113 protein-coding genes, 4 tRNA genes, 3 rRNA genes and 1 riboswitch (2 of these 121 cut by a window edge) are annotated in these 115,343 nt (G+C 51.6%); of the genes, 41 read left to right on the plus strand and 79 right to left on the minus strand.

Going from position 1 to position 115,343, the window contains the following annotated elements:
* The 51 genes from ACI48J_RS26010 to ACI48J_RS26260 form a co-directional block, all read right to left on the minus strand.
* A protein-coding gene (locus ACI48J_RS26010; RefSeq protein WP_405080897.1) for a phospho-sugar mutase crosses the window boundary here: on the minus strand, positions 1-876 show its 5' portion. Its footprint begins 819 nt before the window's first position; only the first 876 of its 1,695 coding nucleotides appear in the window; its start codon is at positions 874-876; its stop codon lies beyond the left edge, outside the window.
* Between the two features lie 46 nt (positions 877-922).
* Positions 923-1,351 (minus strand): 3-hydroxyacyl-ACP dehydratase FabZ, encoded by a 429-nt coding sequence (gene fabZ / locus ACI48J_RS26015; RefSeq protein WP_009677001.1) that lies wholly within the window; start codon positions 1,349-1,351, stop codon positions 923-925.
* Between the two features lie 200 nt (positions 1,352-1,551).
* Positions 1,552-2,106, minus strand: a complete 555-nt coding sequence (locus ACI48J_RS26020; protein ID WP_326050637.1) for a CDP-alcohol phosphatidyltransferase family protein — start codon at positions 2,104-2,106, stop codon at positions 1,552-1,554.
* A gap of 116 nt (positions 2,107-2,222) precedes the next feature.
* Positions 2,223-2,480, minus strand: a complete 258-nt coding sequence (locus ACI48J_RS26025; protein WP_405083288.1) for a DNA-directed RNA polymerase subunit beta — start codon at positions 2,478-2,480, stop codon at positions 2,223-2,225.
* Between the two features lie 29 nt (positions 2,481-2,509).
* A complete protein-coding gene (locus tag ACI48J_RS26030; RefSeq protein ID WP_405080898.1) occupies positions 2,510-3,379 on the minus strand; it encodes a flagellar hook-basal body protein in 870 nt (289 codons plus the stop codon).
* 76 nt (positions 3,380-3,455) lie between these two features.
* Positions 3,456-4,274, minus strand: coding sequence for a flagellar hook-basal body protein (locus ACI48J_RS26035; protein WP_009677055.1), 819 nt, complete (start codon positions 4,272-4,274; stop codon positions 3,456-3,458).
* A gap of 9 nt (positions 4,275-4,283) precedes the next feature.
* On the minus strand, positions 4,284-5,285 hold the full coding sequence (locus tag ACI48J_RS26040) for a rod shape-determining protein (protein WP_326050633.1): 1,002 nt from the start codon (positions 5,283-5,285) through the stop codon (positions 4,284-4,286).
* 167 nt (positions 5,286-5,452) lie between these two features.
* A complete protein-coding gene (gene spoIIID / locus ACI48J_RS26045) occupies positions 5,453-5,743 on the minus strand; it encodes a sporulation transcriptional regulator SpoIIID (protein ID WP_009676986.1) in 291 nt (96 codons plus the stop codon).
* A 198-nt stretch (positions 5,744-5,941) separates the two neighbouring features.
* A complete protein-coding gene (locus ACI48J_RS26050) occupies positions 5,942-6,688 on the minus strand; it encodes a M23 family metallopeptidase (protein ID WP_326050627.1) in 747 nt (248 codons plus the stop codon).
* Positions 6,689-6,765: 77 nt separating this feature from the next.
* On the minus strand, positions 6,766-7,806 hold the full coding sequence (gene spoIID / locus ACI48J_RS26055; protein ID WP_405080900.1) for a stage II sporulation protein D: 1,041 nt from the start codon (positions 7,804-7,806) through the stop codon (positions 6,766-6,768).
* 250 nt (positions 7,807-8,056) lie between these two features.
* Complete coding sequence (murA, locus tag ACI48J_RS26060; RefSeq protein ID WP_326050624.1) at positions 8,057-9,379, minus strand: UDP-N-acetylglucosamine 1-carboxyvinyltransferase; 1,323 nt, start codon at positions 9,377-9,379, stop codon at positions 8,057-8,059.
* Between the two features lie 165 nt (positions 9,380-9,544).
* Positions 9,545-9,796, minus strand: a complete 252-nt coding sequence (locus ACI48J_RS26065) for a DUF1146 family protein (protein WP_042233847.1) — start codon at positions 9,794-9,796, stop codon at positions 9,545-9,547.
* A 4-nt stretch (positions 9,797-9,800) separates the two neighbouring features.
* A complete protein-coding gene (locus ACI48J_RS26070; RefSeq protein ID WP_405080902.1) occupies positions 9,801-12,353 on the minus strand; it encodes a S8 family serine peptidase in 2,553 nt (850 codons plus the stop codon).
* Positions 12,354-12,488: 135 nt separating this feature from the next.
* Positions 12,489-14,003 carry an NADH-quinone oxidoreductase subunit N gene (locus tag ACI48J_RS26075; protein ID WP_405080903.1) on the minus strand — a complete coding sequence of 505 codons (1,515 nt, stop codon included), beginning with the start codon at positions 14,001-14,003 and terminating at the stop codon, positions 12,489-12,491.
* 3 nt (positions 14,004-14,006) lie between these two features.
* Positions 14,007-15,635, minus strand: a complete 1,629-nt coding sequence (locus ACI48J_RS26080; protein WP_405080904.1) for a NuoM family protein — start codon at positions 15,633-15,635, stop codon at positions 14,007-14,009.
* Positions 15,625-17,499 (minus strand): NADH-quinone oxidoreductase subunit L, encoded by a 1,875-nt coding sequence (gene nuoL, locus ACI48J_RS26085; RefSeq protein WP_405080905.1) that lies wholly within the window; start codon positions 17,497-17,499, stop codon positions 15,625-15,627. The genes ACI48J_RS26080 and nuoL overlap by 11 nt, the downstream gene beginning before the upstream one ends.
* Positions 17,500-17,581: 82 nt before the next feature.
* Positions 17,582-17,893, minus strand: a complete 312-nt coding sequence (gene nuoK, locus ACI48J_RS26090) for an NADH-quinone oxidoreductase subunit NuoK (RefSeq protein WP_009676991.1) — start codon at positions 17,891-17,893, stop codon at positions 17,582-17,584.
* Between the two features lies 1 nt (position 17,894).
* Positions 17,895-18,425 carry an NADH-quinone oxidoreductase subunit J gene (locus ACI48J_RS26095; RefSeq protein WP_405080906.1) on the minus strand — a complete coding sequence of 177 codons (531 nt, stop codon included), beginning with the start codon at positions 18,423-18,425 and terminating at the stop codon, positions 17,895-17,897.
* Positions 18,418-18,870: an NADH-quinone oxidoreductase subunit NuoI gene (nuoI, locus tag ACI48J_RS26100; protein ID WP_042233867.1), complete on the minus strand. Its 453-nt coding sequence runs from the start codon at positions 18,868-18,870 to the stop codon at positions 18,418-18,420. Before nuoI ends, ACI48J_RS26095 begins: the two co-directional genes overlap by 8 nt.
* Positions 18,871-18,916: 46 nt before the next feature.
* The gene (nuoH, locus tag ACI48J_RS26105) at positions 18,917-19,924 is read right to left on the minus strand and encodes an NADH-quinone oxidoreductase subunit NuoH (protein ID WP_326050612.1); all 1,008 of its coding nucleotides are present in this window, start codon (positions 19,922-19,924) and stop codon (positions 18,917-18,919) included.
* Positions 19,924-21,021: an NADH-quinone oxidoreductase subunit D gene (locus tag ACI48J_RS26110; protein WP_405080907.1), complete on the minus strand. Its 1,098-nt coding sequence runs from the start codon at positions 21,019-21,021 to the stop codon at positions 19,924-19,926. The genes nuoH and ACI48J_RS26110 overlap by 1 nt, the downstream gene beginning before the upstream one ends.
* 4 nt (positions 21,022-21,025) lie before the next feature.
* Positions 21,026-21,997, minus strand: a complete 972-nt coding sequence (locus ACI48J_RS26115; RefSeq protein WP_405080909.1) for an NADH-quinone oxidoreductase subunit C — start codon at positions 21,995-21,997, stop codon at positions 21,026-21,028.
* Positions 21,994-22,512 (minus strand): NADH-quinone oxidoreductase subunit B family protein, encoded by a 519-nt coding sequence (locus ACI48J_RS26120; RefSeq protein WP_009676983.1) that lies wholly within the window; start codon positions 22,510-22,512, stop codon positions 21,994-21,996. Before ACI48J_RS26120 ends, ACI48J_RS26115 begins: the two co-directional genes overlap by 4 nt.
* Entirely contained in the window at positions 22,497-22,862 is a 366-nt protein-coding gene (locus ACI48J_RS26125) for an NADH-quinone oxidoreductase subunit A (protein WP_009677054.1), read from the minus strand. Before ACI48J_RS26125 ends, ACI48J_RS26120 begins: the two co-directional genes overlap by 16 nt.
* A gap of 190 nt (positions 22,863-23,052) precedes the next feature.
* Positions 23,053-23,457 (minus strand): F0F1 ATP synthase subunit epsilon, encoded by a 405-nt coding sequence (locus ACI48J_RS26130; RefSeq protein ID WP_326055306.1) that lies wholly within the window; start codon positions 23,455-23,457, stop codon positions 23,053-23,055.
* A gap of 147 nt (positions 23,458-23,604) precedes the next feature.
* On the minus strand, positions 23,605-25,014 hold the full coding sequence (gene atpD, locus ACI48J_RS26135; RefSeq protein ID WP_326055307.1) for a F0F1 ATP synthase subunit beta: 1,410 nt from the start codon (positions 25,012-25,014) through the stop codon (positions 23,605-23,607).
* Between the two features lie 44 nt (positions 25,015-25,058).
* The gene (atpG, locus tag ACI48J_RS26140) at positions 25,059-25,922 is read right to left on the minus strand and encodes an ATP synthase F1 subunit gamma (protein WP_405080912.1); all 864 of its coding nucleotides are present in this window, start codon (positions 25,920-25,922) and stop codon (positions 25,059-25,061) included.
* Positions 25,923-25,970: 48 nt separating this feature from the next.
* Positions 25,971-27,485, minus strand: a complete 1,515-nt coding sequence (gene atpA, locus ACI48J_RS26145; RefSeq protein ID WP_326055310.1) for a F0F1 ATP synthase subunit alpha — start codon at positions 27,483-27,485, stop codon at positions 25,971-25,973.
* Positions 27,486-27,501: 16 nt separating this feature from the next.
* On the minus strand, positions 27,502-28,050 hold the full coding sequence (locus ACI48J_RS26150; RefSeq protein WP_009677091.1) for a F0F1 ATP synthase subunit delta: 549 nt from the start codon (positions 28,048-28,050) through the stop codon (positions 27,502-27,504).
* Complete coding sequence (atpF, locus tag ACI48J_RS26155) at positions 28,047-28,532, minus strand: F0F1 ATP synthase subunit B (RefSeq protein ID WP_042233891.1); 486 nt, start codon at positions 28,530-28,532, stop codon at positions 28,047-28,049. The genes ACI48J_RS26150 and atpF overlap by 4 nt, the downstream gene beginning before the upstream one ends.
* A 110-nt stretch (positions 28,533-28,642) precedes the next feature.
* Complete coding sequence (atpE, locus tag ACI48J_RS26160) at positions 28,643-28,855, minus strand: F0F1 ATP synthase subunit C (protein ID WP_068777401.1); 213 nt, start codon at positions 28,853-28,855, stop codon at positions 28,643-28,645.
* Between the two features lie 106 nt (positions 28,856-28,961).
* A complete protein-coding gene (gene atpB, locus ACI48J_RS26165) occupies positions 28,962-29,741 on the minus strand; it encodes a F0F1 ATP synthase subunit A (RefSeq protein WP_405080913.1) in 780 nt (259 codons plus the stop codon).
* Between the two features lie 26 nt (positions 29,742-29,767).
* Complete coding sequence (locus ACI48J_RS26170) at positions 29,768-30,136, minus strand: ATP synthase subunit I (RefSeq protein WP_103996922.1); 369 nt, start codon at positions 30,134-30,136, stop codon at positions 29,768-29,770.
* Entirely contained in the window at positions 30,129-30,362 is a 234-nt protein-coding gene (locus ACI48J_RS26175; protein WP_009677071.1) for an AtpZ/AtpI family protein, read from the minus strand. The genes ACI48J_RS26170 and ACI48J_RS26175 overlap by 8 nt, the downstream gene beginning before the upstream one ends.
* A gap of 197 nt (positions 30,363-30,559) precedes the next feature.
* The gene (gene wecB / locus ACI48J_RS26180) at positions 30,560-31,696 is read right to left on the minus strand and encodes a non-hydrolyzing UDP-N-acetylglucosamine 2-epimerase (protein WP_326055317.1); all 1,137 of its coding nucleotides are present in this window, start codon (positions 31,694-31,696) and stop codon (positions 30,560-30,562) included.
* Between the two features lie 25 nt (positions 31,697-31,721).
* Positions 31,722-32,351 carry a uracil phosphoribosyltransferase gene (gene upp / locus ACI48J_RS26185; protein WP_009676968.1) on the minus strand — a complete coding sequence of 210 codons (630 nt, stop codon included), beginning with the start codon at positions 32,349-32,351 and terminating at the stop codon, positions 31,722-31,724.
* A gap of 240 nt (positions 32,352-32,591) precedes the next feature.
* Complete coding sequence (glyA, locus tag ACI48J_RS26190; RefSeq protein WP_405080914.1) at positions 32,592-33,842, minus strand: serine hydroxymethyltransferase; 1,251 nt, start codon at positions 33,840-33,842, stop codon at positions 32,592-32,594.
* Between the two features lie 103 nt (positions 33,843-33,945).
* Positions 33,946-34,605, minus strand: coding sequence for a TIGR01440 family protein (locus ACI48J_RS26195; RefSeq protein ID WP_326055321.1), 660 nt, complete (start codon positions 34,603-34,605; stop codon positions 33,946-33,948).
* 29 nt (positions 34,606-34,634) lie between these two features.
* Positions 34,635-35,093: a ribose 5-phosphate isomerase B gene (gene rpiB / locus ACI48J_RS26200; protein WP_009677057.1), complete on the minus strand. Its 459-nt coding sequence runs from the start codon at positions 35,091-35,093 to the stop codon at positions 34,635-34,637.
* 168 nt (positions 35,094-35,261) lie between these two features.
* A riboswitch (ZMP/ZTP riboswitch) is annotated at positions 35,262-35,342 on the minus strand.
* Positions 35,343-35,444: 102 nt separating this feature from the next.
* Positions 35,445-36,026, minus strand: coding sequence for a low molecular weight protein arginine phosphatase (locus tag ACI48J_RS26205; RefSeq protein ID WP_405080916.1), 582 nt, complete (start codon positions 36,024-36,026; stop codon positions 35,445-35,447).
* A gap of 85 nt (positions 36,027-36,111) precedes the next feature.
* A complete protein-coding gene (locus tag ACI48J_RS26210) occupies positions 36,112-36,684 on the minus strand; it encodes a manganese efflux pump (RefSeq protein ID WP_326055324.1) in 573 nt (190 codons plus the stop codon).
* A gap of 214 nt (positions 36,685-36,898) precedes the next feature.
* The gene (locus ACI48J_RS26215) at positions 36,899-37,984 is read right to left on the minus strand and encodes an L-threonylcarbamoyladenylate synthase (protein WP_405080917.1); all 1,086 of its coding nucleotides are present in this window, start codon (positions 37,982-37,984) and stop codon (positions 36,899-36,901) included.
* A 29-nt stretch (positions 37,985-38,013) separates the two neighbouring features.
* Positions 38,014-38,724 carry a stage II sporulation protein R gene (spoIIR, locus tag ACI48J_RS26220; protein ID WP_405080918.1) on the minus strand — a complete coding sequence of 237 codons (711 nt, stop codon included), beginning with the start codon at positions 38,722-38,724 and terminating at the stop codon, positions 38,014-38,016.
* A gap of 673 nt (positions 38,725-39,397) precedes the next feature.
* Complete coding sequence (prmC, locus tag ACI48J_RS26225) at positions 39,398-40,300, minus strand: peptide chain release factor N(5)-glutamine methyltransferase (protein WP_405080920.1); 903 nt, start codon at positions 40,298-40,300, stop codon at positions 39,398-39,400.
* A 7-nt stretch (positions 40,301-40,307) separates the two neighbouring features.
* Positions 40,308-41,378 (minus strand): peptide chain release factor 1, encoded by a 1,071-nt coding sequence (gene prfA / locus ACI48J_RS26230; protein WP_326050716.1) that lies wholly within the window; start codon positions 41,376-41,378, stop codon positions 40,308-40,310.
* 214 nt (positions 41,379-41,592) lie between these two features.
* Positions 41,593-42,693: a redox-regulated ATPase YchF gene (gene ychF / locus ACI48J_RS26235; protein WP_009677072.1), complete on the minus strand. Its 1,101-nt coding sequence runs from the start codon at positions 42,691-42,693 to the stop codon at positions 41,593-41,595.
* A 148-nt stretch (positions 42,694-42,841) separates the two neighbouring features.
* Positions 42,842-43,378: a hypothetical protein gene (locus tag ACI48J_RS26240; RefSeq protein WP_405080922.1), complete on the minus strand. Its 537-nt coding sequence runs from the start codon at positions 43,376-43,378 to the stop codon at positions 42,842-42,844.
* A 60-nt stretch (positions 43,379-43,438) separates the two neighbouring features.
* Complete coding sequence (locus tag ACI48J_RS26245) at positions 43,439-43,978, minus strand: hypothetical protein (RefSeq protein ID WP_405080923.1); 540 nt, start codon at positions 43,976-43,978, stop codon at positions 43,439-43,441.
* A 237-nt stretch (positions 43,979-44,215) separates the two neighbouring features.
* Complete coding sequence (locus ACI48J_RS26250) at positions 44,216-44,707, minus strand: hypothetical protein (protein ID WP_405080924.1); 492 nt, start codon at positions 44,705-44,707, stop codon at positions 44,216-44,218.
* 206 nt (positions 44,708-44,913) lie between these two features.
* Complete coding sequence (locus tag ACI48J_RS26255) at positions 44,914-45,369, minus strand: hypothetical protein (protein ID WP_326050729.1); 456 nt, start codon at positions 45,367-45,369, stop codon at positions 44,914-44,916.
* A gap of 185 nt (positions 45,370-45,554) precedes the next feature.
* Positions 45,555-46,982: an amino acid permease gene (locus ACI48J_RS26260; RefSeq protein ID WP_405080926.1), complete on the minus strand. Its 1,428-nt coding sequence runs from the start codon at positions 46,980-46,982 to the stop codon at positions 45,555-45,557.
* A 351-nt stretch (positions 46,983-47,333) separates the two neighbouring features.
* Here ACI48J_RS26260 and ACI48J_RS26265 point away from each other — a divergent pair, with 351 nt between their 5' ends.
* From ACI48J_RS26265 to ACI48J_RS26310, 10 genes are all read left to right on the plus strand, one after another.
* A complete protein-coding gene (locus ACI48J_RS26265) occupies positions 47,334-48,560 on the plus strand; it encodes a PucR family transcriptional regulator (protein WP_405080928.1) in 1,227 nt (408 codons plus the stop codon).
* 137 nt (positions 48,561-48,697) lie between these two features.
* The gene (gene ald / locus ACI48J_RS26270; RefSeq protein ID WP_326050733.1) at positions 48,698-49,831 is read left to right on the plus strand and encodes an alanine dehydrogenase; all 1,134 of its coding nucleotides are present in this window, start codon (positions 48,698-48,700) and stop codon (positions 49,829-49,831) included.
* 155 nt (positions 49,832-49,986) lie between these two features.
* On the plus strand, positions 49,987-51,189 hold the full coding sequence (alr, locus tag ACI48J_RS26275; protein ID WP_405080929.1) for an alanine racemase: 1,203 nt from the start codon (positions 49,987-49,989) through the stop codon (positions 51,187-51,189).
* Between the two features lie 597 nt (positions 51,190-51,786).
* A complete protein-coding gene (tadA, locus tag ACI48J_RS26280; RefSeq protein WP_326050737.1) occupies positions 51,787-52,320 on the plus strand; it encodes a tRNA adenosine(34) deaminase TadA in 534 nt (177 codons plus the stop codon).
* Between the two features lie 81 nt (positions 52,321-52,401).
* Positions 52,402-52,475, plus strand: a tRNA-Arg gene (locus ACI48J_RS26285).
* 725 nt (positions 52,476-53,200) lie between these two features.
* Positions 53,201-54,085 carry a deoxyribose-phosphate aldolase gene (locus ACI48J_RS26290; RefSeq protein WP_326050739.1) on the plus strand — a complete coding sequence of 295 codons (885 nt, stop codon included), beginning with the start codon at positions 53,201-53,203 and terminating at the stop codon, positions 54,083-54,085.
* Complete coding sequence (locus tag ACI48J_RS26295) at positions 54,082-54,843, plus strand: amidohydrolase family protein (protein ID WP_405080931.1); 762 nt, start codon at positions 54,082-54,084, stop codon at positions 54,841-54,843. The genes ACI48J_RS26290 and ACI48J_RS26295 overlap by 4 nt, the downstream gene beginning before the upstream one ends.
* 27 nt (positions 54,844-54,870) lie before the next feature.
* A complete protein-coding gene (locus ACI48J_RS26300) occupies positions 54,871-56,220 on the plus strand; it encodes a phenylacetate--CoA ligase family protein (protein ID WP_405080932.1) in 1,350 nt (449 codons plus the stop codon).
* A gap of 18 nt (positions 56,221-56,238) precedes the next feature.
* A complete protein-coding gene (locus ACI48J_RS26305) occupies positions 56,239-57,528 on the plus strand; it encodes a 3-dehydroquinate synthase II family protein (protein ID WP_326050742.1) in 1,290 nt (429 codons plus the stop codon).
* A gap of 67 nt (positions 57,529-57,595) precedes the next feature.
* The gene (locus ACI48J_RS26310; protein ID WP_405080933.1) at positions 57,596-58,825 is read left to right on the plus strand and encodes a phenylacetate--CoA ligase family protein; all 1,230 of its coding nucleotides are present in this window, start codon (positions 57,596-57,598) and stop codon (positions 58,823-58,825) included.
* A gap of 104 nt (positions 58,826-58,929) precedes the next feature.
* Here the strand turns inward: ACI48J_RS26310 and ACI48J_RS26315 are convergent, their stop codons facing one another.
* The 4 genes from ACI48J_RS26315 to ACI48J_RS26330 form a co-directional block, all read right to left on the minus strand.
* Positions 58,930-60,966, minus strand: a complete 2,037-nt coding sequence (locus tag ACI48J_RS26315; protein WP_405080935.1) for an EAL domain-containing protein — start codon at positions 60,964-60,966, stop codon at positions 58,930-58,932.
* A gap of 315 nt (positions 60,967-61,281) precedes the next feature.
* The gene (locus tag ACI48J_RS26320) at positions 61,282-63,270 is read right to left on the minus strand and encodes an FAD-dependent oxidoreductase (RefSeq protein ID WP_405080938.1); all 1,989 of its coding nucleotides are present in this window, start codon (positions 63,268-63,270) and stop codon (positions 61,282-61,284) included.
* A gap of 235 nt (positions 63,271-63,505) precedes the next feature.
* Positions 63,506-65,053, minus strand: coding sequence for a CAP domain-containing protein (locus ACI48J_RS26325; protein WP_405080940.1), 1,548 nt, complete (start codon positions 65,051-65,053; stop codon positions 63,506-63,508).
* 217 nt (positions 65,054-65,270) lie between these two features.
* Positions 65,271-65,347: transfer RNA gene (locus ACI48J_RS26330), tRNA-Pro, on the minus strand.
* Between the two features lie 186 nt (positions 65,348-65,533).
* Between ACI48J_RS26330 and ACI48J_RS26335 the strand changes: the two genes are divergently transcribed.
* The 9 genes from ACI48J_RS26335 (at position 65,534) to ACI48J_RS26375 (ending at position 74,016) form a co-directional block, all read left to right on the plus strand.
* The gene (locus ACI48J_RS26335; protein ID WP_405080942.1) at positions 65,534-66,403 is read left to right on the plus strand and encodes an ABC transporter ATP-binding protein; all 870 of its coding nucleotides are present in this window, start codon (positions 65,534-65,536) and stop codon (positions 66,401-66,403) included.
* A complete protein-coding gene (locus tag ACI48J_RS26340) occupies positions 66,396-68,606 on the plus strand; it encodes a hypothetical protein (protein ID WP_405080943.1) in 2,211 nt (736 codons plus the stop codon). The genes ACI48J_RS26335 and ACI48J_RS26340 overlap by 8 nt, the downstream gene beginning before the upstream one ends.
* Positions 68,603-69,319 carry a hypothetical protein gene (locus tag ACI48J_RS26345; RefSeq protein WP_405080945.1) on the plus strand — a complete coding sequence of 239 codons (717 nt, stop codon included), beginning with the start codon at positions 68,603-68,605 and terminating at the stop codon, positions 69,317-69,319. Before ACI48J_RS26340 ends, ACI48J_RS26345 begins: the two co-directional genes overlap by 4 nt.
* Positions 69,320-69,362: 43 nt before the next feature.
* Positions 69,363-69,980, plus strand: a complete 618-nt coding sequence (locus ACI48J_RS26350) for an RNA polymerase sigma factor (protein ID WP_042233958.1) — start codon at positions 69,363-69,365, stop codon at positions 69,978-69,980.
* Complete coding sequence (locus tag ACI48J_RS26355) at positions 69,973-70,809, plus strand: hypothetical protein (RefSeq protein ID WP_405080947.1); 837 nt, start codon at positions 69,973-69,975, stop codon at positions 70,807-70,809. Before ACI48J_RS26350 ends, ACI48J_RS26355 begins: the two co-directional genes overlap by 8 nt.
* Positions 70,806-71,648, plus strand: coding sequence for an ATP-binding cassette domain-containing protein (locus ACI48J_RS26360; protein WP_405080948.1), 843 nt, complete (start codon positions 70,806-70,808; stop codon positions 71,646-71,648). The genes ACI48J_RS26355 and ACI48J_RS26360 overlap by 4 nt, the downstream gene beginning before the upstream one ends.
* 169 nt (positions 71,649-71,817) lie before the next feature.
* Positions 71,818-72,342 carry an RNA polymerase sigma factor gene (locus tag ACI48J_RS26365; RefSeq protein ID WP_009676999.1) on the plus strand — a complete coding sequence of 175 codons (525 nt, stop codon included), beginning with the start codon at positions 71,818-71,820 and terminating at the stop codon, positions 72,340-72,342.
* Positions 72,339-72,887: a hypothetical protein gene (locus tag ACI48J_RS26370; RefSeq protein WP_326050757.1), complete on the plus strand. Its 549-nt coding sequence runs from the start codon at positions 72,339-72,341 to the stop codon at positions 72,885-72,887. Before ACI48J_RS26365 ends, ACI48J_RS26370 begins: the two co-directional genes overlap by 4 nt.
* Positions 72,877-74,016: a hypothetical protein gene (locus ACI48J_RS26375; protein ID WP_405080949.1), complete on the plus strand. Its 1,140-nt coding sequence runs from the start codon at positions 72,877-72,879 to the stop codon at positions 74,014-74,016. The genes ACI48J_RS26370 and ACI48J_RS26375 overlap by 11 nt, the downstream gene beginning before the upstream one ends.
* 93 nt (positions 74,017-74,109) lie before the next feature.
* Here the strand turns inward: ACI48J_RS26375 and ACI48J_RS26380 are convergent, their stop codons facing one another.
* The 21 genes from ACI48J_RS26380 to dnaA form a co-directional block, all read right to left on the minus strand.
* Complete coding sequence (locus ACI48J_RS26380; protein WP_387544060.1) at positions 74,110-74,691, minus strand: thioredoxin family protein; 582 nt, start codon at positions 74,689-74,691, stop codon at positions 74,110-74,112.
* A 382-nt stretch (positions 74,692-75,073) separates the two neighbouring features.
* A complete protein-coding gene (locus tag ACI48J_RS26385; RefSeq protein ID WP_405080951.1) occupies positions 75,074-75,223 on the minus strand; it encodes a small acid-soluble spore protein P in 150 nt (49 codons plus the stop codon).
* A gap of 41 nt (positions 75,224-75,264) precedes the next feature.
* A complete protein-coding gene (locus ACI48J_RS26390; RefSeq protein ID WP_405080952.1) occupies positions 75,265-75,411 on the minus strand; it encodes a hypothetical protein in 147 nt (48 codons plus the stop codon).
* Positions 75,412-75,443: 32 nt separating this feature from the next.
* The gene (locus tag ACI48J_RS26395) at positions 75,444-75,794 is read right to left on the minus strand and encodes a hypothetical protein (protein WP_405080954.1); all 351 of its coding nucleotides are present in this window, start codon (positions 75,792-75,794) and stop codon (positions 75,444-75,446) included.
* Positions 75,795-76,036: 242 nt separating this feature from the next.
* Positions 76,037-76,126, minus strand: a tRNA-Ser gene (locus ACI48J_RS26400).
* 82 nt (positions 76,127-76,208) lie between these two features.
* Positions 76,209-77,492, minus strand: coding sequence for a serine--tRNA ligase (gene serS, locus ACI48J_RS26405; protein ID WP_405080955.1), 1,284 nt, complete (start codon positions 77,490-77,492; stop codon positions 76,209-76,211).
* Positions 77,493-77,581: 89 nt separating this feature from the next.
* Entirely contained in the window at positions 77,582-78,154 is a 573-nt protein-coding gene (gene pdxT / locus ACI48J_RS26410) for a pyridoxal 5'-phosphate synthase glutaminase subunit PdxT (RefSeq protein WP_405080956.1), read from the minus strand.
* Between the two features lie 29 nt (positions 78,155-78,183).
* Positions 78,184-79,065 carry a pyridoxal 5'-phosphate synthase lyase subunit PdxS gene (gene pdxS / locus ACI48J_RS26415; RefSeq protein ID WP_217561949.1) on the minus strand — a complete coding sequence of 294 codons (882 nt, stop codon included), beginning with the start codon at positions 79,063-79,065 and terminating at the stop codon, positions 78,184-78,186.
* A 115-nt stretch (positions 79,066-79,180) separates the two neighbouring features.
* Entirely contained in the window at positions 79,181-80,473 is a 1,293-nt protein-coding gene (locus ACI48J_RS26420; RefSeq protein WP_405080958.1) for a D-alanyl-D-alanine carboxypeptidase family protein, read from the minus strand.
* Between the two features lie 117 nt (positions 80,474-80,590).
* Positions 80,591-82,048 (minus strand): IMP dehydrogenase, encoded by a 1,458-nt coding sequence (gene guaB / locus ACI48J_RS26425; protein WP_326050770.1) that lies wholly within the window; start codon positions 82,046-82,048, stop codon positions 80,591-80,593.
* A 165-nt stretch (positions 82,049-82,213) separates the two neighbouring features.
* Positions 82,214-82,330: ribosomal RNA gene (gene rrf / locus ACI48J_RS26430) — 5S ribosomal RNA — on the minus strand.
* A 140-nt stretch (positions 82,331-82,470) separates the two neighbouring features.
* Positions 82,471-85,392: ribosomal RNA gene (locus tag ACI48J_RS26435) — 23S ribosomal RNA — on the minus strand.
* Between the two features lie 249 nt (positions 85,393-85,641).
* Positions 85,642-87,195: ribosomal RNA gene (locus tag ACI48J_RS26440) — 16S ribosomal RNA — on the minus strand.
* Together the 16S, 23S and 5S rRNA genes form the textbook arrangement of a ribosomal RNA operon.
* 368 nt (positions 87,196-87,563) lie before the next feature.
* Positions 87,564-88,637, minus strand: a complete 1,074-nt coding sequence (locus tag ACI48J_RS26445) for an HD-GYP domain-containing protein (protein WP_405080959.1) — start codon at positions 88,635-88,637, stop codon at positions 87,564-87,566.
* Between the two features lie 89 nt (positions 88,638-88,726).
* A complete protein-coding gene (gene gyrA, locus ACI48J_RS26450) occupies positions 88,727-91,252 on the minus strand; it encodes a DNA gyrase subunit A (RefSeq protein WP_405080960.1) in 2,526 nt (841 codons plus the stop codon).
* Positions 91,253-91,316: 64 nt separating this feature from the next.
* On the minus strand, positions 91,317-93,233 hold the full coding sequence (gyrB, locus tag ACI48J_RS26455) for a DNA topoisomerase (ATP-hydrolyzing) subunit B (RefSeq protein ID WP_405080961.1): 1,917 nt from the start codon (positions 93,231-93,233) through the stop codon (positions 91,317-91,319).
* A 34-nt stretch (positions 93,234-93,267) separates the two neighbouring features.
* A complete protein-coding gene (gene remB, locus ACI48J_RS26460) occupies positions 93,268-93,516 on the minus strand; it encodes an extracellular matrix regulator RemB (RefSeq protein ID WP_326050428.1) in 249 nt (82 codons plus the stop codon).
* A gap of 6 nt (positions 93,517-93,522) precedes the next feature.
* Positions 93,523-94,641: a DNA replication/repair protein RecF gene (gene recF / locus ACI48J_RS26465; RefSeq protein WP_405080962.1), complete on the minus strand. Its 1,119-nt coding sequence runs from the start codon at positions 94,639-94,641 to the stop codon at positions 93,523-93,525.
* A 27-nt stretch (positions 94,642-94,668) separates the two neighbouring features.
* A complete protein-coding gene (gene yaaA, locus ACI48J_RS26470; RefSeq protein WP_009673395.1) occupies positions 94,669-94,884 on the minus strand; it encodes a S4 domain-containing protein YaaA in 216 nt (71 codons plus the stop codon).
* A 39-nt stretch (positions 94,885-94,923) separates the two neighbouring features.
* Complete coding sequence (dnaN, locus tag ACI48J_RS26475; protein ID WP_326050433.1) at positions 94,924-96,066, minus strand: DNA polymerase III subunit beta; 1,143 nt, start codon at positions 96,064-96,066, stop codon at positions 94,924-94,926.
* A gap of 168 nt (positions 96,067-96,234) precedes the next feature.
* Positions 96,235-97,599, minus strand: a complete 1,365-nt coding sequence (gene dnaA, locus ACI48J_RS26480; RefSeq protein ID WP_103995343.1) for a chromosomal replication initiator protein DnaA — start codon at positions 97,597-97,599, stop codon at positions 96,235-96,237.
* Between the two features lie 477 nt (positions 97,600-98,076).
* Between dnaA and rpmH the strand changes: the two genes are divergently transcribed.
* From rpmH to ACI48J_RS26540, 12 genes are all read left to right on the plus strand, one after another.
* Positions 98,077-98,211 carry a 50S ribosomal protein L34 gene (gene rpmH, locus ACI48J_RS26485; protein ID WP_009673467.1) on the plus strand — a complete coding sequence of 45 codons (135 nt, stop codon included), beginning with the start codon at positions 98,077-98,079 and terminating at the stop codon, positions 98,209-98,211.
* Positions 98,212-98,349: 138 nt separating this feature from the next.
* On the plus strand, positions 98,350-98,697 hold the full coding sequence (gene rnpA, locus ACI48J_RS26490) for a ribonuclease P protein component (protein ID WP_009673476.1): 348 nt from the start codon (positions 98,350-98,352) through the stop codon (positions 98,695-98,697).
* Between the two features lie 104 nt (positions 98,698-98,801).
* A complete protein-coding gene (locus ACI48J_RS26495; RefSeq protein ID WP_326050435.1) occupies positions 98,802-99,557 on the plus strand; it encodes a YidC/Oxa1 family membrane protein insertase in 756 nt (251 codons plus the stop codon).
* The gene (gene jag / locus ACI48J_RS26500; protein WP_217562992.1) at positions 99,554-100,171 is read left to right on the plus strand and encodes an RNA-binding cell elongation regulator Jag/EloR; all 618 of its coding nucleotides are present in this window, start codon (positions 99,554-99,556) and stop codon (positions 100,169-100,171) included. The genes ACI48J_RS26495 and jag overlap by 4 nt, the downstream gene beginning before the upstream one ends.
* Before the next feature lie 88 nt (positions 100,172-100,259).
* Positions 100,260-101,636, plus strand: coding sequence for a tRNA uridine-5-carboxymethylaminomethyl(34) synthesis GTPase MnmE (gene mnmE / locus ACI48J_RS26505; protein ID WP_405080964.1), 1,377 nt, complete (start codon positions 100,260-100,262; stop codon positions 101,634-101,636).
* A gap of 22 nt (positions 101,637-101,658) precedes the next feature.
* A complete protein-coding gene (gene mnmG, locus ACI48J_RS26510) occupies positions 101,659-103,548 on the plus strand; it encodes a tRNA uridine-5-carboxymethylaminomethyl(34) synthesis enzyme MnmG (RefSeq protein WP_405080965.1) in 1,890 nt (629 codons plus the stop codon).
* An 8-nt stretch (positions 103,549-103,556) separates the two neighbouring features.
* Positions 103,557-104,285, plus strand: a complete 729-nt coding sequence (rsmG, locus tag ACI48J_RS26515; protein WP_405080966.1) for a 16S rRNA (guanine(527)-N(7))-methyltransferase RsmG — start codon at positions 103,557-103,559, stop codon at positions 104,283-104,285.
* A 259-nt stretch (positions 104,286-104,544) separates the two neighbouring features.
* Positions 104,545-105,372 (plus strand): nucleoid occlusion protein, encoded by an 828-nt coding sequence (gene noc, locus ACI48J_RS26520; RefSeq protein WP_009673389.1) that lies wholly within the window; start codon positions 104,545-104,547, stop codon positions 105,370-105,372.
* 433 nt (positions 105,373-105,805) lie between these two features.
* Complete coding sequence (locus ACI48J_RS26525) at positions 105,806-106,579, plus strand: ParA family protein (protein WP_036739716.1); 774 nt, start codon at positions 105,806-105,808, stop codon at positions 106,577-106,579.
* Complete coding sequence (locus ACI48J_RS26530) at positions 106,560-107,420, plus strand: ParB/RepB/Spo0J family partition protein (RefSeq protein ID WP_009673433.1); 861 nt, start codon at positions 106,560-106,562, stop codon at positions 107,418-107,420. Before ACI48J_RS26525 ends, ACI48J_RS26530 begins: the two co-directional genes overlap by 20 nt.
* A gap of 101 nt (positions 107,421-107,521) precedes the next feature.
* A complete protein-coding gene (locus ACI48J_RS26535; RefSeq protein WP_405080967.1) occupies positions 107,522-108,685 on the plus strand; it encodes an aminotransferase class V-fold PLP-dependent enzyme in 1,164 nt (387 codons plus the stop codon).
* A gap of 65 nt (positions 108,686-108,750) precedes the next feature.
* Positions 108,751-109,245 carry a DUF4446 family protein gene (locus tag ACI48J_RS26540; RefSeq protein WP_405080968.1) on the plus strand — a complete coding sequence of 165 codons (495 nt, stop codon included), beginning with the start codon at positions 108,751-108,753 and terminating at the stop codon, positions 109,243-109,245.
* Here the strand turns inward: ACI48J_RS26540 and yyaC are convergent.
* A complete protein-coding gene (gene yyaC, locus ACI48J_RS26545) occupies positions 109,220-109,834 on the minus strand; it encodes a spore protease YyaC (protein WP_326050452.1) in 615 nt (204 codons plus the stop codon). The two genes, ACI48J_RS26540 and yyaC, sit on opposite strands and share 26 nt — an antisense overlap.
* Positions 109,835-109,988: 154 nt before the next feature.
* On the opposite strand from yyaC, the gene ACI48J_RS26550 reads away from it, so the two are divergent.
* The 4 genes from ACI48J_RS26550 to ACI48J_RS26565 all read left to right on the plus strand — a co-directional run bounded on the left by ACI48J_RS26550 (position 109,989) and on the right by ACI48J_RS26565 (position 111,587).
* On the plus strand, positions 109,989-110,240 hold the full coding sequence (locus ACI48J_RS26550; RefSeq protein ID WP_218230717.1) for a DUF3343 domain-containing protein: 252 nt from the start codon (positions 109,989-109,991) through the stop codon (positions 110,238-110,240).
* A gap of 13 nt (positions 110,241-110,253) precedes the next feature.
* Positions 110,254-111,177: a mechanosensitive ion channel family protein gene (locus ACI48J_RS26555; RefSeq protein ID WP_326050455.1), complete on the plus strand. Its 924-nt coding sequence runs from the start codon at positions 110,254-110,256 to the stop codon at positions 111,175-111,177.
* 4 nt (positions 111,178-111,181) lie between these two features.
* Complete coding sequence (locus ACI48J_RS26560; protein WP_009673430.1) at positions 111,182-111,418, plus strand: DUF951 domain-containing protein; 237 nt, start codon at positions 111,182-111,184, stop codon at positions 111,416-111,418.
* 78 nt (positions 111,419-111,496) lie between these two features.
* Positions 111,497-111,587, plus strand: a tRNA-Ser gene (locus ACI48J_RS26565).
* A 134-nt stretch (positions 111,588-111,721) separates the two neighbouring features.
* Here ACI48J_RS26565 and ACI48J_RS26570 read toward each other — a convergent pair.
* Positions 111,722-112,003: a hypothetical protein gene (locus tag ACI48J_RS26570; RefSeq protein ID WP_103995357.1), complete on the minus strand. Its 282-nt coding sequence runs from the start codon at positions 112,001-112,003 to the stop codon at positions 111,722-111,724.
* A 17-nt stretch (positions 112,004-112,020) separates the two neighbouring features.
* Positions 112,021-112,203, minus strand: coding sequence for a YjzC family protein (locus ACI48J_RS26575; protein WP_009673434.1), 183 nt, complete (start codon positions 112,201-112,203; stop codon positions 112,021-112,023).
* Between the two features lie 244 nt (positions 112,204-112,447).
* Here ACI48J_RS26575 and rpsF point away from each other — a divergent pair, with 244 nt between their 5' ends.
* The 6 genes from rpsF to ACI48J_RS26605 all read left to right on the plus strand — a co-directional run.
* Positions 112,448-112,735 carry a 30S ribosomal protein S6 gene (rpsF, locus tag ACI48J_RS26580; protein ID WP_009673440.1) on the plus strand — a complete coding sequence of 96 codons (288 nt, stop codon included), beginning with the start codon at positions 112,448-112,450 and terminating at the stop codon, positions 112,733-112,735.
* A gap of 38 nt (positions 112,736-112,773) precedes the next feature.
* Entirely contained in the window at positions 112,774-113,256 is a 483-nt protein-coding gene (gene ssb, locus ACI48J_RS26585; protein WP_009673468.1) for a single-stranded DNA-binding protein, read from the plus strand.
* 19 nt (positions 113,257-113,275) lie between these two features.
* Positions 113,276-113,584, plus strand: coding sequence for a 30S ribosomal protein S18 (gene rpsR, locus ACI48J_RS26590; RefSeq protein ID WP_082211313.1), 309 nt, complete (start codon positions 113,276-113,278; stop codon positions 113,582-113,584).
* A gap of 329 nt (positions 113,585-113,913) precedes the next feature.
* The gene (locus ACI48J_RS26595) at positions 113,914-114,267 is read left to right on the plus strand and encodes a cupin domain-containing protein (RefSeq protein WP_405080969.1); all 354 of its coding nucleotides are present in this window, start codon (positions 113,914-113,916) and stop codon (positions 114,265-114,267) included.
* Between the two features lie 111 nt (positions 114,268-114,378).
* Positions 114,379-114,690 carry a MazG-like family protein gene (locus tag ACI48J_RS26600; protein ID WP_405080970.1) on the plus strand — a complete coding sequence of 104 codons (312 nt, stop codon included), beginning with the start codon at positions 114,379-114,381 and terminating at the stop codon, positions 114,688-114,690.
* Positions 114,687-115,343, plus strand: the 5' portion of a protein-coding gene (locus ACI48J_RS26605) for a DUF2232 domain-containing protein (RefSeq protein ID WP_405080971.1). 276 nt of this gene lie beyond the right edge of the window; the window shows 657 of its 933 coding nt (coding positions 1-657); the start codon lies at positions 114,687-114,689; the stop codon falls past the right edge of the window. The genes ACI48J_RS26600 and ACI48J_RS26605 overlap by 4 nt, the downstream gene beginning before the upstream one ends.

Raw genomic sequence — 115,343 nt, forward strand, 5'->3', positions numbered from 1 at the left:
GGCGTCTCTCAGAGCCAGCGTGAAAGCTTCCCGCTCTTCCGGGTTAGGCGATTTGACCGTAGTAAAATTGCTGTCCGGCTGCTCCTGTTCCTTCACGACGCGCACCTGCTCGAAACCGATGCGCTTCAGGGCTTCGCGGACCGGTTTGTTGCCCGTCCCGTGCAGCGGGGTATATACGATGCGGAAATCCCCGCTCGTTTGCTTAATAACATCGGGATGCTGACTCACGGATGTAACGGCCGCATAGTACTTCTCGTCCATCTCACCGCCCAGCCATTCCAGCAGTTCCTTCTCCTCGGCTTCGGTGCGGGAGATTTTGCGGACGCTGTCAAACCCTTCGATTTTCTGGATGTTCGCAAGCACCTGTTCGGCATCGTGCGGCACAAGTTGGCCACCGTCGGCCCCATATACCTTATACCCGTTATATTCCGGAGGGTTGTGGCTGGCCGTTACAACGATTCCGGCGGAAGCTTTCAGATCGCGAACGGCAAAAGAAAGCTCGGGTGTCGGTCGCAGTGACTCGAACACATAGGCCTTGACTCCGTTGCCCGCAAGGACAAGCGCGGCCTCCAAAGCAAACTCCGGCGACTGATGGCGCGAATCATACGCAATCACAACGGAAGGATGAGCTCCCCCGTTTTTCAAAGCGAATTCCGCAAGTGCCTGCGTAGCTTTTCCTACCGTATATAGGTTCATCCGGTTCGTACCCGCGCCGATTACGCCGCGAAGACCTCCGGTTCCGAATTCAAGATCCTTGTAGAAACGATCTTCGATCTCTTTGTCCTGTCCTGCAATGGATTGAAGCTCTTTTTTCGTTTCTTCGTCGATAGACGGGTCCTGCAACCATTTTTCATAAAGATTCTGTACACGAGTCATCGTTCATCGTCCCCTTATTAAAATGATAGGATCTTTTTTTATCCGGCTAGGCGTTTGCCAGCGCAAACATGATTTCACCTTCGGCTACCAGCTCTTCTCCGACTTTAGCGGTTGCCTGGCCTTTACCTATGGTACCCTTCAAGCGGGTGATTTTCACTTCCAGCGTCAGCGTGTCACCAGGAGTTACCTGTCTGCGGAATCTGAACCCATCCACACCGGCCAGCAGACCGATTTTCCCGCGGTTGGCTTCCACATTCAAAATCGCAAACGCTCCGACCTGTGCGAGTGCCTCCAAGATAAGAACGCCCGGCATAACCGGATAGCCCGGAAAATGTCCCTGGAAAAAAGGTTCGTTCGCCGTTACGTTTTTGAGGCCCACGGCACGGACGCCGTCCTCTACCTCCAAAATACGGTCTACCAGCAAAAAGGGGTAGCGGTGCGGGATAATCTCCTGAATCTGCTTGTTGTCCAACATTGCAATCTTGCTCCTTCCGACGCTTTCCGTTTGTATATTTTGGTTTGAAACAACCCACACTAACCCTATCCCTTCACCGCTGCAGAAGTGAAGGTTGATATAAGGGAGCGTATTTTGCGGCCACCGAAATGGTCGTGGAATATGCTCTTTTTTGCTTCCCTATCCTTTATAAACAATTTTTCAAGGTTCGAACAAGGTCTTTACGACCCTTTTTTTACCGGACTTGCCTCTTCCGTACTTAATCGCCTGGTTTTACGGTTGACCGTATTGAACTGGGCCACGTAAATAATAGAGGTGACGAAAGAAAACAAGATGACGGCCGCCAGATATTCCGTTGCATAAGGAACGTGAAAGAGGATAAGCAGGACAGCCAGGTAATACAGGACCGTCGTCAGCTTGCCCATGGCGTTGGCCGGTAGCGTTTGTTTGCCGCGGAAATGAAAAAAAGCCGACCCTGCGATCATGCCGATATCCCGGATGAAAAAAGCCACTGCGGCCAGCCAGGGAATCATCCCGGAACTGAGCAGGGAGATGATGACCGCGATCATCATCAATTTATCCGCAAGCGGATCGAGCATAATGCCCATCTGGGTAACCAGATTCCGTTTGCGGGCGATATATCCGTCTGCGATATCAGTTATGCCCGCTAGGACGACAACGAGAAAAGCCAGTTTCGTATAGCCTGCATAGAAAATGTACAGATAGACGGGAATTAGAAAAAAACGGCTTATGGTAAGCAGATTCGGTAAATTCAATCGTCTCTCCCTTTCTACGGCTAAAGCTGGAACAGGCGCGATTCCTCTCATTTTCATTGGTTTCCATTATACCGTTTCTCCGGGCAAAAAGAAAACTCCCTTGCGGGAGCCCACGCTCAGTCTGCAAACACCAAATCGAAGAGATGTTTCCAGGTGCTGATTCTGAATATGTCTAAAGTCGGCTGACCGCCGATTCCTGAATACCCGATCCAAAGCCCGACAATCAAGGCTCCCAAAAAAATGAGCGGAAGGCGCAGTTTCTTCAAGACGCGAAGCGCCCCGGCGGATTTTGAAATCCCTCCCGGTTTGCCCGTGTCCGGTTCTTTAGCCCGCGTAGATGATGCTGTTTCCGTCTCCTTGCTCTCTTCTTCCATGGACACGAGAATCGCCCCTCCTTCACGCATTAGCCGCGCAAGTTGTTAGCGAGCCCCATCATCGTATCCGCCGAGGAAATTGCTCTTGAATTCAATTGGAAAGCACGCTGGATCATGACAAGCTCGGACATTTCCTGCTGCAGATCCACGTTGGACTGCTCCAGGAATCCTTGCTTGACAGTCACGCCGTCCGTATTGGCCGCGAAAACGTTGTTCTGTGCCACGTTCGCCGGAAGGCGGAAGTAGTTGCCGTCGGCTTCGCCGAGCAGCTGCGGATTAATGACTTTGACAAGCTTAATCTGGCCGACTTGTCTGCCCGCACTCGCCGGGTTGGCTTCGTTGTAAACCACTACCCGCCCCTGCTCGTCCACGCGGACGCGGCTGTTCTGCAGGGTCGGATCGGCCGGATCGATCGCGATCTCAATCGGCTGATTGCTGGCCGTGTCCTTTACGAAGTAACCGTCTTTGGTGGCTAGCCCCATGGCTTTGGTCACATTGCCCGTAGCCGGGTCCACTTTGTTGTACGCGCTGAGTTTAAGAGCCCCGTCACGGGTCCAAGCCGGTGTGTTGGAACCGGGAATGGTCACCTCGAACAGACCGTCCCCTTCGATAGCCAGATCGTACGGCTCATCCGTCGGTTTCAGGCTTCCCTGCGTCATAATATTCTGCAGGCCGACCAGCTTGGCGCCCCAGCCTTGAGGAATCCCGAGAGAAGTCATCCGTCCGGTTTTCATAAAACCTTGCGGCTGATTCATGGTGTTCGTCAGTACATTCTCGAAGCTGGCTTCCTTCTTCTTGTATCCGACGGTATTGACGTTCGCCATGTTGTTCGCCAGTACATCCAACTTCTGCTGCAGGCCTTGCATCGTGACCGATGCGTTAATAATCGAGTTGTTCATTGTGATCTCCTCCAAGCTTTCCGGAGAAAGCCGCTTCGAAAGCATTCCCCGAGAGGGATTTTATCGTGCCCACTGCTTATACCCGGCCCACGTCATTTACTAGCTTGTCCATACTGCGGTCATAGAATTGGACCATCTTCTGGTTGGCTTCATAGGCACGGGCTGCCGTCGTCATATCGACCATCGCTTGAGTCGGATCCACGTTGGAGCGTTCCACGAAACCCTTGCGGACCTCAACTTGATCTCCTGCCGCCAGCGCCACAACTTGTCCTTCATCATTCGCGCCGACCGTGAAAAGCCCGTTGCCCTCCGGAAGAAGCACATTCGGATTCTGGACTTTCATCACGAGCGGAATCGGCGGATTGGCCGGATCGTAACGGACTGTCTGGCCGTTAGCCGCCACAAGACGATAACCGTCCGCATTGGCAACGAAGCCTTCCGCATCCACCGTGAACTTGCCGTTGCGCGTATAGTGGCGTTCGCCCGCAACTTGCGGATTCTCGACCACAAACAACGCTTCCGGCTGGTAAACGACCGTGCCGTCCGGGCCTACAGCCTTGCCGCCGTTGTCGAACTTCAAGCCGTTTACCTGAATATCGGAAACAAGCGCATAATCAAGCGGATTTCCCGTTTGCTGAAGCGGACCCTGCGCCATGAGTCTGGCGGTTTCCTCGGCAAATACGCCCGTATTCATTCTGCCCACATTCACCACGGTTCCGTCCCCGGCTTCTCCCCCGCGAATACGCGAGATAAGAACTTCCGGAAAGGAACGTGCCGATGTGGTTTCCTGTTTGAAGCCCGGTGTATTGAGATTGGCGATGTTGTTCGTTACGGTATCGTGTTTCCGCTGCTGCATGGTCAAGCCGGATGCCGCCGTGTATAATCCCCTAAGCATGAGTCACCTCTATACGAATTTTCGTTTGGTCACCTTGTCCAGGTTGTCGAGCATAATGCCCGTACCCTTGACGACGCAGTGCATCGGGTCTTCCGCAATCAGAACGGGAACCTTGAGCTCGTCCGCCAGAAGCTGATCCAGACCGTGAAGCATGGCACCGCCACCTGTCAAAATAACCCCTCTATCTATTATATCGGCAGAAAGTTCCGGAGGTGTACGTTCCAATACACTTTTTGCGGCAGTTACGATAGAAGAAATCGGATCCCACAGTGCTTCCTGCACTTCACTGGAACGAATCGTGATCGTCAAAGGAAGACCGGATACCATGTCCCGGCCGCGGATATCCATTTCATTCCGGGTACTGTCGGCTTGTACCGTACCGATTTTGACCTTGATGTCCTCGGAGGTGCGTTCGCCGATCAGCAATTTGTATTTGTTCTTGATGTACTTGGTAATCGCCGTATCAAATTTATCGCCGGCGATCTTAATGGAGGAAGAGGTGACGACATCACCCATGGATAAAACGGCCACGTCCGTCGTCCCTCCACCGATATCAACGACCATATTGCCGCTCGGCTGGTAAATATCCATTCCGGCGCCGATTGCAGCGGCTTTCGGTTCTTCTTCCATAAACACTTCGCGTGCGCCGCTGCGTTCAGCCGCTTCCCGAATTGCTTTTTGTTCCACAGAGGTAATGTTGGTAGGCGCACAGATGAGGATGCGAGGATGTGAGTACCAGCTTTTGCCCCCAACTTTGGAAATAAAATGTTTCAACATCGCTTCAGTAATTTCAAAATCGGCGATTACACCTTCGCGGAGCGGGCGAATAGCCACGATGTTACCGGGCGTACGCCCTACCATTCTCCTGGCTTCTTCACCGACCGCTAGAACGCGTTTTGTATCGCTTTCGATCGCCACAACCGAGGGCTCATCGAGCACTACGCCGCGTCCTTTCACATGAATCAAGACGTTCGCAGTGCCCAAATCGATTCCGATATCCTTACTTAACATGAAAAATAATCCTCCCTAAACTAACCGTCCATCCCCATAAACTGAAGCGGTGCTTCGAATAGTATACATATTTTTCATTATAAGCTAATTTCGCAGAAAAAAACAGAAATTCCTCTTTTTTCGGGACAATTTCGACAATTTTCCGGAAGGAAGGGCGGGCTTGGGAGTCAGGATTTAACCGTAACAAGCGGTTCAGCGGATTTGACAGGTTTAGTCTTGCGGTATTTGATTTTGGTCGCTTCCCCTCCCCTAAGATGGCGGATCGATTTGTGGTATTCGAGGATCGTTTTGACCTGATTGGCCAGCTCCGGGTTGATTTCCGGCAGTCTCTCCGTCAAATCCTTGTGCACCGTGCTTTTGGAAACGCCAAACTCCTTCGCTATGGTGCGAACCGTATTTCTCGTCTCAACGATGCAAGTTCCGATCTTAATGGTTCGCTCTTTGATGTAATCGTGCACTCCCCTCGCCTCCCTACTCGGATAGTTTGGTACATTATATGAGGGGTAGGGCCTAATATTCTTTGTTTCCGCCGCTGACAAGCTATTTCCGTCCAATTATTTTGACGGACAAGGCGAAAGCTCGTCCCCCGGACGTTGTCCATATGCAGGCAAAAAAAGACGGATAGGGTTTTCCCCATCCGCCGATATGGTAAAGATTTATTGCGGTTTGAATTCCGGAAGCAGCTGCTCCGGCAGCTCGGCCGTCCCGTCTTCCGCCTTGCGCACTTCAAAGTGAAGGTGGACGCCTTGGTCCTTCTCCAGCTCGTTGCGGCCGGCCTGTGCGATTACATCACCTTGTTTAACGGCGGCGCCTTTGGCTACTTTCACTTCCCCAAGGCTTTGATAAACCGTTACAAGCCCGTTGTCGTGCGTAATCTCGACCAGATTGCCTACGACCGGATTTTTGTCCACCGCGGTTACTTTACCGCTGAGGGCCGCGCTTACATCAAACGCCTGCTTGTCTGCACGGACAAGATCTACACCCACGTGAGGGGTGATCGTGTCTCCGTATTCGATCATCGCCGCTTGCTTAGCTTCATTGCTGCCTTTGCTGTCGTAGGACGGAAGCGAAATCGTTACTTGGCTGCGGTCTTTTACCGGCCATTGAATGCTTTCGGCTTTGGCACCTACGGGAACGGCATTGTCTTTGTTAGCCGTCTCACCAGCAGGTTTATCGGATTGAACGGAATCGGCCGGCGTATTCGTTGCGACCGGTTTCTTAACCGCATCCTGATATACCCACATTAAGGTTAAGATAATTGCCGCTGCCGCTACATAAGTTGCCGGGAAAACCCACTTTTTGGCCAAAAATCTCTTCCATGCGGAGTTAGGGACATTTCCTGCTCCCGTTACAGTTTGGGGAGCTTCTTCCTTGTTCTGAAACTCTTGTTTACCATCTCTCATATGGTTATCACCTCAATAACCATTGTTGACACGTTTGAGAGTTTTATACATTTGCCCTAAAGAAATTCTAGCAGGTCTTATTTTTGAATTTTCTTGTTCAGTAGAGTGGAAGCGGAAGTCAGCTTTGCGCCGGGATAGTAATAAGAGGCGATTTCCGCGGCTTTCTTCCCTTCTTGGGCCATTCCGTTCGCTCCCCACTGGCTCATTCCGACTCCATGTCCGTACCCTTTTACCGTAAACGTCCAATCCGTTCCGCTCAAAGCCGCTTCAAAATCGGTAGAGTTGAGACCCAGTTTCTCTCTTATTTCTTTTCCCGTAAATGCTTTGCCCGCTATCATGGCGGTCTTAACCCGTTTGGACTCCGTCCGTTCCAGCACTTTTATGCTGCCCGAATTCAAGGACGATGAAGCCGGAAGCCCCATTTTTTGAAGAATGTCTTTATAAGAAAGGGTTATGGTTTGTTTGAATTTGGGTGAAAGCTTCTCATCCCACGGGCTGCTCACCGATTTCAAATAAGGAACATCGGATCCCCATACATTGCGGACATCCTCTGTATACCCGTTGGAGGTGGAGAAAAATGTAGCCTGAATCGGCTTCCCCTCGTAGGTAAGAATGAGATCGGCCGTAGCCTTTACGGCGGCGTCGATCTTCTTGCTGTTCGACTCGTACGCCTTGCCTGTCCACTGTTTCTGAAGCTGGTCATCGGTCAGGTAGGCCTGATGCTGAATCGTGTCCGTGACCCATGCTTCCTTGACGGGGACGTTGCTGAAATCTCCCGTTAAAATCCGGCGTACGATATAAGTACGCGCCGCAATCGCCTGAACTTTAAGAGCCTCTTCCGAAAACTCCGCAGGCATCTCCGCCGCCACAACTCCTTTCACATACTGCTCCAGACTCACCGTCTGAATCTGCTTCTGCTTGGAAAGGTAGACCGGAACCATAACCATGCCGGCGGATGAAGAGACTGCTTCGGTGTCATGAGGATCCGCAAAAGTGCCGGTTTGCTGTTTGACGACCACGGCGGGAAGCAAAACGGTGACCAGCAGCAAACCCGAAACCGCCATGCCCGTCCAAAGCAGTGCCGGCATTTTGAGCTTTGAACGTCTCTTAAACTTCATAGATGGCCTCCGTAAATGTTCCGTTCCGTCTTTAGGATCAAGAAGGATAGCAGGGAGCGGCCCTTAAGGAATCGCTGCTCCAAATCCGCTGTCAGCAGATGCTTCAACCGTCCTCTCTCTGCGGAACGGGATTACTCTCATCTTATGAAGGTATTTACTAGATTAGAACGAAAAAACCGGCCCTCCGATAGGAGAGCCGGCTTTCCTTATATCTGATTGGATCCGTTAGCGGATCACGAAAGTACGGTGCTTAAGCCCAGGTAGGCTGAACGGCGAACAGTCCGATTTCTTGCGGTTTCTCCTGCTCTTCTTCCTGCGGGACGACCCGTTGAATATCGGCACCCACTGAACGGAGCGCGGAGGCAATATCCACGTATCCCCGGTCGATATGGTGAAGTCCGGTAATCTCGGTCTCTCCCTCGGCTACAAGAGCGGCCAGAATCAAAGCGGCACCCGCGCGGAGGTCGGTCGCACAAACTTTGGCGCCCTTAAGCTTATTGCTGCCGCTCACGACAGCCGTACGGCCGTCGACTTTAATCGAGGCATTCATGAGCATAAATTCGTCCACGTGCATGAACCGGTTCTCGAATACCGTCTCGGTAACCAGGCTCGTGCCGTCCGCAACCAGCTGGAGCGCCATCATCTGAGACTGCATATCCGTCGGGAAGCCGGGATACGGCAGTGTCTTGATGTCGGCCGCGCGCAAAGGTTTGTCGGCACGGACGAGAATTCCGTTCTCGTCCTCTTCCACGTGTACGCCCATTTCCTGCAGCTTCGAAATCACAGGGCGCAGGTGATCGCCGATGGCGCCCTCCACATACAGTTCACTGCGTGTAATCGCAGCGGCGATCATATAAGTACCCGCTTCGATACGGTCCGGTATGACGCTATGTACCGCGCCCTTCATTTTTTCCACGCCTTCAATGCGGATGACACCCGTTCCGGCACCCCGGACAACTGCGCCCATCGCATTCAAGTAGTTGGCCAGGTCGACGATTTCGGGCTCTTTCGCCGCGTTTTCAATAATCGTCGTGCCCTCGGCCAGAGTAGCGGCCATCATGATGTTCTCGGTCGCGCCCACACTGGCGACGTCGAGATAGATCTTCGCGCCTTTGAGACGTTTCTCTACCCTGGCTTCGATGTAGCCTTGACCCAGCTCGATCTCCGCTCCCATGGCTTCAAAGCCTTTCAGGTGCTGGTCGATCGGGCGCGTGCCGATAGCGCATCCCCCCGGAAGGGAGATACGGGCTTTGCCCAGGCGGGCCAAAAGTGGTCCCATCACGAGAAAAGAAGCCCGCATTTTACGAACGAGCTCGTAAGAAGCCTCGCACGTCTCGATCGCTTGAGCGTTTACTTTCACGCTGTGATTATGATAGCTGAGCTGCAGGCCCAGGCTTCTAAGTACTTTATTAATTACAAGTACATCGTCAAGCGGAGGAGCGTCATGTATGACACTTTCTCCTTCCGCAGCCAAAATTGATGCCGCAATGATAGGCAGTACAGCGTTTTTGGCGCCGTTAACTTTAATCTTGCCGGCTAATTTACGGCCACCGCGGACGATAATTTTGCTCATCTCGGTCCCTCCGCGTCTTAATTTATCGTTCTAAATCGGGTAAAACGTGACTGTCGGTCTATGTCGTCATGAACACACCATTCATACAGTTCGGAATGGGGTCTGGGTTTGGCACCGTTGTACTACCATTGTTTACAAGTCTAAGCGATGTTATTCGACAAAATGTCAAAAAATTCCGTTTAATCCTACAGACCATTCCAGATACTTCAAGAAAAAACTGGCTACCAGGTAACCGAGTCCGATGGACATAAACACTTGCAGCATCTTGGCTGCGGGACTTCGCGGCTGCTTCAGCAGCACGTCGAACCGGAACTGCTGGAGCGCCCACCACGACAGTCCCACGGCGACTAAATATACGACAATATTGATTAGGGGCATTTGCGGAACAACAGTTGTCAGTTCTTCCATATTCGACATGTTTCTACCTATTCCTCCCGAAAACATTCGAAAACCGGGACAAAAGGGCTGCAAATTCGGCCCGGGTCGCCTGATTGTCAGGGCGGTAAGTCCCATCCGGGAATCCCCGGATCCAGCCGTCCCCGGACATTTGCTTCAGAATGCCGACGCCCCAGTACCGGTCGTTAACGTCCAAGAAAGGAGAACGTCCGCGGTATTTGCCTGCCATATGCATCGTATTCGCAATCACTTGCGTCATTTCCATCCGGGTCAAAGGCTGATCCGGCCGGAAATGCCCATCCTCATATCCGTCCATGTAACCGGCCATTGTTGTCCTTGCAATGGAATCATAGGCCCAATGGCTGCTGCTGAGATCCGGATAATCGATCGGCCTGTTCTTATCCAGGCGGAATCCGTTTGCCAGCATTACAGCGGCCTGTGCGCGGGTGATCGGCAGGTCAGGGTAAAATTTGTAGCTCCCGTCTCCGTCGATAACATGCCTGCTGGCCAGGTCTGCGATAGCCTTCTCGGCCCAATGTCCGTGAATATCGGAAAATCCGGCAACAAGAGGCTGTGCGGCCGCATTCAGCTGATACATCTGCTGAGTCGCAGCCCTGTCGCTCTGCAGCTTGATATAATACAAGCCTGCCGGCAAGCGTCTGTCAAGAACGAGATTCTCGGCAGACCCTTCGCTGCTCTTGCTGTCGAGCTCCTTCAGGGTGTGATCGTACAGCGTGAACGCCATATCGCATCCCCGCTGGAGAGAGCCGAGCTTCAGCTGCGCCAGACTTTCCTGCTCCAGCCGGAATTGAAACCAATCCAAATCCGAAGCACTCTCTATAACGCCGGGATGATCTTCATGCAGTGTCAGTGTCGTAGCCTGGTAGGGCTTATTATTGGGTTCATTCGGGTCAATCAGCTTAGGTGTATAATCAACCGATAGCGTATACTCCCCCATCACCGGCTGCGTATTGTCCTTCACATTGCTGATCCGGATGTAATAGTCGCCTGGCGTGACATTCATAAGAGGGGTCGCTTCGGTCGCTCCTTCTCCAAACTGGTCAAAAGTTGTCGATTTTTCTCCCTTTTTCTGAAACAATACTACCGGGTCTATTCTAGCGGTATCCACGGAAGTTTTCAAGCGGAGAGTACCGGATTTCTTAAAAGAAATCATAAACCAATCCTGATCGTTCTCCTGATGAAAGGTGCCCCTCACAATCTGGCTTCTCGCAGGCAGGGAAGTCGCTTTATACTGATGGTCGTTATCCTCAAAAGCGTCTTGATAAATCTGGAAATCGGTCTGCAGCGTATACAGGACTGCCCCTGCTCTACCCGAATCGAGAAGACTTGCCGCGATTTTGCTCTTTCCCTTCTGAACAGGCAGAGTCACAACCGGATTCTGAGGGTCCGTGGTGAAAACCTCTTCTGCCTCTTTATTATCCCGAAAGTACCGAATAGAAACAGGACTAGCGTCACTTGTTTTTAAGACAAGCTTCACAAAACCGTCGTAGGGACTATCCAGTGTAAACCAATCGGTATCTTTGCCGGAGCTGAAATCCGCATGGATGAGAGTGTGTACGGGCAGCATGGGCGCATGGCCTGGATCGTCGTTCGGCTCGAAACGGTCGCTCAGAAGCGGCTCCTTCATCAGGCGGTCTACCCGCAGGAGTCCGAAGCCTGTTGTCGCGTCCCATCCGGGCGATTCCAGATCCTCCGCCGTCTGCTTGATGAGCTCCCTGAGCTGCCAGGGCTCCAGGTAAGGGGCGCGGCCCCATAACAGCGCCGCAGCGCCCGCCACCTGCGGAGCGGCCATCGACGTGCCCTCCTTGCTCTCGTAGCCTCCGCCTTTGGCGGTGGTGTACACCTGCCAAGGCGCCACGAGGTCAAGATCCGGTCCGTAGTTCGACCGGTCGTCCGCGAGGCGCGCGGAGGTCATGCCGCCTACCCCGAGCACCGTCGGGTACGCGGCGGGATACTTCACGCTGCCGCCTTCGTTGCCGGAGGCGGCGACGAGAAGCACGCCGCGCTCCTCGGCGTAGCGGACCGTGCCGGCCATGAAGCTTGAATATTTGTTCAAGCCCAGCGAGAGCACGACGATCTTGGCTCCGTGATCGACGGCATAACGGATGCCTTCGCCGAGCTTGGTCTCGCCGCCCGTTCCGTCCGCTTCCAATGCCTTGATCGGCATAATTTTCGCGTTGGGCGCGATGCCGGCGATGCCTTTGTCGTTGTTCATCTTGGCGGCGATAATCCCGGCCACGTTCGTACCGTGGCCGTTATCGTCCTGGGGCTTCTCCTGCGGATTAAGCAGGTTCGCTCCCGGGACGAGTCTGCCTTCCAGATCGGGATGCGTCAGATCGACGCCCGTATCCACGACCGCCACGATGACGGGTTCATCGCTATCGCCTGCCTGTGCCCAGCCTTCATCCATATGTATGACATCCAAATAGGTTTGTTTCACCCGCAAAGGATCGCTGGAAACCGGATATGCCTGCACATTCGATATACCGACGGTCCATACGAGCAGTACAATCCCGAGCCATCTATACATCCACTTATATCGAAATTTTCGGTTCATTTGGAGAGTCCTCTTTCGGTCATTTTAAAAAAATAATAAGCCCGGATAGTTTTACGCCGTCTAATCGAAGATAAAAACAATAAAAATAAGCCCCTCCACTGCCCAAACAGCGGAGAAGCTTATATTATATCAAATTTATGACAGGATTAGGAGGTCCCTAGTCAAACTGAATATCCGGTCGATATAAGCGAGCAGATATCCGGGCACGAGACCCAGCAATAACGTCAAGCCGGCACATATCCAAAGGGTGATTCCGAGGGGGAGCGGCACCCTTACGGGCCGGTCTTCAAGGTCGGCGCGCATGAACATTTGCCGGATAATGCCGAAGTAATAATAAAACGAAATGACGCTCGTGATCATCATAACGGCACCGAGCCAGTACAGATGCGCCTGCATGGTGCCAAACAGCAGATACAACTTTCCAAAAAAACCCGCAGAAACCGGAATGCCCGCAAGCGACAAAAGAAGAACGACAGCGGCCGCAGACGTCCAGGGAGCACGGTAATAAAGACCTGCAAACCCTTTAATCTCCTCGTCTCCGGTCGATTTTTCTATAATCAGAAGGACCGCGAAGGCGCCGATATTCATCAGAATGTAGGCGGTCAGATAAAAGAAAAATTTGGAGAAGTTATCCACCTGCACCAGATTGATGTGGACGGCCAAAGGAACGAGCAGATAACCGGCATTGGCAATTCCGGAATAAGCCAGCAGCCGTTTGACGTTTTTTTGCCGCAGCGCGACCGTGTTGCCCCAGATCATGGCGGTTGCCGCTACCACCGACAGGGCCAGGAAGATGTCTTTCTGGAGCCCTTCGTCCCCAAACTGTCCTAAGGCAAGAAGCACATAAAAGACTCTGAACAGGATGGCAAAAGCCGCCCCTTTGGATATAACGGCGAGAAAAGCAGTGACCGGTGTCGGGGCTCCCTGATAAACATCCGGTGCCCACGAGTGGAAAGGCGCGGCCGCGATTTTGAAACCGAACCCCGCCAAGAGCAGGAAGAAGGATACATACAGGAGCGGTTTATAGCTATCGTAGCCTGCAACGATGGCCGCCTGTATCGCCCCCAGGTTCGTAGTTCCCGCAATTCCGTAAAGGAATGACATTCCGTATAAAATAACGGCGGACGATATTCCGCCCAATATGACATACTTGAACGCACCCTCGTTGGACCGGGTATTTTTCTTTTTCATGGCGACAAGCACGTAAGAAGTAATGCTCAGAAGCTCCAATCCTACGAATAGCGTGATGAGATCGGCGGAGGAAGCCATCACCATGGCACCCAGCACAGCCGGCAGCAGGAAATAATAATATTCCCCGACATGCGGGATCTCCCCGTCTTCCACACTTCCCAGACTCATCAGAATAATCAATGCGGTTCCGCCGAGGAACGCCAGTTTCAGCAGGTTTCCGAAATCGTCTACGCGGTAGCTTTCGTTAAGGAGCACAATTGCCTGACCGGGATTAAGCTGGGCAATGACAAAGGCGATAGAGACCGCAATACCGGCGAGGGAAAGCCAGCCGATCCATTTCCGGTTGACCCCCTTCGGCAAAAACAGGTCGAGCACCGACAGCAGGATAGCCGTGATCACCAGCGTCATTTCCGGGAGCAGATGCGTTAAATCCTGTACATGAATTCGTATCGGTTCCACGTTCTATCCCCCTATCTTCCCAGCTAAGCTGTGAATCGTCTGGTGAAACCCGTTTACCGTCTGCTGCAGAGGCTCGCTCAGTATACCCGGATACACGCCTAGCAGAAGAATGAAAGCGACCAGCGCAATCATCGGCACAGCTTCTATCAACCGGGCATCCGGCAGTCCCTTGAACCGCTCCGGCAGAGGTCCGTACGTCATCTTCATGACCCCCCGCAGCACATAAGCGGCCGTCAAGATAATGCCGACTGCACCTACAACCGCCAGGACCCGGGCCGTACCGAACAAGCCGATAAACGCCAGCAGTTCGCTCACGAAGCCGGAGAGCCCCGGCAGACCGAGGGAAGCAAGCCCTCCCACAAGCAGAATAGCGCTAAGAAAAGGCATGGATTTCGCCAGCCCGCCCAGCTTGCCCAGTTCCGTCGTGGAGGTCCGTTCGTAAATACTGCCGACGAGCAGGAACATGAGAGCGGAAATCAGGCCGTGAGAAACGAGCTGGAAAATCGCTCCCTGCATGCCGATCGGATTAAAGGCCGCCAAGCCCAGCAGTACAATGCCCATGTGGCTGATACTGGAATATGCGAGCACTAGCCTGAACTCGTTCTGGACAAAAGCCAGCAGGGCTCCGTACAAAATGTTGATGACACCCAGCAGGGCGAGTACCCATGCCCAATCCTGCGCTTGCGCCGGAAACAACAGGATGCCGAAACGGATGAGTCCGTAAGCGCCCATTTTCAGCAAAATACCCGAGTGAATCATCACCACCGGAGGCGGAGCTTCCGTGTGCACCTTGAGCATCCAGGTGTGAAACGGAAAAATCGGCAGCTTGATGCCGAAAGCGATGAGCAGCATGACCAGGAGGGCCGTTTTCATGCCCCCGCTCAAGAAGAACGGATTTTCCGCTTGAGGATTAGGCGACACCTGATTCACCAGGGCGGCCGGGTCCTGCAACAGGTTATGTACAATCGTCTGGATATCGCCGCTGTAGAATACGGTCAGCTGATTGCCCGTGATCTGTTGGGAAATTCCCGCCGTCGTGACGAGAATAACGAACGCGACAAGCATGATGGCCGAGCCGAGTCCGTTGTAAATCAGAAAGCGGCCGGCTGCCTTTTCCCGGTCTACGCGGCCCCAGATTCCGATCAGGAAAAACATCGGAACGAGGGTGACTTCGAAAAAGAGGAAGAACAGAAACAGATCCTGGGACGTAAACACGCCGAAAACGCCGACTTCCAGCAGCAGCAGCCAGATCGAATAAGCCTTCCATCTTTTTTTGATGTAGATCGAGGCCAAGGCGGCCATGGCAAACACTAACGCGGTGAGGAAAACGAGCGGCATCGACAAACCGTCAACGGCCAGATGGTATTGAACGGTCCAGTAGAAGCTGGTGAGACCTTCGATCCCTTCTTTGTTGAGGGGGATGCGGATCCAGTCCAGCTGCTCCTGGAACTGCATCCCTGACGCTCCGTTGGAATAAGCCGCATACAGCCATACGCCGAGCAGAAGCGGGATTCCGGTCGCCGCCATGCATACGGCCTGGAGCGCTTTCTTGTTCTCCTTCGGCAGAAAAAGGAGGACGAGCACGCCGAGCAGCGGAGAAAACACGATCAAACTAAGCAGGTTAGCCGACATGGATAAACCTCCTTCCGGCTACAGCAAGGATGAGAACAAGCAGGCCGAGCAGGGTGATCAGACCGTAGGTCTGGACCTGGCCGTTCTGCAGGCGCGAGCCCGTTCGGCCTAGTCCGACGGCGGCTGCGGCCACGAGCCGGACGGCACCGTCCACGATAAACGTGTCTACGGCCTGCAAGAGATAGCCGATTCCCCGCAGGGGGAGGACAATGACCGTCTGGTAAATTTCGTCGATATAATATTTACGACGCACGAGATTGTACAGCCACGGAAACTTGGCGGAGAACACAAAGCTCCCCGGCTTCCTTGCGTACAGCAGGTAGCCCAGAACGAGGCCCAGAACGCCCGCTGCCGTAGAGAGAAGCATCACGCCCGCGTGAACGGCCTCTTCTTCGGTCCTGCCTGTCAGCCAGTCGCCGAACCACCCGCTCCACGGGGTGTACAGAAAGCCGGCAAGAGCGGCGGGAACCGCCAGCAGAAGGAGCGGGAGCGTCATAGAGGCCGGAGATTCGCGAACCTCTTGACCGCTGCGCGATTTGCCCCAGAATACCAGGAAAAAGAGCCGGGCCATATACAAGGCCGTAAAGAAAGCAGCGACGATGCCGACCCAGAACAGCAACGTATTCGTCTCGTAAGCTTGGGACAGAATCACGTCCTTGGACCAGAAACCGGAGAACGGAGGTATTCCGGACAAAGCCAGCGTGCCGATCGCGAAGGTCCAAGCCGTTATCTTCATCCTTCCGCCGATTCCGCCCATTTTGGTAATATCCTGCGTATGCACGGCATGAATAACGCTTCCCGCACCCAGAAACAGGAGAGCTTTAAAGAACGCGTGCGTAAACAAATGGAATATCCCCGTCGTATACGTAGCGCTCACTCCAAGCGCCATCATCATATACCCCAGCTGGGATACGGTCGAATAGGCGAGAATCCGTTTGATATCGTTCTGCGCCGTTCCGATTGTCGCTGCGAAAATCGCCGTAAAACCGCCTACATAAGCGACGACCTGCATGGCCGTATCCGACGCGAGGAAAACATCGTACGTACGGGCGACCAGATAAACCCCTGCCACCACCATAGTCGCGGCATGAATAAGCGCACTGATCGGAGTAGGACCTTCCATCGCATCGGGCAGCCAGGTATGCAGAGGGAATTGCCCCGATTTCCCCATGGCTCCCAAAAAGAAGAGAAGCGCGATCCAAGTTGCTGCGGAGCTTTCCACCTGACCGCTTGTAAAGGCATTTTGTACCGAATTAAAATCCAGCGCATGACCCGGCATGCTCCAGAACAGAAGAAGAATTCCGATAAACAATCCGAAGTCGCCGATTCTTGTCACGATAAAAGCTTTTTTGGCGGCAGCCTTAGCCTCGGGTTTCGTATACCAGAATCCGATCAGCAGGAACGAACAGACTCCGACAAGTTCCCAAAATAGATAAAACTCCACCAGGTTGACCGAAATAACCAGTCCCAGCATCGCAAACGAAAACAGCGCTATGTAGCTGAAAAACACATGGACCCGCTCGTCGTCCTTCATATACCCGATCGAATAGATGTGGACCAGCAATGATACGAGAGTGACAACAATGAGCATGATCGCGTTTAAATTATTGACCTCGAAGCCCAGGCTCACCGCAAAATCGCCCACCCGCAGCCATTGGAAACCGTTCCAGGTGTAATCTTGAACGCCTTTCCCAAGTCTCTCGATAAGAATGAGAAGGGCCACAACAAACGAAGCGAAGATGGCGGCCGTGCTCAGATAAAGACCTGTTCTTCTTGCCGACCTGCCCGAAGCGGTTATCAGAATATAGGCCAGGAGCGGAAACAGCGGGATGAGCCAGGCATATTGCGAATAAACGGAAATCATATTTTTCCTTTCCTCCTTCAAGGCCATGACGTTAGACAGCTCTGCCAATCAAAGATGAGGATAAGAGCCGCACCGTTCGCCGCTAATGCTTCATGGAGTTCATTTCATCCACGTTGCCCGTTCCCTTATTGCGGTAGAGAGCAATCAGGATAGCGACGCCAACAGCCGCTTCCGCTGCCGCTACCGTGATGGTGAACAAGGAAAAAACTTGCCCGGTCAGCGCGGGTTGCGCGCCCATTTTGGCGAATGCGACCAGATTCAGGTTCACGGCGTTGAGCATCAGTTCGATGGAGAGGAGAACGATGACACCGTTCCTCTTGGACAAAGCCCCGTACAAACCGATACAGAACAAGATGGCCGCCAGAGTCAGATAAGGAGTCACGACACTTGTCACGTTAATCCTCCTCTCTTTTGGCAACGACAATCGCTCCGATAAAGGCGACCGTCAGCAGCACGGACATAATTTCGAACGGAATGACGTATTCGTTGTACAGCAGTTTTCCGATCTCAAGCGTATTATCCTGCCCGGTTTGAAGAGAGCCTGAGGCCGACGGAAAGGTCGTATTTTGAATCGCATAGAACAGGATGCCGAAGAGTCCCAACGACCCGATACCGAGTAGAATCTTCTGAACCGGCCCGCTCATGGCCTTCTCTTCAGCACGGTGGTTGGTCATCATAATGCCGAAAATCATCAGGATCGAGATGGCTCCCGCATAGATCAGAATCTGGACAAAACCGACAAACTCCGCTTCCAGCAGCACGTAGAGCCCGGCCAGACTCACGAACGTAAAAGCAACGGACAGCACCATATGAACGACTTTCGTGAAGGTGATCATATAGATGGCGCCTCCTATCGCACAGATGGCAAACAGAAGAAACCACCAGTTCTCCCCCTGCGACAAAAAGCTTCCTAAACCGCTAAACATCCTTCTTCGCGCCTCCTTTGGGAAGAGCGGAGTTGTTTTCTTTACGCACCAGCGTGTTGTTGTCCGTGAGCCACTTCATATCTTTAAACAGCTCGTCACGGCTGTAGGCGCTCAATTCAAAGTGGTTGGTCATCACAATCGCTTCGGTCGGACAAACTTCCGTGCACAGATCGCAAAGGATGCAGATTTCAAAATTGATATCGTAGGTGTCGATAATTTTGCCCTTTTTATCGGGATCGGGATTGGGCTTCCCTGTCAAGGTAATACACTCCGTAGGACACACTTTCGCGCACATATTGCAGACAATACATTTGTCCGGTTCGAAATGCTGGATTCCCCGGAACCGGTCCGGCATTTGCAGGGGCACATCGGGATAAGCGTAGGTCACTTTTTTCTGGGTCATCGTTTTGAGTGTAACGCCTAATCCTTTGATAAGACCTTTCACTGGCCCTCTCCTCCTTTTACGACTTCATAGAACGGCAGCGGCCGCGTTATCCGGTAAGACCCATGTAGAGAGCCGTTATAAAAATATTGAGCAGCGCCAGAGGCAAAAGAACCTTCCAGCCGAGTCCCATCAGCTGATCAATCCGGATTCGGGGCAAAGTCGCCCTGATCCAGAAAAAGAAGAAGACAATAAACGAGAATTTAAGCAGAAACCAGACAAGGCCGGGAATAAAAGTGAGAAAAGCAAAAGGAGCGTGCCAGCCGCCCAGGAAAAGGACCGTCGTTAAAGAAGCGATCGCAAAGACGTACACATATTCCGCAAGCATGAAGAAAGCGAAACGGAATCCGCTGTATTCGACATGGTACCCGGCTACAAGTTCCGATTCGGCTTCAGGCAGGTCAAACGGGGTGCGGTTCAGCTCGGACACGCCCGCAATGACGAAGACGATAAAACCGACGATCTGGGGGAGGAAATTCCAGTTCCAGAAGTTATCGCCTTGGGCTTCCACGATTTTATGAAGGTTCAAGGTGCCGGTCATCATGATGACCCCGATCACGGAAATGACGAGAGGAACCTCGTAGCTGATCATTTGGGCGGCTGACCGCATGCCGCCGAGCAGGGCATATTTGTTGTTGGAAGCCCAACCGCCGAGAATCATTCCCAGGGTGGAAATACCGGACAGCGCCACGTAATAAAGAAGGCCGACATCAAGATCGGCATGAATGAGATTCGCCGTGAACGGAATCGTCGCCACAACGACGAACGCCGGGATAAACGTAAGCACAGGCGCGAGAATGAACAGCTCCCGGTCCGCTTTGCGCGGAATGGTATCTTCCTTGATAAGGAGCTTAAACACGTCAGCGACCGTTTGCAGCAGTCCCAGCGGACCTACACGGTTGGGGCCGTATCTCCCCTGCATCCAGCCGATGACTTTTCGCTCGAAGTAGATGGCATATGTTACGAATCCCAGGATGATAAGAAGCAGCACGACACCGTAGGCCGCGAAAATAAGCCCCGTCGTCCATGTCAGCGGTTGTCCGACCAGATCCAGCATCAGCCGTCCACCTCCCCTACAACGATATCAATCCCGCCGAGAATGGTAATCAGGTTCGTCATGGTTTCCCCGACCAGCAGCTTCGGTAAAATTTGAAGATTCACGAAGGAGGGGCGGCGGAACTTCAGCCGGAACGGTTCAGGCCGCCCTTTGGACATAATAAAACAGCCGATTTCCCCCCTCGGTGATTCGATCGGCGCATAAATATCGCCTTCCGGCGGCTTGATGACCCGGGGAGCTTTTCCCATCGTATCGCCTTCGGGAATCTGATCCAGCGCCTGCTCGATGATATGCAGGGATTGAACGATCTCTTCCAGTCTAATGAGATAACGGTCGTAGCAGTCGCCATTGGTTCCCACCGGTACGTCAAAATCGAAACGGTCATAAATGCAGTAGGGCTGATCCTTACGCAAGTCCCATTTCACGCCGGTACAACGCAGGTTCGCCCCGCTTAATCCGTAAGCGATAGCCGTATCGGCATCGTAACGGCCTACGCCTTTGATCCGAGCGAGAAAAATTTCATTGCCGCTGACAAGACGGTCATACTCTTCCAGCTTACTCTTCATGTAAGGGATAAATGCCCGGATTTTGTCCAGCCAGCCTTCCGGGGCATCCCATTTGACCCCGCCGACACGCATATAATTGTAGGTAAGTCTGGCGCCGCACAGCTCATTGAAAAAGTCGATAATCATCTCCCGGTCGCGGAACGCATAAAGAAACGGGCTCATCGCTCCGATATCGAGCAAATAAGTTCCCCACCAGACCAGATGACTGGCAATCCGCTGAAGCTCCATAACCAGAATACGCAAATATTCGGCTCTTTCCGGTATTTGCAGGCCAAGCATCCGTTCGACCGCATTGACCAGTACATAATTGTTTGTCATGGCTGAAACGTAATCCATCCGGTCCGTATAAGGAATAATTTGTGTGTAATTGAGATTCTCCGCCAGCTTCTCGGTACCGCGGTGCAGGTAACCCATTACCGGGATCGCCTCGCGGATAATCTCCCCGTCCAGCTTGACGATAATCCGGAATACCCCATGGGTACTCGGATGCTGAGGCCCTACGTTAAGCAGCAGTTCTTCTGTCCGTAACAAAACGCTACACCTCCGGGTCGTACGCTTCGTAATCTTTGCGCAGCGGGTGGCCGACCCACTCGTCCGGCATCATGATGCGCGTCAGGTTGGGGTGGCCGGGAAAATCAATGCCCAGCAGGTCATAGATTTCCCGCTCGTTCCAGTCCGCGGTCGGCCATACGGAAACGACGGAGGGAACGGACGGAGCCTCCCGCTCTGTGCGCACGCGGACTCCGTATTCTTTGCGCAGCGGGATAGAGAGCAGATGGTAAACCACTTCCAGCTGGCTGCCGAGGTCTACGCCGCTCACGCTGCGCAGGTAGCCGCACTGCAGCTCCTCGTGCTGCAGGAAGACCTCCGCGGCACGCACCCAGTGCTCGCCGCGGATAACCACGAAGGGACGGTGGCCGTCGATCTCGTTGATGAACGCTTCATCAACGGCGTTGTCGGCCACCTCTCCCTTCAAGATCTCGACCAGCCGGTCCAGCAGCGGCTGGTTCGGGGACGGCGGCTTCGGCGGGGCATCCTCCGCCGGAGCCGCGGTTTTGGCGGCGCGGGCCGCCGCACGGGCTGCGCGAGCTTCGGCGGCGGCTTTCGCTTTGTCGCCGCCGTCCTCGGCCGCTGCCCCCTCAGTCGGGGCAGCGCCGTTGGCCGCGGCCGGAGCGGTGCCGCCGGCTCCGGCGGCAGCGGCGCTTCGCGCGGCCGCACGGGCTGCGTCCGGGCGCTGTGCAGCACCGGACGCCGGGATCTCCGGCGCCGATTCGCCGCTGCCGGACGCCGAGGCGCTCTGCCCGGACGAACTGGCCGGAGGCGTCGCGCCGTCCCCCGCTAATCCCGTGCTCTCTGAACTTGTATGTAACTCGTCATTTTCTTCTTTCGACAAAATGCCTTGTTTTTCCTTATATTCAATTGTATTCGCTTCCAATTTTTCGTCTGATTTTGTCGGTTTTGATCGAATATCGGTTTCCTGCGGATTTTCCTTTTCCTTATCAGTCACAGGTTCGTCACCTGCTTTCCGGTTTTCGCCTCGTAACGGATTTTCTCCTGAAGTTTATTGATTCCATAAATCAATGCCGCCGGATTCGGGGGACAGCCCGGAATATATACATCAACCGGAACCACCTGATCGACGCCTTTTACAACCGCATAAGATTTTACGTACGGACCGCCCGCCGTAGCGCAGGACCCCATCGCAATGACCCACTTCGGTTCCGGCATTTGATCGTACAGACGGCGCAGCAGCGGAGCCATTTTCTTCGTCACCGTACCTGCTACAATCATCACATCGGATTGGCGGGGAGATGTCCTGAAAATAACGCCAAAACGGTCCAGATCATAATGCGATGCGCCCGTACCCATCATTTCAATGGCACAGCAGGCAAGACCGAAAGTGAGCGGCCACAAAGAATTGCTTCTTGCCCAGGCTTTAACCTGCTCCAGGGTTGTCATAAACACGTTACGATCCAGTTCGGCACGATCCTCCGGAGTTATCGACTCTAAATTGAAGTCCATTGCAGCACCTTCTTCTTCCAAGCATAGAGTAGCCCGACACCGAGAAGCAGGACAAAAATACACATTTCTACCAGTGCAAACAGCCCCAGCTTGTTATACGCCACGGCCCACGGATACAAAAATACGGTTTCTACATCGAAAATGACAAACATTAAGGCGAAAAGATAATACCGGATATTGAACCTGACCTGACCTTCTCCTACCGGCTCATTTCCGCTTTCGTAAGTGGTCGCCTTGTCTTCGTTCGGCTTGTTGGGTCTAAGCCATCTGCCGATCGTAAGAGCTGCAACCGGAAGCAAAATGCCGAGTGCGACGAAAATGGCTACGATCACATACTTTACCGCGTACATCTGCTTGAAATCGCCTCCATTTTCATAAGAAATCTTGAATCATCTCATAAAATTTGGTAATGTAACACCTTTCCAATTATAGCATACGCTCAAAAAATGTGTCTAATGAAAATGATTTCAGCTGTAAGCGTATTCTTTCTTGGAAAATAAAAAAAACAGAAGACGCATGAACGTCCTCTGTTCTTCTTGCTTATTTATGCTCGTAAACCCCGATCCGGTTCAACGCCCGTTTAAGAGAAAGCTCGGCGCGCTGGAAATCAGCTTCGTCCTTCTTACCCGTTAAACGTTTCTCGGCGCGTTCCTTCGCAGACTTCGCACGTTCGATGTCAATGTCGCCAGGCAGCTCCGCACTTTCCGCCAAGATGACAACCTTATCTTTGCGCACTTCCATGAAGCCGCCGTTCAAAGCGACGGTTTCTTGTTTGCCATTCTCAAGCTTGATCGTGGCGGGTGCGATTTTCAAAGGTGTCACAAACGGAATGTGGTTCGGAAGAATGCCAAGTTGGCCTTCGATGCCGTCGACACTTACCATGTGAACATTCTGGGTATATACGATGCGCTCCGGAGTTACGATTTCCAAAAGGAAAGTACTCACGCTCATTCCTCCCCAGAACTTTCGCTAGAAAGTTCGTTCGCTTCGTAAGCTTTTCACCTTGTCAGAGAGAAGGGTTCTGCGAGAGATCTCCTCCCCGACTCGGATCAAACCCGGGAAAGCGGGCAGATGCCCGCATGACCCGATTGCTTATACCATCGTTCTTGCCTTTTCAACGGCCTCATCAATCGAACCTACGTTAACGAAAGCTGCTTCCGGCAGGTCGTCATGCTTGCCGTCAAGCAGTTCTCTAAAGCTGCGTACGGTTTCTTTAACCGGGCAGTAGAGACCTGGCATACCGTTAAACGCTTCGGCAACGTGGAGCGGCTGGGACAGGAAGCGTTCTACGCGTCTTGCGCGGTTAACGGCAATCTTGTCTTCTTCGCTCAACTCGTCCATACCGAGGATCGCAATAATATCTTGAAGTTCTTTGTAACGCTGAAGCAGACGCTTAACGCCTTGCGCCACTTCATAATGCTCTTCGCCTACTACCTGAGGAGTCAGGATACGGGAAGAAGAAGCAAGCGGGTCAACGGCCGGGAAGATACCTTTCGCGGCAATGGAACGCTCGAGGTTAGTCGTTGCGTCCAAGTGGGCAAACGCAGTTGCCGGAGCCGGGTCAGTATAGTCATCCGCCGGTACGTAGATCGCTTGAATCGACGTTACGGAACCTTTGGTTGTGGAAGTAATACGCTCTTGAAGTTGACCCATTTCGGTTGCCAGCGTAGGCTGGTAACCTACCGCGGACGGCATACGTCCGAGGAGGGCGGAAACTTCGGAACCCGCTTGTGTGAAACGGAAGATGTTGTCGATGAACAGAAGTACGTCACGGCCTTCCTCATCACGGAAATACTCGGCCATAGTCAGACCGGAAAGAGCAACACGCAGACGCGCGCCTGGAGGTTCGTTCATTTGACCGAACACCATTGCGGTCTTGGCGATAACGCCGGAATCACTCATCTCGTGATAGAGGTCGTTACCTTCACGTGTTCTTTCACCTACGCCGGCAAATACGGAGATACCGCCATGCTCTTGCGCGATGTTATGAATAAGCTCTTGCATGGTTACGGTTTTACCTACACCCGCACCACCGAAGAGACCGATCTTTCCGCCCTTCATGTAAGGAGCAAGAAGGTCGATAACCTTGATACCCGTTTCCAGCATCTCGGCTTGAGTCGTCAGGTTGACATACTCGGGAGCTTGCTTGTGAATCGGGGATGTCAGGGTCCGGTCCGCAGGACCTTTACCGTCGATCGGATCGCCCAGTACGTTGTATACACGACCCAGTGTAGCAGGACCGACCGGTACGGAGATAGCGGCACCCGTATCGATAGCTGCCATTCCGCGCACGAGACCGTCCGTGGAAGACATAGCTACACAGCGTACTTGGTTGTCGCCAAGGTGTACGGCAACTTCAACTGTCACTTCGCTGTTTTCTTGATCAGCGGATTGAGCAGTTTTTTGAATTTTAATGGCATTCAGAATCTCGGGAAGATGTCCACGTTCGAACTCGATGTCGACAACCGGTCCCAAGACCTGAACAACACGTCCTTTGCTCATTGTATTTCCCTCCTGTACTCAAATGCTTAGTTCCGCACTGCGCATTAGTTCAATGCGTTTGCACCGGCAACAATCTCCGAGATTTCCTGGGTAATTGCCGCCTGACGTGCACGGTTGTAGGAAAGTGTAAGCTCTGCAATCATCTTCGTCGCATTCTTCGTCGCGCTACCCATAGCGGTCATACGCGCGCCGAATTCGCTCGCTTTGCTTTCCAGCACGGCGCTGAAAATGACCGTTTCCGCATACTTCGGAAGCAGCACTTCCAGAACGCCTTCGGCGGAGGGCTCATATTCGTAGGAAGAGACAGCGCTGCTGCCGGACTCCGGCTGCTCGAGCGGCAGCAGTTTTTTCTCAACCGGCGTTTGCGTAATTGCGTTATGGAACTGGTTGTAATAGACGTACAGCTCGTCGTAATTGCCGTCGATGAAGTTCTGCACAGCGGACGAAGCGAGCTGCTTGATATCGGCGAACGTCGGAGAATCGCTAAGGCCTGTGACTTCGTCAAAGACCGGGATGTTTCTCCGCTTGAAGAAATCCTTGCCTTTGCGGCCGACAACGAAAACCGCATATTCATCCGTAGATTTATGCCGCTCACGAATAGCATTTAACGCCTTCCGAAGCACGTTGGCGTTAAAACCGCCAGCGAGTCCGCGGTCTGAAGTCAAGACCAGATATCCCGTGCGTTTGACTTCACGAACCTGGAGCATCGGATGCTGAACGCCCTTCGAGCCGGCAGCCACACTAAACACCACTTCGCGGATCTTATCCGCATAAGGACGGGAAGCCTCCGCATTGGTTTGAGCGCGCTTCAGCTTGGAAGCCGCGACCATCTCCATTGCTTTAGTGATCTGCCTTGTGTTCTGTTTGCTCTTAATCTGACGCTTAATCTCGCGTATACCCTTAGCCATACCGTTTCACCCCCTGCAGCTTGATTATGGAATCGCAAATTCTCATAATTATTCGGATACCGAGAATCCTTTACGGAATGTCTCGATAGCTGCAACCAGCGCTTTTTCCGTGTCGGAAGTAAGATCCTTCGTGTCGCGGATGGAGCTGGCGATTTCCGGTTTGTTGGCATCGAGGTATGCAAGGAATTCTTTTTCGAAACGGGTAATGTCTTTAACCGGCAGTTCGTCCAGGAAACCTTTAGTAGCGGCATAGATGCTGATAACCTGTTGTTCGAAAGGCATCGGTTCGTTAATACCCTGCTTCAGGATTTCCAGTGTACGCTCACCACGGTTCAAACGGGAAAGCGTTGCTTTATCAAGGTCGGAACCGAACTGCGAGAAAGCAGCCAATTCGCGATATTGGGCAAGGTCAGTCTTCAGGGTACCGGCAACTTTCTTCATGGCTTTCACTTGAGCGGAGCTACCTACACGGGATACGGAGATACCCACGTTGATGGCCGGACGCTGACCGGAATAGAACAAGTCGGATTCCAGGAAGATTTGACCGTCCGTAATGGAAATTACGTTGGTCGGAATGTACGCCGATACGTCACTCGCTTGAGTTTCGATGAATGGAAGCGCCGTGATGGAGCCTCCGCCCAGCTCGTCGTTCAGCTTAGCTGCACGCTCAAGCAAACGGGAGTGAAGGTAGAATACGTCACCCGGATAAGCCTCACGGCCCGGTGGACGACGGAGGAGCAGGGAAAGCTCACGATAAGCGGCGGCTTGTTTGGACAGATCGTCATAAACGATCAGGACATGCTCGCCTTTGTACATGAAGTATTCGCCCATTGCGCAGCCGGAATAAGGAGCCAGGAAGAGCAATGGAGCCGGTTCGGATGCACTCGCGGTTACGACGATCGTGTAATCGAGAGCACCGTTGCGGCGAAGTGTATCCACTACGTTGGAAACGGTGGATTGCTTTTGACCGATAGCCACGTAGATACATTTCACGCCGTTGCCTTTTTGGTTGATGATCGTATCGATGGCAATCGCCGTTTTACCGGTTTGACGGTCACCGATGATCAGCTCACGCTGGCCGCGGCCGATCGGTACAAGCGCGTCAATCGCCTTGATACCGGTCTGCATAGGCTCATGTACGGATTTACGCGCCATAACGCCAGGAGCCGCGGATTCAACCGGACGGTATCCGGAAGCTTCGATCGGTCCTTTGCCGTCAATCGGCATACCCAGGGCGTTAACAACGCGTCCGAGCAGCGCTTCGCCTACAGGCACCTGCATGATGCGGCCTGTACGCTTAACTTGGTCACCTTCGCGGATGTCGGAATACGGTCCGAGAATGATGATACCTACATTGTTTTCTTCCAGGTTCTGCGCCATGCCCACAACGCCGTTGGCGAACTCGAGAAGCTCACCGGCCATGACGTTCTCCAAGCCGTGCACACGAGCGATACCGTCACCGATAGTGATAACCGTACCGACTTCAACGACTTGCAGATCTGCTGTATAATTTTCGATTTGCTGCTTAATCAGCGTGCTGATTTCATCAGGTCTGATACTCAACGAACCTCACCCCTATCTACATTGCTTGAGCTTGTTTCAGCGATTTTTCCAAACGTTCGAGTTTGCCAGCCAAACTGCCGTCGTATAGACGGTCACCGATCCGAACAGTAATGCCGCCAAGCAAGCTCGGGTCGACTACCGTCTGTACACGAATTTGTTTGCCGGTCATACGGCTAAAGTTGTCTGCAATTTCCTTGACTTGTACTTCAGACAGCGGCAGGGCTGTGTAAATTGTAGCGTCTGCCTGGCCAAGCGACTCGTTGGAAATCTGAACAAAGTCGGACAGTACAATAGGAAGCAGGGATTGCCGTCTTCTATCGATCAGGAGTTTAATCGTATTCATAACGAGCGGAGAAATCCGATCCGCAAAGATGTTCGACAAAAGCTGACGTTTCGCAGGCACGTCGATATTCGGATGATCCAGAACGCTGCGCAGTTCCGCATGATCCTGGATCGTCTGAACAATCTCGGTCAGTTCAGTTTCAACTTGAGCGACCGTGTTCTGCTCCTTCGCAGCTTCAAAAAGTGCTTTCGCATATCTTTTCGCTACCACGATGTCACTCATTTAGATCCCCCTACCTCATTCAGGTAATGGTTCACCAATTCTTCCTGTGACTTTTCGTCAACTTGCTTTTCAATAATTTTAGAAGCGATCATAACGGACATAGCGCTAACTTGACCGCGCAGTGCTGCAACCGCTTTGTTTTTCTCGCTTTCGATCTCGCGTACCGCTTCTTCCTTCACGCGGTCCGCTTCGCTTTTCGCTTTATCGACGATTTCTTCGGCTTGCTTGGAGCTCGTCAATTTAGCTTGCTCGATCATTTGGTAAGCTTCTTTACGTGCCTCTTGAATTACCTGCTTCTGTTCTTCGAGCATTTGCTCGGCTTGAACACGACTTGCGTCAGCAGAGTTCATCTGGTCGGCAATCAGCTTTCTGCGCTCTTCCATCGTTGCGAGCAACGGACCGAAGGCGTATTTGCTGAGCAGCCAGTATAGAATTCCGAACGCGACAAGCGCGAATACGAACGATTCCCAATTCCAAGACATTCGAGTCACTCCTTTCCGTAACTGTGTACTGGGGCGATTCTTCAAGAACCTAATTCATAGCGAAGGCGCGGATGGCTCAGGCCTTCCCCGCCCAACCGAGGCTATGCGAATTAGCTGAAGAAAATCAGGAAGCCCAGAACGACACCGATAATCGGAACAACCTCGACGATACCAACACCGATAAACATGGTTGTTTGCAGAGTACCACGAAGCTCAGGTTGACGAGCGATACCTTCTACTGTCTTGCTTACGATCAGACCGTTACCAATACCAGCGCCAAGTGCGCCCAAACCGATTGCTAATGCTGCTGCCAGGAATTCCATGAAAAATTTCCTCCTCAGAAAATAGGTTTTGTACCTGTAATGTGTATATGGATCCCACGCCTTGCGGAAGCCGCGCAGAGCTGCTAATCGCAGCCGAGCCGATCATTTAGTGATCTTCATGATGAACGGTAGCTTGGGAAATGTAAACCATGGTAAGGATGGTGAACAAGAATGCCTGGATGGCACCTACGAAGATACTGAAGCCCTGCCAAACGGCGAGCAGCGGTATCCCTACAACACCCAGCATCATAATGGTGGAGATCAGAACCTCACCCGCAAAGATGTTCGCGAACAGACGAAGAGCAAGCGTCAACGGCTTGGAAAGCTCTTTAATGATGTTCAGCGGCAGGAAGAACCAGAACGGCTCAAAGTAATGCTTCAAATAATGTTTCGTGTTCTGTGTTAAACCGAGTGTATTCGTCATAACAAACACCATCAGGGCGAGTGCGGACGTTACGGAAAGGTCGGCTGTCGGTGATTTCCACCAAGCCACAGAAGCATGCTTGCCTGCTGCCTCCAGCTCATGAATACGGGCATCCGTCAAGACCTGCTGACCGAATAGCGTAAATCCATGATGATGGTCGGTTACGATACCGAACGGAAGACCGAGAAGGTTGGAGACAAAGATAAACATAATTAATGTCAATCCTAACGAAATGTAGGACTTTGCCTTGCTGAGCGGCATCGTACTCGCAATCGTGTTATGAACGAACTCAACGACCCATTCCATAAAGTTTTGCAATTTGGAAGGTTTGTCGACGGACAGGTTCCGCACGGACAGAAGAGCCAGGACTAACACAACCACGCAGGATACGATAATCGCCAAAAAGGTTGAAATGTCAATATCGATACCATTTTCGAAGTGTAGCACGGGAAACTCATGCATTTTCCAATTTCACCCCTTTCCATGCATTACGGTTTGTGTGGACGACTCAAAATGCCGACTAGCAAAAGTATAAATGGAACCAAAAAGCAACCAATAATGGTTGAGGCGATATCAAGGTGTTGTGGAAATTTAAGCGCAATCATAACGGCAAGGAGCACTGTAGCCAGACGGCTTAAAAATCCGAGACTCATACGCTGTGCGCCCCGCTCTGCAACGGTTTTGCCGATCAAATCGACTCTGCGCTGAAGGAGCAAAGCATTGATGCCGCTTGCAACCGCACCTACTGATAATCCTGCAGCTACCGTGCGTACGGAAGGGACTAGCGCCCAGACCAGTAAACATGCGGCGAGAAGCAGAAGTGCGATACGCATAGCTTTCTTGAGCAGGTCATTCATCGGGTTCCTCCAGAAACTTCTTAAGCAGCATGATAACCGAAGCGATCCCCGCGAAGAGACCAAGCATCACGCCTGCTACTATCCAGCTTCTCGGACCGCCAAAACGCTGGACTGCGAAGTTCGCGGCGAAGTAGCCGAGCAGGGTACAGATAGCGATATCAAGCCCGAGTGCGCCTACAAGGCCGGCCGCCCTCCAAGGATTATCGCGGTTTCCTTTGTTTTTCATGGCTTTGACCCCTATCAATCCTCATATATTGTATCGGAGCAAAGTCTACTTTGTCAATTCGTATAAAATCAAACATTTCGTGAACAGTACTGCCCAAATCCCTTGTATATCAAGGGATTTCAGCATTTAAAACCAAACAGTGGAACTGTACAGTGTGACCTTTGTCATTGCATCGTCACAATGTCGAAAGAGTTGCGTTAAAAAGAGTCCGGTTTTTCCGTTTTATAGCCGAAATGGTGAAGGATTCCCTGCACGATTCTGCGGGAAGCTTGTCCGTCCCCGTAAGGGTTCGCAGCACCCTTCATACGATCATACGTTTGCGGATCGGTGAGTAAAGCGCGCGCCCGCTCGTAAACTTTCTGTCCGTCCGTACCTACAAGCTCCAAAGTACCGGCTTCCACGCCCTCCGGACGTTCCGTAGTGTCACGAAGCACCAGAACAGGTACACCGAACGACGGAGCTTCTTCTTGAAGACCGCCGGAATCCGTCAGGATCATGTAAGCGTGTGGATAGAAGTTATGGAACTCGAACACGTCGAGCGGATCGATCAGTTTAATTCTCGGGTGGTTGCCCAGAATTTCGTAAGCCGGTTCCTTAACGGCCGGGCTCGGATGAACCGGATACACGATCGCGACATCCTCGAATTCGTCCGCAATGCGCTTGACCGCGTTGAAGATCTGGCGGTGCGGCTCGCCCTGCGCTTCTCTGCGGTGGGCCGTCATCAGGATGAGACGCTTGCCTTCCGCCCAGTCCAGAACCGGATGATGGAAGTCCTTCTTCACGGTGTACTGGAACACGTCCGTTACGGTGTTGCCGGTAACATAAATCGAATTGTCCGATTTATTCTCTTTGCGCAGATTGCCCGCCGACCAGTTGGTCGGAGCAAAATGCAGATCCGCTAGGACGCCCGTCAGCTGACGGTTCATCTCTTCCGGATACGGCGACATCTTGTTCCAGGTCCGCAGGCCCGCTTCCACATGGCCGACTTTGATCTGCTGCAGGAAGGCCGCATAGCTGGCAAGGAAGGTGGTCAGCGTATCGCCGTGCACCAGAATCAGGTCCGGCTTCGCTTCGCGGAAAACGGGCTCCAGGCCTTGAAGAACCCGGATGGTGACTTCGTTGAGTGTTTGACGGTCCTTCATGACGTTGAGGTCGAAATCTGGCTGGATATTGAACAACTCAAGCACCTGATCCAGCATTTGACGATGCTGGGCCGTTACGGCCACGAGTGATTCAATCTGTTCCGGATGCTTCTGAAGCTCCAAAATAAGCGGAGCCATCTTGATGGCTTCCGGTCTTGTACCGAAAATCGTAATGACTTTCAACCTTTTCATGAACGTACGTCCCCCCAAAAATACTTTATTTCGTACCGAATAAACGGTCGCCCGCGTCTCCCAGACCGGGAATGATGTAACCATGGTCGTTCAGGTAATCGTCGATAGCGGCCACATAGATGTCAATGTCCGGATGTTCTTTCTGGACGGCTTCGATCCCTTCAGGCGCGGCGATCAGGCACATCAGCTTGATTTGCACGCATCCGCGGTTTTTCAAAGCGGTGATAGCCAGGTTAGCGGAACCGCCCGTCGCCAGCATAGGGTCCACGACGATCAATTCTCTTTCCTGTACATCTGTGGGTAATTTCACATAATACTCGACAGGTTGAAGCGTCTCGGGGTCGCGATACAGCCCGATATGGCCCACTTTCGCAGCCGGAATCAGATTCAGAATCCCGTCCACCATGCCGAGTCCTGCGCGGAGAATCGGGATAATCCCGAGCATGCGTCCGGAAATAATCCGGCAGTCCGCAGTCGCTACAGGCGTTTTGACCTGGATGTTCTCCAACTGGATATTACGCGTAATCTCGTACGCCATCAAAGTGGCGACTTCATCCACCAATTCACGGAAATCTTTGGTTTTCGTATTTACGTCTCTTATGTATGTGAGTTTGTGCTGAATCAAGGGGTGGTCGCAAATGAACACCTTACTCATAGTATTTCCTCCCGAATATCGATCTGGCTGATCTGGATGTCTTTCCAACTTTCCACAAACCTCGTCCATTATATCATATGTCTGTTTAGATATCCTCCCCAAAAAGCACACTCTCTTATGACAAGAATCCGCTTTTGTAGAAACAATCCGCCAACTTTTTTTCATAAAAAAAGGAACCCTTTGCGGGTTCCCGAATTCACTAGCCGCCCGCCGGTATAGCAGGCTATTTATAAGGAAGAATTAATATTCCAAGCCCGTGTAAAGCGGGAATTTGGAAGTAACTTCTTTGACGAGTCCGCGGGCTTGGTCGTGAACGGCGGAATCGGTCGGATTTTTAAGCGTAAGGGCGATAATCTTGGCGATTTGCTTCATGGCTTCCGTATCCATTCCACGGGAAGTCGCGGCAGGCGTACCGATACGGATACCGCTGGTTACGAAAGGACTCGTCGGATCGAACGGAATCGCGTTCTTGTTGACGGTCACACCCACTTCGTCAAGAAGATGCTCGGCGTCTTTACCCGTGATGTTCAGGCTGCGCAGGTCGATCAAGACCAGGTGATTGTCCGTACCGCCGGAAACGAGGTTGATGCCTTCGGCCGTCAAACCTTCAGCCAGCGCTTTGGCATTATCAATAACGTTCTTTCCGTATGTTTTGAAGTCGGCTTGCAGGGCTTCTCCCAGCGCAACGGCTTTAGCGGCGATGATGTGCATCAGAGGTCCGCCTTGGGAACCCGGGAATACGGCTTTGTCGATTGCGGCAGCCCATGGCTTGCGGCACAGAATCAAACCGCCGCGCGGTCCGCGAAGCGTTTTGTGAGTCGTTGTCGTGACAAAATGGGCATGCGGAACCGGGTTCGGATGCAGACCTGCCGCAACAAGACCTGCGATGTGAGCCATGTCCACCATAAACAGAGCGCCCACTTCGTTCGCGATTTGGCCCAGCTTCTCGAAATCGATGATGCGCGGGTAAGCACTTGCTCCTGCAACGATCAGACGGGGTCTGTGTTTGAACGCGGCTTTGCGGACATCGTCGTAATCGATGCGGGAATCCTGTTCGCTAACGCCGTAAGCTACGAAATTATAGAGGATACCGGACGCGTTGACGGGGCTGCCGTGTGTCAAGTGTCCGCCATGCGCCAGGTTCATACCCAGGACTGTATCGCCCGGTTTCAGCGCGGCCAGATAAACGGCCATATTCGCTTGAGCGCCGGAGTGAGGCTGTACATTGGCATGCTCGGCCCCGAAAAGTTCCTTCGCACGGTCGCGCGCGATATCTTCGACGATATCCACGTACTCGCAGCCGCCGTAATAACGCTTGGACGGGTAGCCTTCCGCGTATTTGTTCGTCAGCACAGTGCCCATAGCTTCAAGAACCGCCTGGCTTACAAAGTTTTCGGAAGCGATCAGCTCGATTTTGTCGCGTTGACGTCCAAGCTCCAGGTTCATAGCCTCAACGATTTTCGGGTCCTGTTTACGCAAAAATTCTACCATCTATAACAACCTCCCATGGATTTTAAAATCACAATCAGTGTTACTTTTGTACGAGCCGGATAAGCCGAAAAAAAGATCCCCGCTTATCACGGCTCCAGGCGCTTTATTCGCAGGTTCCGCTGTCTGCCGCGCTTCCCGGACTTGTCCGGGCAGGAGCAGCAGCGCCGGCGAATACGGGAATGCCCGGGCTCTCCGGGACAGCCTCGTACACCGCCCGTTGTCCGCCGATCAACTTCGGACGCGTATACGCCATCGTCACGTGCGCCTCACCCACCCGTTTCACGGGCGGGCGCACAGGGACGGCCACCCGGCGGAGGTGCATGCCGATCAGCGTGTCGCCGATGTCGATGCCCGCATGGGCGGCGATCTCTTCCACGACGCATGCGCGCTCCAGGTGCCGGTAAGCATGGGCGGCCATCGAGCCGCCCGCCTTGGGCACCGGCACCACATTCACCGGCTCCAGCCGGGAGTCTTGCTCCAGCAGCGCTTCTTCGACGACAAGCGCGCGGTTTAAATGCTCGCAGCACTGGAAGGCGAGCCGCAGCCCGTGTTCTTCCGCCACCCGGACAGCGGCGGCGAAAATGCGCTCGGCCGCTTCCGGCGTACCGGACGTGCCGATTCTCTGGCCACGGACCTCACTCGTCGAGGTGCCGAAAACGACGATCTGGCCGCGCCTTAAGCCGCCAGCTTCAATCAGTGCCCGGAAATTGGCCTCGACCGCAGGCCCTATTCCGTCCAGCCAGGCTTTCTCACCGTCATTCATACGATCACCTCCATCTAAAATAGAGCTCCTTACGGATGAATCGTATTCTTCTCTTCCAGAAGCTTCACTTTGTTCAGGCGGTTCTCATGACGTTCGCCGTGCGAAAACTCGGTCTCAATCCAGATCTTGACGATTTCCTGCGCCACACCGGGTCCGATTACGCGTTCTCCCATAGCAAGCACATTCGTGTCGTTGTGCTCCCGGGTTGCTTTCGCGGAGAACATATCGTGCACAAGCGCGCAGCGGATGCCCGGCATCTTGTTCGCGGCAATGGTCATGCCGATGCCTGTACCGCAAATCAGAATACCTTTGTCCGCCTGCCCGTTAAGCACCATATCGCAAACCGGCACGGCGTAGTCCGGATAGTCGACCGATTGTTCACAGTTGCAGCCGACATCCTTCACTTCATGACCTAACGATTCCAGATAAGGAACGATAACATCTTTAAGCCGGTATCCGGCGTGATCGGCGCCAATTGCAATTTTCATTGAAAAGCCCTCCTCGGGGTGGGAATAAACTGCGTTTGGCTCTATTATAACCCAAACCGATCAGCCGGAGAAAAAAACCGGCAAATTCCGACTTTACCTGCGCCTGCTGCAATCGTTAAGAGACAATGAAAAAAAGAGCATGACACGCGTGTGAATACGCATGTACTGCTCTTTTGCCCAGGCGACCGGCCGTATATCCCGATGCTCCACTGTGGTTACACCCACTCGTCGCCAGTTACACCGGGTCTTCTTTTATGCCCCTATCTTACCGTATTCCCGCCAAACTGTAAAGCCGCTATAAAATGAAGTTTTTGTTAGGCCGGGCAGAAAGATACTGCGACCGTTTGACGCTTATCGGCTTTCCTTTAGCTTCTGAACCAGTTTAACGAGCGCTTCTTCGATTTCTTCCGCCGTACGGCGGTAAAGCTCCAACGAACCGCCGTACGGATCGGAAATATCGTAATCCGGGAGTTGTTTTTCCAAGTGGATAAGCCGCGTCCGCTCTTCTATAGTGATTTCTTCGGAAAGGGCACGCTTAACCTGCACTTCGGCAATCAGCTTCTCCCATTCCGCGGCAGCCGTGACAACCTCGGGGTCGTCTTCAACAAATTCTTTAAGTGTATGTGTTTTATCCGCCGCCTGCGGGAACCGCTGAATAACGGCGCGTTTATGATCTTGTGTCATCGTTAAGATGAGACCGGCCCAATCCACGTCTGCGGATCTGAGAAGACTGGAACTGATGGAAGCTTCACAGCCTTTTTCACGCAAAACGGAGGAAGATTGCCGGGAAATCGGACTGCCGTCGGAAGCAAAAACCCCTGCAGAACGGATATGGACTTCCAGGTTATCCTGCTGGGCCATGTGGCGCAGAATCCCTTCAGCCAGCGGGCTGCGGCATGTATTTCCGGTACAGACAAAAAGGATCTGTTTCATATTTCGTCTACCTCCTTACAGAGTATTCCAACGGATTATTCCGCTCTCTATATATTGTACCGTTTTTTTTGAAATCAGGAACACTTTACAGCAGAAATTTCAGACCGAACAGCAGCAAAATCAAACCGCCCAGCGCTTCTCCGTATTCACCGATCCAGCTTCCCACATGACGCCCGAGCATAAGCCCCAGAATCGACATGCCTCCGCCCAACAATCCGAAAAGCAGCACCGTCAAAACCACATCCGTTGCGAAAATCCCCAGCGAAACGCCGACAGAAAAGGAATCCACGCTCACGCTTAACGCAAACAGGACCATTCCCCAGAAGGTGCGATGATCGAATGCATTGGAATCTTCTCCCCGGAACGAGCTGTAGATCATATGGGATCCTAACAAAATGAGCAGACCGCCCCCGGCCGCCACGGCAACTTGTCCGAGTAAAGAGCCGAGATAATGTCCCGCATACATGCCGAGCAGCGGCATGAGGATATGAAAGAGACCGATCACGATGCTGATTTTAAGAATATGCAGCAGGCGTATACCTCTCATTCCGATTCCAATCCCTAAAGAAAACGCGTCAAAACCAAGCGCAATGGCCATGATGAAGATCGTCACCAGTTGGCCCCATACGAAAGGTGACACGCCCGCCAGTGCCGCCATTGGCATTTCCCCCTGTCCACTTTTTCTCTCTCAAGATATGCGGACATACCGGGAAACATGCTATGGACTTGTACCTGTCCGCATTTCCGGTACAGGCGGCTGCTTTTCGGAACGGAAAAGAATAAAGACGTTCCGGGGGATCTGCAACTGCCCGAAGCTTAGCCGCTGACGGCAGTTACCTTATACGAGCCGGAGAGCTTAAGAGGTTGTATGTTTAAACCCGGACGACTTCCTGACCCGCCGCTTTCAGCAGACGGTTCATGACGGCACGGCCTATCCCCGTATCCGGGCAGCCTTCCGCGAGAATATACGTCGCTCCCTCGCGGTCGAACTGCCGGAGCGCGGCATACAGCCCGCGCGCGATCGTCTCCGGCTCGGCCAGACGGCCGGAGGAGATTACGGCGTCCGCGTGATGCAGACCGCGGCGCTCGTCATAGGTGAGCACGCCCGTGCGCTCACCGCGGGCCTTGGCGGCGTCCAGGTCACGCCGCATCCACTCGGCGACGGCCTCCGGATCGTCGCCCAGCACCACGCGCATGCTCCCCTTCGGGGCGTAATGCGCGTACTTCATGCCGGGAGCCCGCGGCGTCCCGGCCGGTTCCCCGGTGCGCACGGGCTCGCGCACCGGCACGTCCGGCAGCGCCTCACGCAGCTGCTCGGCCGTCACCCCGCCGGGGCGGAGGATATAGACCGCCCCGGACGCCCACTCCACGACGGTCGACTCTACGCCGACGCCCGTCGGGCCCCCGTCGACGATGCCGCCGATTCGTCCGCCGAGATCATCGGCGACGTGTTCCGCCATCGTCGGGCTGGGACGCCCCGAGCTGTTCGCGCTCGGGGCAGCAACCGGGCAGCCTGCGGCGCGCAGCAGCGCCAAGGCGACGGGATGGTCGGGGATGCGGACCCCGACGGTCGACAGCCCCGCCGTGACCAGCGGAGAAACCGCGCCCGCGCGGACCGGCACGATGACCGTCAGGGGCCCGGGCCAGAAGGCATCCATGAGCCTGCGCAGGGGCTCGGCCGGCGTTCCCTCCGCGAACGTATCCATTTGGGAACGGTCCGCGATGTGGACGATCAGCGGGTTGTCCGACGGACGGCCCTTGGCCCGGTAGATGCCTTCGACCGCAGCGGAATTCGTCGCATCGGCTCCTAAGCCGTATACCGTTTCGGTCGGAAACGCCACGGTCTCTCCTTGGACGAGAAGTCCGGCAGCTTCGGCAATCGCTTTATCCGCCGTTTCTCTTGTTCCCATTTCCGTTCCGGCTTCATCGTGAATCTGCCATAGTTTAGTCGTTGTCAATGCTGTTCACCCTTACTGGTTTCCGAAATTTATCTGAACAAATTCAGGAAGAATCCGATGATACCTTGAAGCAGTTCCCACAGAAAAAATTTCACTTCCGTATCTCCGCCGGCAGCTGCCGCCGCCGCAGAGCCTTCGGCGGGAGCGTCGGCCGTTTTTTTCTGCACGCCAGCGGTTTTGGCTTCACCGGGTCCTTCCCCGCCGTCTTCAGCAGGAGCCGCCTGAGCCACCGCTTCGCCCGACACGCCGTCTACAAAACAAAGAGGAGGAAAAAGCACGCACCACCAGTTCTGGCCCTTCCCTTCGCCCAGAGATACACGAAGAGCTTCATAATCTCCGGCCGGATAAACGCGGCTGCCGTACATTTTGGTCGGGAACGGTACCTGCCCGAGCTCCACCGTGTAAGGAAGTCCTCCCAGACCGCGGGATGTCAGTGTATCGCGGACGACTTTTTCCAGAACCGGAAGGTTTTTCTTCACGATTTGCCTCGCTTCGTCAATAGAATGCGGTCCGGTGACCCACTCGTTCATCTGAGCGACAATGGCGTCCCGCACCAGCCGCTTGATGGCCTGGTCCTCCGGCTTATCGGAGTTCGCCAGTATACGAAGACGGATCGACTGGTCCGGAATAGCTCCTTCCGCCAGAGCTGCATTCGAGCGTGTACCTTCCCAGCTCATCATCATGATGGCAAGAGCGAAAAACGTATAAAACAAGTGCTTGTATGATTTACGGATGACCATAATAATTCCCTCCCGTTTCCCGGAAAAACAGCGCCAGCTTCGAAGCCGTTCTCTGTTTCTTCCTCTGTAACGGTTAGTATGGTCAAAAGGCAATTCTTTTAAACTAGCAATCTATGATTTTTTCACGTGGAACAATTTCCGGGTGTGAAACATATAAACCTTTTGGAAAAGAACCGTCAATCGCAGCAACCTTTTCGAAGCGCAGGACATTGTTATAGTGGGCGTGTCTGGCCTGGCGAACGTGCCGATAGATCATAAAAAAATTGATCCTCGCTAGATACGAGGTTTATAGATTTCCCGTTAAGGGAAGGGTAATAACAAAGCCTTCATCGTCTTTTTGTTACGAAAAGCTATTCTTTCGTTATAGCTCTGTCAAAAATGGGTTCGCCATCCTTTACCCGCGTTGCGCTCAGTCGGTTTCCTAAGCTATGGGATTGCTCGCAGTCTTACGCTATTTGCGGACGACGATACGGGTTATCGACCAGACTAGCGTTTGCCGATACAAGACGCGGCCCAAAGTCCTTTGTTAACCCGGACAGTCATGAAATCGAGATCAGCTCTCTGAATATCTCCGACAAGACGTGGTCGTCTATGACTTTGGGCTTTGCCGTTCCGATCAAGGATATCCAGCCTGTGACCGGTCTCTGACTGCTTTGTGCGGGTCCTCTCACAGTCAGGCTTCTGAGGGGTCCTGTATCGCTATGACATGCCGGTCGATCCCAGCCAGATCCTTCACGAAGCGGATCTCGCTCCACTCCCCCGCTGCGCGCAGCAGGTCCGCAACCGCCTCCGCCTGATGGATGCCGACTTCCAGCCCGACCAGCCTCGGCTGCTTCGGCAGCAGCGGAATCTGTCCGGCCAGCCGCCGGTACAGATCCAACCCGTCCTCGCCTCCGAACAGCGCGAGATGCGGCTCATAGTCGCGCACCTCCGGCTGCAGCGACGGAGAGTCCCCCGCCGGAATGTACGGCGGGTTCGAAACCAAGATGTCGACGGGCAACCCCCGTTCGACGCAGGGCAGGAGCAGATCGCCCTCGTAGAAGGCGATCCGCTCCCCTACGCCGCATCGTCCGGCGTTGCCCTTAGCGACCTCCAGCGCCTCCGGCGAGAGGTCGCAAGCCGCCGCACGCCAATCGGGGCGCGCGTGCAGCAGGCTCACCGGGATAGCTCCGCTCCCGGTGCCGATATCCGCAAGGAGCGGAGCGCCTTGCGGGAACAAGCGCGAGCCCTCGCGGAGGATTTCCTCCACGAGGAGCTCGGTTTCGGGCCGCGGGATCAAGACCGCGTCCGTGACCCGGAGCGTCAGGCCGTAGAACTCCTGCTCGCCGGTAATGTACTGCACCGGCTCCCCCGCGGCCTTACGCTCCACGACCTCGCCCCACTGCTCCGCATGCGCAGCGGGAAAAGGCTCTTCCATCCGGAAGAAGAACTCCGTCCGGCTAAGACCCAGCACGTGCTGAAGCAGAATCTCCGCACAGATAGGCGCGTCCTGGATTTGCCGCTCCTTGAAAAAAGAAGAAGCCTGGGTATAGGCTTCTCGGATTGACATGCCGGCTTGATAAATAAGCCTGTTCATGATGGTTTTATTGCTCCCCTTTTTCAAGAAGCTCGGCTTGCGCCGTCATAGTCAGAGCATTGACGATTTCGTCCATATCTCCGTTCAAGATGGTATCCAGCTTGTGAAGCGTAAGACCGATGCGGTGGTCCGTTACGCGGCTTTGCGGGAAGTTGTAGGTCCGGATGCGTTCGCTTCGGTCACCGGTACCGACCTTGCTTTTACGCTCGCCGGCGTACTTCGCTTCTTCTTCCTGACGTTTAACATCGTAAATGCGCGCGCGCAGAACCTGCAGCGCTTTCGCCTTGTTATCGTTCTGGGACTTCCCGTCTTGGCAGGTCGCCATAATGCCTGTCGGCACGTGGAGAACCCGGACCGCGGACTTCGTCGTATTAACGGACTGGCCGCCCGCTCCGCTGGAGCAGAACGTATCAACCCGAATATCGCTGTCCTTGATCTCGATATCGATCTCTTCCATTTCTGGCATTACGCCGACCGTGGAAGTGGATGTATGAATACGGCCGCCCGATTCCGTAACGGGAATCCGCTGAACGCGGTGCGCGCCGCTTTCGTATTTCATTTTGCTGTATGCGCCCTTGCCGTTAATCATGAAAATAATCTCTTTAAATCCGCCAAGGTCGTTCAGGTTCGCTTCCAGCACTTCGGTTTTCCAGCCTTGGGCGTCTGCGTACTTGGAGTACATGCGGTACAGATCTCCGGCAAACAGGGCTGCCTCATCACCGCCGGCCGCGCCGCGGATTTCCACGATCACGTTCTTGTCATCGTTAGGATCCTTAGGCAGCATGAGCACCGTCAGACGCTCTTCCAGCTCGTCTTTGCGCCCGGACAGTTCCTCGATCTCCATTTTCACGAGGTCCCGCATTTCGTCATCAAGCTTCTCAGCCTGCATCGCTTTCGCCGCATCCAGCTGTTCCAGCACGTCTTTGTATTCCACATAAGCATCGTAGGCTTCTTGTAGGTCGGATTGTTCTTTTGAGAATTCCCGGAGCTTCTTCGTGTCGCTCGTTACATCCGGGTCACAGAGCAGCTCGCTCAGTTTCTCATAGCGATCCGCCAGAGCCTGCAAACGATCCAGCATTTGGACCACTCCTTACCATAATGTCAAAATAATCAGGCCTTGCGCTGTTTTTGCAAACAGCTTAACCCTCGAACGTTTCCCTCGGGCAGTCGTCAGGATAGTTTACGTAGGTGACCGGTTAACCGTTCGAGGGCTTTTGTACCGCCAAGCGTTCGTACATCCTTATTTTCTATATAACACCGTATCAAGCCAAGGACACAGCTGTATCTGCACCCTAAACGTTGAAACGGAAGTGCATCACGTCGCCGTCCTGCACGATATATTCTTTGCCTTCCAGACGAAGCTGGCCTTTTTCTTTGGCTGCATTCATCGAACCGGTTGCGGTCAAGTCTTCATAAGATACCACTTCCGCCCGGATAAAACCGCGCTCGAAGTCCGTATGAATGACGGCAGCCGCCTGCGGAGCTTTCGTTCCTTTGCGGATGGTCCACGCTCTCACTTCCTGGACACCGGCTGTAAAGTAGGTGTAGAGACCGAGCAGCTTGTAAGCCGCTTTGATCAGACGGTCAAGACCGGATTCCTGCAAACCGAGCTCTTCCAGGAACATTTCTTTGTCTTCGCCTTCGAGCTCGGCGATCTCGGATTCAACCTTCGCGCTGATGGCCACAACCTCCGCGCCTTCTTGAGCCGCAAACTCGCGGACCTTCTGCACGTAAGGGTTGTTATCGCCGTCCGCCACTTCCGCTTCGCTCACGTTAGCGGCATAAAGCACGGGCTTCATGGTCAGCAGATGAAGGTCGCGCACGAGCACGCGCTCCTCGTCCGTCAGCTCTACGCTGCGGGCCGGCTGGTCGTTATACAAAGCTTCCTTGATCTTCTCGAAGCATTCCACTTCAGCGGCATACTGCTTGTTGCCGCCTTTCATATTTTTGCGCGAACGGTCGATGCGCTTCTCCACGGAATCCAGGTCCGCCAGGATCAGCTCCAGGTTAATCGTCTCGATATCGGAGATCGGATCGACTTTACCGGACACGTGGGTAATGTTCTCGTCCACAAAACAGCGGACGACATGCACAATCGCATCCACTTCGCGAATGTTTGCCAAAAATTTATTCCCAAGGCCTTCGCCTTTGCTCGCGCCTTTGACCAGACCTGCAATATCGACGAATTCAAAAGCAGTCGGCACGATCCGGTTCGGATTCACAATATCGGCCAGTTTCTGCAATCTTTCGTCAGGCACCTCAACCACACCGACGTTCGGATCAATCGTGCAGAAAGGATAGTTTGCGGATTCGGCACCCGCTTGTGTAATCGCGTTAAATAGCGTCGATTTTCCTACGTTCGGCAACCCGACGATTCCTGCTTTCAAAGCCATGTATGTGACACTCCTTGGTTCTCAAATTAAAAAAATGCACCATATTTTATTATAAACCATTCGTCAAGGGGTTACAATTTGCTTGTTTGGGCGGGATTAAACCGTTCGGGGGGAATTGCACAGTATTGAGTTCCAAACACATCTTCAATTACCTGTTATTTAACTCTTGAATTGCTTCTAATTCTTTAAAGTCATTGGTTAATTGCTCAATCGATTTCTTTCCTTCTTTAAAGTTAAGCTCAATCTCAGCTAGAGTCTTTTTCTTTTGCTGCAGGATTACTGCAGCCTTTGCGTATTCATTTCCATGTTTAGGATCGTTCTTTAGCGTCTCGTAGTAACTTTTTGTCTCCATAACTCCTTTCAACGATTTTATATTTTCTTCTAGCTTAGCCCTTGGATCCGGTGGATAAATTTCATTCTGTAAAGTTCCTGCCTCTATGCCAACTTTTTTTAATTTTATCTCATCCTGCTCTCGCTCTGACTTTTCATACGTCGACTCTGACTGGAGCGAGTGTTGATTTGACTCTAGTTTAGCTTTTAATCGTTGCTCTTCTTTTTTCAAATTTTCCAGTTGTTCCTTTTTGTTGGCTCCATCAGCTTGGCTAGAATTGCTCAATCCAAGTCCAATGGTTCCAATGATTACAGTAGAGCAAATACCGACTAAAAATATTCTATTTTTTATCATTTCATTTCCCCCTTTTCCATTCTTTATCCCTACGCTCAATGTTTTGATTAAAGTGAGAATTTATTCATTTATGTTTAATTCACGAACTGCCCTTAAAACCTCAAATTCTTTTGTTAAAACCTCCACCGACTTACTCCCTTCTATGAAATCCTGTTCGATCTCTGCCAACTTCTTTTTCTTTTGTTTCAGGATTTCGGCTGCTTTTTTATACGCCTCCCCATAAATAGGATCATTTGTTTTTGTTTCATAATATCCGTTAATCTCAAGTATATTTTTTAATGATTTTATATTTTCTGCAAGTTTTACTTTAGGATCTGGAGGATATAATTCATCCTGTAAAGTTCCTGCTTCAATGCCAATTTTTTTGATCTGAACTTCAGCTTTCTCTCTTTCCGCTTTCTCTTGAGTTGTTTCAGCCGAGAATGATTTTTTTTCTTCTATTTTAGCTTTTAAACGTTGCTCTTCTTTTTTTAAGTTTTCCAACTTTTCCTTTTTATCAATGCCATCCGCTTGACTGGAACTATTTAATCCAATGCCAATTGTACATGCAATTACTGTCGAACAAATCCCTACCATCATTAATTTTTTATTTTTAAACATTTTAAAACCTCCTCGATCTAACTGCCTGATTTTTTAATTTTCAGAAGAACAGCATGCCCTCCCTGATCTTGTCTATTTTCAAGTTCTGTACGCAATCCTAAGTCTAATCCCCAATAACGATCATTCGTTGAATGCTGTGCTACATTATATTTATTTTTTGTACGATAACAAAAACAACTATAAAGAGATCAAAAAAATGATTCTTCATAGTTCTTTTGGTATTTTAAATCTCCTAGTTTAATACGCTGGAATATCTAATTCTTTACGTAATTCTTTCACTGTTTTTCCTTCTTTTTTTAGATAAGCTTGTTGTTCTTTTTCATACCTAGCAATTTTTTTCTCAAGCTCTTCGGCTTTCTTCAGATACTTACTATCTTTTGTCTCTTCCGCCATGTGTTTTAGTTCACTTACCGAATCTTTCATACCAGCGATATAACTTCTAAGTTGATTTGCAAATTTATCTTCACCATCGGGATCAGCAATTTGCTCTTTTTTTGCTACTTCCTTACCTAAATTCTTCAGTTCTTTACCAGCTTTAACGGTAGCCTCAATTTCTTCAAGTGTTTGATTCGGCATCTCGTTTAATTTCTTTTTATTTGATTCAAATGCTGACTTTAAGTCATTCAGATTTTTGATGGGGTCTACGTCCCCGAAAGCTACTCCGGCGGTTAAAAGACTGCTTCCGCTAATTCCTACAGTGATCGCGATAACAGTTAATTTTTTTTTCATTTTTGCTCCCTCCCCCGTGTAGCATAGTTTGTATTCCTATTAGCATTTGTTGCATGTGCTTTTGTGTAATCTGCTGCGCTTTTTCGGCTGAAACTACTGTTAACATTAGAATCTGAGTTTGTAAACATTATGGTACGAGCGGCTGCATAAACATCAGTGCCAAGTGAACCGATTGCTATGCTTGATAATAAAGCACAGCAGTATTGTTATTTACTTTTCAAGCTTTTGAGCAGACCCGCCGCGCACAATCCGACAAACAGAGCCGTTCCGTGCAGTAAGATCGGGAGCCAGGCAGCGGCATCTACCGGAAGCACCATCCCCCACAGAAAAACGGGCGGAAGCTGGATCAGCACAAGAACGACCGCTATTCCGGCCAGGACGATACAGCTGAGCCCGCAAGCTTTTCCGGGCCGGATCAATCCGACCAAACCGGCCAGCAAGATGGCCCCCAGACCGATGGAAAGATAAGCCCAGAGCTTTAACCCCCGGGGTTCGGCCACGATTTCGTGTGCAATAAACTGAATGGAGAATGCCGTTTCTCCTCCCCATATCGGGGTATATAAAATACCCAGCAGCAAGCTGAGCAGACAAGTTCCAAGGATGAACAGGAAATGACCTTTGGCGAATTGCTTTTGTCCCATTGCTTCACGGTTGGCTGACAACCTGACCCCCTCCTGAAAATGCTCTTAGTTTTATAACGACCGGGAGTCCCTAAAAGTTCCAGAACCGGCTTCCAAAAATAAGAGTTTTTCATAAATTTTACTGGAAATAAAAAAAGGCAAGTCCGGACTCCGTTTAGGAATCCGCTCTTACCTTTTTAAACGTTTCATTCATTCAAGAACCGGATTTACAGTTCAGACTGAGGATTAATGCTGATTCCGGCGCTATCGGAGTTCTTTTCAGGAAGCGCGTTCTTCCGGTGATATCCCTTGCTGTAGTAAACGACAACGAGAGCGATCAGCCAGATCGGTCCGACAATCAGCGCGACGCGAGTGTCCTCGGAGAAGCCGAGAAGGACAATGACGAGCACGAGGAATGCCAGGGAGATATAGGAAGTATAAGGCGCCAGCGGCATCTTGTACTTAAGATTACGGACTTGATCCGGGCTTAGTTTCTTACGGTATCTCATTTGGGAGATGAGAATCATCGCCCATGTCCATACGGCTCCGAAAGTGGCGATACTTGTTACCCAGGCAAACACTTTTTCCGGAACGATGTAGTTCAGAATGACGCCGACAAGAAGCGCGATGGCCGATACGACGATGGCCTTGCCCGGAACGCCGCTTTTGGAAACCTTACGGAAGGAATCCGGCGCCTCGCCCTGTTGAGCCAGGTTGAAGAGCATACGGCCCGTACTGAAAATACCGGAGTTGCAGGAAGACAAAGCTGCCGTCAGGACAACGAAGTTGATAATGCCTGCGGCTCCCGGAATTCCGATTTTCTCGAACGTCATCACGAACGGGCTGCCGGCTTTGCCGATTTCATCCCACGGATAGATGGACATGATAACAACAAGTGCGCCGATGTAGAAAATAAGAATACGCCAGAAGACAGTGTCGATGGCTTTTGCCAGGGTTTTCTCAGGGTTCTGGGCTTCGCCCGCCGTTACCCCGATCATCTCAACGCCCAGATAAGCGAACATAACCATCTGAAAAGAAAGCAGGAGACCCGTTACCCCGTTAGGGAGGAACCCTCCGTGGCTCCAAAGGTTGCTGAATCCGACCGCGATGCCGTCGTTGCCGAGTCCGAAGAAGATCATTCCGGCTCCGATAACAATCATGCCGATAATCGTGACAATTTTAATCAAAGCGAACCAGAACTCGAATTCCCCGTAAGCTTTTACGGCGATCAGGTTAATGGCGCTCATGAGGACAAGCGCACCAAGGGCCCAGAGCCAGCGCGGAGTTCCCGGGAACCAGTACTCCATATAGATGCCGACTGCCGTAATTTCGGCCATACAGGTGATTATCCATAGGAACCAATAGTTCCATCCGGTCAAATATCCGAAAAGAGGTGAAATATGATTTCTCGCATACCGGCTGAACGAACCGGCTACGGGATTTTCAATGGCCATTTCCCCGAGAGCTCTCATAATGAAGAAAATAATGAGGCCTCCGAGCGCGTAAGCCAGCAAGATGCCGGGTCCGGCAAGTTTGATCGCGGATGCGGAGCCGAGAAACAGGCCTACACCAATGGCGGCACCAAGCGACATCAAGGTGATATGTCGTTGTTCCAATCCTCTTTGCAGTTCATTGGGCTGAGTTTTTTTGGACATAGGTACCTCCTGAAAATTCGTCTTAAACGTGTACTGATTATACCCTCTCTAAGGCCGTGAAGTCTGTCCAACAAAAGTAGCTAATTTCTGTAAAAGTAAGCGTTATCATTTGTTTTATGTTTATTGAAAGCGCTTCATTTACAAAAAGAAGTCTAGCATATTTGTGTAGGATCTGTTTTTGTGTGATTATGAGAATGTTTCTCCCGCAATTTGTGCAAATACACAAACCGACGCATTCTGTCTATGGCTTTTCGCATAATCGTTTTATAATAAAAGTACCGACATTGAATGAACCTTACTTATATAAAAGAAACCGCTTCGCAAGCCAAAGGAAATGGAGTCAAGACCCGCATGAGCAACGAAATAAATCCGTTCGACCGAAGTTTTGAAAGTTTGGAAGCACTGGCGGATACCATCAGCGAGGTGCTCGGCTGCGCCATCACCATAGAAGACGCCAACCATCGGCTGATCGCGTACAGCACGCACGAAGCTCAGACCGACCCCGTACGGATCGCCACGATCGTCGGCCGCCGCGTGCCCGAGAAGGTTATCGCCAGTCTCTGGCGCGAGGGGTTTATTCAGCAGTTGATGAAAAGCGAAGACCCTGTGCCCATCAAAGCGCTGGATGACGTCAAACTCGGCCGCCGCATCGCCATTTCCATCCGCAACAACCGCGAGGTGCTAGGCTACATTTGGGTGCTGGAAGACGCCCGGCAGTTGGAAGAGGCGGATTTCCTTCAGCTCAAGCACGCCTCCCGTGCGGCCAAAACCAAACTGCTGCAGCTGCAGCTGCAGAAACGCAAGGAGCAGGAAGGATTCGAGGACTTCTTCTGGCAGCTGCTCACCGGCCATATATCCTCGGGCGACGCCGTCCGGCAAAAGTCCGATAAGCTCGGCATTCCTCTCATGGACTGCTTCCAAGTCATGGTCGTCGAATTCGATTCGGATATCAGCGAGCAGAGGGCTCAGCAGATCCGGTACCTTATCAGTACGACCCAGCGGATCCGGATCGCTCTTCATATTGTCGACCGCACCCAGCTTGTTCTGCTCGGGACCTCTTCATCCCGTAATCAGTTTGCGGCGGATTCCTCGGAGTTCCTGCGGCTCTTTGCCCAGCAGATGAAAGACCGGTTCGGCGTCTCGCCCGGACAAACCGCTATCGGCAACATCTATGAAGACTACGGCCTTGTCGAAAAAAGCTACCGGGAAGCTCTCTCCGTTCTTCAGGTGAAGCGGCAGTTTCCCCAGGAAACGAAACGGTTTGTCCATTACCGGGATCTCGGTTTCTATCGCTTTCTTCCTCTTATGGCCGAGGAAAACCGAATTCACGCCCACACCAATCCGTCCTTGCTTAAACTGCGGCAGTACGACAGGGAACATAACGGCAATCTCCTGCATACACTGGAAATATTTCTTCTGCAGGACAGCAACGTCAAAGACGCCGCCGACGCTCTCCACGTTCATACCAACACGCTAAATTATCGGCTGAAACGAATTTCCGAGATCGGGAACATCGATCTGAAAGATATGGACCAGAAAGTCAGCCTATATCTCGATTTGAAAAGCGAAAAACTTTAGCGCCATTCGGCATTCTGTGGCAAGCTTTGTGGATTTACACAAAAAGCGGGCGCTTTTTTCTCGAAAGTACACGAAGCAAAAAAGCGTTTTCAAAACTATACTAGCCTTAGATTTCCTAATCTAAGGAGGCAGTTCTTATGCGGATAGGTGTTCCTAAAGAAATCAAAAACAACGAAAATCGTGTCGCCGTAACTCCTTCGGGCGTTGTGGCTTTTGTTAAAGCAGGTCATGAAGTTCTCGTGGAGAAAAATGCCGGTATCGGAAGCGGCTTTACGAACGAAGAATACTTAACAGCAGGAGCTTCCCTGATCGATCAGGCGGCGGATGTATGGGCCGGTGCGGACATGGTTATGAAGGTTAAAGAACCTCTTGCTTCCGAGTACGAGTACTTCCGCGAAGGTCTCATTCTCTTCACTTACCTTCATCTTGCGGCAGAGCCTGAGCTGGCTAAAGCACTCACGGCTAAAGGCGTAACGGCTATCGCTTACGAAACGGTCGAAGTGAACCGTACGCTTCCGCTGCTGACTCCGATGAGCGAAGTGGCCGGACGCATGTCCGCTCAAATCGGCGCTCAGTTCCTGGAGAAGCCGCACGGCGGCAAAGGGATCCTTCTTGCGGGCGTACCGGGCGTACAACGCGGCAAAGTAACCGTAATCGGCGGCGGTGTCGTAGGCACGAACGCGGCGAAGCTCGCTGTCGGTCTGGGCGCGGACGTAACGATCATCGACCTTAGCCCTGAGCGCCTTCGTCAACTGGACGACCTGTTCGGCAATCAGGTAAACACGCTGATGTCCAACCCGCTGAACATCGCGGAAGCGGTTGCGGCTTCGGACCTCGTGATCGGCGCCGTTCTCATTCCGGGTGCCAAAGCGCCTAAGCTGGTTTCCGAAGCGATGATCGCTTCCATGAAACCGGGCTCCGTAGTCGTTGACGTGGCCGTCGACCAAGGCGGTATCATTGAAACCGTCGACAAAATCACGACGCACGACAACCCGACTTACGTCAAGCATGGAGTCGTTCACTATGCGGTCGCCAACATGCCGGGCGCGGTTCCGCGCACGTCTACTCTGGCGCTGACCAACGTCACCCTCCCTTATGCCCTGCAAATCGCAGGCAAAGGTGTACTGCAGGCCGTGAAAGACAACGCCGCTCTTCAGCTTGGCGTCAACGTTGCCGGCGGCTCCATTACGTATGAAGCGGTTGCACGGGATCTCGGCTACGAATACGTGCCGGTCGGCAAGGCTCTGGACAAAATCTCGGTTTCTTCCTAAACCGGTCCTTTTCTTAAAGCCGGCCAGCCGCATCAGTCACTTTAACGAAAATATACCGCGGTTTCCGCGGCTTTCATCCCCTCGAAGCTGCTTCGGGGGGATTTACCTCTTTTCGGGTTAGTTCTCGTCAAAATGTTTTTGGAGGCGAATTCTGCATGCATCCTGCCAGTTACCGCGATACTTGGGCGGAAATTTCGCTAGACGCGATCGAACACAATGCCCGTACGTTCAAAAAAAATCTGCAGAGCGGCTGCAAGCTGATGGCTGTCGTCAAAGCCGACGGATACGGCCACGGGGCATACGAAACCGCACGTGCCGCTCTTCGCGCGGGCGCGGAATACCTCGCCGTAGCTCTGCTGGACGAGGCGCTGGAGCTGCGTGCGGCGGGCATCACGGAGCCGGTGCTTGTACTGGGCTACACGCCGCCCCGTTCCGTCAAGAAAGCCGTCCGCTCCGGCGTGACGCTCACGGTGTTTACGACCGACGTACTGGAGGCGGTCGGAGCCGCCGCGGCGGTTTCGTCCCGGACGCCTGCACGCATCCATCTCAAAGTAGATACCGGCATGACCCGGATCGGCGTAAGAACAGCGGAGGAAGCCCTCAGCTTCGCCCGCCAAGCCATTCAGACGCCGGGAGTAGCGCTGGAAGGGATCTTTACGCACTTCGCAACCGCCGACAGTGCAGACGATACCTTTACCCGCGAGCAGTTCCGGCGGTTTATGAACATCGTCGATCACCTCTCCGACGACGGCATCGACATCCCGCTGCGCCACTGCTGCAACAGCGCCGCTACGATGCAGTATCCCGACATGCACCTGGACATGGTCCGTGTCGGGATCAGCTTGTACGGCCTGCTGCCCTCCGCAGCCTCCGAGCGGGACACTCACCCTCTGCAGCCGGCGATGCAGTTCAAGACCCGGCTCGTCCAGGTGAAGGACGTCGAGATCGGTACGCCGGTCAGCTACGGCAGCACCTTCATCGCCGAACGGCCTACCCGGATCGGCACTATCCCTGCCGGATATGCGGACGGCCTCTCCAGGTCCCTCTCCAACCGCGGAGATATGCTCCTGCACGGGAGCCGCGTCAGAATCGCCGGCAGAGTGTGCATGGATCAGACGATGCTGGATATCACGGACGTGGAGAATACCGAGGAAGGCGATCTGGTGACGATCTTCGGCAAATCCGGAGACGCGTTTCTTCATGTGGATGAAATCGCGGAACTAATGGACACCATCAATTACGAAGTCGTTTGCCTGATCGGAAAACGGGTCCCCAGAGTGTACCTCCATAAAGGGAAACCCGCAGCCTCGGTAAACAATCTGATCGGTGAAATACCTGCTCAGGATTTTCCGTCCTGATAGGTTTGAAAACAGGAGAGCCGGTTCCTCCTCGTTTTTCGGAGCCTGGTTATAAAACAGTACGAACCCGTTCCTTCTTTAAGGATCGGGTTTTTTTTTTTCGTGGTCAAGCCATGGTATATTCAATAAGTTAGTCACACAATATCCACAGATTTATCACTTGTTAACATCGTTATCCACAAGTTGTTAACAAATATTCACCGAAAAACGTTATCCACTTGTGGGTAACGTTTGATAATTCTCGGTTTTCCCGATTAGTAGAATTTCGTTCTTTTTCACGGTATTTCAATTTTCTGAATTTTACGACTAAACTGAATTTTCCTCAGTATTCATGCGGGTTTACGCTTCACGCTTTTCTTTTCTTTTATACCTATCCTTAAACAGGTTGAGTTAATTTATGCTTTTCTCCAATTAGCTTTGTTTGCTTGCGTCGCTCAATTTGGATAGACTAATGTACGATTCACAGGTACAATGAATAAAGTTGTCCACATTTTTATCCACAACATGTTAACAAAGGGAATGAACGTTCGGGGCATAACTTCATTTTCTTCCCTCATAACTGCTGTAACAGGCCGGACAAGGAGCAGAAACAACTTTATGGAAACCGTACAATTTGACCATGATCCTCATGATCCTATACAAGCCGAGCACGAAAAATGGATGCGGGAAGCCATGCTCGAAGCGGACAAAGCAAAAGCGCTGATGGAAGTTCCCATTGGGGCCGTGATCGTCCGCGGCGGCGAGATCATCGGGCGCGGCCACAACCTGCGCGAAACCTCGCTAGATCCTACCGCTCATGCGGAGATTATCGCGATACGCGAAGCCAGCGAGAAGCTGGGAGCCTGGCGGCTGCTGGACTGCAGGCTCTACGTCACGCTGGAGCCGTGTCCGATGTGCGCGGGCGCCATCGTCCAGTCACGCGTTCCCCAGGTGATTTACGGCACGCCGGATCCCAAAGCGGGCTGTGCCGGAACGCTGATGAACCTGCTGCAGGAAGAGCGCTTCAACCACTGCGTTGACGTGATCAGCGGGGTACTGCAGCCCGAGTGCGCTTCCCAGTTGACTGATTTCTTCCGGGATCTGCGCCGCCGGGCCAAGGAAACCAAGAAGGCGCTTCCAGCGGAGGAGTAACTTCTCTCCTCCAAGGTTTTGCCTCGGAGATTCTTCCTCCCTCAAACCATTCTGTGGTATACTAAATAACGGAATTTATTTGCGCCCGTAGCTCAGCAGGATAGAGCGACAGTTTCCTAAACTGCAGGTCGGAGGTTCGAATCCTCTCGGGCGCGTTCTATATTCGCTCGAAAACCCTTGATACATAAGGGTTTTTTCTTTTTTACAGCATAAATTAGACTCGGCATAGATTGCGCTTTTTTCTTGTAGGGTCAATTTGGGCGGCATTTCTCTTTTGTAGAGCCGATTTTCTTTTCTTCCTCCAAACGACAAATTATTTTTACAATTTATTACAAATTTTAACACAGATTAGAAATATATTCCCCTGCCGTTTCGCTCCCCTCCGCTTCTTATATAGCGAAATTGATCCTGGATTACCGTTTTCTCCCCTTCGTCCCCCTACTCCAATCAGGGTTTCCGAATTCATATATCATCCGCGTCATTTCTTTTCGCCATTTAAAAACAGCCAGGCCAAAATTAAATACTAAAACTTAATTTATAGATTTTTGAGCAATTTAACGAAATTTTAATTTACTTTTTTTGTCTAAAAAAGTAAAATCATAGTTGAAGAGATGGTTATGGATGTTTATGTATCTATTTACATTTCATCCATTTCGAATCTATTGGCCTACTTCCTCTTTTCACCCCTATCTTCCGGATTATTCGTACTGTGACGAAAGAACGATTTTTTGAGATCCTCACTTCAAGACCATCCATAACATCCAGCAACCATCTTTTAGCTTGCGCTTCTCAGCCTGTCCGGTATCACTTCCATTTTCGTGCAGTTCGGAAAATGGGGTTCTTTCTTATTTTGCATGTTCATCGGAAAGGAGATCTATGTATGAGTAAATTGCTGCGTCTTTCAAAGATTTTTCATCCGAAATCCGGCCGCGCTTTCATGCTTCCGGTTGATCACGGCACCACCTACGGACCTCTTAACGGAATCTCCTCCATGCCGGCTTTACTTCGTATGGCCAACCGCTTCCGACTGCAGGCTATCATTGCTCATAAGGGAGCCATCCGCCGGGCCCTCGAAAGCAGTGAATCGCCGTGGGGAACCGAATTTATTCTCCATCTCTCGGCTTCCACTCAAATGTCACCGGATATGTCCAATAAGCAAATCGTATCGACTGTCCGTCACGGCCTGCAAATCGGGGCTATCGGCCTTTCCGTACATATTAACCTGGGCGTCCCCCAGGAACATGCGATGCTGCGCGACCTCGGTCTTATCTGTGATGAGGCTTATGCTTGGGGCCTTCCGGTCCTGGCAATGATGAACGTTCCTGAGGAAGATCTTTCGGGGGGAGCGGCGGCTACCAATAAAATAGCTCACGCGGTTCGTATTGCCGGAGAATTGGGCGCGGATCTTGTCAAAGTTCAGACGCCGGTTACTCCGCAGAGAGCGGCTGAAGCCGTAGCCGCTTTTAACATCCCCGTGCTGATGGCCGGAGGAAGCTCGGTCGGCGACAAGCTGGCTTTTTTCCGTGGAGTCAGGGAAATGCTCGATGCCGGGGGCAAAGGTCTGTGCATAGGCCGGAATCTGTTCGAGGATTCTCGTCCCGATGATATGTGCCGTGCTCTCGGAGATCTTGTTCATAAGGACTGCAGCGCGGAGGAAGCTTACGAGACCTATTTAGCCGCCTCCTCCCGCATGCCGCTTATCACGAAGCAGACCGACCCCGGAATTGCCGCCGCACAATTTGACCCTTGGGAGGAATACGCATGATCATTGATGGGCACGCCCACATATCGAGACAGGATTACAGCAGCCCCGAACGGCTGCTGGACGATATGAAATCGGCGGGTATAGACAAAGCCGTCCTGGTGCCGGGCGGCATGCTGGACGTTAGGCGCATGACCCGGTACATCACCGGAGTGGAAAAGCCGATCCTGACGGATCCGCCCAACGATACCGTGCTGGATATTATCCGTGAATACCCGGACAAATTTTACGGAATCTGCTGCATTAATCCTAACGACGGGGCTCCGGCGGCTCTGGCTTCCCTGGAGAAGGCTTATCGAAACGGCTTCAAAGGCCTCAAGATGTCACCTCTTGTCCATCAGGTTTCTCTTATGGGAGACGTCGTTAAAGAGCTTGCCGCCCTGTGCGGGGACTATGGAATTCCCTTCTATACGCACCTAGTTATTCAAGCAACCGCAAACACGGCCGCACTGGGTTCCCTCGCCGAAGCTTTTCCCGGTACTAACTTCGTTGTCGGCCATATGGGATTCGGCCCGCTCGATATAGATGCCATAGAATTAGCGGCACGAAGGGAAAATGTTTACCTGGAAACGTCTACGGGCAACCCCTTGGCGATTCAGACCGCCGTTAAACTGGCGGGACCGGATAAACTTATGTTCGGTTCCGAGTTTCCCTTGTCGGACCCATTCGTAGAGAAGGTCAAAATCGACCGTCTCTCTATCTCCGATGCGGATAAGGAAACGATTTTGCATCATACGATTTCACGTTTGCTCGGACTATAACATTCGCCGTATAAGGAGGGAAAGCACGTGGCCGTAACAGCCAGAAGCCAAATGGAATTGATGTCCGGACAAAAAGCGGCGGACAGGTTCGAGCCGCACGTCCGGTGGCTTAACAGCCTGACCGAACGCGGAATGTCGGTAGAAAACCTGAGTCAGCCGGAAGTGGACGCTTATCACCGGAGAGCCTTACGCAGTTTACTTCAATTTGTGTATGAAACCAACGAGTTTTACAAACAGCGTATGGATATCACGGGTCTGACTCCCGAAGAAGCATCCAATCCGGCTTTATTTGCCCAGCTGCCTTTCCTGACAAAGGATGACTTGCGCAATGATCCGCGCTCCATCATTTGCTCGCCTGATCTGGCTCATATCCATACTTCGACCGGCACAACCGGAGGCAAGCCGATCTTTATCGGCCATACTTTGAATGATCTTTATCGGCTGGATACGGCCCCCCGCTACCCATCCCTTATGCAGAACACGCGAAATACCGTAGTCGGAAACGCCTTACCTTACGAAATGAGCTCGTCCGGGCTTTCATTTCACCGGGTGTTCCAATATATGCAGGACTGCTGCGTACTGCCTGTCGGCAAAGGGGGAGCTTATTCTCACCCCGATAAGGCTCTTGAATGCATGCTGGCCTGGGATATGCAAACCTTGATTATTGCTCCTTCCTACGCCGTGACCCTGGCTGAACATGCGCAGAAACTAGGAATCGACCTTCATCGTGATTTCAACTTGCAGCATTTGTTTTTGACCGGTGAAGGCGCTTCACCCGCTCTTCGCGAACGGATCGAACGGATCTGGAATACATCGGTGACAACCTGGTACGGGTCGCTTGAGGTAGGTCTGATCGGGATCGAATGCTTGGAGCACCAAGGTTACCATTTGGCAGAAGGCCATACCTATACCGAAATCGTTCATCCTGTTACGGGGGAGCCCCAATCTCCCGGCATCGTCGGCGAAGTCGTTCTCACTACCCTGATGCGCGACGGCATGCCCATAATCCGGTACAAAACCGGAGATCTCGGCTGCATTGAGGAAGGTCCCTGCCCTTGCGGCTGCCGTCTTCGCCGTTTGCAGCTGAGAGGACGTATGGGCGATCAGCTCGCCCTTAACAGCGGGAATTTTTCTCCCCTGTATCTGGAACAGCAGCTCCTGCAAATCGGCGGAACAGGAAACTGGTACCAATTTATCGTTGAAAACGGGGAGCTTTCCATACTCGTCGAAGCTTCCGATTCAAGCGTAGACCGGTCGGAGCTTTTAACGGAGATAAAACTGCGTATCGAAGCGAGCATCCGGCAATCTTGCGACGTTCAAGTCGTGGATTACGTGGAGCGAGACGCGGGAAAAGCCCGCCGGGTTATTCGACTATAACAAGAGGAGATCTGCGAAATGAGTAAAGCGCTGAAAGAAACGCCTGATATTAATCCGAAGGCACCTAATGATTCCACCGCCCAGCCAACCGAAAAACCGGCCGAAGCGAAAACAAGCGGTACAGCCGCTCCGGGTCCCAGCCTCAATCAGGCCAAAAATAAACCTATCGCGCCCGTGCGCGGCAAATACGCGTGGTTCGATATCAGTTCTTTACCCGCACCGGAGCAATGGGGCGCTATCGTACAAGCTCTGCCTCATCAGAAATTCACCGGCGTCATAGCCAACGAGCAGCAGGTGAAGCAGCTTCCCCCGAATTTGGATAAAATCACCTATGTCGAAGGCACCCCTTCTCCCGATAAGCTGGCGGCTTTAAATGAAGCCTACGACATCGTTATTTTGGAATCGGCAGTGATCGGCGGCAGCTGGTTCAGACGCAACCGTGAAGCCATTACCTGTAAAATCGGCACGAGCGTGAATGTAACGGACCCTGATTCTTTGCAGCTCGCGGTAGCCATGACCCACGAGGTGTCCTTGCTAATTGTCGAATTCCGCGACGATACAAAAATTCCGCTTGAAATCGTTCTGGCGGACGCCCAAAATTTCGGTACCGAAGTGGTCATGAAAGTACGCGACGATGTCGAAGCGAAAGTCGTCTTCGGCGTACTCGAATGCGGGGCGGATGGTGTCCTGATCGAGTCCGGCGATCTCGGCCAAGTATATGCGGTCGGCGAAGTAATTACTTCAACGGGCCAAAAAGGCGGTCAGCCGCTTCAGAAGCTGACCATTACACGGACGGAGCATGTCGGCATGGGCGATCGCGCCTGTATCGACCTGACGAGCTATCTCGGCCTCGACGAAGGCGTGCTGCTCGGTTCCTTTTCCTGCGGGGGCATTCTTGCCTGCAGCGAGACACACCCGCTTCCGTATATGCCGACGAGACCTTTCCGCATCAATGCGGGCAGCCTGCACACCTATGTGCTGGCACCGGATAACCGGACCTGGTACTTGTCCGACCTGCGATCGGGAATGGAAGTCCTCGTCGTCAGCACATCCGGCAAAGCGAGACGTGTTTCGGTCGGCCGCGTGAAAATCGAGCGGCGCCCTCTGCTTTATATCGAAGCCCGGGCGGAAGACGGAACGACTCTTAATGTCATTATGCAAGAGGACTGGCACGTACGCGTATTCGGCACGGAAGGCCAGCCGATCAACATTACGACATTAAAGCCGGGCGACCAGGTGCTGGGCTATACGATGGACCCCGGCAGACATGTCGGCGTGAAAGTCGACGAGCTGATTATCGAACAGTAAGCGATCGTCTCTACAACCAGATCCTTTTGGATCTGCAAGCCCATACCCATTTAAGGGGGAACATCCTGTGTCCGTGAAATTTACCGCCCTTATGGAGCGATTGGAACAATCACCTTTCTATAGAAAACACCTTTCGGCAGAGGAACGGGAAATAAGAGATATTTCCCGCATCGGTGAGCTGCCGCTTACGACCAAAGACCACCTCCGTGAAGCGGGCCCCTGGAATCTGCTGGCGGTGCCGCCGGAGGAAGTCTGCCAGTACTTCGAAACGTTCGGAACGACCGGCCTGCCCGCTTCGGCCTGGTACACAGTCCGGGACCTGGAGGCGGGAGGCCGTCAGATCGGCGATTCCGGCCTGCGCCTTAGACCCGGGGACCGGCTGCTTAACCGGTTCCCTTACGCCCTGTCCCTGCCGGCTCACCTGGTTCAACAGGCCGCGCGGCAGGCGGGCGCATGCGTCCTTCCGGCCAGCAGCCGGAATACGATGACGCCCTATCCGCGCATCATTGAACTGCTGCGCAAGTTGAATGTAACGGTGATGACGGGCCTTCCCCGCGAGATGGAAATACTGGCGGAAACCGCACGGCTGCACGGTCTCGGCTGCCGGGAGGATTTCCCCCACCTCCGGGCCATCGGCGTCGCGGGAGAACTTCTGGCCGAGTCGCGCCGCAAGAAGATTGAAGAACTTTGGGGCGTGCCGGTTTACAACTTGTACGGCTCTACGGAGACGGCCAACATAGCCGCGATGTGCGAGCACGGCATTCTTCATGTGGCCGAAGACGATTTCTTCGTGGAAGTGCTGCACGAAGACCTGTCAGCGGCGGTTGAGCCCGGCGGGGGCAAAGGTCTTGCCGTGATTACAACGCTGACTCACGAGGGATCCCCCCTTCTCCGTTATTTGAACGGAGACGTGATCTCCCTCGAAGAAGTCAACTGTCCGTGCGGGAGAAGCGGGCGCAGGCTGACCCATTACGGACGGCAGCTGGACAGGCTGGAGGTGGCCGGCCGGATACTGGAACCGGCGGACATTCACGACGCCGTGTATTCGCTGCCGGATCTGCCGGATGCCTGGAAAGTAACACCTGCGCAGGACGGGCTTCACTTTACGTTCGAATGGCAGGGCAAAGACGCCGGAGTGCTCACGCGTTTTGCGTCCATTCTCGCCGAACAGCTTCAGCTTCCGGTTGTTGTGGAACCAGGCGAGCCGGGGGCCCTGTTCGACCGCCGCCTGCTTGTTGAGCGCCAGGTCAGCACCAAGCCGCTTTACATCGTAAAGCCGGCAGAGGTTATGCTTTAAACCGTCGTAACGTTCGGCGTCTACTCCCGATAGAATCGAATACAGCAAAATCCCCCGCGCCTTACTTGGCCGGGGGATTTTATTGATCTGTCGGCGAAAAGCCATCAGACTTGAACGAATGGCTGTTTCCTGCTTAAAAGCTCTCCAGCCTTCTCACTGGATAACGGAGGGCTGATGAAAAAGCCTTGTCCGATCGTGCATTGATGCTCCTGGAGGAAATGAATCTGCCTCTCATGTTCGATGCCTTCCCCGATAAGCTGGAATTTTAAATGCCGGCCCATATCGATGATGGTTCGGACAATAGCTTCCGTGTTGGCATTGAACGTGATTTCTTCTATGAAGGTGCGGTCGATTTTAATATGGTCGATAGGCAGTTTATCCAATAAGAAGAGGGAGGAATAGCCCGTTCCGAAATCATCGATCGAAAGCTTGACTCCAATCTTCTTCAATGCGGTCAAAATCACGAGAGACTGATCCAGATTCTGCATGATGCTTTCGGTAATCTCAAGCTCGAGATGACCCGGGTTCATGTCGAATTCTTCGAGGACACTTTGGATGGTTGAGACGAGCTGTTTATCCTGGAATTGTCTTACGGAGATATTGACAGCCAGACGGATTTCCGGCAGCCCCGCTTCCCTCCACTGCTTGTACTGGTGACAGGCTGTGTGAAGCACCCATTTGCCGATAGGCACGATAAGCCCCGTTTCCTCGGCGATCGGAATGAACTCCCCTGGCGTGACAACCCCGAGTTCCGGGTCCATCCAGCGAATCAGGGCCTCCATCCCTACGATCTCTCCGCTGGCCAGATTAATTTGCGGCTGGTAGTGAAGGGTAAACAGCTGCTTCTCCAGGGCTCTGCGCAGTCCGTTCTCCAGCTTAAGCTTCCGGGCGAGCCGGTTGTTGTGCACCCGGTAAAACTGGTAATTGTTTTTCCCGTTTTCTTTGGACAGATACATGGCCATGTCCGCATGTTTGATCAGTACATCACGGTCCATGCCGTCCTGCGGGTAAATACTGATGCCGATGCTTGTCGTCGTATAGACCTCGTGTCCGTGCAGCTGAAACGGCTGCTTGAACTGATCCAGCACCGTCTGGGCCTGGACACGGACGCCGTCTTCCGTCACCCCTTCAAGCAAAATGACAAATTCGTCCCCGCTGTGCCTGAATACGGTATCGGACGGACCGAGACACGCCTGCAGCCGTTCGGCAACCTGTCTCAGCAGAAGATCGCCGTATATATGACCGACGGTATCGTTAATATTTTTAAACCGGTCCAGATCCAGAAAAAGCACCGCCAATTGCGATCCCGTCTGCCCTGCCCTCTCGATCGCCATATACAGACACTCGTTGAGGTAGCTGCGGTTAGGCAGCCCCGTTAAGGTGTCATGGTAAGCCATATGATTAATCTTTTCTTCGGCCTTCTTGCGTTCCGTAATGTCCTTGCCGATACTCATGCACGCGGGCTTGCCCCCATAATTAGTTGCAACGAGTACCAGTTCGCAGCTCCTTACCTGACCGTCCAGACGGACATACCTTTGCTCCATGCGGGCGGAAGCCCCTTTTTCCAAAACTTCGTTCACATGCTCCAGGGCATTCTTACGTGATTCCGGATGGAGAAACCTCAGGGCCGACCTCCCTAAAAGTTTGTTCACGTCTTCCGCACCCAGTGATTGGACGGCAGCCGGATTGGCATAGACGAGCTTGCCCTTCTGCTGGACCACAATCGGCTCCGGACATATTTCGATCAAGCTCCGGTAACGGTTCTCGCTTTCTTTAAGCCGGTCGCGTTCTATGATCATTTGCCTGAAGAAATAGCTTAATGCGGCATAAACGACCGTGTTAAACACGACACCGACCAGATTGGCCCGGAGATAGTCGAACTGGACCGTACTTGAATAGGTGAGCAGAAAAAGCAGAAAGCCCGCTCCGACAATCGTCGGCACCCACAAACCGGGAAGCAGGAAAGCATACAGCAGCAGAAGAGTGTACATGATGGAAGGAAGTTTGAAATAGTCGATGTTGTGAAGCAGAGTAAACAAGGTAATATAGGCTATCGAAGCGAGGATATGTTGCAGCACAACTGATTTTCTCAGGAATACGGCGGATAGAATGGTCGTCAGGAATACAAACACTTTAATCATGTGGTCCTGTCCGACCGAGAACAAGTTGTTCACGATAGTGAGTACAAGAAGCGTTAATAAATAAGCCTTGCCATTTCGGATAATGTGCCGATATACGGGACTAGACCTCAGCTGCCTCATTCAAGTGCTCACTTTCTTATGGAATTATAACGTTTATAGATTTACCATTTATTATCATTATAGCAGATATCTACTAGCCTAAAGGGATACATTTCTCTTGTTTTAGTATAAATTTATTTTTGTAAAAGAAATAAAACCGGCCGCACATGACGACCGGTTCCGAATAAGACTCATTTCGTTTTCGCTGCACTTCTATTACCGGTAAACGACCCCGGCTTGGGCTTTAAGCACATCGCGCAGCAGCATATAAGCTTCTCCGTTGGTCAGCTTCGACTTGTTCTCGATCGCTTCGAAAGTCGCCGGTTCGACCAGCTTCTGTTCCAGCACATAAGCGGCCGATTCGCTCCGTCTTACTTTAGCTCCCACCGCCTGGGATATGGTCCAGGCCGCCTGATCCCACGTCAATGCAATGTCTCCGGGTTTGGTCAATCCCTTGACCGCCGCATCCGCGCTGCCGCTTACGGCTTTGGGGTAGGTCCGGCCAAGCACCGTCTTCATCGTGTTAAAATGGTTGGCAAACCGCCGCGGGTTGGACGGTTCGTCCAGCTGAAACTCGTTCTTCTCGCCTCCCGCAGCGATACCGAGACTTACGGCAGCTTTCAAGCCTTCGTAAGCTTTATGTTTCGTATACGCCGGCGCGGCGAATTTGTAAGGCTCCAGGCGCACGCCCTGCTTCACCAGGGTTTCCTGCAGCTCGGTAACCAGCGGCTTCGACAAGGACAGTTCCCGGAAGCTGACCTTGTTTTTGGCCGCCACCGCGGCCGCGGCACCCGCCGCTTGGCCCGACGCCATTCCGATTGGGACGGTCCGTGCAGATCCGTGGGGCAGCGAATCAAAGCTCGCCGAACGTCCGACCACCAGCAGCCCGTTTATTTTCTGCGGGACCAAGGCCCGGAACGGGACAGCGTACTGGCTCGGCTTCAGAACGATATCCCCGCGATACTTGGCGTCCGTACTCTGGATATCGAGGTTGTAGGAGCCGTAGGCTATCTTGTCCCACTGATCGCGGTTATCGAGCGCGTCTACCATAGTAAGCCGGTATTCACCGATCATATGGCGCGTTTCCCGGACATACAGCTCGGGAGCCGAGCCGTCCAGTTCGAGCGGCGCAAGCTCCGGGAATTCTTTCTTCATATAATCGAGCACATGCGGGAGCTCGGCACGGCCGATTTCCATTCCTTCCTTCACAGAAGCGGGGTCTAACGGATTAACCCCGAAGATCTGCAGCGCATTGATCAGTATCGAGCCGTCGTTCTGGCGGCCGATGTTCAAGCCGCGCATGCGAACCCGTTCGGGGTTCGTCGATTTGTAATCCCACATGGCCGAGTATCCCCAGCCGCTCATGGCATCGGCGCCCATGCCTCTGAGCAGATGCGGATCGTTCTCGCCGTTCTTTTTCATCTGCTGCCAGGTTTCTTCGGTCATTCCTTTTAAACGGAATACAAGCGTAACGGCCATGAGCGATTTGTCATCCCCGAGATCCTGACGTCCGATTGTAAAAGGCACGCCGGCGGCCGCAGCCACGTCTCCGTCCTGTGTGGCGTCAATGACGGCCCGGGCGCTCACTTTGTGTTCTTTGCCGTCCGCCGTCGTGATATTCAATCCCGTTACGGTCTGCGATCCGTTCACCATCGGCGTAAAGCTCTTGGCATGCATCAGCAGGTCGATTTTCTTCTCCTTCCGCACCAATTCGTAGAACGCGTTGGCTGCGGTTGACACGTCAAACGAAGTGCCTTCAATCTCCTTGCGCCATTCCAGGAAAATTCCCTCGTTCAGAAACTTGCCGGGGTCGGATTTCCCTTCTTCGTTGGGCGCGAAGCTGTTGTCCAGGCTGTTAAGCCAGCCCTCGGTGAATAAGCCGCCCAGCACATCCCGGCCGCGGTTCTCCACGAGAAGCGTCTTCTGGCCGTTGCGGGCCGCGGATACGGCCGCAGCAATGCCTTCCGGGTCCGTACCCGCGACAATCACGTCGTATTCGCTTTCCGGCGCTTTAATCGAGGCCACTTTCTTAACGGATTGGGAGTGACCGGGTTTAGCCATATCCGTCCCTTTCCAGGCCGACCAGGCCCACCAGCTTAAACTGATCAGCAGCAGAAAAGAAAAAGCGCTTATTAATCCCATTCCCTTACGGGGATAAGTGCGTGATTGACTCTCTTTTTTTCTCGAATCCGTCGTTTGCGTCATCTTCAACCTCATCCTTCTGCGAAATAGGTTCCCTTCTGTCCCCTGGTGAATAAGCCGTCGATAAATCTCTTATTTAGACGAAGCTTGGCGGGGATAGGTTTCATCTTGACTGTCCGCAAGCGAACCCACGGGGAGAGAGCCCGCCCGTTCCTTTCCTTAACCGGAAAAAAAGGGTTCCTTCTCAGGAACCCGTCGCTCCACGGGTCTTCCCGCAGGAGATGAGATGCACATTACGTTATCTCGGTGTATAAAAGTTTTGTGTGTAATATACGTTCATGGTGCCGCCGAAGTAAACTCCGACGCCCAAGCGGGTTGTATCGCCCATTATGTTTTTGCGGTGTCCGGAGGAATTCATCCAGCCGTTCACCACTTCAATCGGTCCCGAGTAACCGGCCGCGATGTTCTCCGCCGCACTCCAGAACTTCAGTCCGTCCTTCTCCATCCGGTCGAAGGGAGAAAGTCCCTGCTTGTTTGTATGATCGAAATATCCGTTCAAGGCCATATCCTCGCTGTGCTTGCGGGCCGTCGAGGCAATGGGCTCGTCCCATTCGAACGGCGCCTTGCCGTGACGGACGCGAATGGCATTCGTCAGATCGAACGTCTGCTTCTCGTAGGCGATCCGCTGATCCGCACTGCGCGAAGCTAAGGTGCCTGAGCTGCTGTTTGCGGCGGACATGGACGTATCCTGGACGAGCATGCCAATCAGTTTCCCGTTGTCGTTCGTGTCAAAATAAAAGCTGACATTCAGCCCGCCCGTCTCGAACGAAACCTCGTTTTTGGCCGTACCGCCGACAGCTTTGGCGCCCGTCATTTTCATCCGGACCGCCGCCTCGTTCATAAGCGTCGTTACTCCGTTCGCTTCCGACCAATTTCCTGTGACCGTATACAGCGCGGCAACTTGGCCGTTCTTGATTCCCGCCTGCAGATAATGCTTGTAGTCCGAGGTGTTGTAAATGTACCAGGTCAGCCCGCCGCCTCCCATATCTTTGCGGGCGGGTTGGCCCAGCCGCTTGGTCAGGTCCGCTTCCGTATCGCCTACGGCCGCGCCCTCAATCACAAAATGCCGGGCTTCCGGGCTTTCCGTCTTAGGGCTGCCGTTACTATCCGACTTGTCCAGCACGGCGACCGTTCCACCGGACGCGGCCCCGCCGGCGCTGCCGGAATTATTCGGGCTTTCCGAATAAGCGACAGCGACGAGATCGCTCTGTACGCCGAGCAGATTTTGCAGGAACTTCAGCGCTTCCGCGCGGGTTAAAGCGTCATCGGGGCGGAACCCGTTCTCGCTCCCGTCCGTTTTGCCTTGAGACAAGCCTTGATCCAGCAAACGCTGCACCGCTTCCTTCGTCGAAAGCAGATTGCCCTGCGTAGCCGCAATCAGTCTGGCCGCATCTCCCCGTAAATAAGGGGAGGTTGTATTTTTAAGCAACGGCCAGGAATAAATAGCCGCTTTGGTATAATAGGGATCGAACCATTGGGAGCCTGCCGCCGTTCCGGACCCCACTTTGTTATAGGCGCGCAGCAGCAAGGCCAGAAACTCCGGTTCGGTAACGGCCTTATCCGGCCGGAACGTGCCGTCCGCATAACCGTCCGTCATCTTGTGCTCATACGCCCAGCGGATCGTTTCTTCAGCCCAGTGGCCCTTGGTGTCCTTAAACGCAGGTTTATAGGAAGGGGACGTCTGGGACGCCGCAGCGGCCTTATAGCCATTCCCGCCCAGTCCTGAAGCCAGCAGAGCTGCCGTTAAAAAACCGCCGATCAACATTTTGCCTGTTCTAGTTCTCATACCCTCACTCCTTGATCGGAATTATGATGCCGCTCTTCTATTCTAGCGAATGATGGGGACGGGGTAAATTGATAATTTGATAGATTTTGGCGATTGAAGAAGTTTTTTCTTCGTCAGGCGGGTCGGAACGCTCTTTCCCGGCATACTAAAAAGACCGCCTGACGGCGGTCTGTTATGTACATCCATTGGAGAATAAGCCTGTTCACACGGAAAATGATGGTCGAGACGACAGGATTTGAACCTGCGACCTCTTGCTCCCGAAGCAAGCGCTCTACCAAGCTGAGCCACGTCTCGATTACTCGGAAATAGATCAATTCGATACTAAATATTATAGCACAGCGGCAAAAGAGTTCAATACTTCTCTTCCGCAAAATGATCCGTAAAAAGCTGGCAATCACCCGGCCGTCCAAACTATTTTACATCTTCTATCGTTGAAAGAGTACATACGCGTAAAGTAAACCTTCACAAAGGAAGATCCTCATGATTGAGATCCGCAATTTATCTAAACAATATAAAAGTCACCCGGCTCTCACCGGATTGAACCTGGAGATCGGACCAGAGATGTTCGGCCTGCTAGGGCCGAACGGCGCCGGCAAAACAACGCTCATGCGCATTTTGTCCACTCTGCTTGAGCCTACGGAAGGCACCGTTCGCGTGGAAGGCTTGAACCTGCTTTCGGATGCGGAGCATATCCGCAAAATAACGGGCTACCTCCCCCAGTATTTTCATCTCTACCCGCAGCTCACAGCCTACGAATTTCTGGACTACGTGGCCGTCATGAAGGGCATCAAAAGCGCCCGTGAGCGCAAATCTCAGATCGGTGAGATTCTGCATCAGGTCAATCTGACCGACAAGGCGCGCGCCAAGATCAAAACCTTCTCCGGCGGCATGAAACAGCGTCTGGGGATTGCGCAGGCTCTCCTCGGGGACCCCCGGGTGCTCATCGTGGATGAGCCCACGGCGGGGCTGGATCCCGAGGAGAGAGTCCGCTTCCGCAATCTCCTGAACCGCTCCAGCCTGAGCCGGACGGTGCTGCTGTCCACGCACATCGTCGCGGACATCGAGAGCAGCTGCAGCCGGTTAGCGGTGCTGCACCGCGGACGCGTCGCCTTCGCGGGAAGTCTCGCCGGCCTGCAGGAGTGCGCCGAGGGTCTGGTCTGGGAAGCGGAGCTCAGCGAGCGGGAATTTGCGGCTTATGAGCCGCATGAGGTCGTAACCGCCCGCCGGACCGACCACGGCATGCTCTGCCGCATCGTGTCGGCGACCCCGCCCGCGGGGAATGCCGCAGCCGTGAAGCCCACGTTGGAGGACGGCTACCTCGCGCTGATCGGAGGTGACCGGCGTGCATAGATGGCTGCGCGCTTTTTCGCTGGAACTGCGGCTGCTGCGCAGCAATCCCGTTCTTCTGGTCCTCCCGGTTCTGTTCGGAGCCTGGATGGTATACTCTCTCGCAGGAATCGCTCCTCCCGTATCGCAGGACCTTTATTTGTACGTGTATGACTTTCATAAAGTGAAGCACACGCTTACTTTGGGTGCGGCCATGCTGCTGGGCATCCTGCTTATCCGCAGGGATACCGCCAAAACGGCCTACGAATGGACGGCGGGCCTTCCCGTCTCTCCTGCGGTCCTTTTCAGCGTTAAATATGCGGCCGGGCTCTTGTATCTTTCCTTGTTTACGGCGGCCATGGCAGTCGTGTATGTGTACTTTGCGCTTCACTACGGCATCGGCAAGCCTATCATGCTTCGGGAGCTTTCCTTTTTTGCGATCCAGTACGAATGGTCCTATATGGTTACTCTGGCCCTGGCTATGCTTCTGGCCATCGCCATCCGCAACCGGATCGTGTATCTGATCGGCTTTTGCGCGTGGGTTTTCGGCACGTTTTTTATCGATCAATTCATTATCGAACGTCTCGGCATTCTGGAGCTGCGGGTACTGAAGCCCTTCCACCTCAGCGGGATGACGCTCGATTCCTTCTACGCCAATGAAGCATGGGGACCGTGGATAAAAGAACAGGAAACTTGGCTCGCCAGATGGTTTGTACTCAGTTTTACCCTGGTCCTGCTTACCGTTTGCGTTACGATTCTGAAATGGGCCCGTCCGAGCGGGACACGAGCCAGATGGGCGGGCGCCCTGATTCTTTTTACCGTCTTGTCTGCGGGCTCTTATTACACCTATGTGGGATTCTGGACGCCGCATTTTGCGGCATACCGGGAACAACTCCGGAATGCACCGACAGAATCGGTCTATAATCAGCGCACGATTACTCAGTTTACCGTCTTTTCTTACAAAATGGAGCTGGCCCCTACTTCTTCGGATGGACTCAAGGCCTCTGTAGAAGTGTCGCTCCGGCCTGCGGATTTGCCTCAGGGCGACGTTTCGTTTACCCTGCATGATTATTTTCACGTGGAACAATTGCTGCTCGATAATCAGCCTGTATCGTTTACGCGCCGCGGCAATTTGATTTCCGTCGAGAGTCGTCATTTTGACTCCTCCAAAAGCAGCCAGACGCTTACCTTCAACTATGAAAGCAAAGGAATCAACTGGACATACGGACCGCAGCAGGGTGAGCAGATTATTTCTTTCGTCATGGACCCTTATCTTTACCTGCCCAATTCGGCAGCATGGTATCCTTTACCTAACAACGGACCGCTCTACCTTACCGATGAGCGCAAAAAAGAGCTGTTTTACGGCGGACCGCAGCCCCTGGCTCAGCCGGCCGATTTCGATGTCACTTTTAAAGGGTTTTCCAACTACATCTACGGTTCTATTACGGAAAAACAAGGTGCCGCTGGCAACCAGCATTTTGAGCAGAAGGGTGTAAAGCATCTGACCTTCATAGCGGGAAACCTTATCCAGTTCAATGACGCCAAGGGCAGCATCAAACTGCAAACAACTCCGGGCAACCGGTTGGAAGCCGACCTTTTCTGGAAAGATATCTTGAGGATGAAAGCTTATTATGAAGCTCTTCTGCAGACAAATCTAAGCGCCGTGCATAACATCGTGTACCTGTCTTACGGGAATCTGATTTCTCCGGACAGCCGTCAATCGGCGGTTGCGGGAAGCAGCTACTATATCAACGAATCCAGAAATCACAACCTGGACGATTATCAGCGTATTCGGACCACCTATGCTCTCCTGTTCGGAGATGACTCCTACCAGAGCAGTTACGCCGAGGTTTCCAAAGATGCGAACGGTAACACGGACGAGACCGTCAAGCCTTCCATTTTTATGGAAATCCGTGCCGCGTTTTTATATTTGTATTACCGGGACGGACTTCAGCTTACGGAGGAGCAAATCAGGAGCGTTCAATTCTCGGACCAGTTTCTTCCGAAGGATCGAATGACCGGCGACCGGGGTCTCGGCCAACAGATCAAGAACCATATTCTTCTTCAAGTCCGTGAAGCGTTGGATGCGGGAAAAACGGAGGAAGTGAAAAGAGTGCTGGCCTCTTTTTATAAAAAAGGTCTTAGCGCTCCCGACGCCCCTTTCCGCTATCCGGTAGTCACCCTCGATGATTGGAACCGGGAATGGGCAAAGGTGTTCGGATCGTGAGCCTATGGCTGCAGGACCTCAGAGGATTTAAAAGCGTGTGGAGCCTGCCCCCGCTTCTTTATGTACTTATGCTCGGGGGAGCTATGTGGAGCTCGGATCCGGAACAGCCGGGTAATGCATTGTTTTACGGGGAACTTGCCTTCTACCCGCTCGTTGTCATGCTTTGTGCCGCGCTCTTTCACCGGGAGCTCGGAGGGCCTATGGAAATTTACGCGACCTTTCCCCAATCCCTGACAGGGATGGCCGCCCGTAAAGGACTTATCCTGCTTGCCGTCTGCACGGGCTATCAGGCTGCCTGGTTTACGGCCTACCAAGCGAAATTCGGTGCCGTAACAGCGCTGGTGTATTCTTACGGTCCTGCCGGTCCGTCTTCTATGCGTACCTTACACAGCTTTACGCCACTTCTGCTGCAAATGCTGCCGGCTCTGCTGTTTATCGCCGTTCTTACCATTACAGTTATGCTTGCGGTCAAGAAGCTCTACGCCGGAATTTTTGCAGGGCTGGCCCTGTGGATGCTCGATATTCTTTCACACGGGAGCTGGCTTCCTTACTTCACCCTTTATACGGTCCATATTCAGGAGCAGTCTAAGAAGATCCCGGATCTTTTTCTTCCGAACCGCCTTGTTCTGCTGTCTGCAGCAGTCGTTTTAACCGCAATCTTAAACTATACGGTTCATGACCGCAGCCGTTGGATAGTCTCCGAAGAAGAATAATACAGCCGGCTTCATAAACGTGACCGGAGAAAGGAGAAGACAGATGCTTACGGATGAAGAGCTGGTCCAAGCCATGGCCCGCGGCGATCAGGCCGCTTTTGAGGCCTTCGTGCACCGCTACCACGCGCCGCTTCAGCATTATCTCGAGCGGACCCTGCACGATCCCCGCAAGGCGGAGGATCTGGTCCAGGAAGTATTTGTGCGTCTGCTCAAGCAGCTGCAGCAACAGAAAATCCCCGATCACATCCGACCCTGGATGTACCGGGTAGCCTTAAATCTATGCCGGGATTACTGGAAGAGCCTAGCTTACAGAAACGAGCAGCAATTGACGGCCGAACCGCCCGAGGCTCAGGATATCCAGCCTTCGGTTGTTGAAATTTACGAGAGGCAGGAGGCACGCAAAGAAATTATCGGAGCCCTCCGCTCTCTCCCTGAAGTTCAGAAGGAAATTGTCATTCTTCGTTTCTTTCATGATCTGAAGCTTCAAGAAATTACGGAAGTTCTGCAAATCCCGCTCAGCACGACGAAGACCCACCTTTACAGCGGCCTTCGTAAACTCAAAGCTCTCCTCGGCCCCAAAGCCGGGAGCTTAACCGATACCGGCGGCGGACGGAAAGAAAATCGCGGCAAACCGACCAAGGAGGGGACCCCTTATGTATGAACCTGACGATAAAGAGCTGGACCAACTGGAGAAAGATACGGCTGTCCTGCTGAACGGATACCTGGTTAAAACGCCTGATCGCATAGATACTGCAAACCTGCTAGGCAGGCTTCAAAGCCACTTCGATGCCATACGCGAGAACAGTCCGGGTACAACCCGGTCTGAACATTCGGCGGACCTGCGGCCGTCCCTGTGGAAGCTTTGCCGCCACCAGCTTTTTATGTACAACAAGTGGTTCTGGCTGCTTAGCCTGCTGCTCTTTGCCATGCTGCTGCTGCTGAACTCGCCTTACACCATAGCCGGCTCCTTGCCAGGCCGCTCGTCTTATTCGCTGGCTTTCCCGCTGCTGCTCGTTTGCGGCTTTCTGTACCAGTACCGCAGCTGGAATGAAGGGATGCGCATGATCGAAAGCGTCACGCCTTATCCCCCGGCGCTTCTCATGTTCAGCCGCTTAATCGTTCTGCTCGTTACGAATGCGGTGCTCGGCCTCGTCGGCTCTCTCTACACGTTTGCAACCATGAGCTATTCACGATCCTGGATGACGCTTCCTTTTCTTTTCGACTGGATTGCTCCGCTTCTGCTCGTCACGGGGTTAACCGCTTATTTTATGATGAAGCGCGGCATGCTCTCCGCCATAATGGCCGCTCTGACAGGCTGGGGTGTAGAACTGTTCATGGAGGAGTGGCTTCGCCGGGAACTAACCGGACCGGTCTGGAACTGGGCACTGATTCTTCAGGCGGTGCTTATCGCCGCGGGTATTCTTTTTCTACTGTCGGCCTATCGGAAAAGCCTGCGGCTGACAAGCGTGCAAGGATGGCGGTCGGCATGATCCGGCTTAATCAGCTCGTCCGTCTCTACGAGGGCCATATCCGGCTGCATGTAGATCAACTGACGCTGGCTCCCGGCCTGATTCTGCTCGTCGGAAAGAACGGAGCAGGCAAGTCCACTCTGCTCCGCCTGCTGGCTACCGCTGATTTCCCCGACGGAGGGGAAATCAGCTATCTGGAAGGAACGGTCAAAGAGCAGCTTCCTCAGATCCGAAGCCGGATCGGGTATGTGCCGACCGATGTGGAGCTGCACGAGGATATGACGCCCATCCGGCTGATGAACTACATGTGTCTCCTCAAAGGGGCCGATCCTTCGCAAGGGGAAGAGCTGCTGCGCGAACTGCATCTGGAGGATGTCAAACGGAAGCGGATCGGATCGCTTTCCCAGGGAATGAAGCAGCGGCTGGCAATCGGGCAGGCTCTGCTCGGCTCTCCCCGTTATCTGCTGCTGGATGAGCCTCTCAACTACCTGGATTCCATCGAGCGCAAAACGATTATCCGTCTCTTGTACCGGCATGCCCGCGGCAGTATCGTGCTTATCGCGGCTCATGAGCTGAACGAGTGGCAGGAAGCCGATCAGCTCCTATGGCTGAATGCCGGCAAGCCGGAATTTTACGGAACGCCGGGAGCATGGAGGCAAGTTCCTCTCGGTGTTTGGCAGGGGATTCTTCCCTATGCTGACGCCTGCCCTTTCGACGAGGCTTGCGTAATGATCCGCAAGCTGGTTGGAGACCATATCGAGTGGCGGGTGTTCAGCCGAGAATGCCCCGCACCGGGGTTTGTCCAAGTCCCGCTGACAAGCGAGGACGCTTACTTTATTCGCTCCCGGCGCTTATTGTAAATTTTTATAAAATTCCGCCCTTGGTTCGACCGGATGGCGGTTTTTTTGTACCCGGAAAAATATTTTTGCCGGAAGTGCAGAACTCGAATCAAATCGTTTCGTCTATAGTGATGGAGAGGGGAGGGAGAAAGACATTTTAACGCAGCAAGAGGAACTGCTTGTCCAAGGCATGCTTGCCGGAGATGAGGAAGCCTTTCGTGAGGTTGTCCGGACTTACCGGAATTACGTGTTTCAAATTGTGTTTTCGGTCGTCCGGCATCCCAAAGATGCGGAAGACGTCATGCAGGAAGTCTTTCTCAAGATGTATACCTCCCTCCCCCAGACCGAGGTAAAAGGCTTGAAAGCTTGGATCTCCCGCGTGGCCGTCAACAAAGCGATCGATTACAAACGCAAAGCCTACCGCCAGCGGGAAACAGCGACCGACGGTATGGAAGAAGCAATGCCCCCTCCCTCCCTGAGTGGGTCCGATACCGAAGATCCGCTGTTAAGCAAAGAGCTTCAGGCGCTTGTTATGCGCAAATTGGAGGAGCTTCCCGAAAACTATAGAGATGTCATTATAGCCTTCTATTACGAGGATAAATCGTACCAGCAAATTGCCGACGAACAGGAAGTCACCGTGCAGACCATCAAATCCAAACTATACCGGGCAAAACAGTGGATTAAGCAGCACTGGAAGGAGGAAGAGTTCGAATGAGTCATAGAAGCCGGGATGAATGGAAGCTTTACATTGCCGGAGAAATTACGGATGATCGTCAGAGAGGCCTTTGGGAGGATCACTTGTATGAATGTGATCTTTGCCTGGAGTTATATACGGAATGCCTGGAATTCTTGTCACCGACTCTTCCCCTTCCGGATGAGGCCGATACTGAACGCATGATCGATCACATTCTAGCTCGAAGCGGCAGCCTGCCGGTTGTACAGGAAGCCGCTCCGGTGGCTGCACAGAAACAGGAAGACCCCGAAGAAAGCCTTGACCGGGCGGAAGCGAAAAAACACCGGAAAGCCCGCTCCCCGAGACGGACGGCCCTGACCCATTACGCTATAGCAGCCGCGGCGACGTTCCTGCTTATGACTACCGGCGTGTTCGGACGCATGACGGACCAGTTCTCCCTGGTCCACACCGAACAGAAAAAACCGCTCGCTACGCCGGTGTCCGATAAGCTTATGGAACAGACCTTCGCTTTCTTCGATTCTCTGCATGCCCAGAAACCAAAAGGAGGACATCCCCTTGAACCCTAGATCCAACACAGTCGCGCTGCTGCTCTCGTTTATACCGGGACTCGGGCATTTGTACTTAAAACGCATTTTCAGGGCCTTCCTGTACGGAGCCGGTTTCTTCGGTCCGGTCGCCTTGGCCTTTCTCATTGTGGTATCGGGAAGTCACAGAGATAAGGAGTTCGCTCTGCTCCTTCTGTTTATTGCCGCCGCTTGTTGGGTCGTTAACATGGCCGACATGTTTATTACACTCGGCAGCAGGCCTTCGTATCCGCCTCCCGGTTACCATGAATATGGAGCCCCCGGACACGATCTCGGCCATGGTCATGGTCCCGGCTCTGGCGCCGTTCCGGAATTCAATCCGGCCCTCTACGAATGGCAGCGCAAGGAGGAACGCCGGAAGATTATCCTGGCTTCCTTTATTCCAGGCCTGGGCCATTACATGCTGGGCATGATGTACCGCGGGCTGTCCGCCATGACGTTCTTTATCGGAGGAGCCATCTTGATCTTCTTCGCGGCATCGCTCACCCATACCGGAGAATTCCTCTTCTTTCTGCTCGCGCTGCCCGTGCTTTGGATCTACATTCTTTTTGATGCCATCCAACAGCTCGAAAAGAAACAGGCCGGTATGGAGCTGACGGACCGGACGTTCTTCGACGACTTCAGCGAAAGCCGTCAGGAAGGCAGACGCAGCAAGACGATCGCCACTGTTCTGGCCGTATTCCCCGGTGCCGCTCACTTGTATCTCGGGCTTCAAATGAGAGGGCTTCAGATCATGGCAGGCTTCCTGTTTTCCATCTATATTATGGATGTCCTCCGCCTCTCGCTCTTTTTGTTCCTGATTCCGATCTTCTGGTTTTACAGCTTTTTCGATGCCCTGCAGCTGATTTCCCGGCAAGAATTCGGATATGTCGAAGACAAACCGATTTTTAGAGGAATCAAACGCCATCAGCGCAAGATCGGCTTTCTCATCATTCTGGTCGGCCTGTACTATCTGACGAATGAAGTGCTGCTCGACGTATTGCGGAGATATTATCCGGATTGGCACTGGCCGTATTCGATCTCCTCGTACTTCCAAACGTTTATCGTTGCCTTGGTTCTGATCGGAGGCGGATTAACCCTGCTCTTCAATTCCCCGAACCGGAAATCTTAAAAATTCCAACGCCAAGCTCCGCAGAGCATATTGCCCTGCGGATTTTCTTTAATTTGGACAGGAAAAGCGCACCTATCCCCTTCGGTTAGCCATTCAAACCAAGTCGCAGGCTTCCTCCGGCATCCAGTGCTTGTCACGGCCCTCCCATTTGACATTGCAGCCAATCGGGTTAGTGATAGGGGTAGGAACAGGTTTACCTGCCGAGATCGCTTCCAGGGCCTCCTGGAGGTTGTTTACGGTCATGTTAGCGGTTTCCCTCGGGTTATCGACTCCGCGCCCTGTGTAGACCAGCTTACGCCTGTCGTTAAACACAAAGAAATGAGGTGTACGGAGAGCGCCGTAAGCAAGGGCAACTTCCTGACCCTTGTCGTGAAGATATACCCAGGGGAATTTCTTCTCCTCCATGCGTTCTACCATGTTCTCAAAAGAATCCTCCGGGTTAGTCTGGGAGCTGTTGCTGTTAATCGCAACGAAAGCGACGCCTTGTTCGGTAAATTGCTCCGCCGTGCGCCGCGTGATCTCCTCTGAACCCAGGACATACGGACAGTGATTGCACGTAAAGAAAACAACCAATGCCTTGGCATGCCGGAAACTGTCTAATGTGTAAATATTGCCGTCCGTACCCTGTAAACGAAAATCCCTAGCCCCGTCTCCAATTCCTAACGTAAATCCCATGATTCATCCCTCCTTGACTATAAACTATACCTTATCAGTACCTCTTATGACGAAGTTAGAATCGGTTGTTACCAAATTGTAAGAAATTTCATGCATATTAAAATGAAAAAGGAACCCCTAAGGGTTCCTTTCCGTCGGTGATTACTTGGATGATCTTCTACATCTTGCTGTTCACAAACCTTCACAGTGAAACGGCTTTTAGAACACGTCCCGGTGTCTTTGGCACATCTCCTCCAGTTTGGCTTTACAAGCTCGAATGACCTTCAGATGATTGTTCTGCTGACTTTTCCAACGGAACCACACCTCTCTGCGTTCACCGACAATCCTAGTATGTCCCGCTTCTAAATTGCTATGCGCTTCGGGCGAAGTTTTTCGTTTATCGTTAACTTCCTTCTCCCTGATTTTGACGGGAATGATTCCGTTTCTTCACTTTCTTCGATCCCGACAGAGGCTCATTGGCAGGAGTGTTGTATCTCTCCCGTTCCTCCTGCGTCACGTTGTCCCCCACGGGTTGCGCCTTCGGCTTGGACATCTTTTTCACCCCAGACAGTCCGATTTCGGAATTTTTTGCTTCTATTCTTCGTGATTCAAAGCATCCTGATGACGGCGGTCATTGGTCTGCTGCTGAATTTGCTGGGCATCATGACTGTTTACAGCCAATTTATTCAAATCCTTGGCCACATTTTGCAGATTCTTATCCCGCGTTCTTTGTCGGGTCATATCAGTCCACCCCCCATTTCGGCTACAAGCAGTTACGCATGCGTGAGCTCTTGCAACACTTGAGCACACTCGTGAATATGCCGGACATAATCCTTAACCAGGCCCTGAATAATTTCGCTGGTTTCATCCACGTGCACGTCATCACGCTCCACATCCACCAGTTCGACCTTCACTTCCCGCGAGTCCACGTAAGTACATTTAAAATCGAACGTGTAATGCGTCCTGCCCGCGTTCGTGATATGAATCCGGATTGCCTGCGGGTCAGCCTCATCGGGCCATACGCGCGCATGATCGGACTCGGGAAGCGTATTGGGCAGTTCCTCCATCCAAGCTTTGGCGAGCCGATCTCTTTCCACAGACGGCTTTTCCGTCTTGATCATCATCCTACACCACCCCCTACCGTTAACATGCGTCAAGGCGTGGTCCGCTTATTCTTTTCCCGTTGCGACAAAAGCTGGATGAATTCCGGCCCTGAGCACCGCGCGCTTGTAGCTTCGCGCGGTGTTGCAACCTTCCTTCAAAGCAACCAAAGCACTCCCAATGATTTAAAAGAAATATACATAAACGCAAAAAAACTGCGGCGCTTAAGCCCGCAGTTCTAAGGTCATCTTTTATAAAAGTTGAATGGCGGAGAGGGTGGGATTCGAACCCACGGTGCCCTCACAGACACGGCGGTTTTCAAGACCGCTGCCTTAAACCACTCGACCACCTCTCCAGAAAGCTACCGACTTCCGATCACAGAAGACAGTAACTGTAACAGAGAAATTTTATCACACTCAAAGTTCTATTTACAAGTGTTAATTTTTACGCAGCACCGTAACGCCATTCATGTAAGGAACCAGCACTTCCGGGACCGTAACCGAACCGTCTTCCTGCTGGTAATTTTCAAGGATGGCCGCTACCGTCCGTCCGATGGCAAGCCCCGAGCCGTTCAGCGTATGTACGAATTCCGGCTTCGCTTTGGCATCTTTGCGGAAACGGATATTGGCGCGGCGCGCCTGGAAGTCCTCGAAGTTGCTGCACGAGGAGATCTCCCGGTAGGCTTCCGAGCTTGGCAGCCATACCTCAAGATCGTACGTCTTAGCCGATGTGAAGCCGATATCGCCTGTACAGAGCGTCAGAACGCGATAAGGCAGCTTTAGAAGCTGAAGCACGCGCTCCGCGTTCTGAGTGAGCTCCTCGAGCTCCTCGTACGATTCCTCGGGCTTGACCAGCTTGACCAGCTCCACTTTGTTAAACTGGTGCTGGCGGATCAGGCCGCGGGTATCTCTTCCGGCAGCTCCCGCTTCGGAACGGAAGCATGCGCTGAACGCGACGAATTTACGCGGAAGCTGCTCCGCGGCAAGAATGTCATCCCGGTGGTAATTGGTCACCGGCACTTCCGCCGTCGGAATCAGGAAGTATTCCGAATTCTCGATATGGAACACGTCTTCCTCGAACTTCGGAAGCTGCCCGGTTCCCGTCAGGCTGTCCCGGTTTACGATATACGGAGGAAGCATTTCTTCATACCCGTGCTCCGTACTGTGCAGATCCATCATAAAATTCATCAGAGCGCGCTCCAGACGAGCGCCCAGCCCCTTATAGAACACGAAGCGTGAGCCCGTTACTTTACCGGCCGCTTCAAAATCCAGAATTCCCAAATCCGTGGCCAGATCCCAGTGAGCTTTAGCTTCGAATCCGAATTCCGGAACGTTCCCATTACGGCGGATTTCAATGTTATCTTCTTCCGACGCCCCCACCGGGACGCTTTCATGAGGAACATTCGGTATGGAAAGAAGCAGGTGATTCAGCTCGACTTCCAGTGTTCTGAGCTCCTCATCCAGTTCTTTAATGCGGTCACCTACACCTTTCATTTCGGCGATCAGATCGTCCGCATCCTCTTTCGCCTTCTTACGCATCGCCACTTCCTGCGATACCGTGTTCCGGCGGTTCTTCAGCTGCTCCACTTCCTGCAGCAGCTCTCTGCGTTTCACATCAAGTTCTGCTATACGCGTAACTTCTTCGAGCTGCTTGCCTCCGCGGTTTTTCATAGCGGTTTGAACCGTTTCTATGTCGGTACGGATTAATTTAATATCAAACAAGGAGACTCCTCCTCCTAAAGTTGTAAAAATGGAACAAAAGCACCCTTCTCTCGTATGGAGCAAAAGAGGTGCTTCTGCTTTTGGATCGATTAACGGGTTTCCCGGATCATATCCAGAAAATATGCGTGCATGCTTGAATCATCCGTCAGTTCGGGATGGAACGAAGCCGCAAGCAGATGACCCTGTCTGGCCGCCACGATTTGCCCGTTGTACTCGCTTAACACGTCCACGCCGTTTCCAACCTCATCGATAAGCGGCGCACGGATGAAAACGGCCCTTACAGGCCGGTCAATGCCCTTAACAGGCAGATCGGTTTCAAAGCTTTCCCGCTGCCGGCCAAACGCATTGCGCTGCACGGTCATATCCATCAGTCCCAGATGGGCTTCTTCCTGACCCGTAATCTTATCCGCGATTACAATCAGTCCGGCACACGTGCCGAAGACCGCTTTTCCCTGATTGGAAAAATCCCGAATCGCTTCGATAAAACCGTAGCGTCTCATCAATTTGCCAATGGTGGTACTCTCGCCTCCGGGAATGATCAGACCGTCCAGTTCGGCAAGCTGCTCCGCACGCTTTACAACGACGCCTTCTCCGCCAACCGCCTCGATCAGGCGGATATGTTCCGCTACGGCTCCCTGCAGAGCCAATACGCCAACTTTCATCGTTCTTCCCCGCTTCCTGCCTCGGCCGATTACCAGCCGCGATCCTGCATCCGCTCGGAAGCATGCAGCTTGGAGATTTCGATGCCTTTCATCGGTGCTCCCAAGTTTTTGGAAACCTCCGCAATCAGCTTGTAGTCTTTGTAATGCGTAGTCGCCTCTACGATCGCACGCGCGAACTTCTCAGGGTTGTCCGATTTGAAAATACCGGAGCCTACGAAAACACCGTCCGCGCCAAGCTCCATCATAAGAGCCGCATCGGAAGGAGTCGCTACACCGCCTGCGGCGAAGTTAACGACCGGCAACTTGCCGTTCTCGTGAATATATAGAACCAGATCGTATGGAGCACCCAGGTTTTTGGCTTCGGCATACAGCTCGTCCTTCGCCAGGCTTTGGATTTTCCGGATTTGAGATTGAATAAGACGCATATGACGAACCGCTTCCACAATATTGCCTGTTCCCGGTTCACCTTTCGTACGAAGCATGGAAGCTCCTTCGTTGATACGGCGCAAAGCTTCGCCGATATCTTTCGCTCCGCATACGAACGGAACGGTGAAGTCCTTCTTGTCGATATGGAACACTTCGTCAGCCGGTGTCAGCACTTCGCTCTCGTCAATATAGTCCGCACCCAGCGCTTCCAGCACGCGTGCTTCTACAATATGACCGATACGCGCTTTAGCCATTACCGGAATGGATACAACCTTCATAACCTCTTCCAGAACAGTCGGATCCGCCATGCGGGCTACGCCGCCTGCCGCACGGATATCGGATGGTACCCGTTCCAGTGCCATAACCGCGGAAGCACCCGCAGCTTCTGCAACCTTAGCTTGTTCCGCATTCATGACGTCCATGATGACGCCGCCTTTTTGCATTTCAGCCATGCCTCTTTTTACGCGCGAAGTACCCGTCTCCATATTAAATCCTCCTGGAATTTATATCCCTAGCTAGATTTTTCGTTCATGAACTTCTAAGCTAACATTTTACATGAACCTGTTCGTGAAAACAATAACTTTTCCTGAGAGAACCCGCTTAGAATAAGCCTTTAACCCCGTTGAACAGATCTGCGAACAAGTTTTTGATCGCCCGCATCATCATCCGGAACCAGCTTGCTTTTTCCATATCGTTTTCGGCCACCAGATCAACCGTTTCGGAGTTTTTACCGAAGGACAAAGTAGCCGTACCCAGCTTGTCTCCCTTTTTGAGAGGGGCAACCAGTTTATCCGCTGCCAGCAGATCCACCTTCGTTTCCAGTTTCGTATCCGCGGTTCCCTTCTTCACGGCAAAAGCTACATCGTTTTTCAGGACAGCAGGCGCTTCCAGTTCTACGCCTTTTGTAATCGGCACGGTTTTCTGTGCGTCGAGAGCGGTTCCGGCTTTAGCCAACGTTTTGAATTCAAAGTTGGTAAATCCGTAGTCCAGCACTTTGCGTGTCTGGTTAAAACGTTCCGGCTCCGTCTTCGCGCCCATCACAACGCTGATTAAGCGCATGCCATTGCGTTCGGCTGTACCAGTAAAGCAATACAGAGCTTCATCGGTGTGACCCGTCTTAAGACCGTCCAGACCCTGATAAGCATATTTCTTGAAATTCACATTGCTGCTGTTGCCTTCAAGCATCCAGTTATAATTAATCATCGGAGTTTTATCCGATTCGCGTAATTTTTTTGAAGGAACCTTTGTAAACTCCAGCACTTCTTTATGCTCCGTAACCAGATGTCTTGCGAGAATGGCTACATCCTTTGCTGACATCACCGTCTCCCCTTGAATACTTTTTGGGGCATTCTCTTTAATATCCGCTCTGGATAGACCCGTCGCATTAATGAATTGGGCTTTATCCGACATGCCGAGCTCTCTTGCTTTGTCGTTCATCAACTTGGCGAAGCCTTCTTCCGACCCGCCGAGCTTTTCGGCAAGAACAATAGAAGCATCGTTAGAAGAATAAATCGACATGGCATAAAACAAATCTTTAATCGTCAGGGTTTCGCCTTCCGCGATCAACTGGCCGGATCCGATTGCGCTGGCCGCATACTTGCTTGCCGTGGCGGTATCTTCCCATTTGAGCTTACCATTGTGAATCGCTTCCATAACGAGGTATTCCGTCATCATTTTGGACATACTTGCCGGAGGCAGGACTTCATCGGCATTTTTCTCGAATAAAATTTGACCTGTGCTCGCTTCCATCAAAATCGCCGATCTAACATCCAATTCGGGTTCGCCGTCAGCCGCCAGCGCGGTAACCGCAAATATGTGAAGGAAGGATACTTGTAGCATTGCAAAAACGAGGGCCAAAGATACTTTTCTTTTCCAGAAACCAAATTTTTTCAACTCACACACTCCTATTTGTAAATTCATGATGTGTCTTATTGTACCATTCCCCGGGCATAAAAAAAAGGAGACCCCGGTCCTGAAACCGGGGTCCCTTATAGGGCTCGAAACATTTAGTTATAAAGAGTAGTTGGGGGCTTCTTTCGTAATTTGCACATCATGCGGATGGCTTTCACGTAGACCCGCACCCGAGATACGAACAAACGTCGTATCGTTGATCAAAGTGTCGATGTCGGGAGCACCGCAGTACCCCATACCGGAACGAAGACCACCGACGATCTGATAGATGGTATCGGCCAGCGGCCCTTTGTAGGCTACACGTCCTTCAATACCTTCAGGCACCAGCTTGGTTTCGTTCTCTTGGAAATAACGATCCTTGCTGCCTTCTTTCATTGCTCCGAGCGAACCCATACCACGGTAAACCTTGAAGCGTCTGCCTTGATAGATCTCCGACTCTCCTGGGCTTTCCTCAGTACCTGCAAAAAGGCTTCCCAGCATAACGGCGCTTGCGCCCGCGGCGATCGCTTTAACTACGTCACCGGAGTACTTGATCCCGCCGTCTGCAATGATCGGTACGTTGTACTCACGCGCAACGGACGCACAATCGTAGATTGCGGTGATTTGTGGGACACCGATACCGGCGATAACACGGGTTGTACAAATTGACCCAGGGCCAATTCCAACTTTGACGATAGAAGCGCCTGCTTCGATCAGATCACGCGTTCCGTCTCCGGTAGCCACGTTACCGGCGATAAGCGGCAGCTCCGGATATTGGTTGCGAAGCTTTCTGACCGTCTCCAGGATGTTGATGTGATGACCGTGAGCCGAATCAACAACCAGCACGTCCACTCCGGCTTCTACAAGTGCCGCGGTGCGTTCCATCACGTCTTTGGAAACTCCTACTGCGGCTCCGCACAGCAGACGACCGAATTCGTCTTTGCCTGCATTGGGGAACTGAATAGCTTTTTCGATATCCTTAATCGTGATGAGACCTTTCAGAACAAAAGAGTCATCCACCAGCGGCAGCTTTTCGATCTTGTGCTGTTGGAGAATTCCTTCCGCCTGCTCCAGGGTTGTCCCAACCGGAGCCGTCACCAGATTTTCTTTTGTCATGACTTCCTCGATTTTAATGGAGTAATCATGAACAAAACGCAAATCACGGTTGGTCAAAATCCCAACCAGCTTCTTATTCTCATCGACGATCGGCACGCCGGAGATTCTGAACTTCGCCATGAGTGCTTCCGCATCGTATACATGATGCTGTGGTGTAAGGTGGAAAGGGTTCGTAATAACACCGGACTCCGAACGCTTAACCCGGTCTACCTCGCCGGCTTGCTGCTCAATGGACATATTCTTATGAATGATTCCGATTCCGCCTTCACGTGCGATTGCAATTGCCAGAGCGGCCTCTGTCACCGTATCCATCGCTGAACTGAGGAGAGGAATATTTAATTTCACTTTCGGGGCAAGCTTGGTGGAAACATCAATCTGTTTACCGAACACATTTGATTTACGAGGCACCAGAAGTACATCGTCAAACGTCAATCCTTCTTTTGCGAATTTAGCATCCCACACAGGGTTTGCCCTCCTCTTCTGTCTTTAGATATTATTGCAATCATACATAAGGCGTTTTTTCATGTCAAGAAGCAGAGCATGACAATCTTGGATCTCCCTGCTAGCATGTCTCTTTTCTATAACAAAAAACCTTTTCGAACTCTCATTCGAAAAGGTTTTATTTGTGCTTGGCAACGTCCTACTCTCCCAGGACCCTTCGGTCCAAGTACCATCGGCGCTGGAAGGCTTAACGGTCGTGTTCGGGATGGGTACGCGTGGTTCCCTTCCGCCATCGTCACCAAACAGGTGTCTGTTCAGACACACCAGGGTTGCTCCCTGAAAACTAGCAGCGAAACAAGCAGTCGATCCATCCAAAGATCTTGTGGTGCCTACGCTTAGCGCGTACGCCTTTCGATGCGGCATTTTCCTGTCGGAAAAGCCTAGTGGTCAAGCCCTCGACCGATTAGTATTGGTCAGCTCCACACATTGCTGTGCTTCCACCTCCAACCTATCTACCTCGTCGTCTTCAAGGGGTCTTACATACTGGGAAATCTCATCTTGAGGGGGGCTTCACGCTTAGATGCTTTCAGCGCTTATCCCTTCCGTACATAGCTACCCAGCTATGCCTCTGGCGAGACAACTGGTACACCAGCGGTACGTCCATCCCGGTCCTCTCGTACTAAGGACAGCTCCTCTCAAATTTCCTGCGCCCGCGACAGATAGGGACCGAACTGTCTCACGACGTTCTGAACCCAGCTCGCGTACCGCTTTAATGGGCGAACAGCCCAACCCTTGGGACCTACTTCAGCCCCAGGATGCGATGAGCCGACATCGAGGTGCCAAACCTCCCCGTCGATGTGGACTCTTGGGGGAGATAAGCCTGTTATCCCCAGGGTAGCTTTTATCCGTTGAGCGATGGCCCTTCCATGCGGTACCACCGGATCACTAAGCCCGACTTTCGTCCCTGCTCGACCTGTATGTCTCGCAGTCAAGCTCCCTTATGCCTTTGCACTCTTCGAATGATTTCCAACCATTCTGAGGGAACCTTGGGGCGCCTCCGTTACTCTTTAGGAGGCGACCGCCCCAGTCAAACTGCCCACCTGACACGGTCCCTCTACCGGTTCACGGTAGTAGGTTAGAACTCCGATACGATCAGGGTGGTATCCCAACGGCGCCTCCACCCAAGCTGGCGCTCAGGCTTCAAAGGCTCCCACCTATCCTGTACAGATCGTACCAAAGTCCAATATCAAGCTGCAGTAAAGCTCCATGGGGTCTTTCCGTCTTGTCGCGGGTAACCTGCATCTTCACAGGTATTAAAATTTCACCGGATCTCTCGTTGAGACAGCGCCCAAGTCGTTACGCCATTCGTGCGGGTCAGAATTTACCTGACAAGGAATTTCGCTACCTTAGGACCGTTATAGTTACGGCCGCCGTTTACTGGGGCTTCGGTTCACAGCTTCGGGTTACCCCTAACCGCTCCCCTTAACCTTCCAGCACCGGGCAGGCGTCAGCCCATATACTTCGCCTTGCGGCTTCGCATAGACCTGTGTTTTTGCTAAACAGTCGCTTGGGCCTTTTCACTGCGGCCCCCTCGTGCTATTCACACTACCGGGGCACCCCTTCTCCCGAAGTTACGGGGTCATTTTGCCGAGTTCCTTAACGAGAGTTCTTCCGCGCGCCTTAGAATTCTCTTCTCGCCCACCTGTGTCGGTTTGCGGTACGGGCACCTTCGCCTGGCTAGAAGCTTTTCTCGGCAGTGTGAGATCAAGACCTTCGCTACTGTAATTTTCGCTCCCCATCACAGCCCAGCCTTACGATGTGCGGATTTGCCTACACATCAGCCTCACTGCTTGGACGGACATCCATCAGTCCGCGTCCCTACCCTGCTGCGTCACTCCATTGCTCGTAACGGCTTACGGTGGTACAGGAATTTCAACCTGTTGTCCTTCGACTACGCCTTTCGGCCTCGCCTTAGGTCCCGACTTACCCTGAGCGGACGAACCTTCCTCAGGAACCCTTAGGCTTTCGGCGGATCAGATTCTCACTGATCTTTTCGTTACTCATACCGGCATTCTCACTTCTGTACAGTCCAGCAGTCCTCACGATCTACCTTCACTCCGTACAGAACGCTCCCCTACCCCAAGACATCTTTAGATATCTAAGTCATAGCTTCGGTGGTGTGTTTAGCCCCGTTACATTTTCGGCGCAGAGTCACTCGACCAGTGAGCTATTACGCACTCTTTAAATGGTGGCTGCTTCTAAGCCAACATCCTGGTTGTCTGTGCAACTCCACATCCTTTCCCACTTAACACACACTTGGGGACCTTAGCTGATGATCTGGGCTGTTTCCCTCTTGACAATGGATCTTAGCACTCACTGTCTGACTCCCGGGGTAATGTCTGTGGCATTCAGAGTTTGACTGGACTTGGTAACCCTTGGCGGGCCCCGCACCCAATCAGTGCTTTACCTCCACGACACATCCCCCGAGGCTAGCCCTAAAGCTATTTCGGGGAGAACCAGCTATCTCCGAGTTCGATTGGAATTTCTCCGCTACCCCCACCTCATCCCCGAATTTTTCAACATTCGTGGGTTCGGGCCTCCAGTGCGTGTTACCGCACCTTCACCCTGGACAGGGGTAGATCACACGGTTTCGGGTCTACGCCTGCATACTATAGCCGCCCTATTCAGACTCGCTTTCGCTGCGGCTCCGCCTTTTCAGCTTAACCTCGCATGCAAACGTAACTCGCCGGTTCATTCTACAAAAGGCACGCCATCACCCATTAACGGGCTCTGACTTCTTGTAGGCACACGGTTTCAGGTTCTTTTTCACTCCCCTCCCGGGGTGCTTTTCACCTTTCCCTCACGGTACTGCTTCACTATCGGTCGCTAGGGAGTATTTAGCCTTGGCAGATGGTCCTGCCGGATTCCGACGGGGTTTCACGTGTCCCGCCGTACTCAGGATCCGTCTAGGCATACGTTCACTTTCGGCTACAGGGCTGTTACCTCTTCCAGCGGACCTTTCCAGATCGCTTCACCTAATGAACTTTTGCCACATTGACGTCCTACAACCCCAAGGAGCAAGCTCCTTGGTTTGGGCTAATCCGCGTTCGCTCGCCGCTACTGACGGAATCACTATTGTTTTCTTTTCCTCCAGGTACTTAGATGTTTCAGTTCCCTGGGTGTGCCTCCAATGCAGCTATGTATTCACTGCATGGTAACTGCGCATTACCACAGCTGGGTTCCCCCATTCGGACATCCCCGGATCAAAGCCTGCTTACGGCTCCCCGAGGCATTTCGTCGTTCGCCACGTCCTTCTTCGGCTCCTAGCGCCTAGGCATCCTCCGTGTGCCCTTATTAGCTTGACCAATGCTTGTTATATACCGATTCGCGCTAGCAAGCAAGCTTGCCAAATCGCTCATACGCCATATAACTTCGCTTTACATCAAACCATCAAGGTTTTGGATGATTCTAGTTACATGTTTCGCTATCTAGTTTTCAAGGATCAACGTTTGAAAAGAGAAGGAAATTCTCCTTTCAAAACTGACAACGAGTGATTGAAGGTTGAAGGCGATGCCTTCTTGACTGGGTCCGTTTCAGGACCCGAGTCTCCATAGAAAGGAGGTGATCCAGCCGCACCTTCCGATACGGCTACCTTGTTACGACTTCACCCCAATCATCTACCCCACCTTCGGCGGCTGGCCCCTTGCGGTTACCTCACCGACTTCGGGTGTTGTAAACTCTCGTGGTGTGACGGGCGGTGTGTACAAGACCCGGGAACGTATTCACCGCGGCATGCTGATCCGCGATTACTAGCAATTCCGACTTCATGCAGGCGAGTTGCAGCCTGCAATCCGAACTGAGACCGGCTTTTCTAGGATTGGCTCCGGATCGCTCCTTCGCTTCCCGTTGTACCGGCCATTGTAGTACGTGTGTAGCCCAGGTCATAAGGGGCATGATGATTTGACGTCATCCCCGCCTTCCTCCGGTTTGTCACCGGCAGTCAACTTAGAGTGCCCAGCCTTACCTGCTGGCAACTAAGTTCAAGGGTTGCGCTCGTTGCGGGACTTAACCCAACATCTCACGACACGAGCTGACGACAACCATGCACCACCTGTCTCCTCTGTCCCGAAGGAAAGGCCTATCTCTAAGCCGGTCAGAGGGATGTCAAGACCTGGTAAGGTTCTTCGCGTTGCTTCGAATTAAACCACATACTCCACTGCTTGTGCGGGTCCCCGTCAATTCCTTTGAGTTTCACTCTTGCGAGCGTACTCCCCAGGCGGCATGCTTACTGTGTTAACTTCGGCACCAAGGGTATCGAAACCCCTAACACCTAGCATGCATCGTTTACGGCGTGGACTACCAGGGTATCTAATCCTGTTTGCTCCCCACGCTTTCGCGCCTCAGCGTCAGTTACAGGCCAGAAAGTCGCCTTCGCCACTGGTGTTCCTCCACATCTCTACGCATTTCACCGCTACACGTGGAATTCCACTTTCCTCTCCTGCACTCCAGTCTCCCAGTTTCCGGTGCGAACCGAGGTTGAGCCTCGGGATTAAACACCAGACTTAAAAAACCGCCTGCGCGCGCTTTACGCCCAATAATTCCGGACAACGCTTGCCCCCTACGTATTACCGCGGCTGCTGGCACGTAGTTAGCCGGGGCTTTCTTCTCAGGTACCGTCACCCAAAGAGCAGTTACTCTCCTTGGCGTTCTTCCCTGGCAACAGAGCTTTACGATCCGAAAACCTTCATCACTCACGCGGCGTTGCTCCGTCAGACTTGCGTCCATTGCGGAAGATTCCCTACTGCTGCCTCCCGTAGGAGTCTGGGCCGTGTCTCAGTCCCAGTGTGGCCGTTCACCCTCTCAGGTCGGCTACGCATCGTCGCCTTGGTGAGCCGTTACCTCACCAACTAGCTAATGCGCCGCAGGCCCATCCGTAAGCCACAGATTGCTCCGTGTTTCACGGTCTCCCCATGCGGAGAAACCGATTATCCGGTCTTAGCTACCGTTTCCGGTAGTTATCCCGATCTTACAGGCAGGTTGCCTACGTGTTACTCACCCGTCCGCCGCTAACTATCGGAGAAGCAAGCTTCTCTTCAAGTCCGCTCGACTTGCATGTATTAGGCACGCCGCCAGCGTTCGTCCTGAGCCAGGATCAAACTCTCCGATAAAGTTGTGCCGGCCAAATGGCCAGCGGTTTATCTCAAGCTGATTAAGCTCAAACATTCGTTGCTGACGAGAATTTCTTCTCATTTAATGTCTCGATTTCTCAAGACGCTTCAATCACTCGTTGTTCAGTTTTCAAAGGACAATCTCAGCTTTATCAACCTCATCGTTACCCGCTTTGTTTCAGCGGCGACTTAATTAATATACCACATTCACCTAATTGATTGCAAGCTTTTTTTTCGATGAATTTTTTCAGGTTTTTAATTTGTCGCTTCTTTCGGAAGGCGGAATATTAATATACCATTCACTAGATGCCATGTCAACAAAAAATATCTTCCCTAGGGAAGATATTTTTCATCGAACCTATTTGACGTTAACGCGCTTCAATGACCTCTTGAATGTACAGATTTCTTTCCAAGGTAAGGTTAACGATGGTTCCGTTAATGTTGACCCAAGGACGAGTCGGATACGACCGATCCGAGAAAACAATTTCGCCCACACGGTTATCGTTCAATTTTACAACGGTCCCGATATGAAACGAAGTCACTTTGTTGATGAACGTATTGACGATCGCCGGATCGACTTTGCCGAAAGCATCTTTGCTCAGCTGCTCCAGAACCAGATAAGGGGACGTGGCTTCCTGATGATAACGAACGCTTGTCATGGCATGAAAGATATCGGCTACAGCAACAACTTTAGAATAGCTGTGAATCTGATCGCTTTTAAGACCAAGCGGATAGCCGGAGGCGTCCTCCCGCTCATGATGCTGAAGAGAACAAAGCTTAACTCCCTCGTTAAGGGCTGCTATCGGTTTTAGCACATTGTAACCGTATAGGGTATGCTTGCGCATTTCCTCAACCTCTATAGGTGTTAACTTGGTCGGTTTAACGAGAAGAGCCTGATCGATTTTGGCATTGCCGATATCATGCAGGAGTCCGGCGAGGGCTATCTGCATCCAATCTTTCTGAGGGAGTCCGTGCCATTTAGCCAGAAGATAGGATGTCAGAGAAACCATGATGCTGTTGTGATAGACGAAATCCTGCAGCTGAAACTGCCGCGGTGTAAACGTAAGGACCTGGTATCCTTCTATTTGCTCGATCAGCTTATGAAGCTCATTACGCATCTCCAGCACCGGCAGGGCAGAATTGCCCAGCACAAGACCAAACGCTTTCTTTAGCAGCTGCAGCATTTTGTCGTAAGAAAGATCAAAGGACGAGATTTGTTTCGTATCTATATCCAATGAAGCAACCGCACCGGCCGATTCTTGACCCGAATTGCTTGTCCGGTTATCAATGGTTACGGTAGAGATCAGGAATGCCTTCAGAATCTCCGCATCTCGCTCTGTCAGGATTCTGCCCTTATGAAATAATGCATTGCCGAAACGGCTGTTTACAGCCTCCAGAAGCTTATCGCCGGCTTTAATTTGTGAGACAGAGACTGTCCGCAAGGTGTTTCCCTCCGTTTTACCTAAGTTTGTCAATTTTATTGTAAAACAAAAAAGATGGGGATGTAAGTCCCCACCTCCGAATGTATTTATTAAATTTCAGTATCCTCTTCGGGATTTTCCACCTGTGCGTCTGTTTGTTCAGACGCTATTTGTTCCTGATCTTCCTCGTTGAACTCATCATCCTGGCTTTCCTCGCTCTTGGCCACATGAGTCACAGTCGCCACCTCATCATCCTCGCGGATGTTGATTAGACGAACCCCCTGAGTATTACGGCCCATTTCAGAGATGCCCGAGATGCTTGTCCGGATAAGTGTTCCGCTCGCGGTAATGATCATCAGATCTTCTTCGTTGTTCACGACTTTAAGACCCACTACCGCACCGTTCTTGGTGGTAACGTTGAGCGTTTTGATCCCCTTGCCCCCCCGTGATTGCACGCGGTATTCCGCTATCGGCGTCCGTTTGCCGAAGCCTTTGGAGGTTACAATGAGGACGCTCGCGTCTTCGTCAACCACGTCCATATCGATCACCGTATCTTCCGATCCGATTTGAATGCCTTTGACACCCGTGGCCGAACGGCCCATGGATCTGACATCGTCTTCCGGGAATCGGATGGACATGCCGTCACGCGTACCCATGATAATATGGCGCTTGCCATCCGTCAGTTTAACGCCGACAAGCGAGTCATCGTCACGGAGGTTGATTGCGATCAGACCGCCTTTGCGGATATTGATGTAATCATCCAACGGAGTTTTTTTCACGATTCCCTGCTTTGTGGCAAAGAACAAGTAATTGTCCGCACTAAATTCCTGAACCGGGATAACGGCACTTACGGTTTCGCCCTGTTCAATCTGAATCAGATTGATGATCGGGGTTCCCCTCGCAGTCCGGCTAAGATCCGGAATCTCGTAGGCCTTAAGCTTGTACACTTTGCCTCTGTCCGTAAAGAAGAGAAGATAGTGATGCGTGTTGGTTACGAACAGATGGTTTACAAAGTCATCCGTCTTCGTATCCATACCGACGATTCCGCGGCCTCCGCGTTTCTGGCTGCGGTACGTGTTTACCGGAAGGCGTTTAATATAGCCCGTGTGGGTAATAGTAATGACAACATCCTCTTGAGGAATCAAGTCTTCATCTTCGATGCTGTCTTCGCCTTTGGTAATTTCACTGCGTCTTTCATCACCGTAGCTTTGTTTAATTTCATTGAGTTCATCACTGATGATAGCAAGAATAAGCTGCTCATCTGCAAGAATAGCTTTTAATTCCGCGATCTTTTGAAGAAGCTCAGCATACTCTTGTTCAATCTTCTCCCGCTCCAGACCTGTAAGACGCTGCAGACGCATATCCAAAATGGCTTGCGCCTGATCTTGAGAAAGGTTGAAGGTTGTCATCAAGCCTTCACGCGCAGCTTCGGTTGTACGCGAAGAACGGATCAGGGCAATGACTTCATCCAGATTGTCGAGCGCGATACGCAGACCCTCGAGAATATGAGCACGGGCTTCGGCTTTACGCAGATCGTATTCGGTACGTCTGCGGATGATAACTTTCTGGTGCTCCAGGTAATAATAAATCATCTCCCTCAGGTTCAGAACCCGAGGTTCCCCATTTACGAGGGCCAGCATGATGATACCGAAATTGGACTGCAAAGCTGTATGCTTATATAGATTGTTGAGAACGACATTCGGATTCACATCGCGGCGCAGTTCCATAACAATGCGCATACCGTTACGGTCCGATTCGTCACGTAAATCTGTAATGCCGTCGATTTTCTTGTCGCGGACGAGTTCGGCGATTTTCTCAATCAAACGGGCTTTGTTTACTTGATAAGGAATTTCATGCACGATAATCCGCGCTTTATTATTCACTTCTTCAATGTCGGCTTTCGCTCTCATGGTAACGGAGCCTCTGCCAGTGGCATAAGCCTGCCGAATTCCTTCGCGGCCGAGTATATACGCACCCGTCGGGAAATCCGGGCCTTTGATTGACTGCATCAATTCCAGCGGAGTTACATCCGGGTTCTCGATCATTTGCTGAATTCCGTCGATAACCTCTCCAAGATTATGCGGCGGAATATTGGTGGCCATACCTACGGCAATCCCGGAAGATCCGTTAACAAGGAGGTTGGGGAACCGTGCCGGCAGTACGACCGGCTCCTGCTCTTCTCCGTCATAGTTCGGAATGTAGTCAATAGTCTCTTTATTGATATCACGCAGCATCTCCATAGCGATCTTGGAGAGTCGTGCCTCCGTGTAACGCATAGCTGCCGCCATGTCGCCATCGACGGAACCGAAGTTTCCGTGCCCGTCTATGAGCATGTAACGCAGCGAGAAATCCTGTGCCATCCGGACCATCGTTTCATACACGGGAGAATCCCCGTGAGGATGGTACTTGCCGATTACTTCGCCGACGATTCTGGCTGACTTTTTGTGCGGTTTATCTGAATACATGCCCAGCTCGGACATCGCGTACAAAATACGCCGGTGAACCGGTTTGAGGCCGTCCCGGACGTCAGGAAGCGCACGGCTGACGATGATACTCATGGCGTAATCTAAAAATGAGGTGCGCATTTCCGAACTAATATCAACCTCAACGACTTGCGAACGCATTTCTTCGGTCATGATTTATCCTCCTGAAACGTGCATCCTAGACTGGAATGGATCCAGCCTTCTATCTCTTGAAGCCTTAAATATCCAAGTTCTTGACATACTTAGCGTGCTGATGAATGAAGTTACGTCTAGGTTCCACGTTGTCTCCCATCAGCGTATCGAAAATAGAGTCGGCATCCATTGCATCCTGGATAGTGACTTGCAGCAAGGTGCGAGTCTCCGGATCCATGGTTGTATCCCACAATTGTTCCGCATCCATCTCCCCGAGACCTTTGTAACGTTGAACGTTGACTTTGGCTCCGTCGCCAAATTCTTTCATGATCTCATCCCGCTGCTTGTCGCTGTATGCATAGCGGGCTACTTTGCCCCGCTCCAATTTATAAAGCGGCGGCTGCGCAATATACACATACCCCACTTCAATCAGCTTGCGCATATAACGATAGAAATACGTAAGCAGCAAGGTACGGATATGGGCTCCGTCGACGTCCGCGTCCGTCATAATGATCAGCTTGTGATAACGGGCTTTGGCAATATCGAAATCATCGCTGATTCCGGTACCCATCGCCGTAATAATGGCACGGATTTCGAGGTTCGATAAAATTTTGTCCAGACGCGCTTTCTCCACGTTCAAAATTTTACCCCGGATCGGCAGAATGGCCTGGAAGTGACGGTCACGGCCCTGTTTGGCCGATCCGCCGGCGGAGTCCCCTTCCACGATGTACAGCTCGCTGATGGACGCATCCTTGGACGAGCAGTCTGCCAGCTTACCCGGAAGGGAGCTTACTTCCAGCACGCTCTTGCGGCGGGTCAGTTCTCTCGCCTTACGGGCCGCTTCGCGCGCACGGGAGGCCTGGAGGCCCTTCTCCACGATCTTCTTCGCGATCGCCGGGTTTTCATCCAGGAACTCGAGAAGCTTCTCGGCAAACAGAGAATCGACGATCCCGCGCACTTCGCTGTTGCCGAGCTTCGTCTTGGTCTGCCCTTCAAACTGAGGCTCGGGTATCTTAACCGAGATAATGGCGGCCAAGCCCTCACGAACGTCGTCACCGGACAGGTTAGAGCCGCTTTCTTTGATCGCATTCGTTTTGCGCGCGTAGTCATTCAGAATCCGCGTCAATGCGCTTTTGAAGCCGGACTCGTGGGTACCGCCTTCGTGGGTATTGATATTGTTGGCAAACGAGTAGATGTTCTCCGTATAGCTGTCGTTGTACTGAATAGCCACTTCAACCTGGATGTTCTCCTTGCTGCCCTCCACATAGATCGGAGGTTGATGAAGGGCTTCTTTATTGCGGTTTAAGTGCTCGACGAAGGATTTAATTCCTCCCTCGTACATGAAGCTGTCGGAAGTATCCGTACGTTCGTCGGTCAGATTAATCTCGATTCCTTTATTCAAAAACGCCAGCTCACGGAGTCTGGATTGCAGAATCTCGTAATCGTATTCGGTTGTCTCCGTAAAAATCTCCGGATCGGGCGTAAACGTAACCGTTGTTCCGGTCTCTTCCGTTTCGCCTATAATCCGAAGATCGTATTGCGGTTTACCCTGGCGATATTCTTGTTCGTGGATTTTACCGTGCAGCTTGACTCGTACGAGAAGATGCGAGGACAGTGCGTTAACAACGGAAATACCTACCCCGTGAAGTCCGCCGGAAACTTTATAACCCGAATCGTCTCCGCCGAATTTGCCGCCTGCATGGAGTACGGTGAGAACCACTTCAAGCGCGGGACGTTTCATTTTGGCATGTTCCCCGACGGGAATTCCGCGACCGTTGTCAATAACGGTGATCCGGTTGTCTTTATGAACGATGACGTCGATACGGGTACAATAACCGGCCAGCGCTTCGTCGATGGAGTTATCGACAACTTCCCACACGAGATGGTGGAGGCCGCGGCTGCTGGTCGAGCCGATATACATGCCCGGTCTTTTACGAACGGCTTCCAGCCCTTCCAGTACCTGAATCTGATTCTCATCGTACGAATTTTGGTTCAAAGTCATACACCCTTCACCTGCTTTTACATAGTCAAATCGCTCAGTTCGTCAACAGCTGATTTGCGCGTTTCTTCAAAGTCATCGAGGAGATTGGGGAATAATACACTTTGCCTTGCGTAACGACAAGCGATTTGCATTCCTCTTCGCCAATGATCTCGATCTTCTTGCTGCGAGCAGCCTCCGCAATAAACTGCTTGGATATCTTCGAAGACTTCTCGATCGACAGATCGAAAATCGCGATGAGTTCCGAGGAACGAATAATCTTTTCGCCGCCTAAATGGATAAACACAATCTCTCAACTCCTGTCGATGACGCTGCCGCTCGAAACATGAAAAACGGCCGCATGGTCTAACTGGTCCAAATGGACACTTTCGAGTCCGGTCGTTGTGATAAACGTTTGTACTTTCTTTTGGAACGTCTGGATGAGTTGGGTCTGTCTATATTCGTCAAGTTCGGAAAGAACATCGTCGAGGAGTAAAACAGGGTACTCGCCGACCTCCTCCCGGATGAGTTCGATTTCGGCTAACTTTAAAGAAAGAGCAGTCGTTCTCTGCTGCCCCTGGGATCCGTACGTTTGTACGTCTTTGTCGTTAATGCAGAAAAGAAGGTCGTCCCGGTGCGGACCGATCAATGAGACGCCTCTTCGCATTTCCTGTTCTTTTATCTGTGATAACTTTATCATAAATCGGTCCAATAAAACAGATTCATCTTCAAAGTGCCCGTCCGCAAAGGAAGGAGCATACTCTATCCGGAGCATTTCCTTGCCGTTGGTGATTCCCTGATGAATCTGCTCCGCCCAGCTTTGGAGTTTCTTTATAAAGCTTTGACGCTTTTTCATAATTTTAACACCGAAGGCCGCAAGCTGTTCGTTCCATACATCGAGCATAGAGCTATTGGCCGCGGAAGGGGGGTAGGACTGTTTGAGCAAATTATTGCGCTGCACAAGCACCTTCTGGTATTGAGTGAGGTCGTAAAGGTAGCTGGGGTAAACCTGCCCGATCTCCATATCGAGAAACCTCCGGCGGATGCCGGGGCTTCCCTTGACGATCTCCAGGTCTTCGGGAGCGAACATGACCACATTAAGCGCCCCGACGTACTGGCTCAGCTTTTTTTGCTCAAGCCCGTTTACTTTCGCTTTCTTGCCTTTGCCCGATATCGAAAGCTCGAGCGTACTCGTACCGTACTTTCGTTCCACCTCGCCGAAAAGTCTGGCATGGTCTTCCTGCCATTGAATCAATTCCTTCTCCTGATGGGTACGGTGAGACTTGGTCAGTGCAAGCACATAGATGGATTCCAGCAAGTTGGTCTTCCCCTGCGCATTGGGACCTACAAAGATGTTAACATTCCGATCCGTCGAGATTTCCACATGTGGATAATTTCGATAATGATCCAACAACAGCCGTTTGACAAACAATGGCGTTCCTCCTGTGCTTCCTCCGGCCTATTCCCGGGACACGACGAATTCCCCGCAGCCTTCTACGGCAACTTTGTCTCCGGAGTACAGCTTCCGCCCGCGGCGGTTTTCGATTTCTCCGTTTACTTCGATATGGGCTTCCTGAAGAAAGGATTTGGCCTGTCCCCCGGTTTGAATGCAGTCCGCCAATTTCAAAAATTGTCCCAACGTTATATATTCCGTACGAATGGTGACCTCTTTCATCGAGTCTCCTCCGTTTGTTTGATTTAATTGTCAGTCGGCTTAGCTTGTTGTGCGGTACGGGAGAATAAGCTGCAAAATATTTTGCTGTTCTTCCGGACGGATAATAATCGGCTGCATAGCGCCGGTGAATCCGATGTGAATGTTGTCGCTATCCATAACTTTAAGCGCATCGAGCATATATTTGGAGTTAAAGGAGATCCGCAGCAGCTCGCCGTTGATTTTCTGAAGCTGCAGTTGTTCCGTTACTTTGCCCAATTCGGACGAACTTGAAGAAACCTCGATGGTTTCATCTTCTTTCATCACGAGTTTAACGATATTGGTCTTATCTTCTCTGGAAAGAAGGTAGGCACGGTCGATCGCATCGGCCAGTTCTTTGGTGCCCACTACGAGTTCTGTCTGGAACGACTGCGGAATAAGCTTGGATGTATCCGGGTAAGTTCCGTCCAGGATGCGCGTATAGAACAAAATCGAGTTCATTTTGAACAACACCTGGTTATCCGCAATAACGATATCGATCAAGGAATTCTGATCCGGCAAGATTTTGCTCAGCTCGTTAAGCGTACGTCCGGAAATAACGATCGGATGGAATTTTTGTCCCGGCTCCAGATCGAGGTTAATCTCACGGGAAGCCAGTCTGTGGCGGTCGCAAGCGATAAATTTCAGTTTATTGTCCGAAATCTGCCAGAGTACACCGGTCAGAATAGGCGTAGTTTCATTCGTCGAAACGGAAAAAGACGTCTGCTTGATCATCGTTTTGAGCAGATCGCTTGGAATCCGGATCGTACGGCTTTCTTCGATTTGGGGCAGAAGCGGATATTCTTCAGGGTCGAGACCCATAATTTGTACTTCGGAAGATCCCGAACGAATCGTGGTTTGGAAATGGTCCTTGACTTCGATCTCGATCGTTTGGGAAGGGAGCTTACGGATCATTTCCATGAAAAATTTAGCGGGGAGCACAACGCTTCCCGGTTGAAAGAGCTCAATTACTTTCAGCTCAGCAGTTTCGGTCGGCATAAAGCTTTGGATGGAAATGTCGGTGTCACTGGCAGTCAGTGTTACACCCTCTGAAGTGGCGTCTATTTTGATTCCGGTCAAAATCGGAATAGTCGTTTTACTGGAGATTGCCTTGGAGACGTGCTGAATGGATTCATTAAGATAATCTTTCAATATCGTTAATTTCATGTTTTCACTCCTGTGGTTCTAAATTCTAGCCGGACTGCATACCCTTATATAATACCTTTTTTTTATTAGTAATAGTAGTAGAGGCACTGGATATGTGGATATGTGGACGAAAGTCACAAAAAACAAGCCTATCCACATGTGCATAGTTTGTGCATAGGCTTGTAGTTATTAAGAGGACGGATTTTTGATTTTTTCCGTCAGGCTATGAATGATTTTGAAAAGTTCCTGATCTGTCTTCAGGGCCTCGCTAATTTTTTCGTGCGCATGGATAACGGTCGTGTGATCGCGTCCGCCGAACGCCTCGCCAATCTTGGGAAGAGAGAAATCGGTCATTTCCCGCGATAAATACATGGCAACCTGCCTCGGAAAAGCAACGGCTTTGGTCCGTTTCCTCGCTTTGAAGTCCTCCATTTTCAACCCGTAAAATTCTCCGACTTTCTGCTGGATATCCTGCATCGTAATGACCCGCGGCCGGCTTGAAGGGATAATATCTTTCAGCGCTTCCGCAGCCAGATGAGTCGTAATATCCTGGTTGCTCAAGGAGGAATAGGCGACAACCCTAATCAATGCACCCTCGAGTTCCCGAATGTTCGTATCGATCTGATTGGCGATATACACCATCGCTTCATTCGGAATTTCAAGATTCTCGGCCTTGGCTTTCTTGCGGAGAATGGCAATACGCGTCTCCAGATCCGGCGGCTGGATATCCGTAATGAGTCCCCATTCAAAGCGCGAGCGCAGACGGTCTTCGAGCGTCGGGATCTCTTTGGGAGGCCGGTCGCTGGAAATGATAATCTGCTTGCCTTCTTCATGAAGGGCGTTGAATGTGTGGAAAAATTCTTCCTGCGTCTGTTCTTTACCCGCAAGAAATTGAATATCGTCTATAAGAAGCACATCGATGCTTCTGTATTTGTTGCGGAATCCTTCGCCGCGGTTGTCCCGGATCGCATTGATGAATTCGTTCGTAAATTTCTCGGAAGAGATGTAGAGAACGCGCGCCCGCGGATTATGTTCGAGCACATAATGCCCGATTGCGTGCATCAAGTGGGTTTTCCCGAGTCCTACGCCTCCGTAGAGAAAAAGCGGATTGTATGCTTTGGCCGGGGCCTCCGCAACGGCAAGAGAAGCCGCATGGGCGAACCGGTTGCCGGCGCCGATAACGAACGTATCGAACGTGTACCGCGAGTTCATCATATGATGAAAAGTTTCTTCTTGAACGGGAGCGGCAGGCTCCTTCGGAATTTCCGGGGGCGGGGTTTGTACCGCGACGGGTGATTTCTCGTCGGACTCGTTTATGAATTTGACCTCGACTTGTTTGCCGAGAAATTCATAGATCGTGGTCCCGATCATTTTCGCGTAGCGGCTTTCCAGCCATTCTTTCGCAAAATTGTTCGGTGCGCTGATGACGACAGTCGTATCCGTAAAGACGGTAGCTCTTGTGGATTTAAGCCAAGTATCGAAGCTCGGCTTGCTTAATTTTTTTTGTATGATAGACAGGACTTGCTGCCATGAGTCGGTCGTATGGCTATCCACAACAGTTCACTCCTTTAAACATAAAAAAGACTTGCGGAAAACGCCATGTCGCCTTGCTTCATGTCAATTACCACAAAATCTTGTCGATTCTTATCCACACGAGTCAGGTTATGCAGAAGAGACTTGCTCGAATAGAGGGAAAATTGTTCACAATGTTATCCACAGGCTGTTGATAAACGAAGGGTGTCAGGAGAATATCCACAACAGAAACAATACTATATTAGCAAATGAGAGAGGGATTATCAACGCAATGTTTTAATTTATCCACATATTCAACCCCTTGTGTAAAGTTAATATTAACACCACTAGATATTGTTGATAATTTGTTTGCTTTCGACAAGTTCTGCACAGAGGCCTGAAAAATTTGTACACAGGTTGTTCCGACCGAGCTTCCACCTTGACTTATAGCCTCTCTTTGTGCTTTAATTGAAAAAGACATTTTTGGGATTAGATAGATCCTCAGGGAGGTGCAAATAGATGCGTCCTACGTTTAACCCGAACACAAGAACACGGAAGAAGAACCACGGTTTCCGTAAAAGAATGAGCACGAAAAACGGCCGTAAAGTGCTGCAAGCACGCCGTCAAAAAGGTAGAAAAGTACTGAGTGCTTAATTGCCAGGCCACTTGATGTGGTCTTTTTTTCTGGATTTTTATAGGCTTGTGAGGGTTTCGACCGATTAAACCGCCCGCTACCGGTGAAAACTAAGGTATGGGCGGTCAAAGAAGCGGTTTTGTTTGGAGTGCTTGCTTGTGGAAAAAAAGCTTAGGCTTGCAAAAAGAGAAGATTTTCAAAAGGTGTACCGCTACGGAAAGTCGGCAGCGAACCACCAGTTTGTTCTATATTATATGCCCCGCCGTGAGAACGAACATTTCCGGCTTGGGATTTCGGCCAGCAAAAAGATTGGAAACGCCGTCATCCGCAACAGGCTGCGCCGCGTTCTAAAGGAAATTATCCGGCTGAACGAGGAGCGGTTTCCCGGTGGCTATGATTATATTGTCATCGTGAGAAAGCCGGCCGTCGAAATGGATTTCCACGAGATGGAGAAGAGCATCTACCATGTTTTCAAACGGGCGGGGCTGCTGCGAAAAAACAGCTGATCCCGGCTCGGTTTAAACATGCTTTAATTTCCAAGCAATTATTTCCTTGCCGGATTAAACTATGGTATAGTTTATGGTGGAATAGAAAACTGGGAGGACCTCAATTGATTCGTCGAACCTACAAATATGCACCGCTTCTTTTGCTGTTGTTCGTGCTAACGGGTTGCGGCACTTCGCCTACCTCGTATCCTCCATTGGATCCCGCGACAGCAGGATTTTTCACCAAATACTTCATTATCCCTCTGTCTGATCTGCTCGATTTCTTTGCCACTTCGATTGGCAATTCGTACGGTATCTCTATCCTGATCGTAACCATCATTATCCGCCTGATCGTTCTGCCGCTGACGCTCAAGCAGTACAAGAGCTCCAAGCGTATGCAGGAAGTCCAGCCGGAAATGGCCAAAATCCGCGAAAAGTTTAAAGATAACCCGCAAAAACAGCAGGAAGAGACAATGAAGCTTTTCCAGAAGCATGGTGTCAATCCGCTTGCCGGATGTTTCCCGATTTTGATTCAGATGCCGATCCTGTTGGCGCTTTATCAAGCGATCGTGCGGAATCCGCACATTTTTTCACACCAATTTCTGTGGATGGAACTCGGTAAGCCCGATCCGTTCTATGTACTGCCGATCTTAGCGGCGGCTACAACGTTCATTCAGCAGAAAGTAATGTCGGCTCAGAACCCGATGAACAAACAGATGCAGAGCATCATGTTTATTTTCCCGGTGATGATCTTCGTGATGTCGATGAGCTTCGCATCCGCTTTGCCGCTGTACTGGATTTACAGCAACATCTTCACCATCGTTCAGACCTATTTCTTGTACGGTCGATCTCCTAAAACAAAAGGTGGACAGGCTGCATGAAAAAAGTGATTGCGACGGGAAAAACGATTGATGATGCAATAAAGGCCGGTCTTGCGCAGTTAAGCACTACGCAAGACCGGGTGCATGTCACCGTCCTGGAACAGCCGTCCAAAGGTTTTCTCGGATTGATCGGCACGAAGGAAGCGAAGGTGGAACTCGAGAAGATCCCGGATCCGATCGAGGAAGCCGTTGCTTTTCTGAAAGAGCTGTTCGATACGATGGGGCTGGCTATCTCCATTGACCAGAAGCAAACGAAAGAAGGCCATTTGTTTAACTTAAGCGGATCCGAACTCGGAATATTGATCGGTAAAAGAGGACAAACTTTGGACGCGCTTCAATATTTGGTCAATATCGTCGCAAATCGGTTCTCAAACGCGCATGTCCGCATTCTGCTCGATGCCGAGCAGTTTAGAGACAGACGGAAGCAGACGCTGCAGGAACTGGCACACCGGCTTGCGGGCCGCGTCGTCCGTTCCCGGAAGGAATTGATTTTGGAGCCGATGAACGCTCAGGAGCGCAAAATCATTCATGCCGAGCTGCAATCGCATCCGTCGGTGAAAACATACAGCAAAGGCGACGAGCCGAATCGTCGCGTTGTAATTACGTTAAGATAACTGTCTGCAATGACCCTGTATTTTCTAGGCGTCATTGCTTTTTTCATAATTTGAGCGGTTACCGCTCCGCTTACGGGGTGTTTATTTTATGATTTCAGATACAATTGCCGCCATTGCCACTCCACTTGGGGAGGGCGGTATAGCGGTTGTAAGAGTCAGCGGCGACGAAGCCGTCAAGCTGGTGGAGCCGTTATTCCGGTCCAAAGTAAAATTGTCCGAGGCTCCGACACATACCATTCATTATGGGCATATCATTCACCCTGCATCGGGTGATAAAATAGAGGAAGTTCTTATCAGCGTCATGCGTGCACCGCGTTCTTTTACGACGGAAGATGTCGTTGAAATCAACTGTCACGGGGGAATTGTCTCCGTAAAACGGGTGATGGACCTCCTGCTGGAGCAGGGGATACGTGTTGCCGAGCCGGGTGAGTTCACCAAGCGCGCTTTTCTGAACGGACGGATCGACCTGACCCAGGCGGAAGCGGTCATTGACCTGATCCGGTCCAAATCGGACCGTGCTTTTCAAATTGCGTTGAAACAGGTGGACGGCAATTTATCCAAAGCGATAGGCGAGCTGCGCTACCAGCTGGTTGAGCTGATGGCTCATATTGAAGTGAACATTGATTATCCGGAGCATGACGTAGAGGAAATGACCAATACGTTTATCCGCGAACGCTGCATTCAAGTGAGTTCCCGTATCGACGAGCTGTTAAGAACGGCCGAACACGGGAAGATTTTGCGTGAGGGCATTGTGACGGCGATTATCGGCAAGCCGAACGTCGGAAAGTCCTCGCTGCTCAATACGCTGGCGCAGGAGAACCGCGCTATCGTCACGGATATTCCGGGGACAACCCGGGATGTGATCGAGGAATACGTCAATGTGGGCGGCATTCCGCTCAAGCTTCTTGATACGGCCGGTATCCGGGAAACGTCGGACCTTGTTGAGCAAATCGGGGTAGAGCGTTCCAGGACGGCCTTGTCCGAAGCGGATTTGATTCTCCTGGTGTTAAACAGCAGCGAACCGCTGCTGCCTGAAGAACTCGCCATGATAGAAGAACTGCGACAGCGTCAAACTATCGTCATTTTGAATAAAACGGATCTTCCCTTACAAATAGATAAAGATGAGATCGAAGCCAAATTCCCGCAAGGGCGAGTGGTTTCACTATCTCTCCTGGAAGGAAGCGGCCTCACGGAGCTTGAAAAGGCGATCTCGGCTATTTTCTTTGAAGGCAATTTGGAATCCACGGACTTGACCTATGTCAGCAATGTCCGTCACATCGGACTTCTGAAGCAGGCTAAGGGCTCGCTGCGCGAAGCAATGGATGCCAATGACGCTTATGTGCCAATCGATATGATTCAGATTGATATCCGGGCTGCTTGGGAGCATCTCGGTGAAATTATAGGAGATTCGGTTGCCGAATCGTTGATTGATCAAATTTTTTCACAGTTCTGTCTTGGGAAATAAGACGGTATAGGAGGTAGAAAAGATGGGCTACTCAGCCGGGAACTACGAAGTTATCGTCATCGGAGCGGGCCATGCGGGTGTCGAGTCGGCGCTGGCCGCAGCCAGAATGGGCTGTGAAACGCTTCTGCTCACCATCAACCTGGATATGGTTGCTTTCATGCCTTGCAATCCATCTATCGGGGGACCTGCCAAAGGGCACGTTGTCCGTGAAATCGACGCGCTTGGCGGAGAAATGGGACGCAATATCGACAAAACGTACATTCAAATGCGGATGTTGAACACAGGAAAAGGGCCGGCCGTTCATGCCCTGCGTGCTCAGGCGGACAAATTTCTGTATCAGCACATGATGAAAGAAACGATCGAAAGCACTCCAAACCTGACGTTACGTCAGGGAATGGTGGAAGAACTGCTTGTGGAGGATGGCGTCTGCAAAGGCGTAGTAACGAAGACCGGGGCGGAATATTACGGCAAAGCGGTCGTTCTGACAACAGGCACTTATCTGCGCGGGAAAGTAATTATGGGCGAACTTATGTACGAAAGCGGCCCTAACAACCAGCAGCCTTCTGTCCGGTTGTCGCAATCTCTGCGTGACTTGGGTCTGGAACTTGTCCGTTTCAAAACGGGAACTCCGCCGCGTGTGCATAAGGACTCCATTGATTTTTCCAAAACGGAAATTCAGCCCGGGGACGAAAATCCAAGATTTTTCTCCTACGAAACGAAAGAGGGCACGCAAGATCAGCTGCCGTGCTGGCTGACTTATACGACCGAGAATACTCACGAAATTATTAACGATAATCTGCATCGTGCGCCGATGTTTTCGGGAGCCATTGAAGGAACGGGTCCCCGTTATTGTCCTTCTATCGAGGATAAAATCGTACGTTTTGCCGATAAACCGAAGCATCAGATTTTCCTTGAGCCGGAAGGACGCAATACGTCCGAGTATTATGTACAAGGATTGTCGACAAGCATGCCGGAAGATGTGCAGCTCAAAATCTTGCGCTCGATTACAGGCTTGGAGAAGGTTGAAATGATGCGTACCGGTTACGCGATCGAATACGATGCGGTTGTTCCGACGCAGCTGAAACCGACTCTTGAAACCAAGTTGGTTGAGGGGTTGTTTACGGCAGGGCAGATCAACGGAACCTCGGGTTATGAAGAAGCTGCCGGTCAAGGCATCATGGCCGGTATTAATGCGGCCTGCAAGGTGCAGGGGAAGGACCCGGTCATTCTCGACCGTTCCGAAGGCTACATCGGCGTGCTGATCGATGACCTGGTAACCAAGGGAACGTCGGAGCCTTACCGCTTGCTCACTTCGCGTGCGGAATACCGCCTGCTGCTTCGCCACGATAACGCCGATCTCCGGCTTACTCCGATCGGACATAAAATCGGGCTGATTCCGGAAGAACGTTACCAGCGTTTTCTGGAGAAGAAGGAACAGATCGAACAGGAACTGCACCGTCTTAAAACCACCAAGGTCCGTCCGGAACCTCACGTCCAGGCTATTCTCGAGGAAGCGGGCACTGTCCTGTTGAATAATGCCGTGGATCTTCTTACCCTTCTAAAACGACCGGAAATCAATTACTCTCACATTGAGGGTATGCTTCCTCTGCCGGTAGAGCTTTCCGATGAGGTAAAAGAGCAGGCCGAAATTCAAGTGAAATATGCGGGCTATATCGAAAAACAGCTGGCGCAGGTGGAACGGCTTAAAAAGATGGAGAAGAAAAAGATTCCGGACGATATCATCTATGAAGATATTCACGGAATTGCAACGGAAGCTAAGCAGAAGCTCGCAAAAATTCGTCCCGTATCCATCGGACAGGCGAGCCGGATCTCTGGTGTAACACCGGCGGACATCTCCATCCTACTCGTGTACCTGGAGCATTACAACCAAGTTATCGCTGCAAGGGGATAGAGGAATTTATGACCGATTTCATACAAGAGCAGTTTATTAGTCATTTGCAGCCCCACCAGCTGTCTTTCTCCGATGAACAGCTTCAACAGTTCGAGACGTATTACCGCTTGCTTGTGGAGTGGAACGAGAAAATCAATCTAACCGCGATCACAGAGCGCGACCAGGTTTATTTGAAACACTTCTATGATTCGCTATCGCTTGCCTTTTATTTGGATATGGAAAAAGTAGAGACTCTGGCGGATATCGGTTCTGGTGCCGGTTTCCCCAGCATCCCTTTGAAAATCGCTTTCCCGCATCTGAAGGTTACGATTGTGGATTCATTGAACAAACGGATTGTTTTTCTGAATGAGCTCGTAAAAGAGCTCGGGCTGACGGATGTAACGTGTGTCCATGCCCGTGCGGAAGATGCGGCCCGGCTGCAGCAGCACCGTGACCGGTATGATTTGGTTACGGCGCGGGCAGTCGCTAGGCTTAGCGTGCTGAATGAATTTTGCCTGCCTTTTGTGAAGGTAGGGGGATTGTTTGTTGCGATGAAGGCCGCGGATGCGGAAGAAGAGATGAAAGAGGCAGCCTTTAGCATAGGCTTGCTCAAAGGTCGGCTTAAACAGGTAGATCGTTTGGAATTGCCAGTCGAGAAGTCCATACGACATTTTATCCAAATCCAGAAAACAGCACCTACACCCGGTAAATATCCTCGTAAAGCTGGATTACCTTTAAAGCAGCCTTTAGTGAAATAGGATGTTTCACGTGGAACATCCTTACCAGGAATTTCATGAATTCTTACCGTTATTGGCAGGAAAAAGATGGGCGGCTGACGAATATCTTATATAGGGGATTTTTACGCAATTAAAGATCTATGGATAGAATTGTCGTGATAGGGGAGTCTGCGACCCTTCTTTAATTCTTTGGTTTCAGATAAACGGGTTGGTAGAATGCCGAGGCTTTGCTTTCTCCTTCCTGTAAAATATCGGGGAAGAGTTGGGTGGTATTATATTCATGAAAGAGCAGCTATCAAAACTTTTTGGTTTTACGGAGCGAAGCAATATGGATGAAGTTAAAAACATTCCCGTACAAAACATCAATCCGAGTCCGTACCAGCCAAGAACGATTTTTGATGATGATCGCATTGATGAACTTTGCCAAACGATTCGTACACATGGCGTTATTCAGCCTATCGTTGTAAGGGTGCGTAATAATACTTTTGAGTTAATAGCAGGGGAACGCCGCTTAAGAGCGGTCAAAAAGCTCGGTCTGGAAACCATTCCTGCCATCGTGCGGGAATTCAACGATTCTCAAGCGGCGTCTATTGCTCTAATCGAAAATCTGCAGCGTGAAGGTTTGACGGCGATCGAAGAAGCGGCCGCGTATCAGCAGCTTATAGAGATGCATGATCTCACCCAAGAAAGTCTGGCACAGCGTCTGGGCAAAAGCCAATCGACTATCGCCAACAAGATTCGTCTGTTGAATTTGAGCGAGCCTGTTAAAATGGCACTTATTGAGCGGAAGATCACGGAGAGACATGCGCGTGCTCTGCTTTCTTTGGATCAAGAAGAGCTTCAGGTTAAAATTCTTGAAGAGGTTATCGCTAAAGAGCTTAATGTGAAGCAGACGGAAACACGCATTCAATTTTTGAAAGAAGCTACCCAGATTAAAAAAAGCAAACGTGTTTCTTATTCGAAAGATGTACGTCTGGCGCTAAATACCATCAGACAGTCCGTTGAGATGGTGGCCAGCTCGGGTCTCAATATTAATACGGCTGAGCAGGATCATGAAGATCACTACGAAATCATCATTAAAATTCCTAAGCAGCATTCGGCAAAATAATCAAGGGATTAAAGCATAATCCTCCTGTATGACAAAGGTAGTTTCCCGTAAAGGAAGCTGGATTTGTAACAGGAGGTTTTTTTGTTTAGAAAGATTAGATTATGGAGTTAATTGAGTGGGGGGACATCAGAAAGGATTTTTAAAATTCAACTGCAAAATATCAGGAAAAGTGCAAACTTTTTAGGTGCGGGATACGTCATAGGTTTGTTCGTTATTTACTGTATGGATCTAAGTGAGAAAGAGCCATATGTGTATAGCTTGATGGACGCTTGGAAACCGGTTTGAAACTACTGTCGAGCAATCTGCCAAATTTCTTCATTTTGTTGTCGGAACCTGCATTTTTATTAGTTTCGTTCTCTTGATTATGGTAATATAGTAGTATTCTCTTTGTTAAGTTTTTAATGAGAGGTTTTAAGGTAGTGGGGTGAATGAATTGTCCAAGACAATCGCGATAACGAATCAAAAAGGCGGCGTAGGGAAGACAACGACATCTGTCAATCTGGGTGCTTGTTTGGCTTCGCTCGGCAAAAAGGTACTGCTGGTGGACATCGACCCTCAAGGTAATACGACGAGTGGGATTGGGGTCAATAAAGCAGATGTAGAATACTGTATTTATGACGTCCTCATTAATGATATTCACCCGAAAGACGCTACAGTTGCTACTAAAATTCCGAATTTGAACATTATTCCGGCTACTATCCAACTGGCGGGCGCCGAAATTGAATTGGTTCCAACGATATCGCGTGAGGTTCGATTGAAGAAATCGCTTCAGCTTGTCGAGCATATGTACGATTATATTCTCATCGATTGTCCTCCGTCGTTAGGGATTTTGACCATTAACTCACTGACGGCTTCCGACTCCGTGATTATCCCGATCCAGTGCGAGTATTATGCGCTTGAAGGATTAAGCCAGCTGTTGAATACAGTCAGACTTGTGCAGAAGCATTTAAACACATCCCTGCAAATTGAAGGCGTTCTCCTAACGATGTTTGACGCCCGTACAAACCTAGGTATCCAGGTCATTGAAGAAGTGAAGAAATATTTTCAGCAAAAAGTGTATCAAACGATTATACCGCGTAATGTCCGACTTAGCGAAGCGCCGAGCCATGGACAGTCCATTATTACTTATGACCCGCGGTCTAAAGGTGCGGAAGTATACTTAGAGCTTGCAAAGGAAGTGATTAGTCTTGAGCAAACGACTAGGTAAAGGTCTCGGAGCGCTTATTCCGGAGCTGGAGATCGGGGAAGAGGACAAGGTCATTGAAATCCCTTTGAATCAGCTGCGGGCGAATCCATACCAGCCTCGTAAACATTTTAACGAAGACGGTATTCAAGAACTGGCTTCTTCCATCAAGGAACATGGCGTTATTCAGCCGATCATTGTTCGCACGGTTTTAAAAGGATACGAGATTATTGCCGGGGAGAGAAGATTCCGCGCTTCTCAGGCAAGCGGTTTAGCAACCATTCCAGCGGTTGTGAAAAAGCTTAGCGATCAACAGGTTATGGAAATCGCATTGATCGAAAACGTTCAGCGTGAAGATTTGAATGCGATGGAGATTGCAATCGCTTATCAAGCCATCATAGATCAGTTTTCATTAACGCAAGAAGAGTTGTCTGTAAAAGTAGGCAAGAGCCGTTCTCATATCGCGAACTTCCTGCGTCTTCTTCATTTGCCTGAATCCATCAAGCAATATGTTTCACGTGGAACACTTTCCATGGGACATGCACGCGCAATCGTAGGGGTTAAGGATGACAAGGTGAAGAAAGAACTGACGGATGCTTGTATTAACGGTCAATGGAGCGTTCGCCAGTTGGAGGAAGAGATTAAACGGCGTGAAGAGCTCGCTTCCGAAGACAAGGAAAAACCGAAGGTGAAAGACAAAAAGAAAGATCCTTATCTTCATCAGGCGGAAGAGCAGCTTCAGGATCATTATCGTACGACGGTCCGGATCAAGCATCAAAATTATAAAGGACGGATCGAACTGATGTATTACTCCAAAGATGATTTGGAAAGATTGCTGGAAATGCTTCAAGGGCAGATTTCCTGATTGTTTATCTAACTAAACCATACATAGCATACAAATCTCTGGCTTTCTGTCCGTAAAGAAAGTGAGAGAAGGTATGCTATCTTTGTGAGGAGGGGCCGGCAGTGACGAAGCCGTTTTTATATTTCGATAATGCCGCTTCCTCGTGGCCAAAACCGCCGCAGGTCGGAGAGGCTGTGCTGCGCTGCATCAACGAGTATGCGGCTAATCCCGGCAGAGGCAGTCACGCGATGGCTGTACAGGCAAGCCGGGGTGTGTTCGAAGCACGCAAGCACGCAGCGAAGCTGTTTGGTTTTAAAAATCCCAATGATCTCGCTTTCGGTTCCAGCACAACAGAAGCCATCAATTTGGCTATCAAAGGCCATGTGAAAGAGGGAGAGCATGTTATCTGTACAGCAGTAGAGCATAACTCCGTCCGAAGACCCCTTGAATATTTAAGGCGCACGAAAAACGTGCAAGTCACCTATCTGGAAACCGATGAATTCGGGAGAATAAACATTGACGCCTTAAAGGAAAATATTCAAAGCCACACTTCGCTTGTCGTTATCAACCATAGCTCCAACCTGCTCGGAAGCATCCTGCCTGTCGCCGATATTGGGCAGCTCTGCAGAGAGAAGGGGATATGCTTGCTCGTAGATGCCGCTCAGACGGCCGGAATCCTTCCTATTCACGTGGAGCAGATGGGGATCGACATGTTGGCGTTTCCGGGCCATAAAGGTCTCCTGGGACCTCAAGGGACGGGAGGCCTGTATATCCATCCCCGGCTCGATCTGGAGCCTCTTATGCACGGCGGAACAGGGAGCCAGTCGGAAGCGATCGACCAGCCTTCCGTAAGACCGGACAGGTACGAAGCGGGCACGCCGAATACCCCGGGATTAGCCGGGTTAAGCGAAGGCCTGAAGTTTGTCCTCCGGACGGGTGTGGAAAACATCCACGCGAAGGAGTGGGAGCAGACTCAGCGGATCATGGAAGCACTTCGGGATGTGCCGCATCTCCGGCTTCTCGGTCCCGGAATCGGCGAAGAACGGACGGGCATCGTGTCCTTCGTCCTGGAGCATATGGATGCGTCCGAGGTGGCGTTCATCCTGGACCAGCATTACGGCATCGCGGTCAGAGCCGGATATCACTGCACCCCGCTTGCGCATGAAACCGCAGGCACAGGTAAAACCGGCGCCGTCCGGGCAAGCGTCAGCTATTTTACGACAGATGAAGAAGCGGATACTCTAATTGAAGCGGTCAAAGAAATAGCGGACACCGTTATTTTATAAGCAGGAACGCAGCCGACTGGAAGGAACAAGAACAGCGAGACAAGATAGCAGAGGGGAAGAAGGACATGGGTGAGAACAACATCGGGCTGCCGGTTGAACCGATTTTAGCGGTTCTTTGTTTGCTTGTCTTGTTGCTGTTAATCGGAATGCTTGCGTTGTGGATTAAACTGGGCAAGCTTCGCAAACAATATAAGAAAGTCATGAATGGAGCCGGAGAGGTTAATATCGAACAGCTGCTTGTTCACATGCAGCAGCAGATAGAGGACCAGATCATCCTGCAGGGAGATACGACGGACCGGCTGAACCGGATCAGCCAATCCATGAAGCGGATGAAATCCAGGGTCGGCATTCACCGCTATAACGCCTTCTCGGACACGGGAAGTCTTATGAGCTTCACGGTGGCTATTCTGGACGAGTATGAAGATGGGATTCTCATCACCGGCATTCACAGCAGGGAAGATACATACATCTATGCCAAACCGGTTGAGAAGGGCGGCTCTCCGTACTCGCTTTCTCCCGAGGAGAAAGAAGCGATCAATCTGACGTTAGCGCAGAAGTAGGGGAAGACCGCCGGACGGAGCAAAGCGCGTGATGCAGGGAGCCGGCGATAACGTCGGCCATATTCATCACCAGATTGAGGCGGGTATTTTGAAGCACGAAATACTCCATAAAACCGCCGACGTTTACGATACCGGTAACATGGATATCGCCTACCGACGGAAGCTCCTTATTTACGCCTGCTCCAGGCTTAAGCGGGCCATGCCCGACTTGTATAGAGCCGACACTGGAAACCTGACCGAGACAAGCGTCAATCGCCACGATGAAGGGATAGCGGTGGGCTGTCTCGACAGCCGTAATCGTATCCGACAAATTCATGGCGTGTACCGGCTCATCCAAGGTTCCGTACAGGGAGTAGGAAGCGCCGCTTCGTCTCTTTAAATTGCTGCCAACCAGGGGGCCTAGTGAATCGCCTGTGGAACGGTCCGTACCGACACAAACGATCACAATAGGTTGATAGGAGGGCAGCTTTTTTAGAATCTCGGAAAAGTATGCGGATAGAGCTGCAGGCGTGCTGCTGTCCGAATGAGAAAGTTTAATAGGAGCGGGCTGCTCGGCAGCCGGTTTCGCGGAAAAGCCGAATGGTTTCATTGAGGATCCCTCCGGGTTTGTCTTCTTAATCGTGGAAAAACGCTTTCGGCAGGCATTAGCTGGGCGCTTAGAAGTTTTTACTAGTATACGGAGAAAGCCGGGAAAATATACGTAGTCGATAGAGAAGAAACTAGAGTGAAGAGAGGGATGAAGAATGGGGGAATGGCTGCTCATTGCATTCGACTCTACCCAGCAGGCCCTGCGGGCCGAAATGCTGCTCGAATACGCGGATATCGAAATCGACCTGTGCCCGACTCCCAAAGGCGTAACGGCGGGCTGTGCGCTTTCCATTCAATTTCCGGCAGAGGACTATACGGAAGTCCAGCGGATCATCGAGACGGAGCAGGTTGAAATCAGAGGCATTTATTTCAAAAAAGAATCCGAATATGTTAGGATGGAAAAGTAAGGGCGGTGGAAAAATGACTAACATGGGGAACAGACTGGCTGCCATTACGGGACTGCAAAATCCTGAAGAAACGGTGACCCATTTCGTGGATGATATCAAAAAATATTTGCTGGATTCCCAACAGCTGATCAAGTACGGAGCAACGATCGTTGAAATTGTCGTCATTTATGTACTCTCGCGTCTCATCATTAAAGTAGCCGATAAGCTTGTAAACCGGATGATGGAAACGAGGGAGAAGAGCCCTCTCAAATTCGATCCGAGGCGCACGGCTACGATCGGCAAGCTTATTCACAATATCATTTCTTATGTAGTCAACTTTATAACGATTCTGCTTATTCTGGCCCAAGTAGGTATTAATTTGGGACCTATACTCGCCGGAGCGGGGGTTCTCGGACTTGCGATCGGTTTCGGAGCCCAAAGCTTGGTGAAGGATGTCATAACGGGGTTCTTCATCATTTTCGAGGATCAGTTTGCCGTAGGGGACGTTATACAAATCGATACGTTCCGGGGAACCGTAGAGCAAATCGGTATCCGGGTAACCCGGCTCCGCAGCTGGACCGGGGAAGTTCACTTTATTCCGAACGGGAACATCAAGCAGGTTACGAACTATTCCATCAACAATTCGCTGGCGATCGTCGATATTTCGATTGCTTATGAATCCGATATCGATAAGACGATGGAGGTTCTGCAAACCACGGTAGACCGCATGGCGGAAGGCAACGAGAACATCGTAAGCGAGCCGAAGGTGCTCGGTGTCCAGTCTCTGGGACAGTCGGAGATTGTCCTGCGGATTACAGCGGAGTGCAAACCGAATATGCAGGTGGATGTGCAGCGTAAAATGTTCGCGGAAGTGAAAAAGCAGCTGGATGCGCACGGAATCGAGATTCCGTATCCGAAAACCGTGACCTATTTCAAAGGGGAAAGGGGAGCCATATAGCCCTATGGAGAAGAAGCAGTATGAACTAGGGGATATCGTGCAGATGAAAAAACAGCATCCCTGCGGAACGAACGAAATGGAAATTATTCGTATGGGCATGGACATCCGGATCAAATGCGTAGGCTGCAAACACAGCGTGCTGGTACCGCGGGCCAAGTTCGAAAGCAAACTGAAGAAGGTACTCCGGTCCTCTGCAGATAAAGGGGCGGAAGCCTCCGAAAACGGAGTGTCAGGTTCTTGACGCTCCTTTTTTTCTTGCCGAATTTCCCTCTTGCAGACTAACCACAGCTTGTGCTACAATAAAAAATGTTCTCGATACGGAAAGGTACCCAAGAGGCCCAAGGGGGCTGACTCGAAATCAGCTAGGCGGCGCAAGCCGTGCGTGGGTTCGAATCCCACTCTTTCCGCCATAACTTTACCAATGATAACCTCCTGCTTCGTTATGAAGCAGGAGGTTTTTGCATGTCGTTATGGTTCCGGCTTACATCGGCTTGCCGAAGCAGGCTTAAAGTTCGTTCTGCGAAGCGGCGGAGTTCGTATGCTTTCAGGCTGCACCGCCGGTACGTCCCTGCCGTTCTTTCCGCACAACGGAGAAACGATCGATGATGTAACCGATAAGCGCCCAGGAAGCTACCGTGAGCACGTAGATCACGAACATTTTACCCATGGAGATCTCGTAGACATTCGTGAACATGGGAGCAAACCAGGCAGGCACGCTGAGGGAATAAAAGAGCAGATAAAGCGAGTCCCGGTCATGGCCGAAATAGTGAATCAGACAGAGTAAAAGACCGAAAATCGTCGCATACAGTGTGAAGGATTTCTTCATAAAGGCAGAGCCCCTTTTCAGTGGTACAGCCGCTTCCATTTGCGGTTGTGATTTTTGGTATCGGGAAACGAGTCGCCTTTCTTCAAGTGAACGATTTCCGGGTTGTTGATCCCCATATGAAAGGCATTCTCGCCGATTTCGATGTAGCGCCCTTCATTGGGCGCCTTGTCGCCAGGCACGAACTGCGTCTTCTCACCCATTCTTTTCACCTCCAAGCGTTTAATTACGGAGTTAGTATGTCCCTCGCTTAAGAAAGCATGTGCCGCGCAGGGAGCCTGCCGGTAAGCATACATTGGCAGTTCCAGCGAATGGACAGGTTGTGACTTGTAATGGGGAAAGCAATCTGCTATAGTATTTAGGTGCGAGTTTTGTAATTCAACTAATTCTCGCTCCTTGCTCCTGATCAGAATCGGGAGCCGCTTAGTCCAAAAGGAGGTGACAAGCATGCGCAAATACGAAGTGATGTATATCATTCGTACAGACATTGAACAAGAACAAGTTCAATCTACTGTAGAGAAGTTCCAAGGCATTATCACCAACGGTGGTGGCGAAATTACGAAGCACGACCTGATGGGTAAACGTCGCCTTGCGTATGAGATCAACAAGTTCCGTGACGGACACTATGTACTCGTACATTTCAACGCAGAACCTGCAGTTGTAGCAGAGCTTGATCGTGTAATGAAGATTTCCGACGAAATCATTCGCTACCTGATCGTTAAAGACGTAGCTTAATCAGCGTGTTAAGTAAGGAAGCATCGGAGGGATGAACGTTGTTAAACCGTGTAATTCTTATCGGCAGACTGACAAGAGATCCTGAGCTGCGTTACACACCTGCGGGTGTGGCCGTAACCCAATTTACACTGGCGGTGGATCGGCCGTTCGTAAGTTCGCAATCGAAGGAACGGGAAGCCGATTTCATACCTGTCGTAACTTGGAGACAGCTTGCGGAAACTTGCGCCAACTATCTTCGCAAAGGCCGTTTGGCGGCTGTGGAAGGACGCATGCAGGTACGCTCTTACGACAATAACGAGGGACGTAAAGTTTACGTAACCGAAGTCATTGCCGATAATGTGCGCTTCCTGGAATCTGCTAATTCCGCTAACCGTGAAGAGGGTTCTTACTCCGGCGGTTCAGGCGGTGGATATGGCGGCGGCGGAAGCGGCAGCGGCCGAAATACGCGGGATCAACAGCAGGATCCTTTCCTCGACGACGGGAAACCGATCGACATATCCGATGATGATTTGCCATTCTAAGTAGAAAGGACTGACTCAAATGAGCGAACAACAAACAAGCAGCCGTCCGCAACGTTCGGAAGGCGGTGATCGTCCGGAGCGTTCGGAGCGTAAATTCACTCCACGCCGCGGTAAAGGCGGTAAGCGCCGTAAAGTTTGCTACTTCACAGCAAACAAGATCACTCATATCGATTACAAAGATATCGAGACCCTTAAGAAATTTATCTCCGAAAGAGGTAAAATCTTGCCTCGTCGTGTAACAGGTACTTCCGCGAAGTATCAGCGTATGCTGACAACAGCAATCAAGCGCTCGCGCACAATTGCTTTGCTTCCATACACTACGGAGTAGTTTGTATAGAGAAGAAGACAGCCGGTTCTGCCGGTTGTCTTTTTTTATCGACAAAAAGGCAAACAGAGCTGAGGCAGCAAGAATTATTCAACAAAAAAGGATAGAACGCTGGAAGCCGGAGAGAAATTTCCGGTTTTTTTTGCGTTCCGGAGGGGAACAGGACTGTGGATAACCACGGAAGTTAGACAGTCCACAGGAACTTTTATAGAATGGAGGTAGGACTTGGGGACATGTGGAAAACACGGTGACTAAATCCGGACGAAAAGTTATGCACATGTGGATAGAAAAGGGTCGAAAGTTATCTACAAAACCGGGGAGTGGCGGATGAATTGAAAATCAGCAAACAAAACGCCGAGCACTACATATGGGGAGACGGATGCGACGGCTGGTATCTCCACAAAGGGGAAGAGACGATTATTCACGAACGAATGCCTCCCGGAACGAGCGAGGAGAGACATTTGCATGAGCGCGCGGCGCAGTTCTTTTTCATTTTAACGGGGCAGGTCGTGATGGAGATGGACGGCGAATGGCATGAGCTGGGGCCTCAAGAAGGGCTTCGGATCGCGCCTGGAACCCCGCACTGTATTCATAACCGTTCGCATGATGCAGCGGAGTTTCTAGTTATCTCCAAACCGGGTACTAAAGGAGACCGAATCCCCCAAGCGGAACTCAAACCTGACTGAAATTTAACGTTCCCGGAGCCCGTGAAGCGCCAAGTTCAGGAAACACAGCTCAAGCTGTTTTGTGGTATAATCGTGTATAAAGCTTGTAAGGGATAAGGAGAGGAGCGGGCATTGTCCAATCGGGAAAGAGAGGTTGATCTCGCGAAGCGGGTCAAGGTCATTGAATGGCTCAAAACCGAGGTTGTCGATCAGGTAGCGCATCTGTTGAAAGGGATATGGGAAGGCAATCAAGCTAAAATTATAGATGGCCTTGCCAGTCTGATTTCCAGCGCATATATACTTGGCCGCCGGCTTGGCGTCTCTTTTCGAAGTTTAGATGAAGCAATCATGGATAAAATGAAAAAGCATAGAGAAGAAGGTCACCAGCTCGAGGATTGGTATGGAGATATCTCGGCACTGGAAGATCATCTTCGTAAGAGGTGAACGCGTTGACAAAGAAAAACTTGCAGTTCATCGGATGGGGTCTGCTGTATATACTCTTTCTGTTATCTTTTATGACGTCCTATTTGGTGATTACGGCCAGTTTCCTGATGATTCCGGTCTTGATTCTGTTCGTGAAGCTGGACGCCAAACGATTTACAGCTTTCTATCTGGGAATTCTCCTGGTTGTGAATTTATTGCTCGGGTGGACGGGATTTGTCGTCTTGGCCATTTCCCTATTCCTGCTGCCGCCGGTCATCGTAATCGGCACGCTTTATAAGAAGAAGGCGCCCGCACATCTGGTCATCACGTACGGCACGCTTACCTTTTTGGCCGAAATGCTGCTTACGCTCGTGATCGGGTTCCTGTTCAAATTGAATTTCATTACGAAATTCAAAACGGTCATGCTGGATTACTTAAACAACATGCAGCCTGCCGTAAAGGGAATGCTGCCGACCCAGGGCGACATGCAGTGGTATGTGGATGTGCTCGTACAAATCATTCCGCTGGATATGATTCTGTTCTCGCTCTACTTTATCGGAATTACTCATCTGATCGGACGCCGTCTGCTTAATCGCATGGGAGAGGACATTCCCGGCATGCCGCCCGTGAGAGAGTGGAAACTTCCGAAAGCGTTCGTCTGGATTTACCTCATC

The sequence above is a fragment of the Paenibacillus chitinolyticus genome (genome assembly GCF_045038035.1).
Lineage (GTDB): Bacteria > Bacillota > Bacilli > Paenibacillales > NBRC-103111 > Paenibacillus_F > Paenibacillus_F chitinolyticus_A.

Coding starts and splice junctions, on each gene's coding strand:
- fabZ (WP_009677001.1), bottom strand. CDS start 1,351: ATGTTGGACAACAAGCAGATTCAGGAGATTATCCCGCACCGCTACCCC.
- ACI48J_RS26025 (WP_405083288.1), bottom strand. CDS start 2,480: ATGGAAGAAGAGAGCAAGGAGACGGAAACAGCATCATCTACGCGGGCT.
- ACI48J_RS26030 (WP_405080898.1), bottom strand. CDS start 3,379: ATGAACAACTCGATTATTAACGCATCGGTCACGATGCAAGGCCTGCAG.
- ACI48J_RS26035 (WP_009677055.1), bottom strand. CDS start 4,274: ATGCTTAGGGGATTATACACGGCGGCATCCGGCTTGACCATGCAGCAG.
- ACI48J_RS26040 (WP_326050633.1), bottom strand. CDS start 5,285: ATGTTAAGTAAGGATATCGGAATCGATTTGGGCACTGCGAACGTCTTG.
- ACI48J_RS26050 (WP_326050627.1), bottom strand. CDS start 6,688: ATGAGAGATGGTAAACAAGAGTTTCAGAACAAGGAAGAAGCTCCCCAA.
- spoIID (WP_405080900.1), bottom strand. CDS start 7,806: ATGAAGTTTAAGAGACGTTCAAAGCTCAAAATGCCGGCACTGCTTTGG.
- murA (WP_326050624.1), bottom strand. CDS start 9,379: ATGAGCAAAATTATCGTCCGCGGTGGCCGTAAATTAGCCGGCAAGATT.
- ACI48J_RS26065 (WP_042233847.1), bottom strand. CDS start 9,796: ATGTCGAATATGGAAGAACTGACAACTGTTGTTCCGCAAATGCCCCTA.
- ACI48J_RS26070 (WP_405080902.1), bottom strand. CDS start 12,353: ATGAACCGAAAATTTCGATATAAGTGGATGTATAGATGGCTCGGGATT.
- ACI48J_RS26080 (WP_405080904.1), bottom strand. CDS start 15,635: ATGTCGGCTAACCTGCTTAGTTTGATCGTGTTTTCTCCGCTGCTCGGC.
- nuoL (WP_405080905.1), bottom strand. CDS start 17,499: ATGATTTCCGTTTATTCGCAATATGCCTGGCTCATCCCGCTGTTTCCG.
- ACI48J_RS26095 (WP_405080906.1), bottom strand. CDS start 18,425: ATGTTTAGCGGTTTAGGAAGCTTTTTGTCGCAGGGGGAGAACTGGTGG.
- nuoH (WP_326050612.1), bottom strand. CDS start 19,924: ATGCTGGATCTGGTCGGACAACCGCTGACATGGACGACGGGGCTTATT.
- ACI48J_RS26120 (WP_009676983.1), bottom strand. CDS start 22,512: ATGGACTTCAATTTAGAGTCGATAACTCCGGAGGATCGTGCCGAACTG.
- ACI48J_RS26125 (WP_009677054.1), bottom strand. CDS start 22,862: ATGTACGCGGTAAAGTATGTGATCGTAGCCATTTTCGTCGCACTCGGC.
- atpD (WP_326055307.1), bottom strand. CDS start 25,014: ATGAGCAAAGGACGTGTTGTTCAGGTCTTGGGACCGGTTGTCGACATC.
- atpG (WP_405080912.1), bottom strand. CDS start 25,922: ATGGCTAAGGGTATACGCGAGATTAAGCGTCAGATTAAGAGCAAACAG.
- ACI48J_RS26150 (WP_009677091.1), bottom strand. CDS start 28,050: ATGAGTGACATCGTGGTAGCGAAAAGATATGCGAAAGCACTTTTTGAA.
- atpF (WP_042233891.1), bottom strand. CDS start 28,532: ATGTCTTGGAATTGGGAATCGTTCGTATTCGCGCTTGTCGCGTTCGGA.
- atpE (WP_068777401.1), bottom strand. CDS start 28,855: ATGGAATTCCTGGCAGCAGCATTAGCAATCGGTTTGGGCGCACTTGGC.
- atpB (WP_405080913.1), bottom strand. CDS start 29,741: ATGCATGAGTTTCCCGTGCTACACTTCGAAAATGGTATCGATATTGAC.
- ACI48J_RS26170 (WP_103996922.1), bottom strand. CDS start 30,136: ATGAATGACCTGCTCAAGAAAGCTATGCGTATCGCACTTCTGCTTCTC.
- ACI48J_RS26175 (WP_009677071.1), bottom strand. CDS start 30,362: ATGAAAAACAAAGGAAACCGCGATAATCCTTGGAGGGCGGCCGGCCTT.
- wecB (WP_326055317.1), bottom strand. CDS start 31,696: ATGAAAAGGTTGAAAGTCATTACGATTTTCGGTACAAGACCGGAAGCC.
- upp (WP_009676968.1), bottom strand. CDS start 32,351: ATGAGTAAGGTGTTCATTTGCGACCACCCCTTGATTCAGCACAAACTC.
- glyA (WP_405080914.1), bottom strand. CDS start 33,842: ATGGTAGAATTTTTGCGTAAACAGGACCCGAAAATCGTTGAGGCTATG.
- ACI48J_RS26195 (WP_326055321.1), bottom strand. CDS start 34,605: ATGAATGACGGTGAGAAAGCCTGGCTGGACGGAATAGGGCCTGCGGTC.
- rpiB (WP_009677057.1), bottom strand. CDS start 35,093: ATGAAAATTGCAATTGGCGCCGATCACGCCGGATACCGGCTTAAAGAT.
- ACI48J_RS26205 (WP_405080916.1), bottom strand. CDS start 36,026: ATGAAACAGATCCTTTTTGTCTGTACCGGAAATACATGCCGCAGCCCG.
- ACI48J_RS26210 (WP_326055324.1), bottom strand. CDS start 36,684: ATGGCGGCACTGGCGGGCGTGTCACCTTTCGTATGGGGCCAACTGGTG.
- spoIIR (WP_405080918.1), bottom strand. CDS start 38,724: ATGGTCATCCGTAAATCATACAAGCACTTGTTTTATACGTTTTTCGCT.
- prmC (WP_405080920.1), bottom strand. CDS start 40,300: ATGAACAGGCTTATTTATCAAGCCGGCATGTCAATCCGAGAAGCCTAT.
- prfA (WP_326050716.1), bottom strand. CDS start 41,378: ATGCTGGATCGTTTGCAGGCTCTGGCGGATCGCTATGAGAAACTGAGC.
- ychF (WP_009677072.1), bottom strand. CDS start 42,693: ATGGCTTTGAAAGCAGGAATCGTCGGGTTGCCGAACGTAGGAAAATCG.
- ACI48J_RS26240 (WP_405080922.1), bottom strand. CDS start 43,378: ATGATAAAAAATAGAATATTTTTAGTCGGTATTTGCTCTACTGTAATC.
- ACI48J_RS26245 (WP_405080923.1), bottom strand. CDS start 43,978: ATGTTTAAAAATAAAAAATTAATGATGGTAGGGATTTGTTCGACAGTA.
- ACI48J_RS26250 (WP_405080924.1), bottom strand. CDS start 44,707: ATGAAAAAAAAATTAACTGTTATCGCGATCACTGTAGGAATTAGCGGA.
- ACI48J_RS26260 (WP_405080926.1), bottom strand. CDS start 46,982: ATGTCCAAAAAAACTCAGCCCAATGAACTGCAAAGAGGATTGGAACAA.
- ACI48J_RS26265 (WP_405080928.1), top strand. CDS start 47,334: ATGAGCAACGAAATAAATCCGTTCGACCGAAGTTTTGAAAGTTTGGAA.
- ald (WP_326050733.1), top strand. CDS start 48,698: ATGCGGATAGGTGTTCCTAAAGAAATCAAAAACAACGAAAATCGTGTC.
- alr (WP_405080929.1), top strand. CDS start 49,987: ATGCATCCTGCCAGTTACCGCGATACTTGGGCGGAAATTTCGCTAGAC.
- tadA (WP_326050737.1), top strand. CDS start 51,787: ATGGAAACCGTACAATTTGACCATGATCCTCATGATCCTATACAAGCC.
- ACI48J_RS26290 (WP_326050739.1), top strand. CDS start 53,201: ATGAGTAAATTGCTGCGTCTTTCAAAGATTTTTCATCCGAAATCCGGC.
- ACI48J_RS26295 (WP_405080931.1), top strand. CDS start 54,082: ATGATCATTGATGGGCACGCCCACATATCGAGACAGGATTACAGCAGC.
- ACI48J_RS26305 (WP_326050742.1), top strand. CDS start 56,239: ATGAGTAAAGCGCTGAAAGAAACGCCTGATATTAATCCGAAGGCACCT.
- ACI48J_RS26315 (WP_405080935.1), bottom strand. CDS start 60,966: ATGATTAAAGTGTTTGTATTCCTGACGACCATTCTATCCGCCGTATTC.
- ACI48J_RS26320 (WP_405080938.1), bottom strand. CDS start 63,270: ATGACGCAAACGACGGATTCGAGAAAAAAAGAGAGTCAATCACGCACT.
- ACI48J_RS26325 (WP_405080940.1), bottom strand. CDS start 65,053: ATGAGAACTAGAACAGGCAAAATGTTGATCGGCGGTTTTTTAACGGCA.
- ACI48J_RS26335 (WP_405080942.1), top strand. CDS start 65,534: ATGATTGAGATCCGCAATTTATCTAAACAATATAAAAGTCACCCGGCT.
- ACI48J_RS26350 (WP_042233958.1), top strand. CDS start 69,363: ATGCTTACGGATGAAGAGCTGGTCCAAGCCATGGCCCGCGGCGATCAG.
- ACI48J_RS26355 (WP_405080947.1), top strand. CDS start 69,973: ATGTATGAACCTGACGATAAAGAGCTGGACCAACTGGAGAAAGATACG.
- ACI48J_RS26360 (WP_405080948.1), top strand. CDS start 70,806: ATGATCCGGCTTAATCAGCTCGTCCGTCTCTACGAGGGCCATATCCGG.
- ACI48J_RS26365 (WP_009676999.1), top strand. CDS start 71,818: ATGCTTGCCGGAGATGAGGAAGCCTTTCGTGAGGTTGTCCGGACTTAC.
- ACI48J_RS26370 (WP_326050757.1), top strand. CDS start 72,339: ATGAGTCATAGAAGCCGGGATGAATGGAAGCTTTACATTGCCGGAGAA.
- ACI48J_RS26380 (WP_387544060.1), bottom strand. CDS start 74,691: ATGGGATTTACGTTAGGAATTGGAGACGGGGCTAGGGATTTTCGTTTA.
- ACI48J_RS26385 (WP_405080951.1), bottom strand. CDS start 75,223: ATGTCCAAGCCGAAGGCGCAACCCGTGGGGGACAACGTGACGCAGGAG.
- ACI48J_RS26390 (WP_405080952.1), bottom strand. CDS start 75,411: ATGACCCGACAAAGAACGCGGGATAAGAATCTGCAAAATGTGGCCAAG.
- ACI48J_RS26395 (WP_405080954.1), bottom strand. CDS start 75,794: ATGATGATCAAGACGGAAAAGCCGTCTGTGGAAAGAGATCGGCTCGCC.
- pdxT (WP_405080956.1), bottom strand. CDS start 78,154: ATGAAAGTTGGCGTATTGGCTCTGCAGGGAGCCGTAGCGGAACATATC.
- pdxS (WP_217561949.1), bottom strand. CDS start 79,065: ATGGAGACGGGTACTTCGCGCGTAAAAAGAGGCATGGCTGAAATGCAA.
- gyrA (WP_405080960.1), bottom strand. CDS start 91,252: ATGACCGAAGAAATGCGTTCGCAAGTCGTTGAGGTTGATATTAGTTCG.
- gyrB (WP_405080961.1), bottom strand. CDS start 93,233: ATGACTTTGAACCAAAATTCGTACGATGAGAATCAGATTCAGGTACTG.
- yaaA (WP_009673395.1), bottom strand. CDS start 94,884: ATGAAAGAGGTCACCATTCGTACGGAATATATAACGTTGGGACAATTT.
- dnaN (WP_326050433.1), bottom strand. CDS start 96,066: ATGAAATTAACGATATTGAAAGATTATCTTAATGAATCCATTCAGCAC.
- rpmH (WP_009673467.1), top strand. CDS start 98,077: ATGCGTCCTACGTTTAACCCGAACACAAGAACACGGAAGAAGAACCAC.
- jag (WP_217562992.1), top strand. CDS start 99,554: ATGAAAAAAGTGATTGCGACGGGAAAAACGATTGATGATGCAATAAAG.
- mnmE (WP_405080964.1), top strand. CDS start 100,260: ATGATTTCAGATACAATTGCCGCCATTGCCACTCCACTTGGGGAGGGC.
- mnmG (WP_405080965.1), top strand. CDS start 101,659: ATGGGCTACTCAGCCGGGAACTACGAAGTTATCGTCATCGGAGCGGGC.
- rsmG (WP_405080966.1), top strand. CDS start 103,557: ATGACCGATTTCATACAAGAGCAGTTTATTAGTCATTTGCAGCCCCAC.
- noc (WP_009673389.1), top strand. CDS start 104,545: ATGAAAGAGCAGCTATCAAAACTTTTTGGTTTTACGGAGCGAAGCAAT.
- ACI48J_RS26540 (WP_405080968.1), top strand. CDS start 108,751: ATGGGTGAGAACAACATCGGGCTGCCGGTTGAACCGATTTTAGCGGTT.
- yyaC (WP_326050452.1), bottom strand. CDS start 109,834: ATGAAACCATTCGGCTTTTCCGCGAAACCGGCTGCCGAGCAGCCCGCT.
- ACI48J_RS26550 (WP_218230717.1), top strand. CDS start 109,989: ATGGGGGAATGGCTGCTCATTGCATTCGACTCTACCCAGCAGGCCCTG.
- ACI48J_RS26555 (WP_326050455.1), top strand. CDS start 110,254: ATGACTAACATGGGGAACAGACTGGCTGCCATTACGGGACTGCAAAAT.
- ACI48J_RS26560 (WP_009673430.1), top strand. CDS start 111,182: ATGGAGAAGAAGCAGTATGAACTAGGGGATATCGTGCAGATGAAAAAA.
- ACI48J_RS26570 (WP_103995357.1), bottom strand. CDS start 112,003: ATGAAGAAATCCTTCACACTGTATGCGACGATTTTCGGTCTTTTACTC.
- ACI48J_RS26575 (WP_009673434.1), bottom strand. CDS start 112,203: ATGGGTGAGAAGACGCAGTTCGTGCCTGGCGACAAGGCGCCCAATGAA.
- rpsF (WP_009673440.1), top strand. CDS start 112,448: ATGCGCAAATACGAAGTGATGTATATCATTCGTACAGACATTGAACAA.
- rpsR (WP_082211313.1), top strand. CDS start 113,276: ATGAGCGAACAACAAACAAGCAGCCGTCCGCAACGTTCGGAAGGCGGT.